Source organism: Brevibacterium otitidis (assembly GCF_042429315.1).
In the GTDB taxonomy this organism is placed as follows: Bacteria; Actinomycetota; Actinomycetes; order Actinomycetales; family Brevibacteriaceae; genus Brevibacterium; species Brevibacterium otitidis.
This window is the reverse complement of the sequence record NZ_JBHMAU010000131.1, coordinates 1-83,902: the sequence shown is the minus strand read 5'-3', so window position 1 is coordinate 83,902 and position 83,902 is coordinate 1. Positions and strand designations below refer to the sequence as shown.

Sequence of the window (83,902 nt, the reverse complement as noted above, 5' to 3'; positions counted from 1 at the left end):
GCAAAGGTCTCAAACATCGAACGAGGCAAATCCCGAGACGACGACTTCACCCACGAATACCGCCGATATCTCCTCCAAATCGCTTGACAACCTATAGGAGCATCAACGCCTCCGCGATACCGTCGACGCGGCTTCCGCGACGCCGTCGGCACCGCTCCCGCAGCACCGGGTTTCAGCTCTGACTCCACCCTCCCACGAGGCACAGACAACCCACCCGACGACCGAGCCAGCAGCGAGCCGAGCTGCGGCGGCAGCCGAAGGCAGCCGCCCGCTCCGCCCGCACCACGGCAGCCGAACACAGCCGCGGCCTTCTCCAGACACCGCTACCCCCACCTCGGATCCGGCGCCCCCACCTCGGATCCGGCGCCCCCGCCTCGGATCCGGCGCCCCCACCTCGGATCCGGCGCCCCTCCCGGCAACCCACGCCACCCCGCCTCGGTCCCGCACCCCAGTCCTGACCCCGCACCCCAGTCCCGGCCCCTCGAATCCGGTTATGCTGGATGCCTATGGATCCCGCACTCGTCGCCGAACGGCATGCAGACGAATGGGAACGTCTGTCGCGTCTGGCGAAGAAGAACACCCTCAGCCCCAGTGAGTCCGAGGAGTTCCTGCGGCTCTATCGGGCCGCGTCCAAGGACCTTTCGCGCATCCAGACCGTCGCGCCCGACTCCGAGCTCTCGGTGCGCCTGTCGAACATCGTGCACCGCTCGCGCACCCAGCTCACCAGCGTGCCGACCGGTGCTGGCGGTGCGCTGTCGCGTTTCTTCACGATCTCGCTGCCGGCGGCGCTGTACCGTCTGCGGTGGTTCTTCGTCTTCACGTTCGTGTTCTTCGTCGGCATCTCGGTGCTCACGACGGTGTGGGCCTATAACACCCCCGGCGTCCTGCCGGCCCTCGCTGATGAGGAGATGCGCCGCCAGCTGGCCGAACGCGACTTCAAGGAGTACTACTTCGAGAATCGCCATGAGGTCTTCGCCGTCGGCGTGTGGACGAACAACGCCTGGATCGCGCTGCAGTGGGTGGCCCTCGGCATCACCGGCATCTATGTTATCTACGGGCTGCTCGCCAATGCCATGAACGTCGGCATCTCGGGCGCGATCATGTTCGAGTTCGATAAGGGCGGGGACTTCTTCTATTACATCCTGCCGCACGGCATCCCGGAGATCACGGGCATCCTCATCGCCGCCGCTGCCGGACTGCGCATCTGCGTCGCCTGGGTCATCCCCGGTCCCGAGCTGCGCCGCACCCGCCTGGCCCGCGAAGCCCGCTCGACGATCACAGTGGGCCTGGGCCTCATCATCTACCTGTTCCTGTCCGGCCTCATCGAGGGCTTCATCACCCCGTCCGAGCTGCCCAACGTCATCCGCATGGGCATGGGAATCCTGCTGACCGCCAGCATCTTCGCCTACGCGATCTATTTTGGCCGCCCGGCGCTCAAGGCCGGTCTCAGCGCCGACGTCTCATCGGAGAAGGCCGGCTACGAGATCGTCGCCACCGACCGTTAGCCCTGTTCCCGAGGCACCAGCCGGCTTCACCTGCCAGCCGCCCTTGGCACCGCCCCGCGCCCGAGGCGCCGGTCGGCTTCACCTGTCATCCTCCCCGACGCCCGACCCCACCTCAGAGCCTGCCGCTGGCCTTGAGCGAGATGTAGAGATCGGCCAGCTGCGGAGCGAGCTCCTCCGGCTCTGCGTGGACGGTGTGGATTCCGGCATCGCTGAGCGCATGGCCCAGCGAGCGGGAGGTGAGCAGCTCGTGTTCGGCCGCCGCGGCCCGGTACACCTGGGCGGGGGAGTATACCTGCGAGGCGAGATCGGCTAGATCCGGGTCGGCGACGGAGGCGATCGCCAGCCGGTGGTGGGCGCGCAGCACGGGCAGCGCCGGCAGCATGTCCTGGGAGATGGTGCTCTCATCGAGCGCGGTGAGGAACACGACGAAGGCCCGCTGCGTGCTCAGCCGCAGCGTCTGAGTGACGATCTCATTCCAGTCAGCATCGATGAGCTCAGGGAACACATCGGCTAGGTCGTTCGTCATGATGCCCAGCGGGTCGGTGCCGGTGATCGGCCCGATGTGCTTGCGCACCCGCGCATCGGCGACGAGGATGTCGACGCGGTCACCACCGCCGGCCGCCAATGCACCCAGGAGCATCGCCGCCTCCATCGCGGCGTCGAATGCGGTGCCGTCGCCCATCCGGCGCGCCGCCAGCCGCGAGGAGTCGAGCACGATGACGACCCGGCGGTCGCGTTCGGGCCGCCACGTCTTGACCATCAGATGCTGCGCCCGGGCAGTCGCGCGCCAGTCGATCGACCGGACATCGTCACCGCGGACGTACTCGCGCAGCGAATCGAATTCGGTGCCCATACCTCGGGTCATGAGCAGGGTGCGGCCGTCGAGCTCGCGCAGGCGGGCGAGCTTCGAGGGCAGGTGCTTGCGGGAGACGAAGGGCGGCATGATGCGGATCGCCGCCGGCACCTCGACAGCCTGCTGGCGCAGGCACAGACCCAGCGGCGAAGCCACCCGGACGGTCACCAGATCAGCGGGCAGCTCACCTCGGCGAGTGGGTACGAGGCTGGTGACGTGCTCATGCTGCTGACCGGCAGTCAGCCGCACCCGCAGCCGGTTGTCCCGCGCCCCAGCCGAGGGCGGCCAGGCATCGCGGATGTGCAGCCGCGAGGTGCGCTTGCCGGCGTTGATGACCGTGAGCGTGCAGTCGGTCTCGTGGCCCAGGCGCACGCGGCGGCCCGGTGTCCGCTGCAGTTCGATCGTGCCTGGTGAGGCGGTCAGCAACCAGTCGATGAACGCCACGAGCACGACCCCGCCGAGCGCCAGGCCCGTCGCGGTCCAGCTCGGGACGAGCATGACCGGGATCGCCGCAAGCGCGACGAAGACGACGAATCGCCAGGTGACGATCATCGCGGCACGCGGGTGGTGTCGATGATCGAGGTGAGCACCTGGTCGACGGTGATGCCGTCCATCTGCGCCTCCGGGCGCAGCATGACGCGGTGGCGGAAGGCCGGGGAGATGAGCGTCTTGACGTCATCCGGGGTGACGAATCCGCGGCCGGACAGCCAGGCCTGAGCCTGGGCGGCGGCAAGCAGGCGCGTGCCGCCTCGGGGTGAGATGCCCATGGCGAAGGACGGGGCGCTGCGGGTTGCCTGGACGAGGTCGACGATGTAGCCGAGCACCTCGGGATCGACGTAGATCTCGCCGACCCGCTCACCGGCTTCGAGGATCGTCGCGGCGTCGGCGACGCGTTCGATTCCGGCATCGGCCAGCCGACGGCCGTCGAAGCCGCGCGCATGGCGGGTGAGGATCTCGAGCTCGGTCTCGCGCTCGGGCAGCGTGAGGATGAGCTTGAAGAGGAAGCGGTCGAGCTGCGCCTCGGGCAGCGGATAGGTGCCGTCGTGCTCGATCGGGTTCTGGGTGGCAGCGACGAGGAACGGCTGCGGCAGCGTGCGCGTCTTGCCGTCGACCGAGACCTGACGCTCCTCCATCGCCTCCAGCAGCGCCGACTGCGTCTTCGGTGGGGTGCGGTTGATCTCATCGGCGATGAGCAGATTGGTGAAGACCGGACCTTCGCGGAATTCGAAGCCTCCCGACCGGGTGTCGTAGATCATCGAACCGGTGACATCGCCGGGCATGAGGTCGGGGGTGAACTGCACGCGGGTCGAGTCGAGTTCGAGCGCCTGCGCCAGCGCGCGCACGAGCAGCGTCTTCGCCACGCCCGGCACACCTTCGAGGAGGACGTGGCCGTGGCACAGGAGCGCGAGCAGGATGCCGTCGACGGCCTCATGCTGCCCGACGACCGCCTTGCCGACCTCGGCGCGCACCTTGAGGAACCGCTCGCGCAGCTCATGGTCGCGGTCGCTCAGCTGGTGCTCGGCGGCGAGGCGTTCGTGCAGTCCCTGCGGCTGCGGCTGCCCCGTTCCCGAGGCGGGCGGCTCCTGGCCCTGACCTGGCACCTGGCCGTGCGCAGGCTGGGGTGCGTGCTGCGGCGGCACCGGAGGCGGCCCCGGCACCTGGCCCTCAGGCTGGCCCGTACCCGAGGCGGGCTGCCCCGGAACCTGACCACCCGCCGGCTGCCCCGGCACCTGAGGCTGCTGTCCGTATGTGGGTCCGCCGGGCTGACCGGCACCGGCCTGACCCGGCTGCTGCGGTGTGTGGGGAGTGTCGGTCATGTCGGGGAGACCTCGCTTTCGATCGTGGTGATGAGTACAGCAAGTTCGGACAGCTGCCGGTCATTGCCCGGCACGGCATCAAGATAGGCATAGCGGACTTCCGCCGGGTCGCGGCCGGTGTGGGCAGCGATCGCATCGCACAGCTGCTCGGGCCGCTCATGCGCCGGCCGCGCGAGCAGACGGGCGATGCGCAGCAGCGAACCTGTGCGCAGCGAGTGCAGTGACTCCCGCCGCGCCCCGGCGCGCTGCATGAGCGCAGCGCGACCGTGCACCGTCTCTACCGGCGGCACGACCACCGGCAGCCGCTCGACCGCGAGCGGACCGAAGCGACGCACCCGCCACCACAGCAGCGCGGCAGCCACTGGAATGAGCCACAGCAGCGCGACCCCGAACCACGGCGGGATGAGCGAGACCGGATCCGTCGGCTCCTCGCCGCCGGCGCCCGGCTGATCGGCGGACTGCGGCAGGTAGTAGACGAGGTTCTCATGCTTGCCCAGTGTGTGCAGCATGAGCGCGGCGTGGCCCTCCTCATCGATCTCCGCGTTCGTCATCCACGCCGATGACCCGAGCACGGTGACATCCCAGTCATCAGCCTCCGCATACACATAGGCGCCGTCCCGGCTCGGCGAGTTCTCACCCGGATAGCAGGCTGCGGACGACCATCCCTCGGCGAGCTGAGCGGTGTAGTACTCGTTGGTGCCGCGCACCGGTCCGGCCGCCTCGGCGGCGGGCACCGCGCACTCCGGCTGCAGGAGGGTGTCGAAGGCACTGTCGAAGTGCGACGAGACGCTCACTGCCGGGGTGTAGTCGTCGATCGTGTACAAGGGATCGACAAGCACGAGGGAGTTGCCGCTGGATTCGACCGCCGCGGTCAGCTCCTCGGGCGTGCCGGTGAACGAGAGGGTCTCGGTGTCGGCCAGCAGCACCGTGGTGTCCGGTTCGGCTGCTGCCGCGAGCGCTTCGCTGCGGGATTCGGTGACGGTGACGTCGACGCCGTGATCGCGCAGCATCTCCATGAGCGCCTTCGTGCCCCGTGGCTGCACCGATTCCGGATGCAGATCGTCGGTCTCCTCATTGACGATCGAGACGAAGAACGCACCGATCGCCGCGATGAGGATGACGGCCACGGCGATGATCCACAGCAGCGCCGCCCGCGAACCGCTGACGAACTTCTCGGCCCGGCCCGCGCCGCTGTGCGAGGTGGTGCCGCGCACAGCGAGATCGAGCTGCGTGCTCATCGGCTCACCTCCGTTCCCGAGGCGCCGGCTGCGCTTCCGGCAGGTCCCGCGCCCGAGGCGCCGGCTGCGCTTCCGGCAGCTCCCGCGCCCGAGGCGGTGAGCTGCTCTCCTGCCGCCGGACCCGATGTGCCGGCCGGGTTCCCGGCCCCACTGCCGGCTGCGCCGGCGGGCTGGGTGCTGCGTCCGGCGTCCCGACTGCCGGCGTGCGCGCTGCCGGCGGCGATGCGCTCGGCGCGGGCGAGCAGCTCGGTCCAGTCCGCCTCGGTCGCATGCGCTTCGCCGAAGGTCACCGAGTCGAATAGGGTGCCGGCTGCCAGGGCATCGGCGGCGACCGGCGGGCAGGCAGAACCGGCGGCGTGAGCCAGCTCTGAGGCGGTGGAGGCGGCCGTCATCTCGATGATCTCAGCGCGCACAAGCCGCGCGAAGATGCCGCGCACGCCGTTCTGCACCGCCAGGGTGTACTCGCGCCGGTCGGCAGCGGCATAGGCGGCGTCCCAGAAGGCCTGCGGGTCGACGGTGGTGCGGCGCCGGGCCGGGTCGAAGGCGGCCAGATCGACGCCGCCGCTGGTGCCGCGGCGGACCCGCCAGATGATGAGCCCGACGATGAGCGCGATGAGCGCGCCGACGATGAGCAGCATCCACGGAGAGTCGATCTCGCCGAGCCGCTCGAAGATCGAGTCGGTGAGACGGTTGATGGCGCGGCCGATCTTCTCCAGCGGGGAGAGATCGGCATCGCGGTACTGCGGATCGGAGAGCTCGCGTTCAGCCCACCGGCGGGCCTCGTCGCGGTCAGGGGTGAGGGGAGGCGCGCTCATGCAGCGGCACTCCGATCTCCGTCGGCGGCCCCCGCCTCGGGAGCGGGCTGTGCACCAGAGGCGGCCCCCGCCTCGGCGGCGCCGCGCTCCTCTGCTTCACGCAGCAGGACCAGGTCGTAGCCGTCGAACCGCATGCGGCGGTCGAAGTACAGGCCGGTGATGACGCCGGACATGTATGCGTAGAACACAGCCGTGGCCGCCGAGGTCAGCGACACACCGAGGATCGTCAGGACGGCGAAGGCGATGTAGGCGAACTGCTCGTACTCATCACCGGAGCCGATGGTGAGCGCGACGACGAGAACGACGATGAAGAAGACGATCATGACCGGGGAGATGATGATGCTGATGAGCTGCGAGGACAGCACATAGGTGAGCAGCAGCGTGCCGGCGGTGGCCCAGAAGCGGCGGCCGGTGAGCTCCCAGGAGCGGGCGAAGGCCTGCCGGATGGTCAGCCCCTCGGCGGTGATCGCGCAGCCGACGAATGCGGTGCGCACCATGAAGAACACGGTGAAGACGAACCACAGCAGCACTCCGATCACCGCCAGCACCGAGCCGACGACCGCCAGCCCGGCGAAGAGCGCGATGAGCACACCGGGCATGACGAGCACCAGGAGGGCGACGAGGTGGGCGGTGCCGAGCAGCGCAGTCGCGCCGATGAGGCGGCGGCGCCGGCCGGCGAGCTGCTGCCAGGTGGCGCGCAGGGTCGTCGTCTTGCGGCCGCGGGAATCGCGCGGCTGTGCGCCGACGCGGGAGAAGAAGGCGTGGTAGGCGGGGACGGCGAGCATCCCGGAGAGGAAGTGCAGGAAGCACAGGGACAGGAAGGCGATGATCGAAGCGCCGAGCTGCATGAGGAAGGTCAGGCCGCCGGCGGCATCGGGGCTGTCGGAGATGCTGAAGAGGTAGCCGAAGGTCAGCCAGCCGATGCCGGCGACGAGGGCGCCGAACGCCAAGAGCAGCAGGGTGAGGGTGATCATCGCCGCGCCGACGGACACCCCGGGGCTGTAGCGCAGCAGGCGGAAACCGGAGTCGAGGATTTCCGCGAGCCGCAGCGGCCGCTTCGGCAGCTCACCCGGCTGCGGGGCCGGCTGCCAGATCGCGCGGACGCGGGCTGCCGGGCGCGGACGCCACCGGCCGGTCGTCCAGTCTGTCTGGGCATCCCAGGCAGCGCGGTCGGTGACGAGCAACGGCACCTCCTGTGTGGGCGATCGGCATGACGCCCCATTGTAGGCATACGAACCGCAGTGCCGGCTGCATGCGCGCCTGCTCATGTGCGGCGGTGCGCCCGGTCATGCGCCCCGCCCAGGCACCGCCCCGGCTGTGAACCTGCCGACACCGGCGACCCCTTATGCGAAGTTCTCAGCCGCATAAGCGACAATGTGACTATGAACGCACGGATCCTGGTAATCGACGACGACACTGCACTGGCGGAGATGATCGGCATTGTGCTCAAGAGCGAGGGCTTCGACCCGCACTTCTGCGCCACCGGCGATGGTGCGCTGGAAACCTTCCACAGCGTCCATCCCGACCTCATCCTGCTCGACCTCATGCTGCCGGGCAAGGACGGGCTCGAGGTGTGCCGCGAGATCCGCGAGGAGTCCGGGGTGCCGATCATCATGCTGACGGCCAAATCCGACACCGTCGATGTGGTCCTCGGCCTCGAATCCGGTGCCGATGACTACGTCCCCAAGCCGTTCAAGCCCAAGGAGCTGGTCGCCCGCGTGCGCGCTCGCCTGCGGATGTCGGAGCCGAGCGCACCAGAGGTGCTGACCGTCGGCGATGTCTCCATCGATGTCGCCGGCCATGCGGTGACGAAGGCCGGCAAGCCGGTGTCGCTCACCCCGCTGGAGTTCGATCTGCTCGTCGCGCTCGCCCGCAAGCCCTGGCAGGTGTTCTCGCGCGAGACCCTGCTGGAGGAGGTGTGGGGCTACCGCCACGCAGCCGACACCCGGCTCGTCAACGTCCACGTCCAGCGCCTGCGCTCGAAGATCGAGAAGGACCCTGAGAAGCCCGACATCGTCGTCACCATCCGCGGCGTCGGATACCGGGCGGGCCAGGCTTCGTGAGGCTGTCCGCATCGGCCGTGCGACTGGGCCGCGGTGCCTGGGGCGGGCTCATGCGGGTCTACCGCTTCATCGCGGGGGCGTTCACCCGGTCGCTGCAGCTGCGGATCGTGGTGCTCACGATCCTGCTCACCATCATCGCGATCTACGGGGTCGGCAGCTTCATGGCCCAACAGATCTCCCGCGGCCTGTTCGAATCGAAGCTGTCCTCGGTCTCGACGCAGATGTCGGGCTATGTCAGCGAACTCGAATCGGTCTCACCCGGCGAAGACGACAGCGCCCTGTCCGAGAGCCTGAACGTGCAGTTGCGCGGCATGATCTCCCGTTCGCCGACGCCGCTGCGCTCGATCGCCCTCGAACCGCGTGAGCGCTCCTCCCAGGTGCAGCCGACCACCGCGGTCGTCGGCGGCGCCGAGGTGCTCGCCCCCTCGGCGATGCCGCCGGCCTTCCGCAATGCGGTGGCCCAGTCGGAGGCCTATGAGCAGCTCTACCAGTCCGTCGAGCTGCCCGGGGGAGGTTCCCCGGGCCTCATCCTCGCCCAGCAGGTGACGGTGCCTGCTGCCGGCCAGTTCGACCTCTATGTGGTGGCCGATTTGCAGGAGGAGCAGAACACCCTCGACTTCGTCCAGCGTGTGCTCATGGTCGCCGCGCTCGTCCTCGTCGTCCTCGTCGGCGCCGTCGCCTGGACCGTCACCCGGCTCGTCGTCGTGCCGGTGCGGACCGGCTCCGAGGTGGCCCGCAAGCTCTCCGACGGCGACCTCGACCAGCGCATGCCGGTGGCCGGCAGCGACGAAATCGCCACCCTGGCGCAGAGCTTCAACGATATGGCCGATACCCTGCAGGACCAGATCACCCGGATGGAGCGGCTGACGGTGCTGCAGCGCCAGTTCGTCTCCGATGTCTCCCACGAGCTGCGCACCCCGCTCACGACGATCCAGATGGCCTCGGACATGATCTACGAGACCCGCGATGAGCTCGATGAGTCCCACCGGCGGGTAGCCGAGCTGCTGAAATCGCAGGTCGAGCGCTTCGAGGTGCTGCTCAACGATCTGCTGGAGATCTCCCGCCACGACGCCGGTGCCGCGCAGCTGGCGACGAAGCCGGCCGATGTGTGCCAGGTGGTCACCGGGGTCATCGACACGCTCACGATGGTCGCCGACCACGCCGACACCCCGATCACCCTGCATGCGCCGTCCGCTCCGGCGATGGCCGAGATCGACCGGGTGCGGGTCAACCGTGTGGTGCGCAATCTGCTCGTCAACGCGATCGAGCACGGCGAGCGGCGGCCCATCGACGTCTTCGTCGCCGCCAACGCCGAGGCGGTGGCCGTGAGCGTGCGCGACCACGGCGTTGGCATGAGCGAAGAGCAGATCGAGCACGTGTTCGACCGGTTCTGGCGCGCCGATCCTTCCCGCCGCCGCGCCCTGGGCGGGTCCGGCCTGGGGCTGGCGATCTCCCTGGAGGACGCCCATCTGCACGGCGGCTGGCTGCAGGCCTGGGGCCGGGAGGGCGAGGGCTCGTGCTTCCGGCTGACGATCCCGAGGCGGGCCGGCCAGGCCATCACCACCTCGCCGCTGCCGCTGCCGCCGGCTGATGCCAGGGTCTCGGGCACCGTGCTCGTGGCCGGTCCGGCCACCTCGGACGGTTCGCTGCGGATCCAGACCGGCAGCATCCCGATCGTCGTGGCGACCAAGGATGTGGCAGACGAGGACGACTCCGATGATGAGGCAGGAGGATCGCGATGAGCTTCCGTCGCGCATGTGCAGCGCTCGCTGCGGCAGCGCTGCTCCTGTCCGGCTGCGCTTCGATCCCCAAAGACGGCTCAGTCGGCCACCGCGATGTCAGCGGTGAGGACCAGCATGTGCAGTCGCGCATCGACCCGGACGGCCCAGAGCCGGGACAGAGCCCGAATGAGATCGTCCGCGGCTTCCTCGCGGCCGGGGCCGGCTACAGCAACAACTTCGAAGTCGCCCGCTCCTATCTGACCGACAGCTTCGCAGGGGAGTGGAACCCGCTGTCCTCGGTCACCGTGCTGCAGCCGGGCCGCACCCTCGAATCCGTCACCAGCGAGGTCACCACCGATTCGCAGTCGGTGTCGCTGACGATCCCGGTCGGCGGGCAGCTCGATGACCGCCGCGTCTACCGGGCGGCCAGCCGCGGCACCCAGATCGATATGGAGTTCTCGCTGCGCCAGGTCAACGGCGAATGGCGGATCTCCCAGGCGCCGTCGGGCATGGTGCTCACCGCGGTGAACTTCTCCACCCTGTTCCAGCCCTATCCGCTGTACTTCTATGCGCCGGGCTACGAGATGCTCGTGCCCGACACCCGCTGGTTCATCCGCTCCCCGGCGACGGCGACTGAGATCATGACCGAGCTGCTCGGCGGGCCGGCCGAGTACCTCACCGGCGCGGTGGTGTCCGCGATTCCGGACGGCACGCAGCTCGACCCCCGTTCGGTGGCCGTCTCCGATGGGGTTGCCCGCGTCGAACTGTCCTCGACCGACTCGGGCCTGGATGAGCGCACGAACGGGCGCATCGCTGCGCAGATCGAGACGACGCTCAAGGAGGTCGGTTCGATCACCTCGGCGCAGGTCTCCGGCGCGAGCGGGGAGCTCGACTACGGCTCCCTGCCGGATGTGCCCACGAGCCTGAACATCAGCGGCAGCCCGATCGCGATCTCCGAGGGCAGGCTCGTGCGGATCCTCGGTTCGACGATCGAGCCGATCGCCAATGCCCCGGAGCTCGCTGACGGTGCGAGCCGGCCGGCGATCGCCATCGACGAGTCGATGTACGCCTATCTCGCTGACGATGCGAAGGCGGTGCGGCGGCTCTTCGCCGATGAGCTGGAGGACAATGAGGTACTGCGCGGCGAGAAGTACGCCAGCCTCAGCTTCGACACCGAAGGCTGGCTGTGGGCGGCGGAGGAGGCGTCCGACGGCACCATCCAGGCGATCAGCCGCAATGGTGAGCTGACCGAGGTGTCGGTGCCGTTCCTCAAGGGCCGGACGGTCACGAGCATCGCAGTGTCGCCCGACGGCACCCGGCTGGCGGTGCTGAGCACCGACAAGGACGATGTCAACCGGCTGGAGATCGTCGGCATCTCCCGGGATCCGCAGCGTGCGCCCACGAGTTCGTCGACGTCGACGCCGCTGGAGGTGGCGACGAGCTTCGACACGATCATCGACGCCTCATGGTCCGGCTACGACTCCCTCGTCATGCTCGCCCGCGACGGCAGCGGCGAGCCGGAGCCCTATGCGCTGCGTGTGCCCGGGCCTGCGACATCGCTCGGCTCGATCGACGGCGGCACCCAGATCACCTCCGGTGAGGAGACCCGTTCGGTGCGCATCGGCACGGCTGACGGCGAGATCTACAGCTACGGCGCCGGCTCCTGGCAGAAGCTCGTCGACGCGAAGACCTACGACCCGTCCGCCCCCGGGTGAGCCGGCCGCCCGCACGATGTGGGACGCCCGCGCGCCGGCGGTTGTGGATGGCCCGGTGTGTTTTGCGACGTGAGGTCACAATCGCTTCCTGAGTCTTGTCCGCTCCCGAAGCGCCGGCCACGCTGGGAGGATGCAGACTGGGAGGGCACAGACACCTCGAGCGCAGCCGGGGAGGGCGCGGACACCTCGGGCGCGGCCGGGGAGGGCGCGGACACCTCGGGCGCAGCCGGGGAGGGCGCGGACACCTCGGGCGCGGGAACCGCTGCGCCGGCCGCCGCCGGCACCGGCGACCGCGGCCACGACTCTGGCGGCACAGACGGCGCGGGTGCGCGCCCTGGCCGATGAGCTGAGTGAGCTGGTCGTGCCGCGCAGCTGTGTGGGCTGCGGTGCCGATACGGTGTCCGTCTGCGGGCGCTGTCTGCCGGGTATGGCAACCGAGGTCGTCGCCGCACAGCCGCGCTATGGCACTGCCACCGTCGTCGCTGCCGGCACCTACACCGGGGTGCTGCGCAAAGCGCTCGTGGCCTTCAAGGAATCCGGGCGCCGGGACCTCGGGCAGCTGCTGGGGCTGCAGCTGGCGCGGGCGATCACCGCCTGCCTGCAGGAGATTCCTGAGCTCGACGCTCGCCGGCCGATCCTGCTCGTGCCCGTGCCGGCGACCGGCCGTGCGCGGCGGGCACGCGACGGCAACCACGTCGCACAGCTGTGCGAGGAGGCAATCGCGGTGCTCGCCGGCGAGGGGCTGCAGCTGCACTGCACCGAGCTGCTGACGGTGCGCCGCCACCGCGACCAGGTGGGCTTCGGCGCCCATAGTCGGCGGCGGAATGTGCGCGGCACGCATGCTCTCGACACCCGGCTGACACCTCGGGCCCGGCAGGCGCTCAGCCGTGCCCACACGCTGCTCATCGACGATATCTGCACCACCGGCGCGACCCTGGCGGAGTCCGCGCGGGCGCTGCGCAGCGGCGGCATCCTGCCATCCGGAACTGCGGTGATCGCGCTCGCGCCGGACAGTCGTGCCGAAAAGCAAAATGTTATTTAATGGAAGGTAATCTCATCCGAACGGATGGGTACGGAGCGATCCGTTTCCCCGACATGTAAAGGACGTCACCATGGACATCGTCGTCACAGGCCGCCACACGACCATCTCCGACAGCTTCCGGTCACATATCGAGGACAAGGTCTCCAAGGTCGAACAGCTTGCTCCCCGCGCTCTGCGCACCGAGGTCGTCGCCACCCACGACCCGAACACCCGTCAGCCCGACACCGCCGAGCGGGTCGAGATCACCGTCATCGCCAAGGGGCCGGTGCTGCGCGCTGAGGCTCACGCCTCGGACCGCTATGCAGCCCTCGACCTCGCCTGGGCGAAGCTGCTCGAGCGTCTGCGCCGGGCCCGCGACCGCCGCAAGGTCTCGCGCAAGGGCGGCCACCGCAAGGCCTCGACCGCTGAGGCGCTTGCTGAGCTCGAGGTCATCGAACCGCTCGTGCCCGACACCGCCGACGAGCCGGCCGAGGCCCCGGAGCAGGAGCAGCCGAGCACCGACAACACCAATGGACGCATCAAGTCCGAGGGCGATTCGCCGGTGGTGCTGCGTGAGAAGAACTTCCCGGCCAACCCGATCGGCATCGAAGAGGCCCTCAACCGTATGGAGATGGTCGGCCACGACTTCTACATCTTCATCGACGAGGAGACCTCCAAGCCCTCGGTCGTCTACCGCCGCCGCGGCTGGAGCTACGGCATCATCTCCCTCGATGAGTCGCTCAACGACTCCGTCCAGGAGCAGGCGCAGGACGAAGAACCGGCCAGCGCAGAGTGACGACGCACAACCTGAGCAGCACCCGATGACGGTGCCGAAGCTCAGCTTGGAAGCGGCCAGACGCTGTGCGCTGGCCGCTTCCGGCTTCTCCCGGCCCCGTCCGGCGGCCGTCAACGCCGGGCATCTGCGCCGCACCTTCGAACGCCTCGGCGTCGTGCAGATCGACTCCGTCGCCCGGGTCGCCCGCGCCCACTATCTGCCGTTCTTCTCGCGGCTGGGCCCCTATGACACCGCGCGGCTCGATGCGCTGTTCAACTCCGCTCCGCGGATGGGCGTCGAATACTGGAGCCACGAGGCCGCCTACGCCCCGGTCGAGATCGTCAACAGCTGGCACCGCCAGCGCGCCGAATGGTTCCGCCACGACTACGGCCAGCGCCACCGGCAGACCGGCGCGGCCTTCCGCCAGCTCATGAGCGATGTCGAGGCCGCACTGCAGGCAGGCCCGGCGACCGCCCGGCAGCTGGCCGAGCGCGTCGACCACGCCATCCCCGAACAGCCCAAAGACCACTGGGGCTGGAACCACAGTCACGTCAAACGCGCCGCCGAGGCGCTCTTCAGGGCCGGCCGGATCTCTGCGGCCGGCCGCAATCAGCACTTCGAACGGATCTATGCGCTGCCGGCCGCCGTCGATGCCCGGCTCGTGCGCCCGCCGTTGCGCTTCGGCCCGGCAGGCGACCCACACCTCGGCGCCGATCCGGACACCGGGCGGATCCCGCGCGGCATCACCGGCATCAGCGATGAGCTGCTCACCCCGATCCGCACAGCCGCCCGCGCACTGGGCATCGGCCGGCTCGACTGCTTCGCTGACTACTACCGCAGCCCGCGTGCGGCCACCGCCGAGGCAGTGGCGGTCCTCGTCGAGACCGGCGAGCTCGTCGAGGTCGACGTCGCCGGCCAGCGCGCCTACCGGTGGCATGAGGCTCCGGTCCCGAGGCGGGTGGAGGCGCGTGCGCTGCTGGCGCCGTTCGATCCGCTCGTCTTCAACCGGCAGCGCATCAGCTGGCTGTTCGGCTTCGACTACCGCATCGAGATCTACACCCCAGCCCACAAGCGGGTCTACGGCTACTATGTGCTGCCGTTCCTGTGCGGTGACCGGCTCGTGGGCCGCGTCGATCTGGCAGCCGAGCGGGCCCGCGGGGTGCTCACCGTGCACGCGGTGCACTGGGAGCCGGGCCTGGACGCCGGTGCGCTGGCCGACTGCTGGCAGGCGCTGGAGGCGGAGCTGGAGGACATGCGTCGCTGGCTGGGATTGGAGTGCGTGCAGCTGGGCGCCGGATGACCTGGGCGGGCCGGCGTTCGGCGGTATGCGAACAGGATTCGGTCGCGGATTGCGGCCGCGCTCAGCCAGCAAGCGCTAAGCTAATGGACGGACGACAGTCAGAAGCTAGATCGACACCCGCGGCCCCGCACGTGGGTGACAAGGAGAATCGTGGCCAATTTCCTGGAAAAGCTGCTGCGCACCGGCGAAGGCCGGACGCTGAAGAAGCTGCGCAACTACGTCACGGCGATCAACAATCTCGAAGACGAGTTCAACGAGATGACCGACGCCGAGATCCGGGAGGAGACTGATCGCTTCAAGGAGCGCTTCGCTGACGGCGCCAGCCTCGACTCCCTGCTGCCGGAGGCCTTCGCCGCCGTGCGCGAAGCCTCCGTGCGCACCCTGGGAATGCGCCACTTCGACGTCCAGCTCATGGGCGGCGGTGCCCTGCACCTGGGCAATATCGCGGAGATGAAGACCGGTGAGGGCAAGACGCTCGTCGCCACCGCACCGGCCTACCTCAATGCGCTCACCGGCAAGGGCGTGCACGTCGTCACCGTCAACGACTACCTCGCCAGCTACCAGTCCGAGCTCATGGGCCGCGTGTACCGGTTCCTCGGCATGGAGACCGGCTGCATCATGGCGCAGATGCCCAACAGCGCTCGCCGCAAGCAGTACGCCGCTGACATCACCTACGGCACGAACAACGAGTTCGGCTTCGACTACCTGCGCGACAATATGGCCTGGACAGCTGATGAGATGGTCCAGCGCGGCCACAACTTCGTCATCGTCGATGAGGTCGACTCGATCCTCATCGATGAGGCCCGGACCCCGCTCATCATCTCCGGTCCGGCCGAAGGCGATGCCGACCGCTGGTACGGCGAGTTCGCCACCGTCGTCAAGCGGCTCAAGGCTGAACGCGACTACGAGGTCGACGAGAAGAAGCGCACCGTGGGCATCCTCGAATCCGGCATCGAGAAGGTCGAGAACTACCTCGGCATCCGCAATCTCTACGATCCCGACAACACCCCGCTCATCAGCTTCCTCAACAACGCGATCCGCGCTAAGGAGCTGTTCAAGCGGGATAAGGACTATGTCATCCTCGACGGTGAGGTCCTCATCGTCGATGAGCACACCGGCCGCATCCTGCGCGGACGCCGCTACAACGAGGGCCTGCACCAGGCGATCGAAGCCAAGGAGAACGTCGACGTCAAGCCGGAGAACCAGACTCTGGCGACGATCACGCTGCAGAACTACTTCCGCCTCTACGACAAGCTCTCGGGCATGACCGGCACCGCCGAGACCGAGGCGGCGGAGTTCATGTCGACCTACAAGCTCGGTGTCGTGCCGATCCCGACGAACCGGCCGATGCAGCGCGTCGACCAGCCGGACCTCGTCTACAAGACCGTCGAAGCGAAGTTCAACGCAGTCGTCGACGACATCGTCGAACGACACGAAGACGGCCAGCCGGTGCTCATCGGCACGACGAGCGTGGAGAAGAGCGAGTACCTCTCCAAGCAGCTGGCCAAGCAGGGCGTGCGCCACGAGGTGCTCAACGCCAAGAACCATGAGCGCGAGGCAGCGATCGTCGCGATGGCAGGCCGCAAGGGTGCTGTCACGGTCGCGACGAATATGGCCGGCCGCGGCACCGACATCATGCTCGGCGGCAATGCCGAGCACATCGCGGTGGCCGAGATGGCGGAGAAGGGCCTCGACCCGAAGGAGAACGAAGAGGAGTACGAGGCGCTGTGGCCGGAGGTGCTCGCCGCTGCGGAGGAGCGCGTCGAGGCCGAGGCCGAGGAGGTTCGTGAGGCCGGCGGCCTGTACGTGCTCGGCACCGAGCGCCACGAATCCCGCCGCATCGACAACCAGCTGCGCGGCCGTTCCGGCCGTCAGGGTGATCCGGGCGAATCCCGCTTCTACCTGTCGCTGCAGGACGATCTCATGCGGCTGTTCGGCTCCGGTGCTGCGGAGCGGATCATGGCGATCGCCGATGTGCCTGACGACGTGCCGCTGGAGTCGAAGATGGTGACGCGTGCGATTCTGTCAGCGCAGACCCAGATCGAGCAGCGCAATGCTGAGCAGCGCAAGAACGTGCTCAAGTACGACGACGTCCTCAACCGGCAGCGCACCGTCATCTACAATGAGCGCCGCCGCGTTCTCGACGGCGATGATCTGGCCGAGCAGGTGCAGCTGTTCCGCGATGATGTCATCGAGGACTACGTCACTGGTGCGACCGCCGGCCCGCCGGATCACTGGGAGATTGACAAGCTCTTCACCGCACTCGGTGAGCTCTATGATCCTTCGATCAATGCCGAGGATCTCGCCGAGGACGCCGGCGGCAAGGGCAACCTCACGCGCGAGAAGATGGTCAAGGAGATTCGCGCGGATGCCGACCTCGCCTACGACCGCCGTGAGGAGCAGCTCGGTGAGGAAGCGATGCGCGAACTCGAGCGTCGCGTTGTGCTCTCGGTCATCGACAAGCGGTGGCGCGAGCACCTCTACGAGATGGACTACCTCAAGAACGGCATCGGTCTGCGGGCGATGGCCCAGCGCGACCCGCTCGTCGAATACCAGCGCGAAGGCTTCGAGATGTTCTCCACCATGCAGGAGGGCATCAAGGAAGACGTCGTGCGGCTGACGAACAAGCTCGAAGTCCAGGTGCGCGTCAATCCCGGTGAGGATCTCGATGATCCCAGCGACGACTTCGTCGAGGTTGAGGCCAAGGAGCTGGAGCCGAACAAACCTGAGCTGCAGCTCTCAGCACCGAGCGAGACCGGGGATGCGCAGATCATGGGCTCGGGCAGCGCCAACTCCTCAGCCCAGTCATCGGGCTCCGGTGCCGGTGCCGACAGTGCCCCGGCGAACCGGGCAGAGCGCCGGAAGGCGAAGAAGAAGCGCTGACCGGTTCCGCCGCACCAATCATCAGGCGGTTTCCAGCTGCGTGAGCAGCCAGCGGTTGCGGATGTGCTCCAGACGCAGCGCCACTGCTCGGTGGCGTCGTCCGGTGTTGACGACGACGGCTGCTTCGGCGACGCGTTCGCTGATGAGGCACACGCGCGGCTTGCCTGCTGCGAGCATCGCCGGCCGCGGCGGCGCTGCTGCCGTAAGCTTCTGCCGGTAGGCTGCGTGCGCGCGGATCCGCTCGAACAGATCCGGTGCCACCCAGCGGCCCACTGATGAGGGTGCGCGCGTGCCGCTGAAGATCTCGATGATCGCCACCGACAGCGATGCGGCGGCCGCCTCGAGTGCAGCAATGACGTCATCGTCGTGTTCTGCTGGGCGGGCTCCTGCAGTCTGCTGTGGTGCAGCGGAGCGGGGTGCTCGCATGCCGCGAGTCGGAGCGGCCGCTGCTGTCGTGCTGCCGGTCGCCGGCGTCGCACTGCCAGCAGTCGGTGTTGCGTTTTCGGCTGCCGGGGCCGTGTTTCCGGCTGCCGGGGCCGAGGCGACAGCGCGCGGCTGCGGCCGGGTGAGGGTGAGTTCGCCGGGGTTGGCGGCGGTCATCATGGTGGTCATGGCATCTCCAATCGCTGTCCGGGCATGATGAGGTTGGGGTCGGCCCCGATGACGGACCGGTTGGCTTCATGAATGGCTTCGACGCGTGCGCTCAGCTGCTCGACGTCCGTGGTATCGGAATGCTCGGCAGCGATCGACCACAGGCTCTCACCGGCTTCCACGGTGATGATCTCCGGCTCATCATCAGACAGCCTCTGCTCTTCCTCCGGCTCATCCTGAGGCTTTTTCTGCTGCACCGAGTCCTTCTGCCGCACAGGCGCATCATCGGTGCTCGGCGAGCTTTCGGCGCTCGGGGTGGTGTCCGCATCAGTGTCCTCGGGCGACTGCGGGGGAGCAGAGGTCGGGGATGCGGCAGGACTCGTCGGCCAGTTCGGGGATGTCGGCCCATCGTCGTCGGCATCAGGCGACCGCGTGGGCCAGCCTGGTGAGGTCGGAGCATCGGCCTCAGCGTCCGGTGACCGCGTCGGCCAGCCAGGGGAGGCAGGAGCGCTGACGTCGGCTTCAGCTGTCCGGGACGGCCAGCTGGGGGAGGGCGCTGCCGCTGCGGCAGTGGCGAAGCCGGATCCGGTGAGGATAGCACCGGCGACCGAGGCGGCAACCGCTCGCCGGAACCGTGCTGGGCTGATGGCGATGGCAGCTGCCGCGCAGCGCCGTGCAGCGGCCGGACCGAGCAGACGCGCGGCATGAGCAAGGGCGCTCAGAATCGTTGCGCAGGTCAGCCGGATGCCGGCCAGTACGGCCGCACCGGCGATGACGAGCACGAGCGCAGCGCCGATGTCCCCGTGTCCGAGTGCCTCCAGCAGTTCAACAGCGCTGCTGAGCAGCCAGACTGTCACGGCGATATGCGCGAGGCTCAGCGAACCCATCAGCCAGTAGTACATGCTCAATCCTCTCGAAGTGGAATCAAGCATGCCAAACGACATCAAACGAAGTCAATAGTCAGCAAACAGAAATACTGAGATTCGAGTTGATTCGAACGCCTGTGAGCTCTGGCGATTCGGGTGCTCCTCGTGTCTGCCGCTGCGTCCATCTGCGACGACGCTGCTGGTGGAGCCGGTCTGTCATCATGGGTGTATGCATGACCCCATGTCACCGGACCGGAGCAACGGCGCCGACGGTCCAGGTTCTGCCGGCCGCCCGGGCGCTGCCGGCCATCCGAACGATGCAGGCCGCCCGAACGCCGCCGGCCGCTCTGCCGAGGCGGAGGGCATCGAGGCTGAGCGCATCGAAGCGCTGTTCGCAGACCTCGAAGCACAGGAACTAGGGCGGGTGGATCATGAGCGGATGGGTGAGCTCGGCGATCTCGTCGCCGGAGAGTTCGCCGATCACGGGCTGGCGCACCGCCTCGCCGGTGCCATCGGCACGCCGATCGACGTCCACGCCGGAGGAGCATGGTTCGATGGGCTCGTCGATGCCGTAGGGCAGCAGTGGGTGCTGCTGCGGGGACATGTTCCTGGCGCCCCGCGGGCGCTGCTGAACCTTGCCGGTGTCGACCACCTGCGGTTGCGCCGGGTGGCGCACGGCAGCGATGCCGTCATCTCACAGCTGTCGATCCGCTCCCCGCTGCGCCGATTCGCTGACGGGGTGCTCGAATGCCGTGTCTACTGCGGCCATCACGGGCATGTGCTCGATGGCCGCATCGATGCGGTCGGAGCCGACTATCTGCAGCTGCGCCGCGGTGCGACAGTGGATCTTGTGCCGCTGAGCGCGCTCATCGCGGTGCAGGACATCGCGCTGAGCTGAGGCTCAGACCTCGACGCGACCCTCCTGGATCGCCTGCCGGGTCTGAGAGTACATCCGCTGGATGTAGTCCTCCAGCTCCGTCTTCTCGATCCGCCATTGACCGCGGCCGCCGACTTTGATGGCCCGCAGCTCACCCGAACGCACGAGAGCGCGTGCCTGCGTGACGGTGATGTTGAGGATCTCCGCAACGTCGGTGAGAGGCAGAAAGCGGACTTCAGCAACCATGAATGGAACTCCTTTGCTGCTGCGCCGCCGGGTCTGGCGGACGGCAGCTGGTGGAATGCAATGCCACCAGTGTAGACCACTTTGATATCAAACCATGCCATTCGCTGCTGCTTGTGGACAGATGTGTTTTCCACACCCCTGTCCACGCACTGGACCCTCTATGTAAGCTAGGTCACACTGCGGTCTCGGCCCCCACCTCGGCCGCGGCAGTCCCCAAGCAAGAGGAGTCCCATGTCCTTCCGCGACCCCAAGCGGGCAGAACGGCTGCGACCACCGCGCTGGCGCGATCCCAAGCTCATCATCGGTGCGCTCATCGTCGCGCTGTCGATCCTCGGCACGTGGTTCGTCGTCAAGCAGGCCGCCGACACCATGACGGTCTGGAGCGCCTCCCGGCCGCTCGTGCCCGGACATACGATCGGCCCCGATGACCTCACCGCATCCGAGGTGCGGATGTCCGAAGCCGCAGAGCACTATCTGCCCACCTCAACGGAGATCCCTGCCGGCTCGACGGTGCTTGCCGCCATCGCACCGGGCGAGCTCATCCCGGCCTCGCAGATCGGCACCGCCGAGCAGCTCGCCGGCCGCATCATCGCCGTCGACGTCCCCGGCGGGCTGCCGAGCCAGGTCGCGGCCGGGTCGACGATCGACCTGTGGGGCACCGACACCCGCGCCGAGGACAGCGCACCCGAGCTCATTCTCAGCACTGTCGCCGTCATCTCCGTCGACCGCGATGCCGGCGGCTTCACCGGGGCCAGCACCAGTCGGCTGGAGGTCTTCGTGCCCACTGCCGATATCGACACTGTGCTCGCCGCTCTCGCCGGTGAACACCACATCTCCGTGGCCGCTGTCCCCGAACGGAGGCCGGCATGAGCCAGCAGCCGCCCATCAGCGTCATCGTCGCCGTCGATGTCGAACACGAGCCCACCGTCTCCGCGCGCCTGAGCGAATCCGGCGACATCACGATCGTGCGCCGGCCCGCCGATGAGGTCGAGCTGCTGGCGGCCGCCAACGCCGGGATGGGCGCCGTCGTCATCCTCGGCCGCCATTTCCGCGGCCTCGACGCCGAGGTGGTGCGCCGGCTGCATGGGACCGGCGCCCGCCTGCTGGGCCTGGGCGATGACGAGGAGCAGTTCCGCGCCTGGGGTGTGAGTGCGCAGGTCTCGCCCTGGGACCCGCCCGAGGTGTTCCTCGCCGCCGTGCGCGACTGCGCCCAGTCCCTGGCGGTGCCGCCGCGGCCGTCGGCTCCGCCGCGCATGGAGCAGCCGCGCGAACCCGGCCCGGTCATCGCAGTGTGGGGGACCGGCTCGGCTCCGGGCCGCTCAACAATTGCCGCGGGTCTTGCGCATGTGCTCAGCGGCCGCTGCGAATCGGTCGTGCTCATCGACGCTGACACCGTCACCGCCGCACAGGCGGCGATGTTCGGTGTGCTCGACGACGCCCCGCAGCTGGCCGCGCTGTGCCGTCGGGCCGCGAGCGGCATGCTGACCCCGGAGCTGCTGAGCCACCATCTGACGACCGTCAGCCCGCGCCTGCACCTTGTCACCGGGCTCAGCCGCGCCAGCCGCTGGCCGGAGGTCCGCCCGGCGCTGCTGAGCGCGATCCTCGACGCCGCTGCCGCCTTCGCCGATGTCGTCATCGTCGACATCGCCGACCGCATCGACCCCGATGACGAGTTCGCCGATCCGCACTATGACCGGCATGCCGCCACCCGCGCGGTGCTCGACCGCGCCGACCATACGCTCCTCGTCGCCCACGCCGACCCGCTCGGCATCCAGCGGCTCGTGCGCCTGCTGGAGACCGAGCGCGGCGAGGCGCTGCGCACAACGGCGACGATCGTCATGAACCGGGCCCGCGCCTCGGCGGTGGGAGCCGAGCCGCAGGCCGCGATCGACGCGACACTCGCCCGGTTCCTCGGCTTGGAGGGTTGCCGCTATGTGCCCGATGACTGCGCTGCCGTCGACGCCGCGGTGCTCGCCGGCCAGGCCGTGACCGAACACGCCCCGCGCAGCGCTGCGGCCACAGCGATCAGCGCACTCGCCGAAGAGCTGCCGGGTCTGCCGGAGCTGCAGCTGCGCCGCCGGGGTCGCCGCGATCGCCAGGCCGCGCGTCGCGTTCGCCTTCCGCGCCTGCGGCGGAGGACAATGGCCTCATGAGCTCGAATGTGCGCGCCTATGTCCCACTGACCTCACAGCACCTGGCGGCCGCCTGGCCGCAGATCACCGATGTCCTCGCCTTCGCCCCGGACGCCGATGGGCGCGCGCTGCGCTCCGATGCCGGTGAAGAGGCCGAGTTCAGCGCCCAGATGACCGCGGCCGAGGCCTGCCTCGACGAGGCGCTGCGCACCGGCAGCACCCGGGTCGTCATCGCCTGCGACATCCCTGCCCTCGGCGCGCAGGTGCGGCCGGTCGGGGCCGGGCTCGAGGTGTTCGGCCCGCTCAGCATCGACCCGAGCCGCGTCGTGAGCTTCCACATCGACGATCCCGAGGTGGTCGCGGCCCTGCCGGATGACGGTGAGGCGGCCGCGGAGATGCTGCGGTCCTCACCGCTGCTGTGGTTCGACGCCTCAGAGGTCGGCGATCTCCTGGAGGCGTTTGGTCAGCATCCGCTCGATGGCGGGGGCGGCAGCGGACTCGACAGCTGAGCCGAGCAGCAGCATCTTCGAGGACACCTCGGCGTTCACGGAGATCTGCGTGCCGGAGCCGGCGACATCGGACGGGTCGAGCGCGCTGAAGTCGATGACCGCGGTGACGGTGACCGGCATGCCGGTCACCGTGACACTCTGCTGAGCGCGGGCAGAGGGAGCGTCGGCCGCTGTGGCCGGCAGTGAGAAGTGCTGTTCGACGCGGGCATCCTGCGTCATGAAGCGGCGTGCCTGCTCGGGAGTCTCAGACGCCGGCAGCGGGGCAGAGGTGCGCACGTCCAGCCCCGTGGTCGCCGATCCGGTGATCTCCACCTCGGCGTCGTAGTGGTTCCACAGCTGCGGGGACTCCAAGCGCGTGAGGATGCTGTGCAGCGCAGACTGCGAGGTGCGCTGTGCGGTGATCGTCTTCATGGCTCCAGTCTGCCATGACCGGATTCTTCGTCCAGCCTGCAGGACGCGGAGTGCTCCGGGTGCCTGCCGACAGGTCCGGTCGCGGTGCCGGCCGCATGGAGTGCGCAGTGCCGGCTGCATGGATCGCACGGTGCCGGCTGTGTGGAACGGAGCCGCTGGCAGCCTGAATTGGGGCCGCCGACAGCATGAAAACAGCGCGGTTCGGGACTAGAGTTGGAAGCGGGCAGCGACGTTGCTGTCTCTCGCTTCAACTACCGATCGACAAGAAGGTGGCATAGTGACCGAGGTCCGCTCGACCGAGATTGCTCAAGCGTGGACTGACCAGATGGGATCGATCCCTCCGACTGGACTCATCCGCGCATATTTCCCCCGCATCAGCGACGCCGAGTATGAGACCTACGGTCCCGAGGTCCTCGCCGCTGCCGCAGCCCGCCATTATGAGGTGGCTGCCACCTTCGACGGCACCACCCCGGTCGTCGACGTGAGGAACCCGGCCACCAGCGACGCCGACTACACCGGCAACCGCACCGTCATCAACATTGTGCTGCGCGACACCCGCTACACACTCTCCTCGGTCATCTCCGAGCTCACCGGCGCCGGGCACAACATCCGCGCCGTCCGGCACCCGATCATCGTCACCGAGCGCTCCGGCGGCAAGCTCAGCCTCGTGCCCGCGAACGAGCTCTCCCGCACCACCACCGACACCTCGGTGCTGCCGACGATCACCCCGGGGACCTCTGCTGCCGCGCGGGCGAAGGAATCCTGGGTGCACCTGGAGATCGACCAGGTGCCCGAAGAGGCGTTCGAGGAGCTGCGCGAGCGCATCGCCCGCGTCCTGGAGTACACGATCGCCGCTGAAGCCGACCGTGACGCCATGCGCGACCGCGCCCGCGCCATCGCTGAGCAGCTGCGCACCACCGCGCCGCGCCCGGAGCTCGCCGAGGAGGCCGCTGAAGCCGCCGAGCTGCTCGAATGGCTCGACGGCCGCTTCGCCTTCCTGGGCTACCGCGAATACTCGCTCGACACCTCGGGTGAGGAGCTCGCCCTCCATGCGATCGACGACACCGCACTCGGCATCTCCGCGCTGCGGCCGACCCGCACCTCGCAGCTGACGACGAACGTCGCCGCCCGCGCCGAGGAGCCGCGCGTGCTCGTGCTGACGAAGGCGAACTCGCGCTCGCACGTCATCCGCCGCAGCTTCCTCGACTACCTGGGCGTCAAGACCTATGACGAGTCCGGCAGGATCGTCGGCGAGCGCCGCTTCGTCGGCCTCTACACCTCGGGCATGTACAACGCCTCGGTCCTCGACATCCCGGTCATCCGCCAGAAGGTCGCCTGGATCCTGCGCGAATCCGGTGTCGAGCGCGACACCCACTCCGGCGATGAGCTGCTCTCGATCCTGGAGACCTACCCGCGCGATGACCTGTTCCACGCCGATGTCGAGGAGATCTTCGCCGTCGTCATGCAGGTCCTCGACCTCAAGGAGAAGCGCGAAGCCCGCGTCTTCATCCGCCGCGACGCCTATGACCGCTATGTCTCCGTGCTCGTCTACGTGCCGCGCGACCTCTATGACACCGAATCGCGGCTGCGGGTCGAGGCAGTGCTGCGCGAAGCCTATGCCGCCGACACCGTCGACTTCGATGTGCTGCTGACCGAATCCGCGCTCGCCCGGCTGCACTTCGTCGCCCGCGTGCGCCGCGACATCAGCCTGCCGCAGGCCGACCCCGAGGCGGTGGCCGAGGAGATCACCGGCGCGCTGCGCTCCTGGTCGGAGGACGTGTGGGAGCACCTGGCCCCGAGCAACGCCCGCCACAGCGCTGCCGAGCTGCAGCGCGCCCGCACCTGGGCCGAGGCGTTTCCGCCCTCCTACATCGAGTACAACTCCCCGCAGGAAGCGGTGGAGGACATCGCGCTGTTCGAAACGCTCGACAGCGACGATGAGCCGCTGGTGAAGATGGTCCGCCCCAAGGGCGCCCCGAGCAATCAGGCGCGGCTGTCCTTCTACCGGCTGAGCCCGGCCGGCCTGTCGGAGATCCTGCCGTTCCTGTCGAACCTCGGCGCCTCCGTGCTCGATGAGCGACCCTATGAGCTCGATCTGCCCGACGGCTCCACCCGCTACATCTACGACTTCGGTCTGGAGTTCGAAGACGAGATCTCCTCGCAGGACTTCGAGCGCATCGAGGAGGCCTTCGCCGCCGGCTGGAAGAAGCTGCGCGAGACCGGCAGCATGGACCGACTCATCGTCTCCGGCCTGCCGTGGCAGGACCTCGCCGTGCTGCGAGCCTTCACCCACTACCTGCGCCAGGCCGGATTCTCCTACTCCGATAAGTACCTCGGCTCGGTGTTCACCTCGAACCCGGAGCTCTCGGCGCTGCTCATCGGCTACTTCCACGCGAAGTTCGACCCGGACCTGACCCCGGCAGTCGGCACCCGCGAGGAGCACATCGGCCAGATCCACGAGCGCATCGAACGCGCCCTGTCCGAGGTCACGAGCCTCGACGCCGACCGGGTGCTGCGTGCGGTGCTCTCGCTCATCGACGCGACGGTGCGCACGAACGTCTTCCAGCCGGCCGATGGATCCCTGCCGCGGGCGGCGGTGTTCAAGATCCTGCCGCCGCAGCTCGACTTCGTGCCCAAGCCCAAGCCGGCCTATGAGATGTGGGTGTACTCGCCGGAGGTCGAAGGCGTGCACCTGCGCTTCGGCAAGGTCGCCCGCGGCGGCCTGCGTTGGTCGGACCGCCGGGACGACTTCCGCACCGAGGTCCTCGGCCTCGTCAAGGCGCAGATGGTGAAGAACGCCCTCATCGTGCCCACCGGCGCCAAGGGCGGCTTCGTGCCCAAGCAGCTGCCGGACCCTGCCCAGGACCGCGATGCCTGGCAGGCCGCCGGACAGGACGCCTACAAGGTGTTCATCAACGCGCTGCTCGACATCACCGACAACCTCGAATACACCGCCGAGGGCAATGTCGTCGTCCACCCGGAGCGCACCGTCATCCACGATGATGAGGACTCCTACCTCGTCGTCGCCGCCGACAAGGGCACCGCGCGGTTCTCCGATGTCGCCAACGGCATCGCAGAGGAGCGCGGCTTCTGGCTCGGCGACGCCTTCGCCTCCGGCGGCTCGGTCGGCTACGACCACAAGGCGATGGCGATCACCTCCCGGGGTGCCTGGAAGTCCGTCGAACGGCACTTCCGCGAACTCGGCGTCAACACTGCGGCCGAGGAGTTCACCGTCGTGGGCATCGGCGATATGAGCGGTGACGTGTTCGGCAACGGCATGCAGCGCAGCGAGCACATCCGCCTCGTGGCCGCCTTCGACCACCGCGACATCTTCATCGACCCGAACCCGGATGCCGCCACCTCGTTCGCCGAACGGCGCCGCCTCTTCGAGCTGCCGCGCTCATCCTGGCAGGACTACAACCCGGAGCTGCTCTCCGCCGGCGGCGGCGTCTACCCGCGCTCGTCGAAGTCGATCCGGCTGAGCCAGCAGGCTGCCGAGCGGCTGGGCATGAGCCCGGGCCAGTACCGGCCCGATGAGCTCATCCGCGGCATCCTCACCGCTCCGGTCGATCTGCTCTACAACGGCGGCATCGGCACCTACATCAAATCCGAGCAGGAGACGGCCGCCGATGTCGGCGACAAGGCCAATGACGCCATCCGCGTCAACGGCTCCGAGCTGCGCGCCCGCGTCGTGGGCGAAGGCGGCAACCTCGGCGCGACCCAGCTCGGCCGTGTCGAGGCGGCGCTCGGCGGCGTCAAGATCAACACCGATGCCGTCGACAACTCCGCCGGCGTCGACTCCTCCGACCAGGAGGTCAACATCAAGCTGCTGCTCGACACGCTCATCAAGAACGGCGCGTTCAGCGCCGATGAGCGCGTCGATGTGCTGCTGTCGATGACCGATGAGGTCGCCGACCGGGTGCTGGCCAACAACTACAGCCAGAACGTGCTGCTCGGCGAGTCCCGCGACGGCTCCGATGTCATGTCCGGCACCCACCGTCGGCTCATGCGCTACCTGGAGAAGCATGCCGACCTCGACCGCGCCGTCGAGTTCCTGCCGACGACCAAACAGCTGGCCAACCGCACCTCGACCGGCGGCGGGCTCACCTCGCCGGAGCTGGCGGTGCTGCTGGCCTACGTCAAGATGAACGCTGCGGATGAGATCCTCGACAGCGAGCTGCCGGAGGAGGAGTGGACGAACCAGCATCTGCTCGACTACTTCCCGGCCAGCCTCGCCGAGCGCTTCGGCGAGCACTTCGCCGATCATCCGCTGCGCCGCCAGATCGCCACCGCCCACCTCGTCAACCGGATGGTCGACCGCGGCGGCCTGACCTACATCTTCCGCATGGGCGAGGAGACCGGCGCGTCGATCCCGCACATCGCCCGCGTCTACTCGGTGGTCATGGAGATCTTCGATCTCGACAGCCACTTCGATGACATCTGCGCGCTGGACAATCTCGTCGACTCCGCCGTCCAGGTCCGGCTGCAGCACGGCTATGTGCGGCTGCTCGACCGCGCCTCCCGCTGGCTCGCCCACCAGGCGCCCACGCAGCTCGACGTGCCGGCCGGCATCGAACGCTACGGTTCGATCCTCGACCAGCTGCGCCCGCGTGTGCCGCAGATGCTCCAGAGCGCTGACGCGCAGGAGCTGGAGACCAATGCGCAGTCCTTCATCGACGACGGGGTTCCGGAGTCCGTGGCCTACCGGGCCGCGGCGCTGCTCGATGAGTTCCCGCTGCTCGACATCGCCCAGATCGCCAACCGTCTGAGCCTGCACAGCGAGGACGTCGCCGAGGCGTATTACCAGGTCACCGACCTGGTCTCGGGCACCGAGCTGCTGCGGCTCATCGGCAAGCTCGACCGCTCCGACCGCTGGTCGGCGCTGGCCCGCGGCGCGATGCGCGATGACTACTACCAGGCGGTCTTCGCTGTTGTGCATGCGGTGCTGTCCTCGACCGAGGCCGAGGGCGCGACCCCGGCTGAGCGGGCCGCGCACCGGATCGCCCAGTGGCGGGAGCGCAACGAGGCCTCGCTCACCCAGGTGCTCGAGACGATCGATGAGGTCCGCGAGCTCGACACCGTCACGCAGGCGCCGCTGTCGGTGCTCATGCGGATGATGCGCGGCATGGTCCGCTCGACGGTCTGGCAGTCCGAAGAGAGCTGATCGCCTTCCTGCCCCGCCGGGTCCCGGGCATCGCCCAGGGCCCGGCGGCAGGGAGCCGAGCCGCAGAACAGCAGGGGAGTGAGAGGATGAGCGGATCGACGGAGATCGACGCCAGCGAGGAGATCGCTGATGAGCGGGATGTCGAATGGCTGAGCGTCCTCGTCGGCGACTGGCAGCTGCTGGCCGATCTGTCCTTCGCTGACCTGCTGCTGTGGGTCCCCGACACCGAGGCGCCGGGCCGGTTCCGGGCCGCCGCTCACTGCCGTCCGACGACCGGTGCGACCGCCTACCCTGAGGATGCGATCGGGCTGCTCTCCGATGCGGTCGAATCCGAGCTCATGCAGCGCGCCTGGGACAGCCAGGAGATCATCCTCGCCCCAGGGCCGGAAGAGCTGGAGGATCCCGCCGCTCCGATTGCCGGCGCCGAGGTGGTGCCCGTCGTCCGCGAAGGACGCACGGTGGCTGTCCTCACCCGCCACACTGAGGAGCTGCGCCGCAGCGTGTCCTCCCGGCTGGAGCGCAATTACCGGGCGTGCGCCTCGATGCTGCTGACGATGATCTCCGAAGGCGACTATCCGTACCTCGACGATGACGCCGCCAGCCATCGCGGCGATTCGCGGGTGGGCGACGGCATCGTCGTGCTCAACCGTGAGGGCCGGGTGCGCTACGCATCGCCCAACGGCATCTCCGTCATCCACCGCCTCGGCCACGACGATGAGCTGGAGGGCCGGTACCTCGCCGAGGTGTTCTCCGGGCTCGTCGAACAGGCCCGCCCCGTCGATGAGACACTGCCGGTCGTGCTCACCGGACGTGCCCCGTGGAGCACCGAAGTCGAAGCCGGTGCCGTCACCGTCACCCTGCGGGCGATCCCGTTCACCCGTGCCGGCAACCGGATCGGTGCGGCGGTGCTGCTGCGCGATGTCTCCGAGATCCGCCGTCGCGACCGGCAGCTGCTCGGCCGCGATGCGATGATCCGCGAGATGCACCACCGGGTGAAGAACAATCTGCAGACGGTGGCTGCTCTGCTGCGCCTGCAGACGAGGCGGATCTCCTCGGCCGAGGCGAAGGAAGCGCTGGAGGAGGCCACCCGCCGGGTCTCGATCATCGCTGTCGTCCATGATGTGCTCAGCCAGGGACTCGACAGCGAAGTCGACTTCGATGAGATCGTCGACAAGGGCCTCAAGCTCACCCCGGAGCTCGCCAGTCCCCACGTTGAGATCACCCTGCAGCGCACCGGCAGCTTCGGCAAGATCTCCTCGGTCGATGCGACCTCACTGGCGCTGGCGCTCACCGAGCTGGTGACCAATGCCGTCGAACACGGCTTCCCCCTCAGCCTCGAGAAGCCCGAGACCGATGAGCGGATCCAGGCGACCGTCTGGGTCATGCCCGAGCGCACCGGCGAACGGCTGCGCGTCACCGTCGCTGACGACGGCGCCGGCCTGCCGGAGAGCGGAGGGCCCGGCAATGGGCTGGGCACACAGATCGTCAAGACGCTCGTCTCCACCGACCTCGGCGGCACGATCACGTGGCAGCCGCGCGCAGGCGGCGGCACCGAAGTCATCATCGACGTGCCGCTCGGCCGCGACCGCTGACGCAGGGGGCCAGGGCATGCGCAGCGCCCGCCGTCGGTCGGTCGACGGCGGGCGCTGCGTGAGAAGCTGTGGGGTGCTCGGGATCAGCCGGCACGGCGGGCGCGGGCTGCGCGGCGCTTGAGGGCGCGGCGTTCGTCTTCGCTCATACCGCCCCAGACTCCGGCATCCTGACCGGATTCGAGCGCCCACTGGAGGCAGACCTCGGCGACCTCGCAGCGGCGGCAGACACTCTTGGCCTCCTCGATCTGCAGGAGAGCGGGGCCGGTGTTGCCGATGGGGAAGAAGAGCTCGGGATCCTCATTGAGGCAAGCCGCGCGATGGCGCCAATCCATGGTGTCCTTTCCTGGAGCGGAAGTCGCCCTCCTGCATCGGGGTGCCAGCCGCAGACGCGGCGCACACAGCAGGCAGGCGACGGCAAATGGTCGCTGTGTCCACCAGGTTCACATATGTGGCAGGACAGCACAAGAGTCTGGGAGTGTGAAGTTTCCGACAATCTCCGTCAATCTTCTCATTTTGCGCCCTCGCCCATCGCATCGCAAATCGATTCGCACCTCCGGCGGCGCGAACCGGCAGCCTGCGAGCACTCAGCGGCCGACGAAAGCCCGGCGTCCCCTTGCCGGGCGGCTGCGGTTCTGCTTGGCTGTGATCATGGACACCATCAGCGACCTGAGCGATGTGCGCATCATCGCCCTCGGCGATATCCGACCGCAGATCCACCCGACGGCCTTCGTCGCTCCGGGCGTCACGCTCATCGGCGACGTCCGCCTCGGGCCCGGCAGCAGCATCTTCTACGGCACCGTGCTGCGCGCCGAGGCGAGCTCCATCACGATCGGAGCGGACACCAATGTGCAGGACAACACCGTCATGCACTCCGATGAGGGGGTGCCGGTGACGATCGGCGCCCGCGTCTCCGTCGGCCACCGCGCGCTCGTCCACGGTGCGACGGTCGCCGATGACTGCCTCATCGGCATGGGCTCGACGCTGCTCAACGGCTCGGTCATCGGCCCGGAGACCCTCGTCGCCGCCGGCGCGCTCGTCCTGGAGGGCACCGAGATCCCGGCCCGATCGCTGGTGGCGGGGATGCCGGCGAAGGTGCGGCGGGAGCTCACCGAGGCCAATATCGAGCACATCCACACGAACGCCCAGACCTATCTGGGGCTGGCCAGCCAGCATGCCACACAGGGCCGGCGCATCAGCCCGGCCGAGGCGATCACCTCCACCATCACCTGAGACCCCACAGGCCATGCGGGCCGCACGCTGAGGCTGCCATGCGGGCCGCATTCCGGCCCACCGCTGAGGCCGCGGGCGCCCAGGCAGATGCGCTCGCTGCCTGAGCGAGCCGGGGCCCAAGCGCCGGCCGCTTAAGGCAGCCGGAGCTCACACACTAGGATGGAACCGAACGACAGGGGCGGCCGCAGCGCCGCCGCTGTCATGCCATCGACTTGCCTGCCGCTGAGAGAATGAGACTGTGAAGAACGTACTTGATCCCTCCCAGAACCGTGTCGTCATCATCGGCGGTGGTCCCGGCGGCTACGAGGCCGCGCTGGTGGCCGGTCAGCTCGGCGCCGATGTCATGCTCATCGAGCGCAACCGCTGCGGCGGGTCTGCGGTGCTGACCGACGTCGTGCCGTCGAAGACGCTCATCGCCACTGCCGAGCTCATGGGCCAGATCGAGGTCTCCGGACCGCTGGGCATCCGCCTGCGCGGGCCCGAGGACAGCACGTCCTCGCCGATCGAACGCGGTGCCGCCCGTGCCGACCTCGGCACCATCAACAAGCGGATCAAGCACCTGGCAGATGCGCAGGCCACCGATATCTACGACGGGCTCGTCGAGGCCGGCGTCAAGGCAATCAAGGGCACGGCCCGGATGTCGGGCCGGCACACGGTGCACGTCGTCGAGGACGAGGTCAATGAGTACGAGCTCGAAGCCGATGTCGTCCTCATCTGCGTCGGCGCCCACCCGCGCGAGCTGCCGAGCGCCCAGCCCGATGGTGAGCGGATCCTCACGTGGACGCAGCTCTACGACCTCGACGAGCTGCCGGAGCACCTCGTCGTCGTCGGCTCCGGCGTCACCGGTGCGGAGTTCGCCTCGGCCTACCATGCGCTCGGCTCGAAGGTCACGCTCGTGTCCTCGCGCGACCGCGTGCTGCCCGGTGAGGACAAGGATGCCGCTGATGTACTGGAGAAGGCGTTCCGCTCCCGCGGCATGAACGTGCTCTCCCGTTCGCGTGCCGAATCGGTCACCCGCACCGATGACGGTGTGCTCGTCACTCTCGATGACGGCCGCAAGGTCAACGCCAGCCACTGCCTCATGGCTGTCGGCTCGATCCCGAACACCAAGGATCTCGGTCTCGAATCGGCCGGTGTGCAGCTGGAGGACTCCGGGCACATCGTCGTCGACGGTGTCTCGCGGACCTCCCGGCCGGGCATCTACGCCGCCGGCGACTGCACTTCGGTCATGCCGCTGGCGTCGGTGGCTGCGATGCAGGGCCGGATCGCGATGTGGCACGCCCTCGGCGATGCCGTCGCCCCGCTCAAGCTGCGCAATGTCGCCTCGAACATCTTCACCAGCCCGGAGATCGCCACCGTCGGCTTCTCCCAGAAGGACTTCGAGGAGGACCGCAAGGAGATCGAATGCGTCACCCAGCCGCTGAGTACGAATGCGCGGGCGAAGATGCAGGAGATCAGCGACGGCTTCGTCAAGATCTTCTCCCGCCGCGGCTCCGGTTCGATCCTCGGTGGTGTCGTCGTCGGACCGAAGGCCAGTGAGCTCATCCTGCCGATCACCCTGGCGGTGGAGAACCGGCTGACCGTCGACCAGCTGGCCTCCAGCTTCACCGTCTACCCCTCGCTGTCGGGATCCATCACCGAAGCGGCGCGCAAGCTGCATCACCACGCCAGCTGAGCACTGCCGGCGCAGCCAACGCTGCCGGGCAGCCGGTTCAGGCAGCGCCGCCGGGCATACGCGAAGCGGGTGCACTCGAATGATATCGAGCGCACCCGCTGTTGCATGGGGGATCGGGACGGCCACCATTGGCAGTCTTATTGTGGCATGGCCCCTTTCCGGCGGGAATCGGACTTTCGTCTAGGGTCTACGACTTTAGTCGTAGGTGCGCGCGGATGCAGTGCTCCACGGGCATCGGCTCCCCGGCAGCGGCCGCGGTGTCAGTCCTCGAACTCCATGAGCACGGTGCCGGCCTTGACGGCGGTGCCCGGCTCCACTGAGATCTTCGACACTGTCACCGGACGGGTCGCCTTGAGCGGCTGCTCCATCTTCATCGCCTCGATGACGGCCAGAGTGTCGCCGGTCTCGACGACAGCGCCTGGCTCGACGTTGACGGACACGATCGTGCCCTGCATCGGCGCGGTGAGCGCTGCTGCGTCATCGGTGCGGTTGGAGCCGCGGCGGCGCAGCCGGCCGGTGCGCGGGCGGGAGCCGGCCTGGGCAGGGCGGGCCAGTTCGGCCGGGACCTTGACCGTCATCCGGTGGCCCTCGACCTCGACGACGATGTCGATGACCTCGCGGCTGTTCTGCGTCTGCTGTGTCATGGGATCCTCCGGATCGTCGTACGTCGGCATGAAAGTCTTCTGCAGCCAGTGGGTGGAGACGCTGAAGTCCTCGGCGAAGGCCGGTTCGCTCACGAGCCGGCGGTGCAGGGGCAGCAGCGTCTTGACACCGTTGATGGTGTATTCGCCGAGCGCGCGGCGTGCGCGTGCGAGCGCCTGTGTGCGGTCCTCACCGGTGACGATGAGTTTGGCGATCATCGGATCGAAATCGACGCCGACCTCGATGCCGTGGTGCACGCCGGCATCGACGCGCACTCCGGGGCCGGCCGGTTCGATGTAGCGGCCGATCCGGCCGGTGGCCGGGAAGAAGTTCAGCCGCGGATCCTCGGCGTTGATGCGGAACTGGATCGAATGTCCGCGCGGGGCCGGGAACGCCTCGGGCAGGGTCTCGCCGGCTGCGATCCGCAGCTGCCAGGCGAGCAGATCGACGCCGGTGACCTCTTCGGTGACGGTGTGCTCGACCTGGATCCGGGCATTGACCTCCATGAAGGTCAGCGCGCCGTTCTCACCGAGCAGGAACTCGCAGGTGGCCGCACCGACGTAGCCGACCTCGCGGAGGATGGCCTGCGATGCCTGCGTGACGGTGGCGACCTGCTCCTCGGTGAGGAACGGAGCCGGCGCCTCTTCGATGATCTTCTGGTTGCGGCGCTGCAGAGTGCAGTCGCGGGTCGAGGCGACGAGCACCCGGCCGGTGCCATCGACCATGCACTGGGTCTCGATGTGGCGGGGATTGACGATCTGCTGCTCCAGCAGGCACTCGCCGCGCCCGAAAGCGGAGAGCGCCTCACGGGAAGCGCCGGCCAGCGCATCGGGCAGCTCAGCAGCATTCGCAGCAGTGCGGAAGCCGCGGCCGCCACCACCGTAGACGGCCTTGACGGCGATCGGGTAGCCGATCCGCTCAGCGATCTGCAGCGCATCGTCGATTCCGTCGACGGCACCATCGGAACCCTGCGTGATCGGGGCTCCTGCCGCCTCGGCGACGGCACGGGCGCCGGCCTTGTCGCCGAGCCGGTCGATGGCCAGCGGCGGCGGGCCGACCCATACGAGCCCGGCGTCGAGGACGGCCTGCGCGAAGTCGGGGCTCTCGGCGAGGTAGCCGTAGCCGGGGTGGACGGCATCGGCGCCGGCGCGCTGGGCGGCGGCGATCATCTTCTCGATGCTCAGATACGTTTCGGCCGGACCGGTGCCGTCGAGGGCCCAGGCATCGTCGGCGAGCCGGACGAAGTCGGCATTGGCGTCGGCCTTGGTGTACACCGCGACGGCGGTGAGGCCGAGGTCGTGGCATGCACGGATGATGCGCAGCGCGATCTCACCGCGGTTGGCGATGAAGACCCGTTCGATCCGGCGCTGCTCCACGGTGGGGGAGTACTGCCGCATGGGCTCGGTCATCTGATCTCCTGGGCATGAAACGAAGGGAACGGTATCAATCTAGAGACCAGCGCCAAACTCTTGTCGGCGATCAACAAAATCGGTGCGCGAAATTCTCAAGCGCTCTCGGGCGCGTCGCCGGGACTCTCAGCACGGCCTGTCTCAGCGCGGCCCGTGGCCGAGGTGCCGGTTCACTGGGTGCTCATGTCCCACAGCTGGTGCCAGGCCACGCCGAGCTCGCCTACGAGCGTGCGCGCCAGTGGCAGGCTCAGCCCGATGACATTGTGGTGGTCGCCTTCGATGCCAGTGACGAATGCGCCGCCGAAACCGTCGATGGTGAGGGCGCCGGCGACGTCGAAGGGCTCGGCGGTGGAGATATAGGCGTCGATCTCCGCGTCGCTCAAGGCAGCGGTGTGGATCGTCGTGCTGGCTGTCTGCGTGCGGCTGCCGGCTTCCTGCCACGCCGGCTGCTCTGGGGTGCCGACCGGATCGAGCCGGGCGATGAAGTGTCCGGTGTGCAGCTGTGCGGTGCGTCCGCCCATCGCCTGCCATACCTCGCGGGTGCGTTCGGGGGTGTGGGGTTTGCCCACCGGCGTCCCGTCGAGTTCGAGGATCGAATCAGCGGCGATGAGCACGCGCGGGCCGGCCGGCGCTGCCGGGAGCAGTGCGGCATCGGCGATGATCCGGCTGAGGACTTCGCGTCCTTTGGCTGCGGCGAGCAGCTGTGCGAGCTCCGCGACCGAGGCGGTGGGATGGGCGGCCTGCAGGGCTGCCTCGTCGACGTGGGAGACGATGACCTGCGGGGTGATTCCAGCAGAGGTGAGGGTCGTGTAGCGCGAGGGCGATCCCGAGGCGAGGATGACAGCGCTCATGGGTGGGTCTCCTTGGTGCGGTGGGCGTCCTCGGTCGGATCGGTCTCCTCGGCGGAGTCGGCCTCCTCCGCGGAAGACTGGGCCTCCTCGGCGGCTTGAGGCTCCTCGTCCAGCTCAGCGGGCCAGCTCGGTCGAGTCTCCGGATCCTCGGTCACCGTCTGGGGCAGCTCCAGATCGACGGTGATGCGCTGGATGACGGCTGCAGCCAGCTGCGCATAGCCGAGCGCGGTGGGGTAGCGGCCGTCTGTGCGGATGAGCGACTGTTTGGTTGTCCCGGAGAGCACCGTGTTGAGCGACATCGGGAGCGCTCCGGCGGACACCGCCAACATCCACTGCGAACCGGCCAGCACCCGGGAGGAGCGGCGCAGCTGGGTGCGCAGAGGCTGTGGGATGCCCGGCAGACTGCCGAGGTTGGGGCAGGTGAGGACGATGACGCGGTAGCCGCCTTCGCGCTGTAGCCGGTTGAGCGCGGTGGTGAGGACCGGCAGGCCGATCGAGCCGGTGATCGGGTGGATGACATCGGCGCTGCCCATCGCGATGACGGCGTAGCGCGGCGGCTGTGCACCGATGCGCGAGCGGCGCAGCAGCGGATCGGCCAGGATCGAGTTGACCTGCGAGAGGATGTCATCGGCGCGCGCACCGGCCTGCGCAGTCGAGCGCAGACGCACCTGCTGTCCGGTCAGTGCCGCCAGGCCGCGGGCGATGAGCATCGCAGGTGTGCGCCGGCGGCGGCCGACGCCGATGCCGGCCAGCCAGGAATCGCCGATGACGGCCAGCGCCGGCAGGTGCTCGGTGTCGCCGTCGACGTCCTCGAGCGCCCGGCTGTGCGGGGCACTGAGGTCGACGAGGCGGGACTGCTGGGGGACAGCGGCTGCGGCGACGTCGTCGTCGAAGGCCTGCCGCAGCCGCATCGACTGCAGCCGCATGAGCCCGTAGACACCGCCGGCGAGCGCTGCCGGCAGCACCAGCCCGAGCGACAGTGCCGTCGCGGTTCTTCGCTGCATGACCGTCCTTTCCCGTCCCGCACGAGTCTAATCCCTTATAAGCGGCACAGTTGCACGGCCTCACCAGCAGCGCAGCCGCAGGCAGACCGTGCCAGCAGACCATGTCGGCAGCGTGACATGGCAGTGCGGGTGCAAGGCGATAAGCTGACCCTATGGCAGAGCAACAGCAGCGCAGACCCGGACGGCTTCGCAGTGCATGGGAGGGCTTCCGCTCCCGTCGCGACCAAGCCGCGCAGGCTCCCGCTGGAACCTTCAGCGCACCGCCGGTCGCACCGGCCTACCCGGAGCCGCCGGCCCCCGAGCCGACGGAAGACGAGAAGGGGCGCGGCGCCTACGAGCCCTATGTCTCCCTGCCGATGCGTCTGGCCGCAGCCTGGTCATGGCGGGCTCTCATCGTGCTTGCGGCGATCGGTGTGGGCTACTGGCTGCTGTCGAAGCTGTCGGTCATCCTGCTGCCGGCGCTCCTCGCCCTGCTCATCACCGCCCTGCTCTCACCGATCTCGCGCTTCCTCATCCGCCACGGCTGGAACCGCGGTGCGGCAGCCGGTGTCACCTTCGTCGGCTTCATCCTCCTCGTCGTCGGGCTGCTGACGCTCGTCGGCCAGCAGATCGTCGTCGGCATGGGGGAGCTGACCGGTCAGGTCGTCGCCGGCATCCGCGCGATCTCTGACTTCCTGCAGCAGAACCCCTTCGGCCTCGACTCCTCACGCATCTCCGTGGCGATCGATGATGCCCTGAATAAAGCTGTGGCGATGCTCGAAGAGCGCTCCGGGCAGATCCTCGGCGGAGTCGCCGGTGCGGCGATGTCGGTCGGCAGCTTCTTCACCGGCCTGATCCTGACGCTGTTCACCTCGTTCTTCTTCCTCTATGACGGCCAGCGGATCTACTCGTGGTTCATCGGTCTGCTGCCGCGGCGTGCCCGCGGCCGCGCCGAGGGTGCCGGTCTGCGCGGCTGGCAGTCGCTTGTGCAGTACGTGCGGGTGCAGGTGATCGTCGCCGGCGTCGACGCGCTCGGCATCGGCATCGGTGCCTTCTTCATCGGCATCCCGCTCGTCTTCCCGCTCACGGTGCTCGTGTTCCTCGGCTCCTTCGTGCCGATCGTCGGTGCTGTCGTCACCGGCATCATCGCCGTCATCGTCGCCCTCGTCTCCAAGGGCCTCATCGCCGCGATCATCATGACCGGCGTGGTGCTGGCCGTTCAGCAGATCGAAGGCAATGTCCTGCAGCCCTTCATCATGGGCAAGGCCGTCTCCGTCCACCCGCTGGCCGTCGTGCTCGCCGTCTCTGCCGGCGCGACCCTCTACGGCATCGTCGGTGCGCTCTTCGCGGTGCCGATCATCGCGGTCCTCAACACGATCGTCCTCTACCTGGCCGGCGAGGATGTCTACGCCGCTGGCGGCGAGAAGAAGGAGGAGCCCGACGGCAGGCGGGCGACGCCCGGGCCGTCCCCGGATCTCAGCCACGATGAGAAGGACGCACCGCTGGCTCCGGACGTCACCGGGTATGGGAAGTCCGCTCCCAGCGGCGATACGCACGCTGAGGAGTCCGGCACCTCGGCGGCGGGAGGCGCCTCCGCCTCGGCAGGCGGCACAGGCGACGCGGCCGGGCGCTCGCGCCGCGAGGACTGAGCCGAGAAGACTGAGTCGAGAGAACTGAGGGCGGGTCCGCAGCAGCGGACCCGCCCTTCGTCGTGCGCGCCCTGCTCATGATGCGGCAGGTGCGCTGGTGCGGTCAGTGGGGCGTGCTCAGCCGGTGTAGGCCTCAACGCCGGTGATCGAAACCGTCATCTCCTTGCCATTGGGTGCTTCATAGGTGGCGTCATCGCCGACCGAGCGGCCGTTGACCGCCGCGCCGAGCGGGGACTGCTCGGAGAAGACGTTGATCGAGTCGTCCATCGCGATCTCGCGTGAGCCGAGCAGGAAGCGCATCTCCTTGCCGTTCATCTTCACGACGACGATCTTGCCGGGGGCGACAGTGGTGGTGTCGGTGTCGGCCTCGCCGACCTTGGCATGGCGCAGCAGGTGCTCGAGCTGACGGATCCGGGCCTCGTTCTTGCCCTGCTCCTCACGCGCGGCATGGTAGCCGCCGTTCTCGCGCAGGTCGCCCTCGTCCCGGGCGGCTTCAATGCGCTCGGCGATCTCGGCGCGACCGGGCCCGCTGAGGTGCTCGAGCTCCTCAGCCAGCCGGTCGTAGGCTTCCTGGCTGAGCCAGGTCTCTTCGGCTGTGGTCTCCTCGGTCATTTTCATCTCCTCAACACAGTGCCGCAGCCGGACCGGATGACCTGCAGCGGCAGATGCGTGCCCAGCTGGACACGACGGACAATGAGAATTCCCGGACACCCGCAGGTGACCGGGAATCGATGTGAACGCTCAGTCTAACTCACATACCAGCAGGAATCTACGTGCCCGCTGGCGGCAAGCTGGGTTGTGCGGATGTCGACGTCGATCTGCACCGGCTCCGAGGTGGAGGCATCCGCCTGTGCCGGAACGGTGATCTCGCGGAACCCGACGACGGCCTCCTGCAGGTTCGTCGCCTGCACCGCGCAGCCGATGTCGCGGGTCTCATCAGGGACGATGGAGATCGTCGTGCGGGTCAGTGAGGAGTCGACGACATCGTAGCGGATGGTCTTGGGCGTGTCCGGCACGCGTGCGGGGGCGAAGGCGAACCAGGCGGCCAGGCCGATCATGATGGCAAAGGCGATGACCGCGGCGATGATGATGAGCGGGCGGCGCCCAGGGCCCGAGGCGGTGGTCGCCTGCCTGCGATGCTGCGGGAGCCGGGAGCGGGAGCCGTAGCGGTCGGAGACAGCCACCCGGCCGCCGCCGCTGCCGGCGTTCTCGCCGGTGCGGGAGGTCTCCTCGGTCATGCGGTCCTTTCTGGCAGCCGGATTCGTTCCACGGGAGCTGGGCTACTACTCTATACTCTAGTCCGTACTGCGCCCGCGGCAGTGCCGTGGGCTGTCCTGTGAGAGGTTCCCGCTGCTTATGTCCGTATCGTCCGGTCGCCCGTTCCACGGTCTGCGCATGCTCGCCGTGCATGCTCACCCCGATGATGAGTCATCGAAGGGCGCCGCCACCACTGCGCTGTACACCTCGCGGGGCGCGCGGGTGATGATCGCCACGATGACCGGTGGCGAGGCTGGTTCGATCCTCAACCCGGCGCTGGTCAAGAGCCCGGCCGCCCGCCGCGACATCGCCGGCCTGCGCCGGCATGAGATGGCTGCCGCCGCCGAGGTGCTCGGCGCCGAGCATCGCTGGGTGGGCTTCGTCGACTCCGGACTGCCCAAAGGCGAGCCGGAGACCGAGACTCCGCACGGCTCCTTCTACCAGGTGCCCACCGAGGTCGCCGCCCGACCGCTCGTGCACCTCATCCGCAGCTTCCGCCCGCATGTGCTCACCACCTATGACGAGCGCGGCGGCTACCCGCACCCGGACCACATCAAGACCCACATCGTGTCGATGGCTGCCGTCGAGCAGGCCGCCGCGGCGGAGGTCAACCCGGAGCTGGGTGAGGCCTGGCAGGTGCAGAAGGTCTACTACAACATGGATCTCTCGCCCAGGAAGTGGCTGGCGATCCACGAGAAGATGACCGCGGCCGGCCACGAGTCGCCGTTCACGGACATGCTGGAGCGCTACCGGGAGCGGTCCGAGGAGCGGCAGAGCTGGATGACCGCCCGGATCGCCTGCGGCGAGTACATGGAGCGCTCCGACCGGGCGCTGCTCTCACACGCAACCCAGATCGACCCGAAGGGCGGGTTCTTCTCCGAGGCGCGGAAGATCGCCAAGAGCTTCTGGCCGACCGAGGAGTTCGAGCTCGCCGCCGACCACACCGGCCGGGAGCCCCTGGACCGCAGCCGGGACTTCCTCGAAACGGACCTGTTCGCCGGCATCACCCGCGATGACGGCCGCCGGGTGCCCGATGAAGGGCTGTTGGCCCCGTATGTCGTGGCTGACGAGCCGGCTGCCGGCGGTGCCGGCGAGCCGGCTGCTGCCGGACTCGGGTCGGCAGACAGGGAGAACAGCTGATGCTCACATTCCTGGCAGCCAGCCCGAGCCCGACGGACGGTGTCCGCTACCCGGACCCAGAGCTCGTGACACCGGGAACGGTCGGCTTCCTCGTGACCCTGGCGCTCGTCATCGCGACGGTGTTCCTCATCCGCGATGCGCTGCGCCGAGTGCGCCGCGTGCGCGGGCGTGTGCATGCCGTCGAGCACTATCCGATTCCGCTGGCCAAGGAGCAGCAGCGCCGCTACCAGCCGGAGACCCACACCTCGAAGGCCAATGACTCCTTCGACACCGAGGGCGACGGCGACCAGCGACAGTAGCGGCGACGCGCCGGGAGGGAACCGGCACCTCGGCGGCGGCGTGTGAGAGCGGACTCGTCTCCGCTCAGCCGTGGAGCTCGGGGCTGGCGATGACCGCGGCGATGAGCAGCGCGGCCAGGTGGCTGCCGTAGCCGAGCACCGTGAAGGTGTGGAAGATCTCGTGGAAGCCGAAGGTGCGCGGCAGCGGGTTCGGGCGTTTGATGCCGTAGATGACTGCGCCGGCGATGTAGCACGCGCCGCCGGTGACGATGAGGATGCCGACGGCGAGGTTCTGCGCCCAGATCGCGGGGATGTAGCCGACGCCGGCGACGCCGATGCCGATGTAGACCGGCACGAACAGCCAGCGCGGGGCCGTTGTCCACAGCACCCGGAAGAGCACGCCGATGATCGCACCTGCCCACATGATCGACAGCAGGATCACCCATTGGCGGGTCTCCAGCGTCAGGATCGCCAGCGGTGTGTAGGTGCCGGCGATGATGAGGAAGATGTTGGCGTGGTCGATGCGGCGCAGGATGAGGCGGATGCGCATCCGCCAGCGGCCGCGGTGGTAGACCGCCGAGGTGCCGAAGAGCATCATGCCGGTGAGTGCGAAGACCGCTCCGCCTAAGCGTGAGACGATCGTCGGGGAGATGATGACCAGTGTCAGTCCGCCGAGCACGGCGAGCGGGAAGGCGCCTGCGTGGATCCAGCCGCGCCACGACGGGCGCACCTGGCCGGCGAGTTTGCCCAGTTCGTGGCGCAGCGCGCGGCCGCGCCGGGACAGGGCGAGCCGGTAGGTCCGTGACATCGGGTGGCTCGGATCGAGACTCGTGGGCTGGGCGGTGCGCTTCGATGCATGCCGGTACGTCCCAGCGTCGTGCTGCGGCTGGTCAGGTTCGGCAAGGCGTGACGTCATGTCTCAATGGTAGTTTCCGCAGTTGGGAATTCGCCGGGCGAGAGCAGGCGAGGGCGGCGCGGGCAGAAGGCGATGCAAGTGAGATAGGCGGGCGCCTCGTCGGCTCAGTTGTGAAGCGCGAGCGCACGAACCTCGCCGATTGCCGGATGCTGTTCCAGTCCCGAAGTGCCCTGCAGGTAGTTGACGACCATGACTGATGCGGGTGCGATGCCGGGTGACATCAGCTGCAGCGGTTCAGATTGCTCGCCGTAGTCGAAAATCAGCGTCATCCTGTTGAGATCCGGGTAGAAAGCACGCAGACCGTTGAACCAGAAGTCCAGCATTCGCCCGCCGATCGGGATGATGAGGCGGCGGTCAGTCAGGAAGACATCGGTGTACTGAATCTCGCGCCACTGCTCGGCGGCCATCGCCTGTGCTCGATTTCGGACGCTGGCGTTATTGGCAGCGGAGGCGAGCATGCTGCCGGCGACGAACAGCGGGCTGCCGACGGCGAATGTGCTGCCGGTTGTATACGTGACGTCCATTCCGTAGCAGCGAGCGTACTGCGCCCGGAACACATGGTGGACGGCTTCACCAGGCTCCAGCGTCATGTGGAATGCTGGCACTGCTGGGAGTTCTTGCCCGCTGTGCAACCGATTGAGGAAATGACTTGCCCGGGCGATCTCAGCACGCCGGGTCGATTCGTCCAAGGGTGGGCCGCCCTGCTGGACGATCTGCTGCTGAATGCGCTGCTGCTGCGCATGCTGCTTCGACCGGAGCTTCTGCTGGTAAGCGTCCGATGTCTTGTATGCAGCGCGCATTGCGAACAGCGACAGAATGAAGAAGATGGCTGGGACGCCAAACCATGCGAACCACAGCAGAAGTGCGAACGTCGTTGCGAGCAGACCGGCCTCGTCGCTGGTTGAGTACGGCGTGTAGAACACCAGTACCGTCAGTATGACGAAGAACGAGACCGGCACGAGAGCCAGCAAGATGATCCAGCGCAGGTGAGCCTTCCACTTGGCAGTCGGTTTCACTGTCATTGCCTCTGCACCTTCCATCTGTGTCTGTCGTCACTGACGTACACAGTCACCGTACAACAGCGCCCAGGCGATGTGTACGGCATTGGCTGGCCGTCATGTCCTGCGGCTGACCGTTATGCTGAGAAGCGCTGCACCTCATTTCATAGGCAGCTTCCCCACGCAACACCTCAGGAGAGTCGATGGCCGGATCCCCGCTCGGGTGGCTCTACCGCCTGTACGACCGCCGGGTCAAACGGCAGCTCGAGCACGGCGATGACACTGCCGCGATCCCGTGTCACGTCGGGGTCATCACCGACGGCAACCGACGCTGGGCCAAGGAGTTCGGCAAGACCACCGCTGACGGCCACCGGATGGGCGCAGGCAAGATCGTCGAATTCCTCGGCTGGTGCGAAGAGCTCGGCGTCGAGGTCGTGACCCTCTACGTGCTGTCGAAGGAGAACCTCGCCCGCTCCGCCGACGAGGTCGCGGCGCTGACCGAGATCATCTCCGACCTCGTCGACCAGATCGCCGGCAAGCCGAGCGTGTCCGTCCAGCTTGTCGGCGACCTCGCCACCATCCCCGAACCCCTGCGCACGCGCCTGGCCGACGCGCAGGAGCGCTCGAATTCCGAGGGCCGCGACAAGCGCATGACCGTCAATGTCGCCGTCGGCTACGGCGGCCGGCAGGAGATCGTCAACGCTGTCAAGTGCCTGCTGCGCGAACACGCCGCAGCAGGGGAGAACATCGAGGAGATCATCGAGGCGCTGAGCGAAGAGGAGATCTCCAAGCACCTCTACACCAAGGGCCAGCCGGACCCCGATCTCATCATCCGCTCCTCAGGCGAGCAGCGGCTGTCGGGCTTCATGATGTGGCAGTCGGCGTACTCGGAGTTCTACTTCTGCGAGGCCTACTGGCCCGACTTCCGCCGCACCGACTTCCTGCGCGCCGTGCGCGCCTACGGCAACCGCAACCGCCGCTTCGGGCGCTGAGCTTCCACGCGGGGCCAACCACCGCCTCGGGCTCTCGCATCAGGCCAGCCACCGCCTCGGGCGCGGTGACGACACCCGGCAGGCGGATTCATCTGAGATTCACCTCCGCATCATGAGACGTCGGAGTGTCGGAGCGCACCACGGCGACTTCGGGTTCATAGATTGGAACCAGTTGGCTGACACCAACCCGGAGTGTTCGACTCGTCGGGGAAGGATTGAGCTGGGGCACTTCGGCACACGATGCATAGGGGAGCCCCATGGCCGCAATAAGCGACACCCACACGTACGTGCTCGACACGTCGGTCCTGCTGTCTGACCCGCACGCAATGATGCGGTTCGCCGAGCACGAGGTGGTGATTCCGCTCATCGTCGTCAGCGAGCTCGAAGCCAAGCGCCACCACCCCGAACTCGGTGTCACCGCCCGGCGCGCACTCAGCATCCTCGATGAGCTGCGCGAGGACTTCGGGCGCCTCGACGAGCCGCTGCCGATCGGCGACGACGGCGGATCGATCCGGGTCGAACTCAACCACATCGACGCCTCGACGATGCCGGTGGGCTTCGACCGCACCGAGAACGACACCCGCATCCTCGCCGTCGCCCGGAACCTGCAGGCCGAAGGCGATGACGTCATCGTCATCACCAAGGACGTGCCGATGCGCGTCAAAGCCGCAGCGGTCGGGCTCAAGACCGAGGAGTACCTCGCCGAACAGGCCACCGAATCCGGGTTCACCGGGCTGAGCACGCTCGATCTCGACGAAGCGCAGATGAACGAGCTGTTCGACTCCGGCGTCGTGCACACCGATGCGGTCGCCGACGAGATCGTCAACACCGGGCTTGTCATCTCCTCACCGCGCGGGTCTGGGCTCGGGCGGGTCTCAGCACCGAACACCGTCAAGCTCGTCCGCGGCGACCGCGACGCCTTCGGCATGCACGGCCGCTCAGCCGAACAGCGCATCGCCCTCGACATGCTGCTCGACCCGGAGGTGGGCATCGTGTCGCTGGGCGGCCGGGCCGGCACCGGCAAGTCGGCGATGGCGCTCATGGCCGGGCTGCAGGCGGTGATGGAGGAGCGCACACACAAGAGGATCATGGTGTTCCGCCCGCTGTACGCCGTGGGCGGGCAGAACCTCGGATATCTGCCCGGAGCCGAGGCGGAAAAGATGAACCCGTGGGCTGAGGCGGTCTTCGACACCCTTGGCGCGCTCGTGTCCAAGCACGTCATCGATGAGGTCCTCGACCGCGGGATGCTCGAGATCCTGCCGCTGACCCACATCCGCGGCCGGTCCCTGCACGATGCCTTCGTCATCGTCGATGAGGCGCAGTCGCTGGAGCGCACGGTGCTGCTGACAGTCCTCTCGCGCATCGGCCAGAACTCCCGCGTGGTGCTCACCCACGATGTCGCCCAGCGCGACAATCTGCGCGTCGGCCGGCACGACGGGATCGCCGCGGTCATCGAGAAGCTCAAGGGCCACCCGCTCTTCGGGCACATCACCCTCACCCGGTCGGAGCGCTCGGCGATCGCCGACCTCGTCACCGGAGTGCTGGAGGACTCCTACGTCGCATAGGCGACACACCCGAACGCGAGGACCCGTCTCCCGCCGCAATCAGCGGTGGGAGACGGGCCCTCGTCTGGTGCCACGCCCGGACTTTTGGCGTGGTTGTGTCGCATGGGGCTGTGCCGACGAAGCGCCAGCCTCGTCGCGCATCCCTGCGTCTGGCCTGGTCAGCCGGTCAGACTCAGCGGTCAGACAGATGCCGGTGCCGGAACCTGCGCCGGCGCCTCGGCAGCGGTGTCTGCGGTCGCGGCGGCCGGGGTGCGGCGGGTGAGCAGGTTGTTCGACACGAGCTTGAGTGTGCCGGCGATCGTCACGAGCTGGACGGTCAGCAGTCCGGCGAGGATCGCGAAGTACACCGCCGAGTTGCGCTCGACGATGCCGGCACCGACGAGGCCTGCGTGCAGCCAGAAGAAGCCGAGCACACCGTAGGCCACACCGGGGCACACGAGTCCGAACGAACCGGCAGAGGCCTCACGGCCGTAGACGAACCGGCGCAGGTAGCCGTTGCGGTTCATCGCCGCCTTGCCGAACATGAACACCACGGTCTGGAAGGCCAGCAGGACGCTGAGCACGACGAACGGCACGAGCGTGGCGGTGCCGGGCTGGTCGGTGCCGGCGAATCCGCTGAGGGTGGCGAAGCCGTGGAAGTCGCGCATGAACATGATGCCGAGCAGCGTGACGATCGGCACCGTCATCCACAGCGTCGGGCTGTTCTCGACCCCGAGGCCGTGACGCAGCATCGAGGCGAAGCCGACGGGCACGACGAGGAGGAACAGTCCGATCGCAGCAGTGGCGAAGACGAGCGAGCCGATGAAGCCGATGACGACGGTCGCCTGCACGGTGCTCATCGCCGCCGAGGCGGAGAAGCCCACGGCGATCATCGCGAGAGCGAAGACAGCCAGCAGCTGGTTGAGGCCGTTGTTCTTCTCCATCGCGAAGCCCTCGCCGGTGAGAATCCGGCCGAGGTAGTCCTTGAGGGTGCGGAAGGCGAGCCAGCCGACGGCGGCGAAGGCAGCGAGGGCGAGCGGGAAGAGGTATTCGATGACGTTCCACAGGCCCGGGAGGAGGGTCGCGGAGGTGACGAAGAGGGTGTTGATCGTCATGCCGAGCGTCAGCGGCACGGCCATCAGGGTGACCCGGGCGTTCGAGCCGAGCAGCCCCTGGTAGGCGGGGGTGCGCTTGAAGATCGCGAGTTCGCTGAGGTTCCAGGCCAGCAGGCCCAGGTGGCCGAGGGCGAAGACGCTCATGCCGACATAGGCGATGGCGATCGCCGCCTGCATGGCGACCGGGCCAGTGGCCCAGGCGGCGGCGATGGACTCGAAGGTCGGGATCGGGGTCTGCGGGTGCGGGGTGAGGAACATGAAGTACATGAAGAAGAACACCGACGTGCCTCCGAAGCCGAGGGCGGCCAGGAAATAGAGCGGGGAGTACTTCTCTCCGAGATTGCGAATCATGGTGCGTCCTTGGGTCAGCGGGGAACATTCCGAATGCCCCCTGGGGTATATCTGCACGATCACCATACCATACCCCTGGGGGTATCAATCCGTGTGATCCCGGAACGCAGCAGCGCCCCGCAGATCCCGGTGGTCCAGGACTGCGGGGCGCCGTAGCATCAGCTCAGCTCAGGCGCGTGCGCCTGCCGGCTGGGCTCAGGTGTAGGAGCCGATCATCGTCGAGACGTCGAGGGCCTTGTCGAGGTCGGCTTCGCTGATCGAGCCGTCCTCAACGAAGCCGAGGTCGATGGTGGCCTCCTTGACGGTCATCTTGTTGGCCACGGCGTGCTTGGCGATCTTGGCAGCAGCCTCGTAGCCGATGACCTTGTTGAGCGGGGTGACGATCGACGGTGAGGCCTCGGCGAGGAACCGGCAGCGCTCCTCATTGGCGGTCAGCCCGTCGATCATCTTCTCGGCCATGACAGTCGAGATGTTGGCGATGAGGCGGATCGACTCGAGCAGGTTGGCGGCCATCACCGGGATGCCGACGTTGAGCTCGAAGGCGCCGTTGGTGCTGGACAGCGCCACGGTCGTGTCGTTGCCGATGACCTGGGCCATCGCCTGGATCGCGGCCTCGCAGATGACCGGGTTGACCTTGCCGGGCATGATCGACGAACCGGGCTGCAGGTCCGGGATGTGCAGTTCGCCCAGGCCGGTGTTCGGGCCCGAGCCCATCCAGCGCAGGTCGTTGTTGATCTTCATGTACGAGTACGCGATCGTGCGCAGCTGCCCGGAGACCTCGACGAGGCCGTCGCGGTTGGCCTGCGCCTCGAAGTGGTTGCGCGCCTCGGTGATGGGCAGGCCGGTCTGCTCGGCGAGCAACTCGACGACGCGGGAGGAGAAGCCGTCGGGGGTGTTGATGCCGGTGCCCACCGCGGTGCCGCCCTGCGGAACCTCAGCCACGCGCGGCAGCGCTGCCTCGATGCGCTCGATGCCGTAGCGGACCTGCGCTGCGTAGCCGCCGAACTCCTGGCCGAGCGTCACCGGGGTGGCGTCCATGAGGTGGGTGCGGCCGGACTTGACGATGTCCTTGAACTCCGCGGCCTTGGCCTCGATGCTGGCGGCGAGCTTCTCCATCGCCGGCTTGAGCTCGTGGACCAGAGCGGAGGTCACAGCGACGTGGACCGAGGTGGGGAAGACGTCGTTGGAGGACTGCGAGGCGTTGACGTGGTCGTTGGGGTGGACCTCGACGCCTTCGCTTTCGAGGGCCTTCGTCGCCAGGGTGGCGAGCACCTCGTTGGTGTTCATGTTCGATGAGGTGCCCGAACCGGTCTGGAACACGTCGATGGGGAAGTGGGCGTCGTGCTCACCGGCGATGACCTCATCGGCAGCGGCCTGGATGGCCGTGGAGCGGGTCGCGTCGAGGACGTCGAGCTCCTCGTTGGCGCGTGCGGCGGCCTTCTTCACCTGGGCCAGTGCTGCGATGTGCTGGCGTTCGAGCGTCGTGCCCGAGATCGGGAAGTTCTCGACTGCGCGCTGGGTCTGGGCGCGGTAGAGGGCGTCGGCGGGGACCTTGACCTCGCCCATGGTGTCGTGTTCGATGCGGAACTCTTGTGCCATCGTGTCTCCTTGTCTCGTGTGCGCCCCATGCTGGGGCGGGTCGGCCGTTCCCGAGGCGGTGGGTGCCGGGGCGGCGGCAGATGCAGAATGCAGGCGGTTACTGGTTGCTGGCGTGGGCGGGGTCGGCGCGCGGGATGCGCGGGGGATGGGATCCCATGCGGCTGACGACTTTCACCCGGCCGTCGGCGAGGTGGTAGGTCAGGCCGAGCATGACGAGCCGGCCCTCTTCGACAGCGGTGCGCAGGATCGTCGAGCGCTGGTAGAGGCGCTTGACGGTGTCGCGGGTGTTCTGCGCGACTGTGCTGTTGACGTCGGTGCGCCCGGCGGCGCGGGCGTGGACGACGGCGGGCAGCAGGCGGGCGACGACATCGGAGATGAACCCGTCCGGGGTCTGCCCGGAGTCGAAGGACTCGATCGTGGCGGTGATCGCCCCGCAGTTGTCGTGGCCGAGCACGACGAGCAGGGGTGTGCCGAGCACCTCGACGCCGTACTCGAGGCTGCCGAGGGTGACCGAGTCGGTGACCTGGCCGGCAGTGCGCACGACGAACATGTCGCCGAGGCCGACGTCGAAGATCATCTCGGCGGCCACCCGCGAGTCCGAGCAGCCGAACAGTGTGGCGAAGGGCGCCTGCGCGGTCTTGAGGTCCTCGCGGCGTGCGGCATCCTGATTGGGGTGCTGCGGGGTGCCGGCGACGAATCGGTCATTGCCGTCCATGAGCCGGAGGAACGCAGCGGCAGGTGAGCTGTACTCGCTCTCGGGCATCAGACCAGCCCCCGGCGGGCGGCCTCTTCAGCAGCTTCGACGTAGGAGTCCATCTTCGCCATCTTGTGCTCGGCGTTGACCGTGCGCACGGTGCCGGAGCGCGAGCGCATGACGAGAGAGTGGGTCAGCACGTGCTGGCCGGTGTAGCGCACCCCGTCGAGCAGGTCGCCTTCGGTGATGCCAGTGGCCACGAAGTAGGTGTTGTCGCCGGTGACCAGCTCGTCGGTACTGAGCACCGCATCGGGGTCGAGGCCGGCGTCGACGGCATTCTGCCGCTCCTCATCGGACTGCGGCCACAGGCGGCCCTGGATGACGCCGCCCATCGCCTTGATCGCACAGGCGGTGATGATCCCTTCAGGGGTGCCGCCGATGCCCATGAGCATATCGATGCCGGTGCCCGGGCGGGAGGCGGCGATGGCGCCGGCGACGTCGCCGTCGCTGATGAGGCGGATGCGCGCACCAGCCTCGCGGACCTCGTCGATGAGGTGCTCGTGGCGGGGCCGGTCAAGGATGACGACGGTGACCGAGGAGTTGTCCTTGCCTTTGCCCTTGGCCTTGGCGACACGGCGGATGTTCTCGGCCACCGGCAGACGCAGGTCGACGAAGTCAGCGGCCTCAGGCCCGGTGACGAGCTTCTCCATGTAGAACACCGCAGACGGGTCGTACATGGCGCCGCCTTCGCTGACGGCCATGACGGAGATGGCGTTGGGCATGCCCTTGGCGGTCAGGGTGGTGCCGTCGATCGGGTCGACGGCGACATCGACGCGCGGACCCCGGCCGCTGCCGACGGGTTCGCCGTTGTACAGCATCGGCGCTTCGTCCTTCTCGCCTTCACCGATGACGACGGTGCCGGTCATCGAGACGGTGGAGATGACATTGCGCATCGCGGCCACGGCTGCGCCGTCGGCTGCGTTCTTGTCCCCGCGGCCCACCCATGGTGCGGCAGCGAGGGCGGCTGCCTCGGTGACGCGGACGAGCTCGAGGGCGAGGTTGCGGTCGGGGCCGCCCTCGTCCTGCTGCAGCCGGCGGGACCATTCATCGGTCACAGCCACCGGCGGGGTCTCTGCCCGGCCTCCGGAGTGGTGGGCTTTTTCCTCTGTCGGATTCTCAGACGGGGTCTCAGTCATGTCTTCATTGTGCCATTAGTGGCAGCGCGTGGAAGGCGCGGGTGAGGCGCTGTCTGCGGTTTTGTCCCCGGGTGCGGGCCGGGGGACAATGGATCGGCTGACAATCGTGTTCGACATCAGGTGAGGCAGTGACACAGCAACAGACGCAACCACCCCGAGGCGAGAACGTCCGGGCTCTCAAACTCAGCTCGAACTGGGTCAATATGGTCATTGCGCTCGGGGCCTGTCTCGCCGTCGTCCTCATCGGCTTGGCCTTCGTGCCCGAGCCCAAGGAGGGCCAGTTCGAACGCGAGGTCGATTACGAGACGATCGCCGAATCGGTCGAGTCCCGCGCAGAGTTCCCTGTCGTCGTGCCGAAGCTGCCTGAGGGCTGGGTGGCCAATGAGGCGATGTTCAAGCCGATGGGCGCACCTGCCTATGACACCTGGTATCTGTCCTCGGTCGGACCGCAGCGCGGCTGGATGACCCTGCGCCAGGCCGATGGCGATGAGCGCTGGGTGGAATCGGAGCTCGACGGCTTCGTCGAGGTCAGCACCAGCGACATCGACGGTGTCGCCTTCACCTCCTATGACGGGCCAGACGGCAAGCAGGCGCTGGTCGGTCAGCTCGACGGCAGCACTGCTGTGCTCATCGGCCGTGCCGATGCGCAGACCTATGAGTTCTTCGCCAAGCAGGCTGTCGAACAGGCCGGCCCGTAACAGTCCGGCCCGTAACAGTCCGGCCCACAGGGTTGACCAGCCTGCCTGACACCGCCTCGTTGCTGGTGGCCGGAGCCTATCCTGCGGTCTTCTCCTCACGAGCGGCCTGCGCCTGCTCCAGCTTTCTGCGGGCTCCGTCGAGCCACGCCTGGCAGTGATCGGCCAGCGCTTCGCCGCGCTCCCACAGCCGCAGCGACTCCTCCAGCGGCAGGTTCCCCGCCTCCAGCGAGCGCACAGTGGAGACGAGCTCCTCACGCGCCTGCTCATAGGACAGCCCGGACACCTCGAGGTGTTCGGCGGTGGGCTCTGCGGTGGTCGTGCTCTTCTCAGCCATTACGGTCCTTTCGTGATGCTTCGTCAGTCAGTCGGGCAGCGGTCTGCCGCACCGGGGCCGTCTCAGTCGAGGGTGTCGGGGCCGGGTGCGTCTGGGTGGATGGTGGTGACGTCGGCGTCGAAGCGGCCGCGGGCCAGGCGCACATGGACACCGTCACCGGTGGAGAGCTCTGCCGCGTCGCGGACGGCTGATCCGTCTGCTGTCTGCACGACGGCGTAGCCGCGCTCCAGGGTGCTCAGCGGGGACAGCGCGCGCACCTGGGCGCGCAGGTGCTCAATTTGGGCAGCCCCCTGGATCAGGCTGCTGCGCTGTGCCTGGCGGGCGCGGGTGATGAGGGCAGCAAGCTCCTCCTCCCGAGCGCTCACCATCGTCATCGGCTGGGCCATGACCGGCCGGGAGCGGACACTGTCGAGGCCGGCCTGCTCGCTGCGCAGCAGCCGGTCGAGCGCACCGTCGAGGCTGGCGCGTGCCTGGAGCAGATCCATGCGCTCTTCGTGGATATCGGGCACCAGGCGCTTGGCAGCGTCGGTCGGGGTGGAGGCGCGCAGATCGGCGACATCGTCGAGGATCGGCCGGTCGGCCTCATGCCCGATCGCCGAGACCACCGGCGTGCGGGCGGCGAACACGGCGCGGATGAGTGACTCATTCGAAAACGGCAGCAGGTCCTCCAGGCTGCCGCCGCCGCGGGCGATGACGATGACGTCGACAGCCGGATCAGCATCGAGCTCAGCCAGTGCGGCACGCACCTGCGGGACCGCATCCGGCCCCTGCACAGCGGTGTTGCGGATCTCGAACTCGGCTGCCGGCCAGCGCAGGTGGGCGTTGCGCACCACGTCCTTCTCCGCATCGGAGTTGCGGCCGGTGATGAGCCCGATCCGGTTCGGCAGGAACGGCAGCGGCTGCTTGAGATCCGGGTCGAACAGCCCCTCCTCAGCCAGGGTGCGGCGCAGCCTCTCCAGCCGGGCGAGCAGCTCTCCGAGCCCGACGGGCCGGATGTCGTTGGCGCGCATCATCATCCGCCCGGCCTTGAGCCAGAAGTCCGCCTTGACGTTGACGACGACACGCGAGCCCTCACTCAGCGGGGTCTCGACTCGGTCGAGGACGCTGCTGAACACCTGCACCGGCAGCGACATCTCCTCATCAGTGTCGCGCAGCGTCAGGTAGCTGGCTTTGCCGCGGCGGTTGAATTCGATGACCTGCGCTTCGATCCACACCGCTGACATCCGGTCGATGTAGCTCTTGATGTTGCGGCTGAGCAGGCTGAGCGGCCACGGGTTGTCCGGGGTCGTCTCGGCTGCCTTGCGCGGCAGCTCCTCGACCGGCTGCTGGCCGAGAGTGCCGGGTGTGCCGCTGATCCGCTGTGCCACGCCGGGGCTCCTTCCATCTACTGCTGTGCAGTCTAACGGGAGGGGCGGACACCGCTGCAGGAGAAGCGCAGTGCGGCCTTTGTGGCGGTGTTCAGGCAAGCGACCTACGATGAGAAGCGTGACTACTGCAGTGAATCTCCCGATCCCGTCCGTTCCGCGCGTGCGCAAGGATCCCTCTGAGATCCGCCAGCCGGCAGGCGAGAAGAAGGTGCTGCTGGCCGCCCCGCGCGGCTACTGCGCCGGCGTCGATCGCGCCGTCATCGCCGTCGAGCGTGCGCTTGAGCACTACGGCGCCCCGATCTACGTGCGCAAGGAGATCGTGCACAACCGCCACGTCGTCGACACGCTGGCCGAACGCGGTGCGATCTTCGTCGATGAGACCAGCGAGGTGCCCGAAGGGTCCCGCGTCGTCTTTTCCGCTCACGGTGTGTCCCCGCAGGTCCACGCCGAGGCCGCCGAACGCAGCCTCGACACCATCGACGCGACCTGCCCGCTGGTGACGAAGGTCCACCGGGAGGCGATCCGCTACGCCCGCGACGGCTATTCGATCCTGCTCGTCGGCCACGCCGGCCACGAGGAAGTCGAGGGCACGATGGGTGAGGCGCCGGAGCACATCACCCTCATCCAGAACCCGGAGGAGGCCCGCACCCTCGACATCCCGGAATCTGAGAAGATGGTCTGGATCTCCCAGACCACGCTGAGCGTCGACGAGACGATGGAGACCGTCGACATCCTCAAGGGGCGCTTCCCGCAGCTCATCGCACCCCCGAGCGACGACATCTGCTACGCCACCCAGAACCGCCAGGTCGCGGTCAAGAAGATCGCCCCGGACGCCGACCTCGTCATCGTCGTCGGCTCAGCGAACTCCTCGAACTCCGTGCGGCTCGTCGAGGTCGCCCTCGAACACGGCGCCAAAGCCGCCTACCGCGTCGACTTCGCCCGCGAGGTCGACGAATCCTGGTTCGACGATGTCGCCACGATCGGCGTCACCTCGGGTGCGTCCGTGCCGGAAACCCTCGTCCAGGACGTGCTGCGGCTGCTCGCCGAGTACGGCTACGACACCGTCGACGAGGTCCGCACTGCGGAGGAAGATCTGATGTTCTCCCTGCCGCGCGAACTGCGCAAGGACCTCAAAGCGGCCGGGCAGAAGACCTCGAACAAGCGCGACGGTGCCGACCGCAGCCACGAGATCGTCTGAGCCGAGAACCTCAAACGCCTGCGCTGGGCTGAGGCTGAGCTGCGTACCTCAGCCGAGGCGGCCGCGGGTCTCAGCCGAGGTAGCCGGGGGCGATGATCCCGACGAGGATGAGCAGCGCTCCCAGGAAGGCGAACACCGCCGCCGAGGCGGTAAGTCCGGCAGCCGACTTCGGCTTGCCTGCCGGCGCGCTCGCCCCGGCGAACCGCCGGGTGGGCGGAGCCGCAGCTGGGGCAGCGGGTGCAGCGAAGTCCTGTCTGGTGGGCGGCGCGGTCGGGCCCGAGGGGGAGCGGCGGTCATCGACCTTCGTCGCATCCGCCTGGGGGACGAGCGCCAGCGTCGGGGCCGGATCCTGTGGCAGCGCCGCTGAGCTGATGACGCGCTGCGGATGCCACGGGGCGCCGTCTGCAAAGCGGAACGGCCCGCGCAGACCGAGCCGGCCCAGTGCTGCTGCGGCTGTCTCCGGAGTCGGGCGCTGCCGGGCGTCGGCGGCGGTGAGGTCGTCGAGCAGGTGGACGAGTCCCTGGGTGAGGGGATCGGCGGAGGCGCGCACCGCCTCGGCGGCGGCATCGTCGTCGAGTCCGAGCATCCGCTTGCCGATCTGCCCGGCCGCCCACACGTCCTGGGCCGGGGAGATGTCACCGCCCATCATGATCTCCGGGGCGACGAAGCCCGGCGTGCCGTGCACGATGCCCGAATGGGTCAGGCGCGGGGCGTTCGTGTCGACGGCGATGCCGAAGTCAGCGAGCAGCAGGTGCAGGCCCGGCTGCTCAGCGTCGATCATGATGTTGGCCGGTTTGATGTCCCGGTGGATCCAACCGGCGGCATGCACTGCGGTGAGCCCGGAGAGGATCTGGCGCAGCGCCTCGGCGGTGGCAGCTGCCGAGAACCGGCGGCCCGAGCGCAGCAGACCGGCCAGATCGCCGCCGGTCACCAGCGGCATCGCGATGACGACGTGGGCGTCCTCCGCCGCCCACGCATACGGGGCGAGCACGTGCGGATGGTTCAGCCGCACCGTGTTCTCGCGGACGAAGCGCAGCAGATCAGCCGAATCACGCTGGCGCAGCACCTTCGCCGCGCACAGGTTCCCGAAGCGCTCATCGCGGGCGATCCACACCGTGCCCGAACCGCCGCTGGCAATCGGGTCGAGCAGCGTGAAGCGGCCTGCGATAGTGTCACTCATGGTGCCTACTGTAGCCAGAAGCCGCAGACACGAGCACCAGAAACCGCCCGGTGCGCACCGCACCGATACCGCCCGGAGCGCACGGCACCGAAACTCACGGGCACGGAAAGGGAAGGCGATGACAGCGATCACGCCACTGCGTCGGCTGCCGGCTGCGCTCACCAGCTGCAGTCTCGCCACCGCTCTTACCGCCGCACTCTCGCTGACCGTCCTGACTGCCGGCGGCACGCCCGGTGCCGCCGCCGCGTCACCGCCTGCCGGCCGGCCCGCGGCAGGGATCGAGGTGCGCGGGGGCAGCAGCGTCGATGACGCCGCGACGATCGAACCGGGCAGCTACGCTGACGACATCGACTACGAAGATGTCGAGATCGGGCAGAGCCGGACCCCGCAGACCTACCGGATCACGCTCGATGACGGCGAACTCGGCTACCTCTCCGCCAGCCTCATCACCCCGCTCGAACAGGAGAACGACTCCATCGGCGCGGCCGCACTCGAACTCACCATTGCCTCCCCGGCCGATTCCTCCTGTGAGATCAGCGCCACCGGCCGGGTCTCCTCCAGTGACCCGGGACCGGTGATGGTCTCCGCGAACACCGGGGTGCTCGATGGCAACAATCCCAACGACTCCTGCTTCCAGCGCGGTGGCAGCTTCATCGTCTCCGTGGTGTGGAACGAGACCTATGAGCAGCTGCCGGCGCAGCTGCCGCTTGAGCTGCAGTTCGTGCGCCAGGCCCCGGCAGCATGGTCGCAGCTCCCGGTGCCCGTCGAAGACCCGCCGGCTGCTGAGTTCCTTCCCGAATCACAAGAGGAGACCGAGACGCTCACCGGCGGCACCACCGTCAACGCGGCTACACGCTTGAGGAACCCAGCCGCTGACGTCGAGGTGCGCACAGGGGTGCGGCACTTCTACCGCGTCCCCGTCGAAGCCGGCCAGCAGCTGAGTGTGCGCGCCCGCACCTCAGGGCCGGCCGATCACCGGCTGACGCTTGCGGTCCTCGACCCGAACCTTCGGCCGGTGGCGATCCGGCGGCCCGGTGAGGAGGGTGCGCCGAGCTCCGATATGGCAGATGCCAGCGGCTCCGACGGTGAGGCCAGCATCGCGATCGACGATGCTGGCGCAACCACGGCGCTCACGACCTGCTACCCGGTGAATCCGCGCAACGCATTCGTCAGCTTCGAGGAGGCGCAGCCCTCGTCGATCGCTGGCGACTACTACATTGCGGTGCTCATCGAACCGCCTTTCGTCGGTGAGGCGGATGCCGGCACGCAACGGGTGCGTCTGTCCTGGGAGGCGACCGGAGACACACTGGAGGCCGCTCCCGAGGTGAAGGGCGCCGGGGCCGTCCTCGAACTGTTTGGCATGGCAGCCGGCCGGCTGGTGCGCGTCGGCGGGCTCGGCCTGGGCACGGTGTTCCTCGGCATTGCCGGGCTGCTCGCGATCGTGGCGGTCCGCCGCTCACGTCGCTGAGCGAGTACTGGGCTGACCGGGCCCCGACTGTCTGCCCTCTGCGGGCTGATCCGGCGTCTGCCGGTCTGCCGACTGCTGGAACTCCGGTGCGGTGAGGCTACGGGCATGTGCGTCGAGCGGTTCGGCGATGGGGATCTCGGTCGAGCCTGCCCCCATGTCGGTCAGCCGCCGCGCGGTGACGAGCAGGCGGCTTTCGACGGAGCCGACGAACCGGTTGTAGTCCTCCACACTGCGGTTCATCGACTTGCCCAGCTGCACGAGATGGCCGGCCATCGTGCCGATGCGCTCGTGCAGCTCCTGTGCGGTTGCCAGCAGCTCACGGGCTGAGCGGGCAAGTTCGTACTGCCGCCAGCCCAAAGCGACTGTGCGCAGCAGTGCGACGAGGGTAGCAGGGGAGGCGGGGATGACATTGACGGCAAAGGCCTCCTCGAACAGCCGCGGATCCTCCTTAAGCGCAGCCGAGAGCGCACCCTCATTCGGTACGAAGCACACAACGAAGTCCGGCGTCTGGTCGAAGGCGTTCCAGTATGCCTTCGACGCCAATGTGCGGATGTGGGAGCGCAGCCGCCCGGCGGGACCGGATCCGCTGTTAGAACCGGTGTCCTGGCCGAGGTCGAGTGGGGCCTTGGCATCGACGACGATCTGCCGGTCACCAGGCAGGTGCACGACCATATCCGGGCGCAGCCGCTCGCCGCTGCGGCCCTGGACGGTCACCTGCAGATCGAAGTCGACGTGATCGAGCATCCCGGCGGCCTCAACCACACGCTTGAGCTGCAGCTCACCCCACGACCCGCGGGTGCCCGAGGCGTTGAGGGCGGCTGCGAGGTTCGACGTCGAGGCCTGCAGCTGCGCATCGATCTGGCTCATGTGCCCGAGGCGGGCGTCGAGGCGGGCGAGCTGGTCGGTGCGCTCGCGTTCGAAGCCGGTGACATCGGCATGCAGCCTATTCACCTGCGCGGCCAGCGGGCCCATGAGCGCAGCCAGCTCATGGGTCATCCCGGCATCGGCTTCGAGCGCCTGGAGGCGCTCGGCATGAAGCCGCTCGGCCGTCTGCGCCTGGGCGAGATCGGCCGCCGTGCGGGAGCGGGTGACTGCCATGCCGATGAAGAAACCGGCTGCCGCACCGATGAGGAGGACGAGAAGGGTGATGACGATCGTGGGTGCATCCATGCTCACAGTCAATCAGGAGGGACGGACAACGGTGCCCGGTCACGGATTCCGGCCACCGCCTCGGGAACGGGCAGCAGCGGGTGCGGACCGGGCGGGGCCAGGAAGGTGCGGGTCAGCGGCTACACTGGGGGATCGTGGCTTTAACTATCGGAATCGTCGGACTGCCCAACGTCGGCAAGTCGACCATGTTCAACGCATTGACCAAGAACCAGGTGCTGGCAGCGAACTACCCGTTCGCGACGATCGAGCCGAACATCGGCGTCGTCGAACTGCCCGACGAGCGGCTGACCAGGCTGGCGGAGATCTTCGGATCCGGCAAGATCCTGCCGGCAACGGTGAACTTCGTCGACATCGCCGGCATCGTCCGCGGCGCCTCGGAAGGTGAGGGGCTGGGCAACCAGTTCCTGGCCAATATCCGTGAGGCCGACGCGATCTGCCAGGTGATCCGCGGATTCAGCGATTCCGACGTCGTCCATGTCGACGGCAAGGTCAACCCGGCAGATGACATCGACACGATCAACACCGAACTCATCCTCGCAGACCTGCAGACTCTGGAGAAGGCGCTGCCCCGGATCGAGAAGGAGGTCAAGCAGAAGCGGGCTGAACCCGAGGTGCTGGCCGCGATGCAGGGGGCACACGGGATCCTGGAGGAAGGGCGCACCCTCTACCAGGCGATGCAGGCCGATGGGTTCGACGCCGCGCCGCTGCGCGAGCTGCAGCTCATGACGACCAAGCCGTTCCTCTACGTCTTCAACGTCGATGACGATGTGCTGGCCGATGAGGCGAAGAAAGACGAAATGCGCGCCCTCGTCGCCCCGGTCGAGGCGATCTTCCTCGATGCCAAATTCGAGTCCGAGCTCGCTGAGCTCGACGACGAGGAAGCCGCAGAGATGCTCGAGATGAGCGGACAGGACGAGGCCGGTCTCGACCAGCTGGCGCGCGTCGGCTTCACCACGCTCGGTCTGCAGACCTACCTGACTGCCGGGCCGAAGGAGGCGCGCGCGTGGACGATCCGCAAGGGCTGGACCGCGCCCGAGGCCGCCGGCGTCATCCACACCGACTTCCAGAAGGGCTTCATCAAGGCGGAGATCGTCTCCTTCGAGGATCTCGATGCGCTCGGTTCGATGGCCGAAGCGCGTGCGGCCGGCAAGGTGCGCATGGAGGGCAAGGATTACGTCATGGCCGACGGGGATGTGGTGGAGTTCCGGTTTAACGTCTAACGTTATTGGCGCGGGGCGTCATACGGTGGTGTCGTGATCGTCTCCTTCGCAGATCGGGATGGCGAGGCGTTGTACCTGCGCAAGCGGGTCAAGCGGCTCGACCCTCGTGTGCAACGGAAGGCGCTCATGAAGTTGCTGCTTCTCGACGCGCCGCACGAGCTCGACGAGCTTCGGGTTCCGCCCGGCAACCGGGTCGAACTCCTGAAGGGCGACCGGGCGGGGCAGCACAGCATCCAGATCAACGACCAGTGGCGCGTCTGCTTCGTCTGGACCCCGGCGGGCCCGAGCAATGTGGAGATCGTCGACCACCGCCAGGAGGGACGACATGGAGGACAAGATTGCTCCCATCGCTCCGAGGGAGATCCTCATGGAGGAGTTCCTGGAGCCGATGGGCATTACACAGCACAAGCTGGCCGTGTCGATCGGGGTTCCGCCGCGGCGGATCAATGAGATCGTTCACGGCAGGTGGAGCCGCAGTTCTGGCTCAATCTGCAGTGTCGCTACGAGCTCGAACTCACGGAAGATCGCCTCGCCGATCAGGTGGCAGAGATCAAGCCGCTGCAGGTCGCATGACCGCTGGTCGCGCATGTCGGCTCCTGGTCGTCTCGGGGCTGTCTGGGGCGGGCAAGATGACGCTGGCCAAGAGGCTCGGGAGCGAGTTGCATTCAGCGCGGCCACAGGTCGGCGGGGCCTCCCTTCGCGTCAACCCGCCAGCCATCATGAACGGCCCTGCCCAACACTTGGTGTGGGGTTGTGATGGATGAGTTGCCCCATGAGGGTCTCGCTCGGCGAGAGGCTATCCGGCTGGCCGACAGCCCTGGCGTGGTGGCGGTTCTGCTGGCGGGATCGGTGGCCAGGGGCGAGCACGCCTGTTGCTCGGATGTGGACATTCTCGTGGTCGGCCCTCCCCAGGGCGTCCTTGAGCCGACCCGCGTGATGGGTGGAGTTTCGGTTGAGAGGCTGTGCAACACGCCGGATGAATGGAAGCTCCGGTTCAACCGAGTCGGCACCTCGTGGCTGTACGAGTTCCTTGATGTCGTGGTGCTGTATGACCCCGATGGAGTGGGGCGGCAACTCCAATTGGAGGCTGCCCGGGTGCTGCACCAGTACTGCACGCCGAAGGAGCAGCGAGCCAATCTACGGCGCGAACTGATTCACGGGGTGGCGAAGCTGGATCGTGCCCGGCTCAGCGGTGAGAGCGCCTGGGCAGGGTTCTGGGCTGCGCTGCCGGTGTTCACGCTGCTGTCTGGATTGTTTGCCCTGCACGATGTTCCCCTCCCCGGGGCCTCGCGGATGATGCGGGAGTTGCCCAGGGTAGGGCTCAGTGAATGGGAGAGTGGCCACGTTGGGCAACTCCTGACTGGGGACACTGAGCAGCGGCTGGCCGCAGCCCAAGCGCTCTGCGATTATCTCATCGAAGCCTTGGGGCATGAACCTGCCGGTGGTAAGGGAGGGTGAGGCGGCGCGGCCTCCTGGGGGCATTAATTCTTGGCTGGCGTCGTCGGGTGCCAGACAGTTCGATCTATTCGAAGGCGGTGGAGTTCCGCTTCAACGTCTAGTTTCCGTCTGGCATCGAGGAAGAGACTCGGCTGGCCGTTGCTGGTGCGACGAACCGCCGCTGGTAGACTTATCTTGATGTCGAGATAAAATGGAGGCCGGGATGAAGCTTCATCATGTTCAAATATCGATGCCCCCTGGCGGGGAGGAGGAGGCTCGACGCTTCTACGGAGGGGCGCTTGCGTTGCGGGAGGTGCAGAAGCCGCCCTCGCTGGCCAGTCGGGGAGGATGCTGGTTTCGCGGCTTCGACGGTGACGTTGTCACCGTGGAGATTCATCTCGGAGTGGATGATTCCTTCCAGTCCGCGAAGAAGGCTCATCCCGGCCTGGTTGTTGACTCGCTGGCGGAGCTGGAAGAAGCCGCTGGGCGTATCGAGCGCGCTGGGTACGAGCTCTCGTGGGCAGAGCGTGAGACCTTCGATGGCTATGTTCGATTTCATGCGCGTGATGGCTTCGGGAACCGTATCGAGGTGATGACTCCAGTGGAACAGGTCGGCTAGATCGACCCGGGAAACGCCGAGGGATGCGGTTGTGCCTGCCTCGGTAGGTCCAGGGCAGGTCTTCACGCCAAGGGGCGCAACGGGGGTGCTGTATGGCTCATGTTTGCCAAGTCCGCTGGCTCATGTGTGTAAAGCTCATAGCTTCAAGTCTGCTAAGTTGAGCATCATGGAGTTCGATGGACTCATTCCCCGCCGCGTCGGCGAACTCGTGGCCGAGCGGGCCCGGACTGAGCCCGTCATCGCGTTGCATGGTCCGCGATCGGTAGGCAAGTCAACGGTGCTGCGCGGCTTCGCCGACTCGGTTGGCGGTTCCGTGATAGACCTCGACGATGTTGAGGTGCGTGAGGCGGTTCAGGGGAACCTGGCGGCGTCGGTGCGCGGAACCCCGGTCTTGATCGATGAGTACCAGCGGGTTCCAGACATCCTCGATGCGCTCAAGGCCCGGCTCAACCGCGAGGGCAGCCTCCCGGGGACAGCGATCCTCACGGGGTCGACGAGGCGGGACGCTCTGCCGGCGACAGCACAGGCACTGACCGGCCGGCTCCATTCGCTCGTCATCTGGCCGCTCTCCCAAGGGGAACTGGAGGGAGTGCGGGAGAACATGCTCGAAGTGCTCGCGGGTGATGCCGACGGCGTCGTGAGCGCCGTTCCGTCCTCGTCGACGGCGCGGTCCGAGTATGTCGACCGCGTGTGCTCCGGGGGAATGCCTCTCGCCCTGCGTCGGTCGGCCTCAGCCCGAGCTCGTTGGTTCGATGACTTCGTGCGCGCGTCCGTTGAACGCGATGCCGTCGAGCTCAGCAGAATCCGCGAGCGGCAGGCGCTGGCAGACCTCTTGGGATATGTCGCTGCGCAGACTGGCCAGTTGCTGAACGTGACGACGGCGGCCGAGAAGCTGGGCATTAGCAGGCCCACTGCCGAGAATCACCTCCGGCTGCTCGAGGACCTGTTCTTGGTCGTGCGTCTCCCCGCATGGGGCAAGAGCCTCCGCTCTCGCGTGAGCGCCAAGCCGAAGGTTCATGTCGTCGACTCCGGCTTGGCTACCCGATTGCTCCGGCTCACGCCGGAGAAGCTCACCGGCATCGACCCGACGTCGCTCACTGACTTCGGGCACCTGCTGGAGACCTTCGTCATCGGGGAGCTGCGCAAGCAGGCGTCCTGGCTCGATGATCCCGTCACGCTTGGGCACTGGCGTACAAGCGACGGGGCCGAGGTCGACCTCGTCGTCGAGTACGACGACGGAAGAGTCGTCGCGTTCGAGGTGAAGGCGAGCGAACGAGCCCCCGGGAAGGAGTTCCGCGGTCTGGCCCAGCTTCGTGACCTGCTGGGGGAGAGGTTCATCGGCGGCATCATGCTGTCGACTGGTGCTCGCTCCTACACCTACGAGGACCGCCTGCACGTGATGCCCATCGACCGGCTCTGGACGCCGGTGCCCGTTTGAGTGATCATACAGATGGTTTTGTGTGCCGAAACTCGGTGGAGTTCCGGTTTAACGTCTAACGTTATTGACGCAGAGCGTTAAGCGTGGCACGCTGTAGGTGTGATCAGATCCTTCGCCGACAAGGCGACCGAGGGACTTTGGCATCGCGATAAGGTGCCGTCGGTCGATCCCCGTGTCCAGAAGGCAGCCATTCGAAAGCTGACGCAGATCCACGCCGCCCGATTCCTCGACTCGCTGCGTGTGCCACCTGGCAACAGGTTGGAGTCGCTTAAAGGCGACCGTATGGGACAGTACAGCATCCGTGTCAACGATCAGTGGCGAATCTGTTTCACCTGGTCAGAAGGAGGTGCAGAGAATGTCGAACTCGTCGACTACCACTGAGCGATGGGATCCCGTTCATCCAGGTGAGGTTCTCATGGAGGACTTCATCGAAGGGTTCGGGATCACGCAGAACAAGCTGGCTGTATCCATCGGCGTGCCGCCACGCCGCATCAATGAGATAGTGCACGGCAAGCGTGCGATCACTGCTGACACGGCGTTGCGCCTTGGGCGGTACTTCGGGATCGACCCGCAGTTCTGGCTCAACCTGCAGGCACACTATGAGCTGGAGCTAGCCCAGGAGCGAGTGTCCGAGCAGATTGCGGCGATCACGCCGCTGGCGGTCGCGTGACCGGGCATCTCATCGTGATCTCCGGTCTACCCGCCGTCGGAAAGACTCGCGTTTCCGAGCTCGTCGCCGCGCGCACGAGGTACGTGCATCTGTCTATCGATGTGGTCGAGGAATCGATGCTCGCCTGAGGGCTGCAGCGGGGCGGCGATCATGCTGATCGCCGGAGACAAGGCCGGCGATTGGAAGCGCTGGTATAAGAAAACATCCCGTTGGCCGACGACCTCTTCGACGACCATCTGGCCCGACTGAGAAGAGAGTGATTGAAATGGCAAAGACTCTGAAGGATTTCGTCGCTGAGCATCCCGTTGACCGGGGGCGGGTTGAGGCACACAAGGAGCGAATGCTTGCTGAGGTTCGCGCCTATCGTCTCTGAGAGCTGCGGGAGCAGGCCGGACTGACTCAAGCGCAGCTGGCAGAGCGCATTGGCGTCGGGCAGCGGCAGGTTTCGAAGATCGAGCAAGGCGACCTCGACAGCGCGAAGGTCGGCACCATCCGCAGTTACCTTGAGGCCGTCGGTGGCGAGCTCGCCCTTGAGTACGTGATGGGAGACCAGCGAATGCAGGTCGCCTAACGGCAGACGTTTGTACGTGCGGGAACGTGGTGGAATTCCGCTTCAACGTCTAAATCCCTAGTCATGCGGGGTTTCCGTGCTACACGAGCAGGTAGCAGAACCCCCTCTGGTAGCACTTTTGTAGCAGCATCAGTGAGCGTTCGGAGTGCGGCCGATTCGGCTCGGACCGCAGGCAGGGGCCGTTGAGCAGCAGGGTCCAGGCCGACTCACCCCGGTGTCGGCTCATCGCCGGGAATTACGGCCCGACCGGGAACCCAGGGATCCCGCGGGGGGGAGGCGAGGGACGCCGGAGGGGCCCTCGAAGAACGCCGGCGTGCCGGTGATGACCAGGTAGAGGCCGGGGAAGCGCCCAGAGTCGACCTCGTCGACGAGCTGCCGTATGGCGTTGAGCGCCTTGTCGCGCACATCGCCGCGCATCCGCTGCAGGGTCTCGACCTCGTCGAGCACCAGCAGGAGCCCGGGGTGGCCGGCGTCGCGCAGGACCAGGAGCAGGCCCTGGAGGAACGCCATGGCACCGAAGTGGTCTAGGTCGCCACGGACGCCGGCAGCCCTCTTGGCGGCGGCGGCCACGTGGGGCTGACCACCCAGCCACGCGGCCAACGCGTCTGCGGTCGGAGAGTCGTTGTCCGTGACTGCTTGGCGGTATGCCCGCAGCGCCATGGCGAAGGTCGGCGTGCGCGAGGACACGGCTGCCAGACGCTGGTCCAGCAAGGCGTCGACAGCCTCGGCGACCCGGTTCGGCTCCGCCTCGGCAAGTTGGGGGTCGGCCATCACGGCGTCGGACTCGAGGGTGAACAGCCAGGAGTCGAGCACGGACCGGAAAGCGCTGGGCGCCACAGATGCCGTGCGGAGAGACTCCGTGACCCGGCGGTAGACCGTCTCCAACCTGTGCAGCGGCGTCTCCGTCTCCGAGATCTGCACCTCGGCCGTAGCGAAACCACGGCTTGAGGCCTTCTCGGCGAGGTGGCGGGTGAAGAAGGTCTTGCCCGCGCCGTACTCGCCGCGCACCGCCTTGAACACCGAACCGCCGCCAGCGACGGTGTCCAGCTCAGCGGACAGCGCCGCTCCAAACCGGTCCAGACCGACGGCGAGGATGTCCAGTCCCTGTCCCGGCACCGTGCCGCGTCGCAGCGCGTCGATCACCTCTTTGCGTCGACGATGGCTAACGGCGGTAGACATGTTCCGGAGTGTAGGTGGGATGGCGAAAGCCGCGTCACTTCAGGTTCGCGGGCAGCGCAAGCCCGTGCTTGGTAGCCAGGTGCATCGTCCGGCTGTAGTGGATCGAGTTCTTGGCCATCGACGCAAGCACCGTGCTGTTCACTCCGGCGGCGGTGACGGCACCCAGGTAAGGCATCTTTGTCACGACCTTCTGGATCGGGACGTGCTGCCCGGGGTTCACCTGCTTCAGCAGTTTTTCCACCGCCGCGGCGATCCGGTGGTCGCTGCGGAATCTCTGGCTCCAGTTCACCCGGCCCTGTCCCATGACGAAGGCGTTCTTCGCGCTCTTCACAGTGCCTGCCTTCGGCGCCTAGGTGTACTTCCCGGTGAGGTTGTGAACGCGGTCTGCTGGTGAGAGTCCCCCAATCGCGGTGTGGGCTCGATGGTGATTGTAGTCATGCAAGAACGCTGCGTACGAGTTTTCGCGAGCACTCTCACTGGCATACGGTCTCGCGTAGGCCCATTCGTTCATCAGCGTCCGGTTGAACCGCTCGACTTTCCCATTCGTCTGCGGACGGCGAGGCCTCGTCCGTTTGTGCCGGACCCCATCTCCGAGGGCTCGCTGGAAGTCTCCGGACCGGTAACAAGCCCCGTTATCCGTCATGACTGCTTCTACGCTCACGCCGATCCCGGTGAAGAACGCCCGGGCACGAGTCCAAAACCCGGCCGCGGTGTGCTTCTTCTCGTCGTCAAGGATCTCGGAGTAGACCAGCCGGGAGTAGTCATCGACGGCGTGATGCAGGTACCGATACCCCCGCGACGAAGGCTGCCCGGCACGGGCAGCCTTGCCCCGTGAGGACTGGACCTTCCGGTCCTGGCCCGATCCGCGGCCATGGGCCCGCCATCCGCCACCGTTAGGGATGCGGCCAAGCTTCTTGACATCAACGTGGACCAGCTTGCCAGGCTGCCCGGCTTCGTAGCGACAGGGCGCAGGTCGGCGGACCGGCAAGCCGGTGGCCTGATCGATGCACTCCAGGTTAGGCATCCGATAGCGGGCCAGGACCCGCCCGACAGTCGAGCGTGGCACGTGCAGGCGGTAGCCGATCCGGTGCGGCCCCCATCGGCGGTTGAACCGCAGCGCGATGATCCGTCGCTCGGTACGTGCGCTGAGCCTGTTCGGGCTGTGGTGCGGACGGCTCGAGCGGTCAGCCAAACCGGTCCCTGCCCGGTGCCGACTCACCCAGCGAGACACCGTTGCCGGGGACACCTGAAAGCGTTCAGCAACGCGTCGCTGGGACCAGCCGTGATCGACAACAAGACAGACGAGCCGGCGCCTACCCTCAACGGTCATCGGGGCGTTACGGTGTGTCATGGAAGACCTCCGGGTCAGGGTGCGTGTCGTTACCCACCTCGATACCGGGGGTCTTCTCTGACCTCAAATCCCGTTCACAACCTCCCGAGGAACTACACCTAGGCGGCCCATGCCTTGCGGAGCATGCGATTCACGTGCTCTTGTCCCGCGTCGGTCGTGGGATCGATCCCGTAGGCGTAGGCAGCCTGCGTGGCGACAGCAGTCGTCAGCGCGTGCATCACCACGAGATCCAGACCGATCGCGGCGATTGAGCCTCCCACCGGTATGAAAGTAAGGGCGCCAATGGCTCCTCCCTCGACGAGACCAGTGGACCGCCACCTCCACACCGACCCCTTCGTAAAGGAGTCCAGGTCCTCCAGATCGAGCGCTTGCAGGTCGGCAATCGTCGTGACTGGTCGACCCTTGTCCTGGTGAAAAGCAAGGACGTTGCTGGGGTCGCTGAACTCGTGGATCGTCTCGGTGACCCTCTCCAGCAAGCCCACCACGGCTTTCAGCGTCGGCTCGAGGGTGAGGTCGACAGCGGCGCCTCCTGCGTCCTTCAACACGGTGGGGGTCTTGCTACTCACGAAGTTCCGCGCGCTGGACGCGGTATTGCCGACCTTGTTGCCGGCAGCGTTGGCAGCGTTCCTGACTGCGGGGGGCAAAGTCCTGCGCTCGGCCTTCTTCTGCCAGTACTCCTGAAGGTCAGCCCAGGCCTTCTCCTCGTAGGGCGACATGTCCGACCCGTACGTCGCAGCGTTGTTCATGCCGGAAGGGTAAGACAAGGCACTCACCCAACGAACTGTTCGCGTAGCAGCGGAACGTCGAGGATCACCGTCGTGCCCTCGGTGCGCAGCACGGGGTAGCTCTCGACGTTGAGCAGCTGGGACAGCTGCGCCGTAGCACCGCGCACCAGGGCGGGCGGGATGCCCAGCACACCGGCGAGCTGGGTCCCGCTCAACCGGGTGCCCGGAGCCGCGGCCAGCGCCTCGAGGGCGGCCCGGACCTGCGTGTCGTCCAGCGAGAGTCGGCCAGCCACAGCCTTCTGCTGGCCGAACACCTCGGAGCTCACCACGGCCTCACCGACAGACACCTCCCGCGTCGCCGACGGAGTTACCGGCTGGGCACCAGCAGAAGGTGTCTCGAAGAGTGCATCCTCCTGGGGCGGGGGAGACGGCTTCGATGCCTTCCTGCGGGCGCGGGCAGGTTGTGCCTCCACCTGAACAGTCGCGGCCTCGGTGGGCGCGACCGTCCACCATCGGGGCGTCTGCGTCGTTCGCGCCAGTTGCAGCCCGCTGCCCTCAGGCGCCTCCGTGCCGGGCACAAGCACCACGACAGGGACGACCACCTCGGCGGGGGTCGCACCACCGTGATAGCCAGCCTTGAGCGGTCCGTACCGCAGCCGCTCCGAGGTGGGGAGGACCGCATGACCCTCGTGCTTGAGCACGCGTGTCCCCGTGACGAGCATCTCGTCCATACCGGGCGGAGGCGTCGCGGCACGGGATCGGCCGCTCGAGATGTCCGGGACACTGCGCTGCGTCCCCTGCCGCCGCTCGACGACGTGCCCGTGGTCGGCGGTCAGCACCACCGTGCGTCCGGCAGCCAGAGCGCGCTCCAGGAGCGGGCGCAGGTGCTTGACAGCGTCGGCGGTCCAGACCGTCCCGGCTGGGTGGCTGCGGTCGAGGGCGTCGTCGATGGTGTTGAGGACGCAGGTGACGAGCTGCTGGTCACCGTCCGAGATCTCCAGTGCGACATCGTCGGCCACGGCGAAGCCTGGCTGGGAGGAGTCCAGCGGCTTCTTGTGGAAGATCTTCGGGCTCCGCAGCCCCAGCGCCGAGACGAGCGCGGCGTACCCGGACTGCTCGCGGTCCTGCCCACCGATGGTCAGCTCGCCGCACAGCAGAGACGCTCGGCTGACCTCGGTGAGCGAGGGCAGCACGGCCAGGCCGGTCGCGCGCACGTGCGCCTGGGGGAGGAGCGCCTCCTGCCAGCCTTCACCCCGCGCGAGGACGTCGTCGACAATCTCGGTGGCCACGCCCGTGCTCATCCCGTCCAGGACGAGCAGCAGCGTCCGCGTTGCCTTGGCGATGGGGACGACGACACCACGCAGCAAGTGCTCCAGCAACCACACACGGTCGGTGCCACCGGGCGGCGTCAGATAGCCCTCGACGCTGCCGGCGTCGTCCCGGACTGACCGGGCCAGCGCCTCCGCGAAGGCACGGTCGTGCGTGTCCCGGACCGCCTGGACCAGCCCCAGCACCGAGGTCAGACCCTCGGCGAGCCGAGGGTCGGCGACCCCCTCGTGCGCGTCGTTGACGGCGGCATCCACCCAGGCGTCGGTGGTGCCTTGTCTGAGTGCGAGGGAGGCGAGGTCGGTGCCCATGGGCTCCGGAGGCAGCGCGAGCCAGCGGGACAGTCGGACGGCAGCGTGCACCGGCGCGAGCCGGGCGTCGGTCATGCCGGTGCCCTCGGGGTCGCCCAGGACGTGTCGACCGACCGCGGTCCAGGCCGACTCGATCCCGGAAGTATGCCGTGCCACCTGGTCGGCCACCTCAGCCGGCTCGCCCGCCCTTTCGGTCAAACCATAGATGGCCGTCCTCAGCTGCTCTGTAACGGTGAGGAGACGGGCGCCCAGTCCGCTCGGCAGGACGGGCGAGTACACGGACAGTTCCGTCGCGTCGATCTCGGAGAGCAGTGCGTCGGCGCGGTGCAGCAGCTGGCGGGCCTGGTCGCGGGTGGTGCGGTCCCGCACCAGGTCGCTGACGACCTGGGTCGCGGAGCTTCCCAGCGACCGGAGGGCCTCGGGCGTGGGCGGTGTGCCCTGCCAGCGGTGGGCGAGGCGGGCCAGTCCGAGCTCGCGGGTATGCCGTTCCCCAGCGCCGTGGGGTTGGCCCGGTGCCCCGGGATCGTCCGTAGGCGGGACCAGCAGAGCGAGGACCAGCCCGAGCGGCACCGCGTCCTGGACCTCACCGCGGCGGAGCAGGTGCTGGAGCGGCGGTCCGGCTGCCCCGGCGCCGGAGCAGATCCAGCTCAACGTGGCATCGGTCAGCTCATCCCCGGCCAGCGCCCGCAGGTCCGCGATCCGGCCGTTGAGTCCTGGTGTTGCCGTCCAGCGCAAGACGCCCAGCGCGTCCAGGCTGCGCCGCGGCACGTCGAGCCACGCTCGCCCGACGGAGGCGAGGGCGTGGTCGCGGGTGAGCGTGCCGGCCGGGGCCGGGGGCCACCCTTCCTCTGGACGGCACAGCAGCAGTCCGTTAGCCAGTGCCCGACTGCCCGGCTGCGCATAGAGGGGGGCCTCGAGCCCAGTGGCGGCGAACTGTTGTCGGACCGAGTCCCAGGGGTCGGGCGTGCGCAGCTTGTGACCGGCCAGGTGCGCGAGGATTCCGACCCCGAGGTCCTCCTCCGGCCGGTCGGTGACCACTACGAGCCAGCTCCCCGGTTTGTGGGCCAGGAGTGCCTGACGCACGGCCAGTGCGGAGATGCACGGCACGACGTGGACCGGCACCCCGTGGTGCTCCAGCGTGGTGGGTTCGATGCTCGCGGGGTCGGCGTAGATGCCCAGCACCGAGGCCGCGTCCCGGTGGGCGGGACCGTAGTCGTGGGCGGCCGCGTCGCCGAGCATGGCACGCACCACCGGCATGGTGATGGAGCCGGCGAGCTGACGCTCCTCGCGCTGCGTCGTGGTCACTCGACCACCCGCCAGGTGACCTCGACCTGCTTGCCGGCGTGGGTGCGCAGGAACTCCCGCAGGTCAGCAACGACTTCGTCACTGTCACCCGAGGCGCCGGCGAACCGCTGCACGTAGGTGTCGCTGACGCGTCCGCCAGGGCCGGGCGTCACCGGCACATCGTTCGGGTCATTCTTCGACGGCCGGTACGGGGTCACTTGCTCTGGTGGGGTGACCGGCCGCCGGTTCACCGCCCACTCGAACGCGTCGTTGTCTGCCCGCTGCAGAGCTTCGGCGGCACGGGCGACGATCTCATCAGAGGTCAGGTCGCTCTTGAGCTGACCCAGGATCTGCTGAGCCGCGGCGTCGCCTTCGGCAGCACGAAGCGGCTCGAGCCGCTCCCATCGGAAACGCTCGAGCGATGCGGCGACCGCCCCAGCCTGAGTGAGGCTGTTGCCCACAGCGCTTCCTCGACCGGCTTCAACCTCGGCACCCAGCCGACGGACCATCTCGACCCCCTGCAGGTGCTGCAGAGACTGTGCGACGGTGGCCGCCCGGCGGGCTGTGACCAGTCGGTCGTCGGTCCGTCCGGTCTCGTCGGTCGGCAATCCGAGACGGCCGTAGGCGCGCTCCAGCTCGCCGACGAGCTTCTGCGCGGGTGCGCTGAGCTCCTTCGCCTTGTCCCGGACCTGGGTGACCAGCGTGGCCACCGCCTGCGGCGTGAGGAACGGTGAGGCGGGCACCCCGAACAGCTCGGCGGCGCCCTTGGTGGCCGCGGTCCACTCGGACGACGTCGGCATGGGCTGCAGTCGGAGCTCCATCTCCGGCAGCAGCTTGCCCGGGTCTGGTGCCTCGATGGAGGCGCCACGGTGCCACCAGGACCGCTGACGCAGCAGGCCCCAGGCGAGCACCACCAGGTCGCTGACCTCCTGCCGGAGGCCCCGAGCCGGTGTGACCTGGTCGATCCAGCGTCGGATCTCGGCGACGGTGACGGGGGCGTTGGGGTCGATGCTGGCTGCGCCGAGCGCCCGGGCGAGCTCGGAGCCCCAGGGGGTGAACCGGTCGTCACCGAAGATGAAGTGGGTCTCGGCGGCCTTGCCCACCCCGAGCGCGTTGGCCACCCGCCGGACGCCCTTGACGTCGCCCTGCAGCGGCACCCGTTTCTGCGGGTCAGCCATCGCTCGCACCAGGTGTGCATGGACGGCCTTCAGCTCCACGCCCCGCACCTCCACGTCGCCAGGCTCGAACTCGGGGTGGCCGGGATAGGTGGCGGTGTAGGCACGGTCGGCCAGGTCGAGGTATGCCGAGCGCAGACCGGTCCCTCGCGGCGTGCCGGGGTCGAAGGACCGGTCCAGGCTGGTGAGGACCCGCTCGTGGTGCGACTCGTCGGCGAGCACGCCGCCGGACGGCGCGAGCACGCCATACGCCTGCTCCAGCGCCCGGATGAGGGACTCACGCAGGGAGCTGTGCTGGGCCTGGAGGATGTGCCTGGCGGTGGCCCTGTCTACCTCGCTGAGGTGGTCGGCGTGGCTGGACCAGCGCTCGCCGGTGCCTTCCAGCAGCCAGTCCAGGATGACAAGACGGCGCAGGTCGCGCATCTTGTCGGCGGACAGGAAGTGCGGGAGCCACACCACGGTCCGTTGCGGCTGCCCGGTGCTGAGCAGGCGGTCGAGCCGGGAGAAGTCCTCGGCACTGGAGTGCCCCTCCTCGTCGAAGGGGTGATCCAGCACGAAGCGCCAGGTGCCTGGTCGGGAGGCGAAGTGGTCGTCGGTGAGCCAGGAGCTGTCCCGGACGTTGCCGAAGACGAGGTCGACGTCACGACGGGACCCGCGCCAGACGACCTGGACGGTGTGGGCGCCGAGCACGTCGGCATTGCCCAGCTCCACGCCCAGCATCTCGGCGACGAGCGACTTGACGAGCTCGCGGCGACGGCCGGGGTTGTCCTCGCCCTTGGCGCGGTCGACGATCGACTCGTAGTCGACGTCCTCGAGCTGCACGCGGATCACCGGGTCTCGCTGGTCGGACTCGACGTGGATCTCCGGGATGCTGGCAGACCAGCTCTTGACCTTGCCGAGCACGATGGTGCGCTCGTTGCCGGGCAGGGGGGAGCGGATCGACCCGTGGTTGAGCGAGGCCAGCCGGGAGGGCGTCAGTCCTTTCAGCGCGGGCACGTTGGGTGCGACCGCGGACAGCAGCAGGGTCTTGGCCAGACGGTCGTCGGCGAGGTATGCGGCGGGCAGGGCACCGCTGCCGTCCTCGGCCCGGTCCAGGTCGTCGCGGGTGAGGCCGTGGGTGGACAGCAGCAGCGGCTGCACCTTCTCGGCATACAGGGTGCGGGCGGCGCGGAAGAGAGCGGCCGCCTGCGCGTCCAGCGGCTGCTGGCCGTTGACGATGTAGTCGAAGGCATCACCGACCGGGATGACGTCGTCCACGCTCAGCGTCTCGCGACGATCGACGAGCATCTGCTGCATGACCTTCAGCGCGGTGCGCTCGCGCTGCATGACGCTGGCCAGGCTGCGCAGCGTGGAAACGAGGGCGGGGGAGAAGGGGTAGGTCCGGCGGAAGGCGACCTCGTCGGCCCCGCGGTGGGCCTCGTCGGTGTTGACGCCGTCGAGCAGGACGTCCCACACCTCGGGGCGCCGCTCGAGGTGCTCGAAAGCCTCGGTGAGGATGCGCTCAGACTCGGCGTTCTTGGGCAGCAGCAGCCGCTGCTTGGCGACGTAGGGCAGGTTGTCGTCACCGAGCTTGACGGTGGAGAAGCGACCCTCCTGGTGGCGGAAGGCCCGGTCGAGGGCCTCCTGTTCGGCGCCGCTGGCCCCGGCGTCGGCGAACCAGCGTCGCAGGTCCATCTGGCGGGCGACGAAGGAGATGATCGGGACGGCGCGACGGCCGGTGCCCGACTCGACCAGCTTGGTGATCTTCTGGCTCTCCCGGCGGAAGAAGGACTGGTCCTGCACCGAGAAGGCGAGCCAGAGCACGAGTTCGTCGAGGAAGAGCACGACGGCGTCGTAGCCCAGGCTCTTGGCGTGGCTGGAGATCGCGGCGAGCCCGGTGTCCAGGTCAAGGTAGGTCGCCTGCCGGGTGTAGGAGCCGAAGTAGCGCTCCACCAGGGCAGTGACCAGCCGCTGGCGCTGCTCAGTGTCCGGCGTGGCTGCCCGGGCCTGGTCGTAGGTCTCCCTCGTCCACGTGCCGGTCCCGAGGACCGCGCCCCACTCGTCATCCGCGCTCTCGCCCTGAGTGCCGTTCAGGCCGGCGAAGAAGGTGTCGTCCCCGAGCTGGGTGCGCATCCGCTCGGCGTCGGCGAGCAACCCGTCCGACTCGTGCACAGCTGGCAGCGGCGCGTCGGGGTGCAGGGCCTGCACCTGCCGTATGTAGCCGGTGAAGATGGCCTGCTCCAGCGACTCCGCCCCGAGCAGGTGGAACACCAGCGGCAGCACCTTCTTGTCGCGCAACTGAGGGTCGTGGCGAGCAACGACTGGCTGCAGCTCGGTCTTGGCCCGTGCCGCGGGCTCCTGGCGCAGCAGCGCGTGCAGCACGGCCATGAAGTGGCTCTTACCCGAGCCGAAGGACCCGGTGAGGAAGGCACCACGGCTCACGTCGGAGGAGATCGCCTCGGACACCAGACCGAGTGCTTGGTCGAAGGCGGCGGCGATCTCGTCGGTGACGACGTAGAGGTTTAGCGTCTGGCTCGCACCCGCGCCGACGCTGTCGGTCAGGCGGAGAACGTAGTCCTCGTCACCTGCCCGGTCGGGGATGGTGATGACGTCCTTGAGCAATGCGGTCACGGGGTGTCCCTCCCTGTCGTGGCTGCGGGCGGATACAGGTCTTGGGTCGCGGGCCGGTTGGCAAGGGCGGTCCGTAGCAGTCCCACCATGCGGCGATGGTGGGCCTCGATGTCCTCGTCGTTCCAGCTGCCGGCCTGGGCCTGACGGGCCATCAGGTCGAGTTTCAGGCTCTGGCGGCGCGCGGCCTGGTTGTTGGCCTTCTCCGAAGGCTGGTAGTTGCTGAACTTCGAGTTCGCACTGACCGTCACGAGCGCAAGGTTGCCGAGCCAGTCCAGGCGATTGCGGTCGCGCACGTGGTACTCCTCGGAGGCGTGCTCGGAGTCCTCCTGCTGCGGGGAGAAGTGCTCCAGCGAGGTGCGGTAGGCGAAGGTGAAGTCCCACCTGTCCAGCTCCTCCACCAAGAGGTAGTCGAGGTAGGTGAAGACGATGCGTGGGAGGGCGAACCCGACGGGTAGGCCGTCCGGGCTCGTCACCGGCGTCGGCAGGGTCGGTCCCGACCTGGGCAGCAGCGCATCGTCGAGCCGGGCGAGGCTGAACGACTCGAGCTGGTCGAGCAGCCCCCGTGCCGTCACTTCGCTGCCCTGATCCGCGCAATGGGTGACGTAGCGGAGCACGTCGGTGACCCAGTGCATCGTGCGGGGAGAGGTGTAGGTGATGCGCAGCGCTGACTGGAGGAGCAGGATCCGGCGTTGCAGGCTGCCGGGACCGGCCCCGGACTCGTCGTCGGCAAACGTGGGCCGGTACCGCGGAGTGCTCTTCCCTCTGCTCTCCGTGCGTGAAAGGCGGTACAGGGACCAACTCCCGGGCTCGTCGTCCGTCGTCGACTCGTGTCCTGTGGTCAGGGTGGCGTCGCGCTTGAGGATGTAGGTGTCGAAGAGGTGGCGGATCCGCAGCAGGTCGGTGGTGAATCGACGTACCCATGCTGCTCGTTGTTCAGGGTGGAGTGCCTCCAGCCGGCTGGAGAACCTGTTGACGAGAAGCTTGTCGTCGAGCTGGCGGTCATCCCCCTGTCCCTCGTCCTCGGCTCTGCGCACGGCAAGGACGTGCAGCAGCAAAGTTGGGAAGGTGATCTGCGAGGTGAAGCGGTCGTCGCCCTCGCGGTCCCTTGGCTCGCTGGTGGCAGGAACGCGGGCATAGGCGGCCAGTGCGTCACCGAAGGTCAACGCGGTGGACGAGCCTGCTTCCGGTGCAGCTGCTCCCTGCTCGGAGATGTCGGATTGTCGGTCGACCAGGAGGGCACGCAACGTCGCGAAGTCAGCCGTCGGTAAGCCCTCCCAGTCGTGGCCGAAGACGTCGGTGCGCCATGCGGTGTCACCCGCGGTCACGGTCATCGCCACGTAGTGCTCCATGTCGGAGCATGCTGTCCACACGTGATTCAGCAACGCCCGGTCGAGCGGGTCGGTCAGGTAGCGCAGGAGCCGGGCCTTGACGATGTCTACAGGACTCAGCTGTGCACCACGGGTGTTCATGATCTCGAAGTACCTGTTGAGATCGGTCGTGCGGTCGATCGGCATACGGATGAGCAGAACGCGCCGGAGCAGGTAGTCGACGACCGTGGGCGTCAGGAAGCGGTTGCTCGTCGCGGGATCGTTGAGGAACTGGTCGATGACCTTCACCGCTCGCAGGATCCCGGAGTCCTCGCGCTCTGGCCCATCGGCGTCGACGGGCCCACGGCCATCCATCCCGCGCAGAGCGAGTGTGGCCTTCTCCCGGGCCTCGTACACGAGCGGCTGCAGCTCGCCGACCGTGCTACGCAGCTCCGGGATGCGCCGCAGCCGGGACAGCAGGATGTACAGGGTCGTCAAGCGTTGCTGTCCGTCGATGACGTCGAACGGGTCGTAAAACTCGTCTGGTGGTGCGACCACGAGGTTGCCCAGGAAGTAGTCGTTGGGATTCTCACGCTCCGCCTCGTCGAGCACGTCGTGGAGCAGACGGTGAATCTGCTCCTCGCCCCAGGTGTAGTTCCGCTGGTAGAGCGGGATGGAGTACCTGTCGGAGTGGACGGAGAAGAGCTCGCCGACCGCAAGAGGCAGAACTCTCTTACGGGTAGAGACGCCGGTCATGTCAGGCCACCTCCGTCAAGAGCGTCCGGAGTCGCTCGTCCTGCTCGTTGCCCGACCGGGCCGACTCGAGGATGCGGATGTTCTCCAGGGGCACGAGCCGAGGGTCGAGGGTGTCACGGATGGTTGCGAACAGGTTGATGCCCTCTCTGCTGGTCAGCGTCTCCCTACCCAGTGCGTAGTTGTCGGTGGATCTCCAGCCGAGACGCTCGTAGGCCAACCGCAGTCCGTAGGCCCACCGGAACAGCCGGCGCCGGGTCTGCGCCGCGTCTGCCTCTGCATACTTGTTGGTGTAGTAGAGGGCGGCGGCGACGTACAGCTCCCGGCAGAACCGGTAGCGGGCACCATCGCGGAACTCGCTCAGGTCCGGTGCCGACCAGTCCCCACCGACCGTGGGGGCAAACAACTCGTCGTCGAGGCGCTGGCACTCAGCCAGCATGAACGCGGCGTAGTCGAAGAACGATCGGCCAGCAGCGACCGGGGCATCCAGCTGGTGCTGCGCTCGTTTAAGGTTTCGCAGCGTCTCGACATCGGCGGACGGAGTCGCCCACTCCTGGAGCCCGGGCAGGACGGCCTTGGCCGCCCGGTGGTACTCCGCGCCCGGGAGACCGCGCGTCGCGCGCCCAATTCCTTTGAAGATGTCCAGGTCGTCCGGGGTGAACGCGCGGGCGGGCTGGTTTCGGCTCCACCAGTGGATGCGTGCCAGGTAGGTGCCGAAAAGCCGGTCGAGGTCGTTCTCCTGCGCCTTCTCCCACTCCTCAACCACGGCGCGCTGCTCCGAGGTGCTGGAGTCCGCCATCTCACGCAGGTGGTAGGCCTTGAGCAGGTCGTGCGGGCGCAGGGTCTTGCCACGAAAGTTCTGCGAGTCGAAGAACTGGAAGGCCTCGTCCTCATCGTCGGTGACGATGCGCAGGACCTGGGCTTTGGAGTCCAGGAAGTTGCTGTAGCGGGCGAGGTCTCCGTCCCGGTGTCTGAGACCCTCGACCTGTCGGTGCAGCTCCTGGTAGACGAGGTGCACAGGGGTGCTGCCGTACTCGAGATCCGTGACTCGTTGTCCTCGTAGGAGGCTTCGTAGCACGTGGAGGGTCAGGAGCCGCTGCTGCCCGTCGACCACCTCGAAATGGGTCTCGCCCTCCCGTCTGAGCAGGATGACCGTCCCCATGACATAGGGCTGGTCTGGGCGATGGCTGAGGGCGTCAGCGATGTCGGTGAACAGCTGCGCGGCCATGCGAGGCGTCCACGAGTACGGCCGCTGGAAGTCAGGGATGCGGAGGGCTGGCGCATCCGCGCCCAGCAACCCATCGACCGAGATGAAGCCCAGCAGGTGTCTCAGGATCGCCATAGTCAGCTCCTGGCCCGTCGCCCGCGCCGCGTCGGCGCCGGCCGCCACGCAGCAAGCTCCTCGGCTGTCTTGCCGACCTGCAGGCTCTTGTCGCGCAGCTGCTCCCGAGTGAACTCGGCCATCGGCATGCCGTAGGTGGGGTCGGCCTCGGAGTGCCACTGCTCCACCCACGGCTGCAGCTCGGCCAGGCCGGCGACGAGCGGGACGAGCTGTTCGTCGTCAACGCCCTCAGCCTCGCGGGCGCCGATGATGATGTTCAGCGCGAGCGCCTGCTCGGCGTGGTCCCATCCTGCCCAGCCGAGCAGCGCGGTCGGGTCGGTCGCGCGTCCGGCGTCGGGGTAGAGGATGAACCGCTCCTTGGGCACATCGAGCTTGCCACGCGCCTGCCACCAGGACGCCTTGCGGAAGTCGGCGGAGGTGTACTTCGGTGGCACGGGGATGGTCCCGACCTTCTCCCCGGCGTCCTCGCGGCGCTGCAGGTCCCAGGTGTGCTCCCACGCGGTGCGCTTGCGCAGGCCGGTCTCCTTGAGTCGGTATGCCGCTAGGTAGGGCACCGCCTCGTCCACTAGCAAGCGGGTGAGCGAATCGGTGACTTTCAGGTCGCGTCGGCCCTCCCAGAGAGCCAGGACGTCCATCACCTCAGAATCGCGGGCGACGAGGTCGGCGAGCTGGGCGATGCTGCGTGGGGCTGGGCGGCCCTGGGCGTCGAACCAGTACTTCCGGTCCTCCAGCCGGTCCAGCAGCCACCCGCGCAGCGCGCGCTCCTGCTGCTTGTCCCACGGCTCGGAGGCCCACCGACGTTTGTACTCAGGCCGCTCCAGCAGCCCGATCGATCGGTCCGACTCGATCAGGTCGATCCGCCGCTGCACCAGCTCACGGTATGCCGCGGGCCACCGGCCCGGGATTTCCGTCACCGGGGTCGACCGGTGGCGTTCGAACCATGAGGTATCGACCTCATATGCCGCGGCCTTGCGGGCTAACACGATTTCGAATGCGCGCTCACCAAGTGCAACGTCAGGCAGGTCATCACCGGAGTAGTTAAGGTCTTGATCGAGCAGGCCGTATAGGTGGTACACCTGCCAGTCCAGCTCCTCTTGCTCTGCGATCATGCGACCACGCAGGTGAGTGTGCGCCATCCGCGCCTGAGTGAGTGCGGATGCGGTCGGTGTGCTTTCGTCCGCTATAGCAGCCGGAGATTTGGCGAGAGACTGTTGGGCGAGTGCGTCGAGTAAGCGTCCCTTGTCCAGCGGGAGTCTGGATGGCAGGGGGACAGCCTGCACGTTCGCGCCATTGAATTGGTATCTGTCTGACCAGGGTTGTTGCGACACTCGCGCACCGTCCTGGCCGATAGGGTCTCCGCCCTTCGGGTAGCAATTCTGCTTAAGCCAGAAGCATGCGGTCGAACTGTTCAGCAGCGCCAACAGCTCCAGGTGTTCATCTTCGGTCGCCTCCGCCGGCAACTTGATCACTGGTGCAGTCTGTTTGAACACCTTGCCGCCCCGGTCCAAAACGAAGTGGTTGTGCGTTGCCACCTCCGCGAACGTGATTGAGAACGGCGTGCGCATCTTCGAGACGTAGCACTCCAGATGGTCATACCACGGACGGTTTCGTTCTGCCAACGACTGCCCGAAAATTACACGACGCTTGAGAAGGCTACGCGCTGGCCACAGGACCTTGCTTGGAATAGGGTGGGACTCGGGGACCCAGGTCGGGCCGAAGACGTCCTCGTACGGCCACCAGATGTCGACGAGGTCCGGAAGAGCGAAGTCCCTCACATTCTCACCCACCACCAGCGGCCTAGTCGCGTGCTCTAGCCCCATGGAGCGAATCCGGCTACTCGTTGTGACCCACGCGTCATCCTCTCCAACGACTGTGGTCCGTCCAACGCTTACTATGCGCTCGCCCAAGTGCGCAGAGGAATTGTTAAGAACGGCCAACAGATCGGAAGCTCCGCCTCCGGTGAGACTCCACGGATGGGTTCCGAGAACCGACCGGTCGAGATCGGCGACGGTGACCCACTCGTCTTCGTACCCGGATGCGTCGACGTGGTCGGCTAGGGCACGCCATACCAGTCCGTTCTCGGGCTCGGCAGGCCGGCCGGGCTCGCCACGCACCCCCAGAACGGCGCGCACGGTGTCAGCGAGAGGTGCCTGGTTGCGACCAGTGATGATGACGGTGGGGGTGCCGTGGCCGGGGATGTACGCACCAGAAGTGTCGGCAACGAGGCGCAGGTCCTTGCGGACGAGGAACTCTTCGATGATCTTGGAGCCGAATTCGCGCTTCATGAACGAGTTCGAGGTGATCTGCCCGGTCCACCCGGCGGGCTCACCGGCACGGGCGGGTTTAGCGAGTTCGAAAAAGCGCTCCATGAAGGGGACGGTGAGGGCGTACGTGCCCTTGCAGGTGTCGTAGATCTCGCGGTAGCGCTGGTTGAGCGTCTTGTCCTTGACCGTGATGTACGGCGGGTTGCCGACAACGACGTCGTAGCTGCCGGCGCGTAGGAGGCTGCGGAGCTTCTCAAGGTCTTCCACGGTGTAGGTGAAACCGCTGATCTGGGCGTCGGCATCGAACGGTCCGTAGTTAAGCTCCTCACTGCGGTCGTGAAGCAACGAGTCGCCCACGGCCAGGTGCAGCGGGAAGGATGGGGCATTCTCCAGGCTGGTGAGACCACTGTGCTTCGTCGCGGCCACGGTGAGGCGGAAACGTGCAATGGCGACGGCGAAAGGGTTGACGTCGACGCCGTGCACGGCGTCGAGGGAGCGCTCCACGACATCCGCATCGGATAGGCCTGGGTCCTGCTCACGCCACTTGTCGACGAACCGGTCGAAGGCGCCGAGCAGAAAGTGGCCCGAGCCGCAGGTGGGGTCGATGAGTCGGAAACCCTCGAGCGGCCGCTCGGCTAGGGCGGGCTCCAGGGTCTGGTCGAGGATGAACTCCTCGACGAAGACGGGCGTCTGCAGGAGCGCGTACGTTTTCTTGGCGTGGTCGGACAGGTCCTGGTAGAGGTCGCCGAGGAACCGGGTGGACAGCGTCTCGTCGCGCAGGTCGTGGACGAGCTCGCCGTGGTCGTCCTTGGCCCGCCAGAAGTCCAGGAGCCTGGTGATGGCCTGCCCGGAAGGGGCCACCTGCCACAGCGGAGAGTGGTCATCGACAAGGGCGGCGGTGGCGGGGAGCTGTCTGAGGTGGCGGACCGCCTGGAGCAGCCAGTCGCGATCCGTCTCCTCCGGGTGCTGGCGGAAGTAGTCGAGCTGGGCGTCCAGGGCCTCCTGACGCCGGTCCGGGGGACCTGCGATCCACACCGGCGCCACGAGTCCGTTGTCCTCGCAGAAGCGGATAAAGACGCTGGTCAGCGCCCACGCGACGGCCGCCTGAGTGAGCCGGTCCTGGAGGAACTCCGTCCACGACGCGGCCGTGCGCTGTGCCTCCAGCGCGTCACGATGCTCGGCCTGCCAGCGCTGCTTCAGGGCGGCGTCCTCGCCGACCCGCTTGCGCAGGTCGTCCTCCAGCGCCAGGACCTGGGCCTTGAGGTCGGGGGTGAGACGGTCGGTCGCGGTCACGTGGTCGCTCCTGCTGCGGTCGGAGTGGTGGTCTGCTGGAGAGCCTGGTCCCGGGAGTCGATCCACTCCGTATCCAGGGCCAGGAACTGTCCGGGGGAGTTGAGGGTCACCGGTCGCCCGTCAAGGACCGGGCCGCGCACGTTGCGCAGCTGGGGCACGACCAGCCAGACCGCCTGACGACGTGGTCGGGTCAGGTCGGTCCACTGGGCCAGGACCCCGAGGTGGCCGTAGCGGGCGAGGGAGGACGCCTCGGTGAGCAGCACCGGCTGCTCGGTCTCGCCGGCGGCGTCCATCGCCTCCTCGACGGCCGTGGTGACGGACGGCAGCGAGCGCTCCACGAGGGCAGCGAGACCCTGGGCCGGCCGGGTCCCCGGCTCGGCGGCGTCCGCCGCCTCGATGGTGGCCCACCGCATACCCGCTTGCTCCACCTGCTGGCGCACTGCGGTGAGCAGGACCTCGGTCAGGTCGACCTCAAGAGCTCTGAACTCCTGCGACAGGACCCGGGTCGCCCGCTCGAGCCGGTGGCCGGGGATGCCAAGTGCCAGGAAGGACCGGCTCCGGCGCGAGTCGCGCAGCCGCTGACCGACGACGCCGACGGTCGAGACCGGGGCGAGGTCCGTGACGACGCGCGTCGGCTGGCGGGTGTCCAGCCCGGTGGTGGCCGTGGAGCCGGTCATGCTGCGGTAGGCACGTTTGTCCGCGTCGAACACGAGCCCGAGGTCGGCGGCGGCCACGACGGTGTCGAGGTCGGGGCGGTCCGGCAGCGGCGGGAGGGCGGGGAAGCGGGCGCGGACCCGGTCTTTGACCGAGTGGGGGCTGAGCAGCTGGTGGGCGGCGACGCCACGTAGGGCGTGCGCCACCGCGGCAGCCGCGGGGAGGTCGCGGTGGTGCAGCTCGCCGGCGCCGGACGCCGCGGCCTGCTGGGAGACGGCCGCCGCCAGTCGGACGCGGCGCCCGCTGTCAAGGAGCGGCTGGGCGGCGTCGTCGTCGTGCACAGTGGAGGGGGCGAGGCGTTCGGCGACGAGGTCGGCGGCGACGAGCAGGTCGTGCTGCTCGCCGGTGCTCGTGGCGACGAGCCGGTCGGCCTCCCGGCCCAGCGATTCGGCCAGGTCGATGAGGGCGGCGTCGGTGGCGACCAGCCGCATCCGGCCCTCCCGGCGGCGGGTCTGCCAGGCCTCGTCCTCGGCCTCGGCGCGCACCAGGGCGCGCTGCCGGTCGACGACGACCCGCAGCAGCCCCCGGACGAGGCGGTGCTCCTCGCGCTCCGCACGGCTGTACGGCATACCGTGAGGGGTCATCGTCTGCAGCAAGGCGTCGGTGAGCTCGTCGACGGTGGCGACCCCGCCGAGCTCGTGCAGGCGCTCGCGCACGACGTAGTCGAGCTTGACCAGCAGGTCCTGCGTGCGGACGTTGTCGGCCCAGCCGTCCTGCAGCGCCGTGAGCAGCTGGGTGGCGCGGGCGGGAGTGACCGGCGTGGGCAGGTGGGCCGCCAGCTCGGCCTGGGTGGCGAAGGCGTCGAGGTCGGCACCGACGCCCATGAGCAGACGGGCCATCGCCTGGCGGGGCGCCGAGCGGCCCTTGCCGGTGTGGCTCATCAGCAGCTCGGCCGCGTCGATGGGGGAGGGGAGGGAAGTTGCAGGGGTTCTCGTTGCTAGCCCCCGCACGGCATCGGCAAACCGGGTACGCCACTGCTTGGCACGGCGCTTGACCTCGCGCCGGGTGACATCGGCCGAGCCCGAGAGCTGGTTGAGGCGGACGGCGTCGACGGCCACCAGGTCACCGACCGTGGACACCCCGAGCGGCTCGATCGCGGACAGCGCCCGGGCGGACAAGCCGGCCTTGGCCAGCGGGGTGTCGAGGGTGGCCGACGCGGCCAGCTCGTCGGCGTTGTCGGGCACGGTGGTCGCGCCACGGGAGAACGCGGCCTCCCACTCGCGGAGCATGTCGGCGACGGTGTGGTGCCGCTGCTCGGCGTCCCGCGCGAGGGCCTTGGTGAAGAACGCGACCATCGGTCCGGCGATCGTGCGGTCGAAGGCCGACGCCTGGACCGTCGCCTCGTCGGGGATGGACGCGGGGTGGGCGGTGCCGTCGCCGTAGACGGGTGTGGTGCCGGTGGCCATCTCGAAGAGGACGACGGTCGCGGCATACCGCTCGGCGGGGGAGTCGTAGCGCGGTCGGCTCTCGGTCGACAGGAACGGATCGAGGTAAGGCGGGGTGCCGGCCTCGGTCGCGGAGGCCGCTGCGCGGGTGAGGGAGAAGTCGAAGAGGATGAGGTGCTTCATACCGCGGGATGTGGTGCGCACCCCGAGGTTGGCCGGCTTGATGTCACGGTGGTCGACACCGGCCTTGTCGAGGGCGGCGAGGGCCTCGAGCAGGTCGGTGCCGTAGCGCTCCAGCAGGTCGAGGGACAGGCGGGTCCGCTCGCGCAGGACCTCGGAGAGGGTCTGGGCTCCGGCCGACTCCAGGAGGAGGGCCTTGCGGCCGCCCAGGGTGAGCGGGCCTTCGAGAAGCTTGACCAGGCGGGGGTGGTCGAGGCGTTCGAGGACTTCGGCCTCGTCGGCGAGCCGCGAGGCGGCTGCGTCGTCGATCGCTACCTTGAGCACGCGCTCGGCCGCGGGCGCGGTGGCGTCTGTAACGAGCAGGCCGACCGCAGTGGAACCTCGACCCAGTCGCCGGACGAGCTCAAAGCGGCCGCCACCGAGCAGGTCGCCGGGACGGGCCTCGAGCGGGTCGACGTCCGGCTCGGAGGACGGCTCCGGCGACTGCTCGGCGTCGGCCAGCTGCTCGAGGAACGAAGCGAGGTCCGGTGTCCGCTCGCTGGGGGAGGGACGGGTCGCGTTGAGGACGAGCGTGCGGAGGGCCTCAGGAGCGGCGGGCAGCTCGGGGCTGATGTCGAGCCCGTTACATTTATTGGTAGGTCCTCACCAGAGGATCTGGTCGCTGGCCCTGGTATGGCTGTCTTGCCCTGTCATCGATGATCCGGGGGGTGTTGCCGCCAG

Annotated in this window: 67 protein-coding genes and 1 pseudogene; 33 read left to right on the top strand and 35 right to left on the bottom strand. The window is 68.0% G+C overall.

The genetic code is table 11. From position 1 onward, the window contains the following. The first annotated feature begins 506 nt into the window (after positions 1 to 506). Positions 507 to 1,505, top strand: a complete 999-nt coding sequence (locus ACFFN1_RS15860; protein ID WP_376841862.1) for a stage II sporulation protein M — start codon at positions 507 to 509, stop codon at positions 1,503 to 1,505. Between the two features lie 112 nt (positions 1,506 to 1,617). On the opposite strand, the gene ACFFN1_RS15855 is transcribed toward ACFFN1_RS15860, so the two are convergent. From ACFFN1_RS15855 to ACFFN1_RS15835, 5 genes are read right to left on the bottom strand one after another with little or no spacing between them, the layout of a single operon-like run. Beyond that, on the bottom strand, positions 1,618 to 2,910 hold the full coding sequence (locus tag ACFFN1_RS15855; RefSeq protein ID WP_376841861.1) for a DUF58 domain-containing protein: 1,293 nt from the start codon (positions 2,908 to 2,910) through the stop codon (positions 1,618 to 1,620). Next, on the bottom strand, positions 2,907 to 4,175 hold the full coding sequence (locus tag ACFFN1_RS15850) for an AAA family ATPase (protein WP_376841860.1): 1,269 nt from the start codon (positions 4,173 to 4,175) through the stop codon (positions 2,907 to 2,909). The genes ACFFN1_RS15855 and ACFFN1_RS15850 overlap by 4 nt, the downstream gene beginning before the upstream one ends. After that, entirely contained in the window at positions 4,172 to 5,413 is a 1,242-nt protein-coding gene (locus ACFFN1_RS15845) for a DUF4350 domain-containing protein (protein ID WP_376841859.1), read from the bottom strand. Before ACFFN1_RS15845 ends, ACFFN1_RS15850 begins: the two co-directional genes overlap by 4 nt. Then, positions 5,410 to 6,228 carry a DUF4129 domain-containing protein gene (locus ACFFN1_RS15840; protein ID WP_376841858.1) on the bottom strand — a complete coding sequence of 273 codons (819 nt, stop codon included), beginning with the start codon at positions 6,226 to 6,228 and terminating at the stop codon, positions 5,410 to 5,412. The genes ACFFN1_RS15845 and ACFFN1_RS15840 overlap by 4 nt, the downstream gene beginning before the upstream one ends. Next, complete coding sequence (locus tag ACFFN1_RS15835) at positions 6,225 to 7,412, bottom strand: hypothetical protein (RefSeq protein WP_376841857.1); 1,188 nt, start codon at positions 7,410 to 7,412, stop codon at positions 6,225 to 6,227. Before ACFFN1_RS15835 ends, ACFFN1_RS15840 begins: the two co-directional genes overlap by 4 nt. A 198-nt stretch (positions 7,413 to 7,610) precedes the next feature. Here ACFFN1_RS15835 and mtrA point away from each other — a divergent pair, with 198 nt between their 5' ends. The 7 genes from mtrA to secA all read left to right on the top strand — a co-directional run bounded on the left by mtrA (position 7,611) and on the right by secA (position 17,706). Continuing rightward, the gene (gene mtrA / locus ACFFN1_RS15830) at positions 7,611 to 8,291 is read left to right on the top strand and encodes an MtrAB system response regulator MtrA (RefSeq protein WP_376841856.1); all 681 of its coding nucleotides are present in this window, start codon (positions 7,611 to 7,613) and stop codon (positions 8,289 to 8,291) included. A 17-nt stretch (positions 8,292 to 8,308) separates the two neighbouring features. Beyond that, positions 8,309 to 10,033 carry an MtrAB system histidine kinase MtrB gene (gene mtrB / locus ACFFN1_RS15825; protein ID WP_376841854.1) on the top strand — a complete coding sequence of 575 codons (1,725 nt, stop codon included), beginning with the start codon at positions 8,309 to 8,311 and terminating at the stop codon, positions 10,031 to 10,033. Then, positions 10,030 to 11,727: an LpqB family beta-propeller domain-containing protein gene (locus tag ACFFN1_RS15820; RefSeq protein ID WP_376841852.1), complete on the top strand. Its 1,698-nt coding sequence runs from the start codon at positions 10,030 to 10,032 to the stop codon at positions 11,725 to 11,727. Before mtrB ends, ACFFN1_RS15820 begins: the two co-directional genes overlap by 4 nt. Before the next feature lie 325 nt (positions 11,728 to 12,052). Then, complete coding sequence (locus ACFFN1_RS15815) at positions 12,053 to 12,769, top strand: ComF family protein (RefSeq protein WP_376841850.1); 717 nt, start codon at positions 12,053 to 12,055, stop codon at positions 12,767 to 12,769. A gap of 70 nt (positions 12,770 to 12,839) precedes the next feature. Next, positions 12,840 to 13,544 (top strand): ribosome hibernation-promoting factor, HPF/YfiA family, encoded by a 705-nt coding sequence (gene hpf / locus ACFFN1_RS15810; RefSeq protein ID WP_376841848.1) that lies wholly within the window; start codon positions 12,840 to 12,842, stop codon positions 13,542 to 13,544. Positions 13,545 to 13,569: 25 nt separating this feature from the next. Continuing rightward, entirely contained in the window at positions 13,570 to 14,823 is a 1,254-nt protein-coding gene (locus ACFFN1_RS15805; protein ID WP_376841847.1) for a winged helix-turn-helix domain-containing protein, read from the top strand. A 150-nt stretch (positions 14,824 to 14,973) separates the two neighbouring features. After that, positions 14,974 to 17,706, top strand: a complete 2,733-nt coding sequence (gene secA, locus ACFFN1_RS15800) for a preprotein translocase subunit SecA (RefSeq protein ID WP_376841845.1) — start codon at positions 14,974 to 14,976, stop codon at positions 17,704 to 17,706. Between the two features lie 21 nt (positions 17,707 to 17,727). On the opposite strand, the gene ACFFN1_RS15795 is transcribed toward secA, so the two are convergent. Further along, positions 17,728 to 18,318 carry an Rv3235 family protein gene (locus tag ACFFN1_RS15795; protein WP_376841843.1) on the bottom strand — a complete coding sequence of 197 codons (591 nt, stop codon included), beginning with the start codon at positions 18,316 to 18,318 and terminating at the stop codon, positions 17,728 to 17,730. After that, entirely contained in the window at positions 18,315 to 19,199 is an 885-nt protein-coding gene (locus ACFFN1_RS15790) for a LysM peptidoglycan-binding domain-containing protein (protein WP_376841841.1), read from the bottom strand. The genes ACFFN1_RS15795 and ACFFN1_RS15790 overlap by 4 nt, the downstream gene beginning before the upstream one ends. Positions 19,200 to 19,404: 205 nt before the next feature. Here ACFFN1_RS15790 and ACFFN1_RS15785 point away from each other — a divergent pair, with 205 nt between their 5' ends. Further along, complete coding sequence (locus tag ACFFN1_RS15785) at positions 19,405 to 20,061, top strand: hypothetical protein (RefSeq protein ID WP_376841840.1); 657 nt, start codon at positions 19,405 to 19,407, stop codon at positions 20,059 to 20,061. Between the two features lie 3 nt (positions 20,062 to 20,064). Here ACFFN1_RS15785 and ACFFN1_RS15780 read toward each other — a convergent pair whose 3' ends face one another. Then, positions 20,065 to 20,286 carry a helix-turn-helix domain-containing protein gene (locus ACFFN1_RS15780; protein ID WP_376841839.1) on the bottom strand — a complete coding sequence of 74 codons (222 nt, stop codon included), beginning with the start codon at positions 20,284 to 20,286 and terminating at the stop codon, positions 20,065 to 20,067. A 231-nt stretch (positions 20,287 to 20,517) separates the two neighbouring features. Here ACFFN1_RS15780 and ACFFN1_RS15775 point away from each other — a divergent pair, with 231 nt between their 5' ends. The 3 genes from ACFFN1_RS15775 to ACFFN1_RS15765 are packed head-to-tail and all read left to right on the top strand — an operon-like array spanning position 20,518 to position 22,927. Then, a complete protein-coding gene (locus ACFFN1_RS15775) occupies positions 20,518 to 21,156 on the top strand; it encodes an SAF domain-containing protein (RefSeq protein ID WP_376841837.1) in 639 nt (212 codons plus the stop codon). Beyond that, a complete protein-coding gene (locus ACFFN1_RS15770; RefSeq protein WP_376841836.1) occupies positions 21,153 to 22,439 on the top strand; it encodes a CpaE/TadZ family protein in 1,287 nt (428 codons plus the stop codon). Before ACFFN1_RS15775 ends, ACFFN1_RS15770 begins: the two co-directional genes overlap by 4 nt. Beyond that, positions 22,436 to 22,927, top strand: a complete 492-nt coding sequence (locus tag ACFFN1_RS15765) for a DUF6912 family protein (RefSeq protein ID WP_376841835.1) — start codon at positions 22,436 to 22,438, stop codon at positions 22,925 to 22,927. Before ACFFN1_RS15770 ends, ACFFN1_RS15765 begins: the two co-directional genes overlap by 4 nt. On the opposite strand, the gene ACFFN1_RS15760 is transcribed toward ACFFN1_RS15765, so the two are convergent. Continuing rightward, entirely contained in the window at positions 22,850 to 23,338 is a 489-nt protein-coding gene (locus ACFFN1_RS15760) for a DUF2505 domain-containing protein (protein ID WP_376841833.1), read from the bottom strand. The genes ACFFN1_RS15765 and ACFFN1_RS15760 overlap by 78 nt on opposite strands. A 325-nt stretch (positions 23,339 to 23,663) precedes the next feature. Here ACFFN1_RS15760 and ACFFN1_RS15755 point away from each other — a divergent pair, with 325 nt between their 5' ends. Both ACFFN1_RS15755 and ACFFN1_RS15750 read left to right on the top strand, forming a co-directional pair. Next, complete coding sequence (locus ACFFN1_RS15755; protein ID WP_376841832.1) at positions 23,664 to 28,502, top strand: NAD-glutamate dehydrogenase; 4,839 nt, start codon at positions 23,664 to 23,666, stop codon at positions 28,500 to 28,502. 86 nt (positions 28,503 to 28,588) lie between these two features. After that, the gene (locus tag ACFFN1_RS15750; RefSeq protein WP_376841830.1) at positions 28,589 to 30,094 is read left to right on the top strand and encodes a sensor histidine kinase; all 1,506 of its coding nucleotides are present in this window, start codon (positions 28,589 to 28,591) and stop codon (positions 30,092 to 30,094) included. 83 nt (positions 30,095 to 30,177) lie between these two features. Here ACFFN1_RS15750 and ACFFN1_RS15745 read toward each other — a convergent pair whose 3' ends face one another. Beyond that, positions 30,178 to 30,426: a WhiB family transcriptional regulator gene (locus ACFFN1_RS15745; protein WP_376841829.1), complete on the bottom strand. Its 249-nt coding sequence runs from the start codon at positions 30,424 to 30,426 to the stop codon at positions 30,178 to 30,180. A gap of 316 nt (positions 30,427 to 30,742) precedes the next feature. Here ACFFN1_RS15745 and ACFFN1_RS15740 point away from each other — a divergent pair, with 316 nt between their 5' ends. Both ACFFN1_RS15740 and ACFFN1_RS15735 read left to right on the top strand, forming a co-directional pair. Beyond that, complete coding sequence (locus ACFFN1_RS15740) at positions 30,743 to 31,324, top strand: gamma carbonic anhydrase family protein (protein WP_376841828.1); 582 nt, start codon at positions 30,743 to 30,745, stop codon at positions 31,322 to 31,324. A gap of 238 nt (positions 31,325 to 31,562) precedes the next feature. Further along, the gene (locus ACFFN1_RS15735; RefSeq protein ID WP_376841827.1) at positions 31,563 to 32,999 is read left to right on the top strand and encodes an NAD(P)H-quinone dehydrogenase; all 1,437 of its coding nucleotides are present in this window, start codon (positions 31,563 to 31,565) and stop codon (positions 32,997 to 32,999) included. Positions 33,000 to 33,259: 260 nt separating this feature from the next. Here ACFFN1_RS15735 and ACFFN1_RS15730 read toward each other — a convergent pair whose 3' ends face one another. From ACFFN1_RS15730 to ACFFN1_RS15720, 3 genes are all read right to left on the bottom strand, one after another. Next, positions 33,260 to 35,050 carry an acetyl/propionyl/methylcrotonyl-CoA carboxylase subunit alpha gene (locus tag ACFFN1_RS15730; RefSeq protein WP_376841826.1) on the bottom strand — a complete coding sequence of 597 codons (1,791 nt, stop codon included), beginning with the start codon at positions 35,048 to 35,050 and terminating at the stop codon, positions 33,260 to 33,262. A gap of 170 nt (positions 35,051 to 35,220) precedes the next feature. Continuing rightward, entirely contained in the window at positions 35,221 to 35,901 is a 681-nt protein-coding gene (locus ACFFN1_RS15725; RefSeq protein ID WP_376841825.1) for a Maf family protein, read from the bottom strand. After that, complete coding sequence (locus ACFFN1_RS15720; RefSeq protein ID WP_376841824.1) at positions 35,898 to 36,905, bottom strand: SGNH/GDSL hydrolase family protein; 1,008 nt, start codon at positions 36,903 to 36,905, stop codon at positions 35,898 to 35,900. Before ACFFN1_RS15720 ends, ACFFN1_RS15725 begins: the two co-directional genes overlap by 4 nt. 152 nt (positions 36,906 to 37,057) lie before the next feature. Between ACFFN1_RS15720 and ACFFN1_RS15715 the strand changes: the two genes are divergently transcribed. Further along, entirely contained in the window at positions 37,058 to 38,533 is a 1,476-nt protein-coding gene (locus tag ACFFN1_RS15715; protein ID WP_376841823.1) for an AI-2E family transporter, read from the top strand. 117 nt (positions 38,534 to 38,650) lie between these two features. Here the strand turns inward: ACFFN1_RS15715 and greA are convergent, their stop codons facing one another. Together greA and ACFFN1_RS15705 are read right to left on the bottom strand one after the other, a co-directional pair. Next, positions 38,651 to 39,145, bottom strand: coding sequence for a transcription elongation factor GreA (gene greA, locus ACFFN1_RS15710; protein WP_376841821.1), 495 nt, complete (start codon positions 39,143 to 39,145; stop codon positions 38,651 to 38,653). Positions 39,146 to 39,279: 134 nt separating this feature from the next. Beyond that, a complete protein-coding gene (locus ACFFN1_RS15705) occupies positions 39,280 to 39,771 on the bottom strand; it encodes a DUF4307 domain-containing protein (protein WP_376841819.1) in 492 nt (163 codons plus the stop codon). Positions 39,772 to 39,928: 157 nt separating this feature from the next. On the opposite strand from ACFFN1_RS15705, the gene mca reads away from it, so the two are divergent. Then, complete coding sequence (mca, locus tag ACFFN1_RS15700) at positions 39,929 to 40,930, top strand: mycothiol conjugate amidase Mca (protein WP_376841817.1); 1,002 nt, start codon at positions 39,929 to 39,931, stop codon at positions 40,928 to 40,930. Then, positions 40,930 to 41,229 (top strand): hypothetical protein, encoded by a 300-nt coding sequence (locus ACFFN1_RS15695; protein WP_376841816.1) that lies wholly within the window; start codon positions 40,930 to 40,932, stop codon positions 41,227 to 41,229. Before mca ends, ACFFN1_RS15695 begins: the two co-directional genes overlap by 1 nt. Before the next feature lie 64 nt (positions 41,230 to 41,293). Here ACFFN1_RS15695 and trhA read toward each other — a convergent pair whose 3' ends face one another. Both trhA and ACFFN1_RS15685 read right to left on the bottom strand, forming a co-directional pair. Beyond that, positions 41,294 to 42,124 (bottom strand): PAQR family membrane homeostasis protein TrhA, encoded by an 831-nt coding sequence (gene trhA / locus ACFFN1_RS15690; RefSeq protein ID WP_376841814.1) that lies wholly within the window; start codon positions 42,122 to 42,124, stop codon positions 41,294 to 41,296. A gap of 104 nt (positions 42,125 to 42,228) precedes the next feature. After that, positions 42,229 to 43,146: a hypothetical protein gene (locus ACFFN1_RS15685; RefSeq protein WP_376841813.1), complete on the bottom strand. Its 918-nt coding sequence runs from the start codon at positions 43,144 to 43,146 to the stop codon at positions 42,229 to 42,231. A 179-nt stretch (positions 43,147 to 43,325) separates the two neighbouring features. Between ACFFN1_RS15685 and ACFFN1_RS15680 the strand changes: the two genes are divergently transcribed. Both ACFFN1_RS15680 and phoH2 read left to right on the top strand, forming a co-directional pair. Then, positions 43,326 to 44,114, top strand: coding sequence for an isoprenyl transferase (locus tag ACFFN1_RS15680; RefSeq protein WP_376841812.1), 789 nt, complete (start codon positions 43,326 to 43,328; stop codon positions 44,112 to 44,114). Between the two features lie 257 nt (positions 44,115 to 44,371). Further along, a complete protein-coding gene (gene phoH2, locus ACFFN1_RS15675; protein WP_376841810.1) occupies positions 44,372 to 45,679 on the top strand; it encodes an RNA 5'-3' helicase PhoH2 in 1,308 nt (435 codons plus the stop codon). 179 nt (positions 45,680 to 45,858) lie between these two features. On the opposite strand, the gene ACFFN1_RS15670 is transcribed toward phoH2, so the two are convergent. The 4 genes from ACFFN1_RS15670 to glpX form a co-directional block, all read right to left on the bottom strand. Then, on the bottom strand, positions 45,859 to 47,124 hold the full coding sequence (locus tag ACFFN1_RS15670; protein ID WP_376841808.1) for a TsoY family (seleno)protein: 1,266 nt from the start codon (positions 47,122 to 47,124) through the stop codon (positions 45,859 to 45,861). Positions 47,125 to 47,319: 195 nt separating this feature from the next. Beyond that, entirely contained in the window at positions 47,320 to 48,723 is a 1,404-nt protein-coding gene (locus tag ACFFN1_RS15665; protein WP_376841807.1) for a class II fumarate hydratase, read from the bottom strand. A 97-nt stretch (positions 48,724 to 48,820) separates the two neighbouring features. Then, a complete protein-coding gene (locus ACFFN1_RS15660; RefSeq protein WP_376841805.1) occupies positions 48,821 to 49,486 on the bottom strand; it encodes a carbonic anhydrase in 666 nt (221 codons plus the stop codon). Further along, positions 49,486 to 50,613: a class II fructose-bisphosphatase gene (gene glpX / locus ACFFN1_RS15655; protein WP_376841803.1), complete on the bottom strand. Its 1,128-nt coding sequence runs from the start codon at positions 50,611 to 50,613 to the stop codon at positions 49,486 to 49,488. The genes ACFFN1_RS15660 and glpX overlap by 1 nt, the downstream gene beginning before the upstream one ends. A 128-nt stretch (positions 50,614 to 50,741) precedes the next feature. Here glpX and ACFFN1_RS15650 point away from each other — a divergent pair, with 128 nt between their 5' ends. Then, a complete protein-coding gene (locus ACFFN1_RS15650) occupies positions 50,742 to 51,311 on the top strand; it encodes a DUF4245 domain-containing protein (RefSeq protein ID WP_376841801.1) in 570 nt (189 codons plus the stop codon). A 76-nt stretch (positions 51,312 to 51,387) separates the two neighbouring features. Here the strand turns inward: ACFFN1_RS15650 and ACFFN1_RS15645 are convergent, their stop codons facing one another. Together ACFFN1_RS15645 and xseA are read right to left on the bottom strand one after the other, a co-directional pair. Beyond that, positions 51,388 to 51,645: an exodeoxyribonuclease VII small subunit gene (locus ACFFN1_RS15645; RefSeq protein ID WP_376841799.1), complete on the bottom strand. Its 258-nt coding sequence runs from the start codon at positions 51,643 to 51,645 to the stop codon at positions 51,388 to 51,390. Between the two features lie 62 nt (positions 51,646 to 51,707). Beyond that, a complete protein-coding gene (gene xseA, locus ACFFN1_RS15640; RefSeq protein WP_376841797.1) occupies positions 51,708 to 53,012 on the bottom strand; it encodes an exodeoxyribonuclease VII large subunit in 1,305 nt (434 codons plus the stop codon). A 109-nt stretch (positions 53,013 to 53,121) separates the two neighbouring features. On the opposite strand from xseA, the gene ACFFN1_RS15635 reads away from it, so the two are divergent. Next, positions 53,122 to 54,210 (top strand): 4-hydroxy-3-methylbut-2-enyl diphosphate reductase, encoded by a 1,089-nt coding sequence (locus ACFFN1_RS15635; protein WP_376841796.1) that lies wholly within the window; start codon positions 53,122 to 53,124, stop codon positions 54,208 to 54,210. 70 nt (positions 54,211 to 54,280) lie between these two features. Here ACFFN1_RS15635 and ACFFN1_RS15630 read toward each other — a convergent pair whose 3' ends face one another. After that, the gene (locus tag ACFFN1_RS15630; RefSeq protein ID WP_376841794.1) at positions 54,281 to 55,390 is read right to left on the bottom strand and encodes a serine/threonine-protein kinase; all 1,110 of its coding nucleotides are present in this window, start codon (positions 55,388 to 55,390) and stop codon (positions 54,281 to 54,283) included. Positions 55,391 to 55,508: 118 nt separating this feature from the next. Between ACFFN1_RS15630 and ACFFN1_RS15625 the strand changes: the two genes are divergently transcribed. Then, positions 55,509 to 56,858 carry a hypothetical protein gene (locus ACFFN1_RS15625; RefSeq protein ID WP_376841793.1) on the top strand — a complete coding sequence of 450 codons (1,350 nt, stop codon included), beginning with the start codon at positions 55,509 to 55,511 and terminating at the stop codon, positions 56,856 to 56,858. Here ACFFN1_RS15625 and ACFFN1_RS15620 read toward each other — a convergent pair. After that, positions 56,847 to 58,028: a DNA recombination protein RmuC gene (locus ACFFN1_RS15620; RefSeq protein WP_376841792.1), complete on the bottom strand. Its 1,182-nt coding sequence runs from the start codon at positions 58,026 to 58,028 to the stop codon at positions 56,847 to 56,849. The two genes, ACFFN1_RS15625 and ACFFN1_RS15620, sit on opposite strands and share 12 nt — an antisense overlap. A 134-nt stretch (positions 58,029 to 58,162) precedes the next feature. Between ACFFN1_RS15620 and ychF the strand changes: the two genes are divergently transcribed. The 9 genes and pseudogenes from ychF to ACFFN1_RS15575 all read left to right on the top strand — a co-directional run bounded on the left by ychF (position 58,163) and on the right by ACFFN1_RS15575 (position 63,983). After that, a complete protein-coding gene (ychF, locus tag ACFFN1_RS15615; RefSeq protein ID WP_376841791.1) occupies positions 58,163 to 59,248 on the top strand; it encodes a redox-regulated ATPase YchF in 1,086 nt (361 codons plus the stop codon). Positions 59,249 to 59,281: 33 nt separating this feature from the next. After that, complete coding sequence (locus ACFFN1_RS15610) at positions 59,282 to 59,698, top strand: type II toxin-antitoxin system RelE/ParE family toxin (RefSeq protein ID WP_376841790.1); 417 nt, start codon at positions 59,282 to 59,284, stop codon at positions 59,696 to 59,698. Continuing rightward, a pseudogene (locus ACFFN1_RS15605) lies at positions 59,616 to 59,821 on the top strand (helix-turn-helix transcriptional regulator). Before ACFFN1_RS15610 ends, ACFFN1_RS15605 begins: the two are co-directional and overlap by 83 nt. A 183-nt stretch (positions 59,822 to 60,004) precedes the next feature. Next, on the top strand, positions 60,005 to 60,706 hold the full coding sequence (locus ACFFN1_RS15600) for a nucleotidyltransferase domain-containing protein (RefSeq protein ID WP_376841789.1): 702 nt from the start codon (positions 60,005 to 60,007) through the stop codon (positions 60,704 to 60,706). Between the two features lie 202 nt (positions 60,707 to 60,908). Beyond that, positions 60,909 to 61,304 (top strand): VOC family protein, encoded by a 396-nt coding sequence (locus tag ACFFN1_RS15595; protein ID WP_376841788.1) that lies wholly within the window; start codon positions 60,909 to 60,911, stop codon positions 61,302 to 61,304. A 166-nt stretch (positions 61,305 to 61,470) separates the two neighbouring features. After that, a complete protein-coding gene (locus ACFFN1_RS15590) occupies positions 61,471 to 62,742 on the top strand; it encodes an ATP-binding protein (RefSeq protein WP_376841787.1) in 1,272 nt (423 codons plus the stop codon). Between the two features lie 99 nt (positions 62,743 to 62,841). After that, on the top strand, positions 62,842 to 63,123 hold the full coding sequence (locus tag ACFFN1_RS15585) for a type II toxin-antitoxin system RelE/ParE family toxin (protein WP_376841786.1): 282 nt from the start codon (positions 62,842 to 62,844) through the stop codon (positions 63,121 to 63,123). Then, positions 63,098 to 63,412: a HigA family addiction module antitoxin gene (locus tag ACFFN1_RS15580; RefSeq protein WP_376841784.1), complete on the top strand. Its 315-nt coding sequence runs from the start codon at positions 63,098 to 63,100 to the stop codon at positions 63,410 to 63,412. Before ACFFN1_RS15585 ends, ACFFN1_RS15580 begins: the two co-directional genes overlap by 26 nt. Positions 63,413 to 63,788: 376 nt before the next feature. Continuing rightward, positions 63,789 to 63,983: a helix-turn-helix domain-containing protein gene (locus ACFFN1_RS15575; RefSeq protein WP_376841865.1), complete on the top strand. Its 195-nt coding sequence runs from the start codon at positions 63,789 to 63,791 to the stop codon at positions 63,981 to 63,983. A 222-nt stretch (positions 63,984 to 64,205) separates the two neighbouring features. Here ACFFN1_RS15575 and brxD read toward each other — a convergent pair whose 3' ends face one another. The 10 genes from brxD to ACFFN1_RS15525 all read right to left on the bottom strand — a co-directional run bounded on the left by brxD (position 64,206) and on the right by ACFFN1_RS15525 (position 83,608). After that, positions 64,206 to 65,162 (bottom strand): BREX system ATP-binding protein BrxD, encoded by a 957-nt coding sequence (gene brxD / locus ACFFN1_RS15570; protein WP_376841783.1) that lies wholly within the window; start codon positions 65,160 to 65,162, stop codon positions 64,206 to 64,208. A gap of 34 nt (positions 65,163 to 65,196) precedes the next feature. Then, positions 65,197 to 65,493: a hypothetical protein gene (locus tag ACFFN1_RS15565; RefSeq protein ID WP_376841782.1), complete on the bottom strand. Its 297-nt coding sequence runs from the start codon at positions 65,491 to 65,493 to the stop codon at positions 65,197 to 65,199. An 18-nt stretch (positions 65,494 to 65,511) separates the two neighbouring features. Continuing rightward, positions 65,512 to 66,513 (bottom strand): IS481 family transposase, encoded by a 1,002-nt coding sequence (locus tag ACFFN1_RS15560; RefSeq protein ID WP_376841780.1) that lies wholly within the window; start codon positions 66,511 to 66,513, stop codon positions 65,512 to 65,514. 98 nt (positions 66,514 to 66,611) lie between these two features. Further along, positions 66,612 to 67,259: a hypothetical protein gene (locus ACFFN1_RS15555; protein ID WP_376841779.1), complete on the bottom strand. Its 648-nt coding sequence runs from the start codon at positions 67,257 to 67,259 to the stop codon at positions 66,612 to 66,614. A 23-nt stretch (positions 67,260 to 67,282) separates the two neighbouring features. Beyond that, the gene (pglZ, locus tag ACFFN1_RS15550) at positions 67,283 to 70,180 is read right to left on the bottom strand and encodes a BREX-2 system phosphatase PglZ (RefSeq protein ID WP_376841778.1); all 2,898 of its coding nucleotides are present in this window, start codon (positions 70,178 to 70,180) and stop codon (positions 67,283 to 67,285) included. Continuing rightward, positions 70,177 to 73,944 carry a DUF6079 family protein gene (locus tag ACFFN1_RS15545; RefSeq protein ID WP_376841777.1) on the bottom strand — a complete coding sequence of 1,256 codons (3,768 nt, stop codon included), beginning with the start codon at positions 73,942 to 73,944 and terminating at the stop codon, positions 70,177 to 70,179. Before ACFFN1_RS15545 ends, pglZ begins: the two co-directional genes overlap by 4 nt. Beyond that, on the bottom strand, positions 73,941 to 76,007 hold the full coding sequence (locus tag ACFFN1_RS15540) for a DUF262 domain-containing protein (RefSeq protein WP_376841776.1): 2,067 nt from the start codon (positions 76,005 to 76,007) through the stop codon (positions 73,941 to 73,943). The genes ACFFN1_RS15545 and ACFFN1_RS15540 overlap by 4 nt, the downstream gene beginning before the upstream one ends. A 1-nt stretch (position 76,008) precedes the next feature. Continuing rightward, positions 76,009 to 77,346 carry a DUF262 domain-containing protein gene (locus tag ACFFN1_RS15535; protein WP_376841775.1) on the bottom strand — a complete coding sequence of 446 codons (1,338 nt, stop codon included), beginning with the start codon at positions 77,344 to 77,346 and terminating at the stop codon, positions 76,009 to 76,011. A 2-nt stretch (positions 77,347 to 77,348) separates the two neighbouring features. Beyond that, entirely contained in the window at positions 77,349 to 80,903 is a 3,555-nt protein-coding gene (pglX, locus tag ACFFN1_RS15530) for a BREX-2 system adenine-specific DNA-methyltransferase PglX (protein WP_376841773.1), read from the bottom strand. Continuing rightward, on the bottom strand, positions 80,900 to 83,608 hold the full coding sequence (locus tag ACFFN1_RS15525) for a protein kinase domain-containing protein (RefSeq protein ID WP_376841863.1): 2,709 nt from the start codon (positions 83,606 to 83,608) through the stop codon (positions 80,900 to 80,902). The genes pglX and ACFFN1_RS15525 overlap by 4 nt, the downstream gene beginning before the upstream one ends. Positions 83,609 to 83,902 lie beyond the last annotated feature (294 nt).

Coding starts and splice junctions, on each gene's coding strand:
- ACFFN1_RS15685 (WP_376841813.1), bottom strand. CDS start 43,146: ATGACAGTGAAACCGACTGCCAAGTGGAAGGCTCACCTGCGCTGGATC.
- ACFFN1_RS15715 (WP_376841823.1), top strand. CDS start 37,058: ATGGCAGAGCAACAGCAGCGCAGACCCGGACGGCTTCGCAGTGCATGG.
- ACFFN1_RS15820 (WP_376841852.1), top strand. CDS start 10,030: ATGAGCTTCCGTCGCGCATGTGCAGCGCTCGCTGCGGCAGCGCTGCTC.
- ACFFN1_RS15780 (WP_376841839.1), bottom strand. CDS start 20,286: ATGGTTGCTGAAGTCCGCTTTCTGCCTCTCACCGACGTTGCGGAGATC.
- hpf (WP_376841848.1), top strand. CDS start 12,840: ATGGACATCGTCGTCACAGGCCGCCACACGACCATCTCCGACAGCTTC.
- ACFFN1_RS15860 (WP_376841862.1), top strand. CDS start 507: ATGGATCCCGCACTCGTCGCCGAACGGCATGCAGACGAATGGGAACGT.
- ACFFN1_RS15740 (WP_376841828.1), top strand. CDS start 30,743: ATGGACACCATCAGCGACCTGAGCGATGTGCGCATCATCGCCCTCGGC.
- ACFFN1_RS15755 (WP_376841832.1), top strand. CDS start 23,664: ATGGGATCGATCCCTCCGACTGGACTCATCCGCGCATATTTCCCCCGC.
- ACFFN1_RS15850 (WP_376841860.1), bottom strand. CDS start 4,175: ATGACCGACACTCCCCACACACCGCAGCAGCCGGGTCAGGCCGGTGCC.
- ACFFN1_RS15720 (WP_376841824.1), bottom strand. CDS start 36,905: ATGCAGCGAAGAACCGCGACGGCACTGTCGCTCGGGCTGGTGCTGCCG.
- ACFFN1_RS15730 (WP_376841826.1), bottom strand. CDS start 35,050: ATGACCGAGCCCATGCGGCAGTACTCCCCCACCGTGGAGCAGCGCCGG.
- ACFFN1_RS15790 (WP_376841841.1), bottom strand. CDS start 19,199: ATGTACTACTGGCTGATGGGTTCGCTGAGCCTCGCGCATATCGCCGTG.
- ACFFN1_RS15645 (WP_376841799.1), bottom strand. CDS start 51,645: ATGGCTGAGAAGAGCACGACCACCGCAGAGCCCACCGCCGAACACCTC.
- ACFFN1_RS15680 (WP_376841812.1), top strand. CDS start 43,326: ATGGCCGGATCCCCGCTCGGGTGGCTCTACCGCCTGTACGACCGCCGG.
- mtrA (WP_376841856.1), top strand. CDS start 7,611: ATGAACGCACGGATCCTGGTAATCGACGACGACACTGCACTGGCGGAG.
- ACFFN1_RS15705 (WP_376841819.1), bottom strand. CDS start 39,771: ATGACCGAGGAGACCTCCCGCACCGGCGAGAACGCCGGCAGCGGCGGC.
- ACFFN1_RS15695 (WP_376841816.1), top strand. CDS start 40,930: ATGCTCACATTCCTGGCAGCCAGCCCGAGCCCGACGGACGGTGTCCGC.
- ACFFN1_RS15660 (WP_376841805.1), bottom strand. CDS start 49,486: ATGCCCGAGAGCGAGTACAGCTCACCTGCCGCTGCGTTCCTCCGGCTC.
- phoH2 (WP_376841810.1), top strand. CDS start 44,372: ATGGCCGCAATAAGCGACACCCACACGTACGTGCTCGACACGTCGGTC.
- glpX (WP_376841803.1), bottom strand. CDS start 50,613: ATGACTGAGACCCCGTCTGAGAATCCGACAGAGGAAAAAGCCCACCAC.
- ACFFN1_RS15845 (WP_376841859.1), bottom strand. CDS start 5,413: ATGAGCACGCAGCTCGATCTCGCTGTGCGCGGCACCACCTCGCACAGC.
- ACFFN1_RS15590 (WP_376841787.1), top strand. CDS start 61,471: ATGGAGTTCGATGGACTCATTCCCCGCCGCGTCGGCGAACTCGTGGCC.
- ACFFN1_RS15770 (WP_376841836.1), top strand. CDS start 21,153: ATGAGCCAGCAGCCGCCCATCAGCGTCATCGTCGCCGTCGATGTCGAA.
- ACFFN1_RS15855 (WP_376841861.1), bottom strand. CDS start 2,910: ATGATCGTCACCTGGCGATTCGTCGTCTTCGTCGCGCTTGCGGCGATC.
- ACFFN1_RS15560 (WP_376841780.1), bottom strand. CDS start 66,513: ATGACACACCGTAACGCCCCGATGACCGTTGAGGGTAGGCGCCGGCTC.
- ACFFN1_RS15620 (WP_376841792.1), bottom strand. CDS start 58,028: ATGGATGCACCCACGATCGTCATCACCCTTCTCGTCCTCCTCATCGGT.
- ACFFN1_RS15535 (WP_376841775.1), bottom strand. CDS start 77,346: ATGGCGATCCTGAGACACCTGCTGGGCTTCATCTCGGTCGATGGGTTG.
- ACFFN1_RS15760 (WP_376841833.1), bottom strand. CDS start 23,338: ATGAAGACGATCACCGCACAGCGCACCTCGCAGTCTGCGCTGCACAGC.
- ACFFN1_RS15750 (WP_376841830.1), top strand. CDS start 28,589: ATGAGCGGATCGACGGAGATCGACGCCAGCGAGGAGATCGCTGATGAG.
- ACFFN1_RS15600 (WP_376841789.1), top strand. CDS start 60,005: ATGGATGAGTTGCCCCATGAGGGTCTCGCTCGGCGAGAGGCTATCCGG.
- ACFFN1_RS15595 (WP_376841788.1), top strand. CDS start 60,909: ATGAAGCTTCATCATGTTCAAATATCGATGCCCCCTGGCGGGGAGGAG.
- ACFFN1_RS15665 (WP_376841807.1), bottom strand. CDS start 48,723: ATGGCACAAGAGTTCCGCATCGAACACGACACCATGGGCGAGGTCAAG.
- ACFFN1_RS15540 (WP_376841776.1), bottom strand. CDS start 76,007: ATGACCGGCGTCTCTACCCGTAAGAGAGTTCTGCCTCTTGCGGTCGGC.
- brxD (WP_376841783.1), bottom strand. CDS start 65,162: ATGTCTACCGCCGTTAGCCATCGTCGACGCAAAGAGGTGATCGACGCG.
- ACFFN1_RS15765 (WP_376841835.1), top strand. CDS start 22,436: ATGAGCTCGAATGTGCGCGCCTATGTCCCACTGACCTCACAGCACCTG.
- ACFFN1_RS15625 (WP_376841793.1), top strand. CDS start 55,509: ATGACAGCGATCACGCCACTGCGTCGGCTGCCGGCTGCGCTCACCAGC.
- trhA (WP_376841814.1), bottom strand. CDS start 42,124: ATGACGTCACGCCTTGCCGAACCTGACCAGCCGCAGCACGACGCTGGG.
- greA (WP_376841821.1), bottom strand. CDS start 39,145: ATGACCGAGGAGACCACAGCCGAAGAGACCTGGCTCAGCCAGGAAGCC.
- ACFFN1_RS15775 (WP_376841837.1), top strand. CDS start 20,518: ATGTCCTTCCGCGACCCCAAGCGGGCAGAACGGCTGCGACCACCGCGC.
- ACFFN1_RS15635 (WP_376841796.1), top strand. CDS start 53,122: ATGAGAAGCGTGACTACTGCAGTGAATCTCCCGATCCCGTCCGTTCCG.
- mca (WP_376841817.1), top strand. CDS start 39,929: ATGCTCGCCGTGCATGCTCACCCCGATGATGAGTCATCGAAGGGCGCC.
- ACFFN1_RS15670 (WP_376841808.1), bottom strand. CDS start 47,124: ATGATTCGCAATCTCGGAGAGAAGTACTCCCCGCTCTATTTCCTGGCC.
- ACFFN1_RS15555 (WP_376841779.1), bottom strand. CDS start 67,259: ATGAACAACGCTGCGACGTACGGGTCGGACATGTCGCCCTACGAGGAG.
- ACFFN1_RS15785 (WP_376841840.1), top strand. CDS start 19,405: ATGTCACCGGACCGGAGCAACGGCGCCGACGGTCCAGGTTCTGCCGGC.
- ACFFN1_RS15725 (WP_376841825.1), bottom strand. CDS start 35,901: ATGAGCGCTGTCATCCTCGCCTCGGGATCGCCCTCGCGCTACACGACC.
- ACFFN1_RS15580 (WP_376841784.1), top strand. CDS start 63,098: ATGTCGAACTCGTCGACTACCACTGAGCGATGGGATCCCGTTCATCCA.
- ACFFN1_RS15745 (WP_376841829.1), bottom strand. CDS start 30,426: ATGGATTGGCGCCATCGCGCGGCTTGCCTCAATGAGGATCCCGAGCTC.
- ACFFN1_RS15630 (WP_376841794.1), bottom strand. CDS start 55,390: ATGAGTGACACTATCGCAGGCCGCTTCACGCTGCTCGACCCGATTGCC.
- ACFFN1_RS15805 (WP_376841847.1), top strand. CDS start 13,570: ATGACGGTGCCGAAGCTCAGCTTGGAAGCGGCCAGACGCTGTGCGCTG.
- ACFFN1_RS15840 (WP_376841858.1), bottom strand. CDS start 6,228: ATGAGCGCGCCTCCCCTCACCCCTGACCGCGACGAGGCCCGCCGGTGG.
- ACFFN1_RS15795 (WP_376841843.1), bottom strand. CDS start 18,318: ATGACCACCATGATGACCGCCGCCAACCCCGGCGAACTCACCCTCACC.